The organism is Chromobacterium subtsugae (genome assembly GCF_035919665.1).
Lineage (GTDB): Bacteria > Pseudomonadota > Gammaproteobacteria > Burkholderiales > Chromobacteriaceae > Chromobacterium > Chromobacterium subtsugae.
This window is the reverse complement of the sequence record NZ_CP142381.1, coordinates 1,688,024-1,799,037: the sequence shown is the minus strand read 5'-3', so window position 1 is coordinate 1,799,037 and position 111,014 is coordinate 1,688,024. Positions and strand designations below refer to the sequence as shown.

The window sequence follows — 111,014 nt, the reverse complement described above, 5'->3', positions numbered from 1 at the left end:
TCGGCAGCCGCGCCATACTCCGCTCATTCAATATCGGACCGCATTCCCGCATACGGTTATTCAAACCGGAAAGGGGTGCTTATTCTCTGCTGCTATAAAAATAGGGGGATTCAATATGCGAGCCCTGAAACTGTCCCAACTGCTGAAATTCTTTACCCGCGGCAATACTTCCGCTCAAGTTGCCGACTTCCGCCTGAATATCGTTTGCGACAAAGCCGTCATCACCACGCTGCGCAAACGCCTGTTCTGGGAAATGCACGACCTCGGCCTGCGCGCCTCGCAAGTCACCATCGGCCCCGACAGCCATGACAACCAGTGCAAGCTGTCGGTGGTGCTCAACTGCCCGCTGACGCAACGCCAGGACCTGGACGACATGGCGCTGCGCCTGAGCCAACTGCCGGAAATCCGCCGCGTGCACTGGGGCCGCCGCCTGCATAGCGCGCAGCCACATCACCGCTCGTTGTTCGGCAGCCGTCCGCGCATCGCCGCCTAACGCCGAACCCGTCGCGCCGGCGTCCACAAAGACCGCCGGCCAAACCGCCGCACCACAAGGCCCCAGCCATGCCCGAAGAACCCGAACCGCAGACAGCCAGGTCTTCGCCGCCGGCGCCGCACTGATCCACCCCTTCCCGTAAGCGATGGACAGCGCCGCCGCCGCGCCGTCCATCATGCCGCTTCCCGGCTATCGCCGCGGAAGACGGCTGCCTGTCGCCATGTGAAACCACACGCGCCATTCCACAGGAGCTTACGATGCAAAACCTGTTCACCCCCCCCCGCAATCAGCAGCTGTATCAGCTGTCCATCATCTGCCCATCGATGTCGCTGGGCGCCGCCAGACGCGAAATCCGCACCCTGGCGCAAAAACACGGCTTGCGCATTCAGCAATGGCAGGAGCAGCCGCAGCCGGCCGCGCGGGAAAGCCGCCATACGCTGACGCCCTGGCTGATCTGCGCCGATTTCCGCTGCGGCTCCGAGGCCTGCATGCATTTCCTGCAGGGCATCGCCCAGCGGCTGGCCACCATGCCGCTTACCCGGGTCAAGCTGGATTGCCTGTCGCTGCCGCCAAGCGGCATGCGGCGTCCAGCCAGCGCCTGATCCTCCCCGCCCGGCCGCCATGCCGGCCGCGGCAAGACCATCATCCGCAGGAGAAGGCATGCCATAGACACGCAACACGCTGATTGAGATGCCATCCGCTGGGGCGTTCGCATAGAGCCCCCCAACGGGCGGCAATGTTCTCTCGATTTCGAGTCGACACATTGTCGGCGCTGATGCCTCACGGCAGGGATGGTCACGCCCGTTGTCAGCGCCAGGAGATACCCATGACCAAACACAACACCCAACGCAGCAAGAACCGCGGCTTCATCGCCACCCCGGGAAAACGGCAGGACAAAGTCGCCTTCCGCTTGGCCGACGAAGCCCGGCTGCCGCTGGAAGACACCTTCAAGCGGGTGCGCAGCCAGCCGGACGGCCTCTCCGCGATGGAGGCCGCGCAGCGGCTGCAGCAATACGGCCGCAATGAAGTGGCGCACGACAAGCCGCCGCACCCGCTGGTTCAGCTATTCCTCGCGTTCAAGAATCCTTTCGTGATGGTGCTGATCGTGCTGGGCGTCATCAGCTACGTGATGGACATCGCCATGGCGCCGCCGGACGACCAGGATTGGACCAAGGTCATCATCCTGTCCGCCATGATCGCCATCAGCGGCCTGCTGCGCTTCTGGCAGGAATTCCGCTCGGCCAAGGCGGCGGAAAAGCTCAAGTCGCTGGTGCGCAACACCGCCACCGTGCAGCGCCGCCCCGCCGGCCCCAATCCGCCGCTGCGTCTGGAGGTGCCGATGTCGGAACTGGTGGTGGGCGACGTCATCCATCTGCAGGCTGGCGACATGATTCCGGCCGATATCCGCTTGCTGGAATCGCGCGACCTGTTCATCAGCCAGGCCGTGCTCACCGGCGAAGCGCTGCCGGTGGAGAAGTACGACACGCTGGGGGCGGTGGCCGCCAAGTCGGCCGAGCGGGACGCCAGCCACGCCGACGACCTGCTGGACCTGCCCAATGCCTGCTTCATGGGCACCAATGTGGTGTCCGGCACCGCCCGCGCGCTGGTGGTCGCCACCGGGGCCGATACCTATTTCGGCTCGCTGGCGCGCAATGTGGTCAGCCACAAGCGCATCGAAACCAGCTTCGACAAGGGCGTCAACAGCGTGTCCTGGCTGCTGATCCGCTTCATGCTGGTGATGGTGCCCATCGTGTTCATGATCAACGGCGTCACCAAAGGCGACTGGATGTCCGCCCTCACCTTCGCGCTGGCGGTGGCCGTGGGCCTGACTCCGGAAATGCTGCCGATGATAGTCTCCGCCAACCTGGCCAAGGGCGCGGTGGCGATGGCGCGGCGCAAGGTGGTGGTGAAGCGGCTGAACGCGGTGCAGAACTTCGGCGCGATGGACGTGCTGTGCACCGACAAGACCGGCACGCTGACCCAGGACAAGATCATCCTGGAGCACCATTACGACATCCATGGCCGCAAGGATGAAAGCATCCTGCAACTGGCCTGGCTCAACAGCTTCCACCAGAGCGGCATGAAAAACCTGATGGACATCGCCGTAGTGGAGCATGCCGACGAGCTGGGCGACCGCATCAAGCTGCGGCAGTACGCCAAAGTGGACGAGCTGCCGTTCGATTTCGAGCGTCGCCGCCTGTCGGTGATCGTGGAAGACGGCGGACAGCAATTGATGGTATCCAAAGGCGCGGTGGAGGAAATGCTGGCTGTCTGCAGCCATATCCGCGATGGCGGCGAAACCCGCGCGCTGAATGCCGAAGAACGCGCCGCCCTGCTGCGCCGCAGCGAGGAATACAATGCCGAAGGCTACCGCGTGCTGGTGGTGGCCACCCGCGACATTCCCGCCGCCGAGCAAAAACGCAGCTACCGCACCGCCGACGAACAGGGCCTGGTGGTGCGCGGCTTCCTCACCTTCTTCGATCCGCCGAAGGACTCCGCCGCGCCGGCCATCCGCGCGCTGAAGGAATACGGCGTGGCGGTGAAGGTGCTGACCGGCGACAACCCCATCGTCACCGCCAAGGTGTGCCGCGATGTCGGCCTCAGCCCCGGCCTGCCGCTGATCGGCAAGGAAATCGAGGCGATGGACGACGTGGCGCTGTGCACCGCGGTCAAGCACACCACCATCTTCGCCAAGCTGACGCCGCTGCAAAAATCGCGGGTGGTGAAGGCGCTGCAAGCCAACGGCCACACCGTCGGCTTCCTCGGCGACGGCATCAACGACGCGCCGGCGCTGCGCGACGCCGACGTCGGCATCTCGGTGGACAGCGGCGCCGACATCGCCAAGGAAACCGCCGACATCATCCTCTTGGAAAAGAGCCTGATGGTGCTGGAAGAAGGCGTGATCAAGGGCCGCGAAACCTTCGGCAACATCCTCAAATACCTGAACATGACCGCCAGCTCCAACTTCGGCAATGTGTTCTCGGTGCTGGTGGCTTCGGCCTGGCTGCCATGGGAGCCTATGCTGGCGATGCAGCTGTTGCTGCAGAACCTGATCTACGATCTGTCGCAGATGTTCCTGCCATGGGACAAGATGGACCCGGAATTCCTGAAAAAACCGCGCAAATGGGAAGCCGGCAACATCAAGCGCTTCATGCTGTGGCTCGGCCCCACCTCTTCGGTGTTCGACATCACCACCTACATCCTGCTGTGGACGGTGTTCGGCGCCGGCGCGGCCTACCATCTGCACGGCGGCGACGGCGGCCAGCTGATCATGAACACCGGTTGGTTCATGGAAGGGCTGATCTCGCAGACGCTGGTGGTGCACATGCTGCGCACCCGCAAGATTCCGTTCCTGCAAAGCACGGCGTCGCTGCCGGTGCTGCTGTCCACCAGCGTGGCCATCGCCATCGCCTGCTATCTGCCGTTCTCGCCCATCGCCGCCTCGCTGGGCTTCATCCAGCTGGACGCCAGCTACTTCTGGTGGCTGCTGCTGACCATGGCCGGCTACCTGGCGCTGACGCAGACGGTGAAGACCATCTACATCAAGCGTTACGGCCAGTGGTTCTAAGCCACTAACGCGCCGACGCTTGGCGCGCGCAAACGAGGCTGGCCCCCAGGCCAGCCTCTTTGTCGTCTTGCCAACCCGCCGTTAGTCCAGCAAAAGCCAATATCAAGCTCGTCAGCCGGCATATCCGGTTAAGACTGTCCTTAATGCCTAATCGTATTCACACCTAGCCACCCCAGGCCCACCCACAAGATTTCATTTGAAATCATCAAATTAAAATAGCCACGCCCACCCAAAACACCGCTGTTGGCATTTATCCGACAAGGCCTTGTTCGTTTCTATCCGCATCCGGCTGCATTACCACTCACATATCGGTTTCGCACTTTCACGCGGGAGGAAAAGCATGAGCATGGATGAGACAAGCGGCCAGAAACGCTGGGCCCGGGACTATGTGTTCGACATCCTGAGCCAGCTGGGCATACACCGGATTTTCGGCGTGCCGGGCACCAACGAAATTCCCATCATCGACGGCACCTCCTACCCGGAAAACCGGGTGGAGTACATCGAATGCCTGCATGAGAACATCGCCATCGGCGCGGCGATGGGCTCGGCGCGGATGACCGGCAAGCCCGGCGTGCTGGTGGTGCACGTCACCCCCGGCATCGCCCACAGCATAGGCAACCTGTTCAATGCCTGGCGTTCGCAAGCGCCGCTGGTCATCCTGTGCTGCCAGCAGCAGAACGAACTGGTCACCCAGGAACCGCTGCTGGCGTCCAACCTGGTGGACCTGGCGCGCCAATACACCAAGTGGGCGCACGAAGTGCGCACCGAGCAGGAGTTCCCGATGGTGTTGCAACGGGCGTTCAAGGAGGCGATGGCGCCGCCCAACGGCCCGGTGTTCGTCGCCATACCGTGGGAATTCACCATGCGCCGCATCGGCGACGACGACCGCATCAAGGGCGTGACCAAGATTTCGCCGCACTTCACCGCCGACCCGCAGGCGATAGAACAGGCCGCCAAACTGCTGCGCGAAGCCAAGAACCCCATCATCGTCGCTGGCGACGCCGCCGGCTACGCCCAGGCCTGGCCCGAACTGCAGCGGATGGCCGAACTGCTGGGCGCGCCGGTGCTGCAGCAAACCTTCAGCAGCCTGGCCAACTTCCCCAACAACGATTACCACTGGCAAGGCGAATTGCCCGGCAGCCAGGCCGGCGTGCAGCAAGTGTTCAAGGACCACGATGTCGCCTTCCTGTGCGGCTTCAGCAACCAGGCGCAAATCACCGTCTACAAGTACAGCGACGGCCCGCTGATTCCGCCGCACGTCACCCAGGTCTATCTCAGCAACAACACCTGGGACATAGGCAAGAACTACTACGGCGAAGCGGCATTGTTCGGCGACCTGAAAGCCACGCTGCCGTTGATCAACCAGTTGATAGGCAGCCAGCCCTCGGCCGCCGCCGCCGCGCGCAATCAGCAACTGCGGGAATTCGCCGTCAAGCGCGCCGCGGATTGGGAGGTTTACCTGCGCGAAGCGATGCATCAGAACGAAATCTGGGCGGTGGTGATCGCCGACGCGCTGCGCAAGGAAATCGGCGAACGCAAACTGGAGAAGCAATTCGTCTACGTGCATGAAGCGGTGTCCGACCCGGCGCCGTTCCAGTTCCTGCTGCCGTTCACCGACCAGGCGGCGCAGCCGATCAGCTACTACTGCGTCGGCGGCGGCTCGCTCGGCTGGTCGATGCCGGCCACGCTGGGCATCAAGCTGGAGCAGGACGGCTACCAGGGCATAGACACCCGCTTCGTGGTGGCCGCCACCGGCGACGGCTCCTCACTGTTCTATCCGCAAACCTGGTGGACCGCGCAGCACCGCAAGCTGGGCGTGCTCTACATCATCACCAACAACCACGAATACCACACGCTGCAGATGGGGCTGACCCAGGTGGAAAGCATCTACGGCGAAGCGCCCGGCTATGAGTGGACGGCGAAGACCCAGGACCCGGAATACCTGCGCATCCATCGCCCCAAACCGGACTTCGTCACGCTGGCCAAGTCGTTCGGCGGCATGGAGGGCGAAATCGTCCGCCATCCGGAAGACGTGCGCGCGGCGGTGCGGCGCGGCATAGACCATGTGCTCAGCGGCCAGGCCTATGTGCTGGACATGCATACCGTGGGCCTGGACCAGCCCACGCCCGACCTGCAGCCCTCCAACGCCCGCTATGAGAAACAGCCGCGGCTGGACTGCGTCCACTTCAGCAGCGAAGACGGCCTGCGCGCGGCGTCGGCCGGCCAGCCGGGCAATGTGCCGGTGATCTTCTGATCGCCCACCCTCAAGGAGAAACAGCATCATGGCAGACGAAAATCTGGACATCGCCATCGTCGGCGGCGGCGTATCCGGCGTTTACAGCGCCTGGCGGCTGAAACAGGAGCGGCCGAACGACAAGATCGCGGTGTTCGAAGCCAGCAACCACATCGGCGGCCGGCTGTTGTCGGTGCGGCCGCCGGACATTCCGGACATGGTGGCCGAACTGGGCGGCATGCGCATCCTGCCGGCGGTGCAGCCGCTGATCACCCGGCTGATCGCCGACCTCAACCGCGAATTGCCGGCCGATCAGCAGATCACGCTGTACAACTTCCCGGTGGATGAACCGCAGAACATCGCCTTCCTGCGCGGCGTCTACCTGCGGCTGGCCGATTTGACCCACGCGCCGGACAAGGTGCCCTACCAGCTGAATTTCCTGGACCACGGCGAAAGCGCCGGCAGCCTGATCGTCAACGCGATCGAACAGATCGTGCCCGGCATCACCAACCCGAACCTCAACGAGGCGCAGCGCCGCGAAATGGCGCAGCAGGCCGAATTCGGCGGCATACCGCTGTACAAGCAGGGCTTCTGGAACGTGCTGCTGCGCGTGATCACCGGCGAAGCCTACCACTACGCCGAAGATGTCGGCGGCTATGACTCCACGCTGTGCAACTGGAACGCCGCCGACGCCATTCCCTGGTATCTGTCCGACTTCGGCGTCAGCCCGGCATACAAGGGCTTCTGCAACGGCTTCCAGCAGGTGCCGCTGACGCTGGCGCAATTCTTCCAGCAGCTGGGCGGCGAAGTGCGGCTGGAGTCCAGCGTTTCCAATATCGTCAGCAAGGGCGAAGGCTTCGAGTTCCAGGTCAAGGGCCGCACCATCGCCGCCAAATCGCTGATCCTGGCGATGCCGCGCCGCTCGCTGGAGCTGCTGTCCGCCACCAGCCCGGTGCTGCAGGAAATCCAGCCGCTGATCGCCAGCGTGACGGCGCGCCCGCTGTTCAAGCTGTTCACCACCTACAACAGCCCGTGGTGGCTCAATACCGGCTACTCCGCTCCCGACGGCAGCTATGTGCCGGTGCAGGCAGGCCGCTCGGTCACCGACCTTCCGGTGCGGCAAACCTATTACTGGCCGAAGAGCAACGGCGAGCCGGCCACCCAGGGCCACGCCATGCTGCTGGCCAGCTACGACGACGGCGACAACACCGGCTTCTGGGACGGCCTGCGCGCCAGGCGCCGCCAGCCGCGCGCCGTCGGCCTGGACGTGGCGCCGCTGGCCGACCCCTTCATCGGCGAAGACGACAATGTGCGCAACGACGAGCTGACCTGGCACCAGTACAAGGCGCCGCGCCTGATGACTGAAGAAGTCACCCGCCAGCTCACCGTGATGCACAGCCTCAGCTACACGCCCAAGGTGCGCAACGCCGCCTACCGCGACTGGGGCGACGATCCGTACGGCGGCGGCTGGAACAGCTGGAACATCGGCGTGAAGAGCTGGGAAGTGAAGCACCGCATCGTGCAGCCGACCGATCTGCCGCTGTACATCTGCGGCGAAGCGTATTCCGACGCCCAAGGCTGGGTGGAAGGCGCGCTGCAAACTGCCGGCTATCTGCTGGAAAAGTTCGGCGTGCTGCCATTCCACTAGGCCGCGCCGCCCGCTTCAAGCTCCGCGCCGCGGGCAAGACAAAACCGCCGCCTCCTTGCGGAGAGCGGCGGTTTTGACATCCGGGGCCGACGTCAGCCCATCGGCCCGGCAGCCATTCCTAACCGTTGCCGGTATTAGAAGGAGTGAACCATGTTCAGGCCCAGACCACGCAGCTTGTTGCCGGCGCTGGAGCCATCGGCTGCGTTGGAGAAGATGGCCTGGTCAGCCTTGACTTCGCCGTATTGCAGACCAACCACGGTGCGCTTGGACATCTGGTAGTCAACGCCCACCAGGAATTGCTTGTAGCCGCTATCCGGGGAGGAGGCGCCGTCGATCTTGACGTCCTGGCCTTGAGCGTAGGAGAACTTCGGCGTGAAGGCGCCCAGGGTGTAGGCGGCGGTCAGCGCGTATTCCTGCGACTTGTACTTGCTGCCGTTGGTCGGAACGTTCGCGTCCTTCAGGAAGCTCAGCGGGCTGATGGTGCTGTCGCCGCGGTCGTTGCGATAGCCAACGGCCAGCAGCAGGTTGTTGGCGTTGTAGCCGGCTTCCAGACGGTGGCTGTCGTTGGCCTGGGTCTTCACGCCGGCACCAGCCACGGTCACCACAACCGGGGTCTCATGGATGTACTGGTACTTGCCGAAGAAGCCGCTGTTCTCGTACGACAGACCCAGGTTGTAGGTCTCGCGCTGAGCGGAGTCGGTGTTCGCATTGGCGAAGGTGCCGTTCTTCACTTCCTTGGTGCCGTACAGCAGGGCGCCCTGGAAGCCGCCGTAGTTGGCGGTGTCGAAGCGGATGGCGTTCTTCACGCGGATGTCGTCGCGGGTGAAGGCGTTCAGTTGCAGCGCGTTGCTGGAGCTTTCCCACGGGTTCACGACGCTCATGTTGGAGTCGCTGAAGGTGGAGATGTTACCCAGACGCACCTTGCCGAAACCGGTATCCAGACCGATGAAGGATTCGCGGCTGGCGAAGCTGCCGTAGCCTTGGCGGTTGGAGCCGTCGATATCCAGGCCGCTTTCAACCTGCCAGATGGCTTTCAGGCCGTTGCCCAGATCTTCGCTGCCCTTGAAGCCGATGCGGGAGCCCAGGTCGTCGATATTGGTTTTGTTCATGCCACCGGCATCAACATTTTCAACGCCAGCCTTGATTTGGCCGTAGATGGTCACATCAGCAAAAGCAGCTGCCGGCAGGGTGGCTACCGCCAGGGCGATCAGAGTCTTTTTCATTTCGTACATCCTGTTAGGTTGTCTTAGAAAGCGATCAAATACTAATTTCTCAAGACAACATACGCAAGCATACGCTCTTTTTTGTGTAGTGAAAAAGACACACAGTGTGCATAAATACAACACCAGCAAATTATGTCTTACGATAACAACTTTATGTTATTTTGTTGCTTAACGAAAATTTACAAAGCTGTTAAGCCGGAAAATAAATAAATTCCGAAAAAAAAGGCCCACATTCACGTGGGCCTTACAAGGGTAGACTTGACCGGAGATCTGTTGAACCTGCCGAAGCTCAGTTCAATAAACTCACAATTAGAGTGTATTTGCTTGCAATCTTAAGGTCAATGTCTTCCACCCCTAGCTTTGTCAAATAGTGTTAAGCGGCACGCACTGGCTGCGCTCCGCCGGAAAGCTGAGCTCGGCGCACAAACCGCCTTCGGGATGATTGGACAATTGGATGTCGCCATGGTGCTCGCGCGCGATGGCGCGGGCGATCGCCAGGCCCAGTCCGCTCCCGCCGGTGTGGCGCGCCCGGGAGTCCTCCAGCCTGACGTAGGGCTCGAACACCCGTTCCAGGTCTTTATCGGCGATGCCCGGGCCGTGATCTCGCACCTGGATCGCCAGCCGGCCCTCCCGCTCGCGCAAACGCACCTCGATCGGCCCGCTGCCATAGCGGCGGGCGTTCTCCAACAGATTGGCGATGCAGCGCCGCAGGGCTTGCGGCCTGGCGCACAGCGGCTTCACCGGCTCGGGGCGGTAAACCACCTCCGCGCCCAGCGCTTCGACATCCTCGATCACCCCTTGCAGCATCCCGTCCACATTGAGCAGCACGCAGGTCTCGCTGCGCTGCCCCATGCGCAGATAGGCCAGCGTGTCGCCTATCAGTTGGTCCATGTCTTCCAGATCGCGCTCTATCGCCTGGCGAGCCGGCGACTCATCCAGTTGCTCCAGCCGCAGCCGGATGCGGGTGATGGGCAGCCGCAGGTCGTGCGACACGCCGGCCAGCATCTGGCTGCGGGTCTGCAGATAGCGCTGCAATTCCTTCTGCATGCGGTTGAAGGCACGGGTGGAGTTCACCACCTCCAGGGTGCCGGTTTCCGGCAACGGCGGCTGGTCCAGATTGGCCGCCAGGCCGGAAGCCGCCTGCGAGAATACCGCCAGCGGGCGGGTCAGCCGGCGCACCGCCCAGGCCGATACGCCCGCCACCACCAGCGCCACCAGCAGCAGCCAGGCGGTCACCCGCCATGGCGTCTCCACCGCCGAGGCGATCTGGCCGATGCGGAAGGTCGCCACCGCGCCGTCGCGCAGCTTCACCTGCACGGTGGCCATCTGGATTTTCAGCTCCTCCTCGCCATCCTCCCGCTTGCTGGGCAAGGCCCGCACCCAAAACTGCTTGCCGGCGGTGAACACGTGCTGGCCGGGCTCCAGGAAAGGCCGCAGCAGGTCCTCGGCCGCGTCGGGCGTGTCCTCGCGGAAGGACAGCACTTGCATGCGGTAGGGGAAATTGAGATCGGTGCGGATCAGTTGGCACAGCTTGCTGGCTTCAGGCAGATCGGACTGGCGGTTTTCCACCCAGGGGTGGTCCAGCAGCACCTGGGCGGACGGCGAAGTGAGCGCGCTGGCCAGCTTGGGGCGGTTGGACGCCGAAGTTTCGTCCAACAGATTGATCATGTCGGCCAGGTGCTGGGCGACGTACTCCGCGCGCAAAGTGCGGGTCAGGCGCTCGCGGTCGGTCAGCACCAGCCCTATGCCTATCACGTTGGCCAGCAGCACGCTGGTCAGCAGCGTCAGCAGCAACTGGCCGTACAGGGTGCGAGGCAGGCGCCTCATCGCACCGATACCACCTCGCATGCCAGCATGTAGCCGCCGCTGCGTATGGTCTTGATCAGCAGCGGCTCGCGGGCGTCGTCGCCCAGGCGGCGGCGCAGCCGGCCTATCATCACGTCGACGGTGCGGTCGAACGGCCCGGCTTCCTTGCCGTTCATCGCTTCCATCAACTGGTCGCGCGACATCACCCGCTGCGGATTTTCCGCCAGCGCCTGCATCAGCTTGAATTCGCCGCCGGACAGGGGCGTCACCACGCCGCCGCTGTCCACCAGGTGCTGCGCGCCCAGCTCCAGCCGCCACTCGGCGAACTGCAGGCTGCGCAAGGCGCTGTTGCTGCGCTTCTCCTCCACCCGGCGCAGGATGCTGCGCACTCGCGCCAGCAACTCGCGCGGGTTGAAGGGCTTGGGCAGGTAGTCGTCGGCGCCCATCTCCAGGCCGATGATGCGGTCCAGCTCGTCGCCGCGCGCGGTCAGCATCAGGATGGGGATGCTGGAGCGCGAGCGCAGGTCGCGGCACAGGGTCAGGCCGTCGGTGCCGGGCAGCATCAGGTCCAGGATCAGGATGTCGAAGGATTGTTCGGCCAGGATGCGGTTCATCGCGTCGCCATCCCCCACCGCGGCCACGACCATGCCCTGGCGGCTCAGATAATCGCTCAGCAGATCGCGCAGATCGGGATCGTCATCAACGATAAGCAAACGGGACGCTTGGGACATCGGAACTATTCCTAGAATTTTGGATTGAAAGATAAGCGCGCCGTCGGCGAAACCGGCGGCGGCGGCGTCCTGCCCGCGCGCGGACGGCAGACGCCTCGCCAGGTTTGAGGGCCGTGGGCGGCGATTGGTTCCCTCGCCGCCCTCTTCCCGTCAGGACTGCGCCGGATCGCGCCGGGTTTTATGCCAGGAATAACCGATGCCGCCAGCCAGCAGCAGCACGGTCAACAACAGCGACAGCAGCGTGGGCAGCTTGAACGCCACCAGGCCGACATCGTGCAGATACACCAGCCCCACCTTCACGCCTATCAGCACCAGCACCAGCGCCAGCGCGTACTTCAGGTAGTGGAAGCGATGCACCATCGCCGCCAGCGCGAAATACAGCGCGCGCAGGCCCAGGATGGCGAAGATGTTGGAGGTGTAGACCAGAAACGGATCCTGCGTCACCGCGAAGATGGCCGGGATGCTGTCCACCGCGAACACCAGGTCGGCCGACTCCACCAGGATCAGCGTCAGCAGCAGCGGCGTCGCCCACCAGCCGCGCGCCATGCCGTGCTTTTCGCCGCGCAGCAGGAAGGCGTTGCCGTGCAGCCCGGGCGTCAGGCGCATATGGCGGCGCAGCCACTGGTAAAACTTCTGCTCGGCAAGCGGCGTGGCCGCGTCGTCGCCGCTAAACAGCATTTTCAGGCCGGCCCACAGCAGGAAGGCGCCGAACAGCAGCAGCACCCACTGGAATTCGGCCACCAGCGCCGCGCCGGCGCCTATCATCAGCGCGCGCATCGCGATGGCGCCCAATATCCCCCAGAACAGCACCCTATGCTGATAGGCGCGCGGCACCGCCATGCTGGAGAAGATCAACGAGATCACGAACACATTGTCCAGCGACAGCGACTTCTCCAGCACATAGCCGGTAAAGTACTGCACGCCGGCGTCCGCGCCGCGATACCACCACACCCAGCAGCCGAACAACAGGCCGATGCCGATGTAAAAAGCCGACAACTTCAGGCTGGCCTTGACGCCGATTTCGCGGCCGTCCTTCTGCAGCACGCCCAGGTCGAAAGCCAGCAGCGCCAGCACGCCCGCCAGGAACATCAGCCACACCCACAGCGGGTAGCCCAGCGCCGGGGAAAGCAAAAACTCGATCACTTCATCGCTCCATTTTCATCAGTGTTGTCGGCGACGGCTTGGGCCGCCGCCTCCGCGTCAGGCGCGGCCTTCCAGCCTGGCGATGCGCTCTTCCAGGCTCGGGTGGGTGGCGAACAGCCCCAACAGGCCGCGGCCGCCCGCGATGCCGGACGCGGCCAGGCTTTGCGGCAGGCCGTCGGCCTCGATGCCGCCCAGGCGGCGCAGCGCGTCGGCCATCGGCCGGGTGGAGCCCAGCAGTTCGGCGGCGCCGGCGTCGGCGCGAAACTCGCGCTGGCGCGAGAAGTACATCACCACCACCGAGGCCAGGATGCCGAACGCGATCTCGCAGACGATCACGGTGATGAAATAGCCGATGCCGGTGCCGGCCGCGGCGTTTTCCTCATCGCGCTTGAGCCAGCTGTCCACCAGGTAGCCGACCACCCGCGCCAGGAAGTAGACGAAGGTGTTGACCACGCCCTGGATCAGCGTCAGCGTCACCATGTCGCCGTTGCGGATGTGGGCGATCTCGTGCGCCAGCACCGCCTCCACCTCTTCCTCGGTCATGCCCGACAGCAGGCCGGTGGACACCGCCACCAGCGAATTGGCGCGGCTGGGGCCGGTGGCGAAGGCATTGGGCTCGCCCTCATAGATCGCCACCTCAGGCATGGGCAGGCCGGCGCGGTCGGCCAGCCGGCGCACGGTGGCCAACAGCCAGGCCTCGGTCTGGCCTTTGGGCTGGGTAATCACCCGCGCGCCGGTGCTCCACTTGGCCATGGTCTTGGACAAGGCCAGCGAAATGAAGGCGCCGCCGAAGCCCAGCACCGCGGAAAACATCAACAGCATGCCCAGATTCAGCCCGCCGGCGGTGATAAAGCGGTCCAGTCCCAATAGGCGCACGCTCACGCTCAACACCAGCATCACCGCGATGTTGGTGGCAATCAGCAAGATCACCCGTTTCATCATTCCTCTCCCGATAGTCGTTTATTCAGGCGGCCGCGACGCAGCGCGGGCCACACTGCAGTGTATGCAAGGACACGCATCGAAAAAATAAATTAAACTCTGATCATTACTACGATTTTTTCGAATCAATACGTGGAAAAGCTCAACTACAAGCATCTGTACTATTTCTGGGCGGTGGCGCGCACCGGCAGCGTCACCCAGGCGGCGGAGCAGCTGGGCATCAGCATGCAGACCATCAGCGGCCAGGTGGCCAAGCTGGAGCAGCAGCTCGGCTGCGCGCTGTTCCGCCAGCAGGGACGCGGCCTGGCGCTGACCGAGGCCGGGCGCACCGCGCAGGGCTACGCCGACCAGATCTTCATGCTGGGCGAGGCGCTGGGCGAAGCGCTGGCCGACGCGCGGCTGGATCAGGCGGTGCGGCTTGCCGCCGGCGTGTCCGACGTGCTGCCCAAACGCATCGCCAGCCATTTGCTGCGGCCGGCGCTGCAAATGGGCCGCAAGCTGCGGCTAAGCTGCAGCGAGGGCGACTTCGACGAGCTGCTGGGCGACCTGGGCCGGCATCGGCTGGACCTGATCCTGGCCGACCGACCGATAGCCAGCAGCGAGCAGCAGCAATTCCAATCCTGGCTGCTGCTGCGCTGCCCGGTGCTGCTGTACGCCGCGCCCGAACTGTGCCGGCGCTACCGCCCGGAGTTTCCAGCCAGCCTGGAGCAAGCGCCGCTGCTGCTGCCCAGCCGCGACAACGTGCTGCGCCGGCAGCTGGACCACTGGCTGGAATCGCAAGGATTGAGGGTGGAGGTGGCCGGCGAGTTCGACGACGGCGCGCTGATGGAAACCTTCGCCCGCCAGGGCCTGGGCCTGCTGCCGTCGCCGGCGCTGCCGGACGCGGCGCAGGATCTGTCGGGGCTGGAACTGGTGGGCTGCCTGGACGGCGTGTGGGAGCACTATTATGCGGTGGCCAGCCGCCGCAAGCTGCAGCACCCGGCGCTGCAGACCATCCTGCAGGCCTGGGGCTGAGCCGGACGACAAACGGCGGCTCGCGCCGGACCAGCGGAGCAATCGGCAATACACTATGGTTTTGACTTGATCGATAATAAGCAACGAGTCCCGTAGCGCAGGCGTCCTCCATGCCAGGCAAGCGATCCCGCCCGATGCACCCCGACAACGGCTTCACCCTGCTGGAGCTGCTGGTCGTCATGGCCCTGCTGGCGGTGGTGCTGGCGCTGGCGGTGCCGGCTTATCAGAGCACCATCGCCGTCAACGCCATCCTGTCGGAAAGCAACAATCTCTACGGCGACATCCTGTTCGCCCGCAACGAGGCGATCAAGCGCGGCCAGGTGGTGCTGCTGTGCTCGTCCAGCAACGGCAGCAGCTGCAATGCCGCCAGCGCTGGCGGCGCCAACTGGGCTTCGGGCTGGCTGGTGCTGGTGGCGGCCACCGGCAGCTGCGCCGACAGCACCGGCACCCTGCTGCGCCAGCAAAAAACCTTCACCAGCGGCGACACCGCCAGCTACAGCAACAGCGCCAATCCCGCGCTGTGCTTCAACCGCATGGGCTACGCGCCGGCGGCCAATGTCGGCATGGTCACCTTCAACACCTCGTCCGGCCTCGCGGCCGACCGCCGCTGCGTGGCGCTGGCGGCGGTCGGCCATCCGCAGATCCTGTCCAGCGGCCAGACCGACACCACGGGACAATACGCATGTCCGTGAACCGCGCCGCCGCCCATGCCGGCTTCAGCATGCTGGAAGTGCTGGTCGCGCTGGTAGTGATCTCGCTGGGCCTGCTCGGCATCGCCGCCATGCAGGCCGCCGCCATCAACAACACCGCCATCGCGCGCACCCGCAGCCTGGGCTCGATCGCCGCCGAAAGCATGGCCGCCGCCATGCATGCCAACACCGCCTACTGGGGCAACTTGTCCGCCGCCGCCAGCAACACCTGGTCGGTCAACGCCAGCGGCGTGACCGGCACCCCCAGCCTGAGCCAGACCGTGGACTGCTCGGCCTCGGGCACCGCCTGCAGCGCCGCCAATATCGCCGCCTACGACGTCACCCAGTGGGGCGGCAGCGGCGGCTCGCTGGCCACCCTGCCCGGCGGCAGCGGCCAGATCGCCTGCGCCGCCGCCAGCGCGTCCTCGCCCACCGCGTGCACGATCACGGTTTCCTGGCTGGAGAAGAAAAGCGCGGTCAACGCCGCTTCGGTCGCCTCCGGGGTCGCCATCCAGAGCTATCAAATGGTGGTGGAGCCATGAGCCGCCGCGCCGGGCAAGGCGGCAGCGGCCTGATAGAAGTCATGGTGGCCATCACCATCGGCCTGTTCCTGCTGAGCATGCTGATCATGATCTTCACCTCCACCGAATTGACGGAAAGCAACGAAAACGGCCTGGCCCAACTGCAAGACAACCAGCGCACGGCGATGACGATGATCAACGCCATCGTCCAGTCGGCCGGCTACTACCCCAGCCCGCAATCGCAGACCGCCGCCGCCGCGCTGCCCGCGGCGGGGGGCTTCGGCGCGGGGCAGTCCATTCTGGGCGTCAGCGGTCCGCCTGACACGCTGAGCGTGCGCTTCGCCGCCGCGCCCAACGACGGCGTGCTCAATTGCAACGGCAACGGCAACACCGGCAGCGCCAACGCCGTCTACATCAATCAGTTCGCCGTCAACGCCGCCAACCAGCTGACCTGCTCGGTCAACGGCGGCAGCGCCCAAGTGCTGGTGGACGGCGTCAGCAATATGACCGTGCTGTATGGCGTGGACGGCAGCGGCAGCGGCTCGGTCAACCACTACTACAGCGCCGCCAACCTGCCCGCCGGCGCCGCCGTGCGCTCGATCCAGGTGACGCTGACCATGGCCAATCCTCTGGCCGCCAAACCGGGCCAGCCGGCCAGCGTGACCATGTCCTGGCTGATAGGCCTGATGAACCAGCTATGAACGCCGCCGCCCTCCGCCCCGCCCGCCAGTCTGGCTTCACGCTGATCGCCGCGCTGATGATCCTGATCGTCATCACCATCATCGGCCTGGCCATGATGCGCAGCGTCGGCCTGCAAGAGCGGATGGCCGGCAATATGCGCGAGAAGGGCCGCGCCTTCGAAGCCGCGCAATCGGCGCTGCAATACGCCGAATGGTGGCTGACCCAGGGCAGCAACGCCGGCGGCGCCGCCGTCAGCTGCAGCGGCGCCTTGAGTTCGCTGCAGATCTGCAGCAACGCGCTGGCGACGCCGACCACGCTGTCGTCGTGGGCCACCAGCTACACCTATTCGCCGCCCTACCTGAGCGTGCCGGCCAACGGCGCGGCCGGCGGCAGCCAAACCTTCTACCAGCCGCCGCAGCTTTATCTCCAATACCTGGGCCTGAACGCCGCCGGCAACGGCGCCCTGTACCAGCTGACCGCGCTGGGCTACGGCGGCAACGCCTATTCCATCGTGGTGCTGCAAAGCACGTTCACGCTGTACTCCGGCGTCACCAACCTGGGGAAATGACCATGAGCCCTCTGCCGCGCCCCTCCCTGCCCCTTGCCTGCCTGCTGGCCGCGGCGCTGTGGCCCGCCGCCTGCGGCGCCGTCACCGTCGGCGACAACTTCACCGGCGCCAGCGCCCAATTGAATTGGCTGGTATTCGGCGGCGCCTGCATGACTGCCGGCAACGGCAGCGGCAGCATTCCCGCCTGCGGCAGCAAGGACCCCAGCGGCAACACCCAAGTGGGCGGCTACGCCGGCTCGCTGCCGGACAGCAACGGCAACGGCGCGCTGCGGCTGACCAACAGCGCCGGCAGCCAGTCCGGCGCCATCGTCTACAACAGCCTGTTTCCATCCAATAGCGGCCTGCAGGCCACCTTCACCAGCTACACCTACGCCGGCGACTCGGGCGGCTCGGCGGGCGACGGCGCCGACGGCATGAGCTTTTTCCTGCTCACAGCCATCCCCAGCGCCGTCGGCTCCTTCGGCGGCAGCCTGGGTTACAGCTGCTCCAACGTCAACTCTCCGTACAACGGCATCATCGGCGGCTATCTCGGCCTGGGGCTGGACGAGTACGGCAATTTCCCCAACGGCGGCTACAACAACGACAACACCTCGTCCGGCCCCGGCGCCAAGCCGCAGAACATCTCGCTGCGCGGCGCCGGTTCGGTGGCCGCCAGCGCGCTGGCCAGCCAGTTCGGCGGCAGCTTCAGCGCGTCGGCGGTGCAAAACGTGTGCCGCAACGGCAGCTACGCCGGCCACAGCGTGATGAACTACCCGTTCATCAACATCCCCGGCGCCAGCGGCGGCGTCTACCAGTTGCCGGGCTCCCAGCCGATGGCGGCGGAATCGGCCGCCACCCGCGGCCAGGCAGTGCCGATCAGCTACAAGCTGAAAATCACCACCGGCAACCTGCTCAGCCTCTGGTACAGCTACAACAACGGCGCCTACGTGCCGGTGATCAACAACTACGACATCAACAACACCGCGGTCAGCGGCCCGCTGCCCAGCCAGATCACCTTCGGCTTCGCCGGCTCCACCGGCGGCAGCCGCAATGTGCACGAGCTGACCTGCTTCCAGGTGCAGCCATCCACCCAGTCGGCCAGCTCCAGCGGCCTGAACAGCCAGCAAACCAGCCTGATCAAGACCGGCACCCAGCAATACGTCGCCAGCTACCACTCCGACAACTGGTGGGGTGAGGTGGCGTCCTACGCGCTGCTGGGCAATAGCGGCACCGGCCAAGTGACCGTGTCCTCCACCGCCACCTGGGACGCCTCCTGCGTGCTCACCGGCGGCAACTGCAGCGCCACCGGCGCCAGCAATATGAGCGCGCAGAGCAGCCGCGCCATCCTCAGTTGGAACGGCAGCCAGGGCATCCCCTTCCAGTGGACCAGCCTATCCTCCGCCCAGCAAACCGCGCTCAGCCCCGACGGCAACGGCTCGGCGCGGGTCTCCTACCTGCGCGGCGCGCGCGGCAACGAAGTCACCACACTGGGCGCCGGCCTGTTCCGCGACCGCGACAGCGTGCTGGGCGACGTGGTCAACAGCAGCCCGATCTGGGTGGGGGCGCCGCAGAACAGCTATGCCGACGCCTGGAAGGACAAGCTCTACCCCTCAGCCTCTATTGCCGAAAACGCCACCGGCGCGCAGGCCTACAGCAATTTCAAGTCCAGCAACCAGACCCGGGCCAACATCATCTACAACGGCAGCAACGATGGCATGCTGCACGGCTACCGCAGCGGCGCCAACGACGCCAGCGGCAACTACTCCACCGCGGCCACGCCCAACGACGGCCAGGAAGTCATCGCCTACCTGCCCGCCGCCGCCCAGGCCAACACCGTGCAGTACAGCAATCCCACTTATGCCCACCAGTATTTCGTCGACGCCACGCCGGCCGCCGACGACCTGTTCTACAACAGCAACTGGCATACCTGGCTGATGGGCGGCATGGGCGCCGGCGGCCAGGCGCTCTACCTGCTGGACGTCACCAACCCTGCCAACTTCGCGGAAAGCAACGCCGCCAGCCTGGTGGTCAAGGAGATCAGCAGCGCCACCCTCAGCTGCGTCAACAAAAGCAGCTGCGGCAGCGACCTGGGCTACACCTTCGGCACGCCGGTGATCACGCGCTTCCACAACGGCCAGTGGGGCGCGGTGTTCGGCAACGGCTACAACAGCGGCAACGGCCACGCGGCGATCTTCGTCATGCTGGTAAACGGCAGCGGCGTCCCCAGCTTCTACGAGCTGGACACCGGCAGCGGCAGCGCCAACGACCCCTCCGGCGGCGGCAACAAAAACGGCATCTACTACGCCACCGCGGTCGATCTGGACGGCGATGGCACCACCGACTACGTCTATGCCGGCGACCTGTTCGGCAATGTCTGGCGCTTCGACCTCACCAGCAACAGCCCCGGCAGCTGGGCCGTCTCCCAGTACGGCACCGGCGCCGCCGCGCCGCTGTTCACCAGCCAGTACACCTATTGCAACGCCACCCAGGCCGCCAACGGCAGCTGCACCCGCAGCCTGCAGCCGATCAGCAGCAAGCTGCTGGTATCGGCCATTCCCACCGGCAATTCCAGCCCGCGCGTGCTGGTGGCCTTCGGCACCGGCCAGAAAATCCCCTTCACCACTTCGGCCGCCGACATCTACGCCGGCGGCGCGCAAAGCCTGTACGGCGTCTGGGACTGGGACATGTCCGGCTGGAACACGCTGGCGGGACAGTCGGCCTATTACCCCGCCGCCGCGGCCGCCATTCCCGCCAGCGCGCTGCGCCCCGCCAACCTCACCGCCCAGACCGTCACCGCCTCGTACAACTCCACCCTGAGCAGCGTGCAAGGCTACCGCTCGCTGTCCAGCAACACCGTCTGCTGGCAAGGCAACAGCGCCTGCGCGGTCAACACCAATACCAGCTACGGCTGGAAGCTCAGCCTGCCCTCCAGCGGCGAGCAGGTGGTGTACAACCCGGTCAACGAGCTGGGCACCTTCACCGTCAACACCACCATCCCGCCCAACAACAACGCCTCGTCCTGCACCGTGGCCTCGGCCACCAGCTTCTCGATGTCGCTCAATATGAAAACCGGCGGCGCCACCCGGCTGTCCTTCTACGCCAACGACCAGGGCAATTTCAACGGCATCAGCGGCAGCGTGATCAACGGCATCGCCATCAATATGGCCGGCAGCCCGAATGTGGTCAGCTACCAGAACAACTTTTTCGCAATCGGCAGCAGCACCAACGGCGGCCCGATCGCCACCCCGCCGCAGATCAACCCGGCGGCCTTCGATCTGCATACCCGCTTGAACTGGATAGAATTGCGCTGAACACACAGAGGGAAACATCGCCATGCCTAGCCGCCGCGCCCGACAGGGCTTCACCATGCTGGAACTGGTCATCGCGCTGGCGGTGCTGTCCATCCTGGTGGCCATCGCCCTGCCGTCGTACCGCGCCTTCATCCTGCAATCCAACCGCACCTCGGCCAAAACCGCGCTGCAGGACCTGGCCACCCGCGAGGAAAGCTATTACTCGCTGCAGAACACCTACGCCAGCCAGCTCGCCACGCTGGGCTACGCCAGCAACACCGTCTACGTGCCCGGCAACGGCAACAACTATTACGCGCTGACCATAGGCAGCGCCACCGCCAGCAGCTTCGCGCTGACCGCCGTCCCGCAGGGCCAGCAGGCGCAGGACAGCTGCCAGACCTACCAGCTGGACAATCTGGGCAACCAGAGCAACCTCGCCGCCAACGGCGCCTCGCTCAGCGTCAGCGGCTGCTGGTAGCCGGAAACGGAAAAAGCGCCCGATGGGCGCTTTTTCTGCAGTCGGCCGCCAGGCGGCCGTTGCGAGCTTACTCCGCCAGCAGGCGTTTCACCACGTCGACATAGCCTTGCTTCGCGTCGTCGGCGGATTGGCCTTTCAGCTTTTCCCAGGCATCGAACTTGGCGCGGTTGATGAAGTCCATCATGCCCGGGCGCTCGCCGGTGGCGTCGCCTTCGGTCGCCTGCTTGAACAGCGCGTACAGCTGCAGCAGGGTCTGGTTGTCCGGACGTTCGGACAGGGTTTTGACGTCGGCCTGGGCCTGGGTGAAAAGCGTCTGCAGATCAGACATGACTGTATCCTTTGTTGTAAGCCGGGATGGTTGTCCATCCCTGATGGTGTTAGCCCTCCGGCATGCGCCGGAACCTGCGCCAATTTATCACGAAGCGCCCTCAATGCGACAGTGGCGGCAAGGCCGCGGCCGGCTGCGGCTCGATCCGGATCCGCTTGTAGCTTTTCACCGGCACGCCGTCCTTCAGCGCCGGCTGATAACTGGCCGCGCCGAAGACCGGGGAAATGGCGTCGGCCAGCCGGGCCGGCGCCGCGCCTTCGAAGCGCACGCCGTCCACCCGTCCGGTTTCGCTGATGAACACCAGCACGGTCAGCGCCGGCGGCGCCTGGCCATCCAGTTCGACGTCAGGCAGCGTGATCGCGCCCTGCTCCTGCGCCAGTTGGTCCAGTTCGCGGGCCGGGTAGTAGATGTCCGCCCCCAGCCGCAGCCTGCCGTCCGCCTCGCGCGGCGCGGCGCCGGCCGGGGCCGATGCTTCGCCGCCGGCGGCAGAGGCCGGCCTCGCGCCTGGGAGCGCGGCAGGCCGCGCCGGGGCCGCCGCCGGCATCGCCAGCCGCACAAGGAGGCCCGCATGCGCCGCCGGCTGGCCCAGCCGCGCCGGCAGCCACAACAGCGCGGCGTGCAGCAGCAGCGACAGCCACAGCGCCAGCAACCCGCGCTCGGCCAGGCTCCAGGGACGAAATTTCATCAGGCTATCCCTTTCGGCCGCCGGCGCCAAAAAAAACGGGCCTGGCATTCGCCTGACCCGTTTTCCGCTTACTTGGCGTTCAGCAGCTGTTCGATGTCGCTGCCGTCTATCGCGCCCGGCACCAGCCGGCCGTTGGCGAACACCAGCGCCGGCGTGCCGGTGACGCCCAGCTTCTCGCCCAGCGCCTGGATCTTGTCCAGCGCGCTGGTATCGCAATTGTCCGGGCCGGTCAGCGGCTTGCCATCGCGCATGAAGGCGGTCCACACCGCCGGCTTGTCGCTGGCGCACCAGATTTGCTTGGACTTGCGCATCGCGTCCGGGTGCAGCTGGGTCAGCGGGTACAGGAAGGTGTAGATGGTGACGTTGTCGACATCCTTCAGGCTTTCGCGTTCCAGCTTCTTGCAGTACGGGCAGTCCGGGTCGGTGAAAACCGCCATCTTGCGTTCGCCCTTGCCGCGCACGTCCTTGAACGCGTACTGGAACGGCAGCGAGTTGAAGTCGACCTTGGACAGTTCGGCCATCTTCTTCTCGGTGAGGCTTTCCTTGGTCTTGGTGTCGATCAAGTCGCCGACGAACAGGTAGCTGGCGTCGCTATTGGTGTACACCACCTGCTTGCCGCCCACCACCAACTCATAGATGCCCTTGACCGGCGTGGCGCTGACGCTCTTCACTTCCTTGTCCGGGAAATGCTCGGCGAAGGCCTTCTTCACCGCGTCGAGATTGCCGCCGGCGGCCTGAGAGCAGGCGGCCAGCGACATCAGCATCCCGCTGGCCAGCGCCAGCGACTTCAATCTTGTCTTCATCAAGTGTCCTTTGAGGATCAGTATCCAATCGCCTGCCTGGCGAACTGCCGCTTCAATGGCGCGCAGCAGTTGGTCAGGGACAGGCCGGTATTGCGCAGCCATGACAGGCCGGGCATTTTGGCATGGAACAGCCGGTACAGGCTGTCACAGCCGAGTTGCATCGTGGTGACCGCTTCGCGGCGCTGGCGCTGGTAGCGGCGCAGCAGCATCCAGTCGCCGCAGTCGGGCGCGGCCCGCAGCAGGTCTGCCAGCTGCGCCGCGTCCTGGAAGCCCAGGTTGACGCCCTGGCCGGCCAGCGGGTGCACGGTGTGCGCGGCGTCGCCGATCAACGCCACCCGCTCCGACACCACCGCCTCCGGCTGGATCAGCCGCAAGGGGAAGGCCGCCGCGGCGGTCAGGGTGGAAAACGCGCCCAGTTGACGGCCGCCGGCGGCGGCGACTTTCTCCGCCAGCGCCTCCGGCGACAAGATCAGCAAAGACTGCGGGTCAGGAGTGGACCAGACCATGGAGATTCGGTTCCCCGCCATCGGCAGCCAGGCCAGGATGCTGTCGCCGGTGAACCACTGCCGCGCCACGCCCTGGTGCGGCTTTTCGCAGGCGAAGTTGGCCACCACGCCGCTCTGGCCGTACGGTTTGACGCTGGCGGCGAGGCCCAGTTGGCTGCGCACCCAGGAATTGGCGCCGTCGGCGCCAACCAATAGCTCGGCGCTCAGCTGCCGGCCGTTATCCAGCGCCAGCCGCGCCTCGCTCGCGGTGGTGGCGAGCGATTGCGCGCCGCCATGGAGGCAGTCGACATCGCTATCGGCCAGCTGCCGCCACAGCGCCGCCAGCAGCCAGCGGTTTTCCGCGATCCAGGCCAAGGCGTCGGCATCGGCGTCGCGCGCGGAAAACTGGATGCGCCCGCCGGCATCGCCGCAAACGTCCATCGCGGCGATGGCGCCTATCCGCTCCATGCCGGGCCAGGTGCCCAGGCTTTCCAGGAAGCGGCGATTGGCCGGACTCACCGCGTAGATGCGCGCGTCCCAGCCGGAATCCAGCCCGTCGAAGGACGGCGGGCGGGCCTCCAGCAGGGCCACCCGCTTGCCGGCGCGCGCCAGCGCCAGCGCCAGGCTGGCGCCCACCAGGCCGCCGCCGACGATGATCGCGTGGTATTGACTGTCTCGCATCCGCTTATCCTCGCACGCCGAACACCAGGTGGCCGGCGAATTTGCGCCGCAGCGGCGGCAGCGCGTCCAGCGCGGTCATGCCCATGCCGCGCAGAGTGTTCATCAATGGATGGTGGCCGTCGAACAGCTTGATCAGCCCGTGGGTGAAGCCCACCACCGCGTGGCTGTCCAGCTTGCGCGCCGCGGCATAGCGCCGCAGCGCCCGCGGGTCGCCCGGATCGGCCTCGCCTGCCAGCGCCTGCGCCAGGCCGACGGCGTCTCGCAGACCCAGGTTCAGCCCCTGGGCCGCCACCGGATGCATGGTCTGGGCGGCGTTGCCGATCAGCACCACCCGGCCGCTGACCACCTTGTTGGCCTGGCGCAGCGCCAGCGGGAAGCTGGCGCGCGGGCCGATGGACAGGATGCGGCCCTGGCGCTCGCCGAAGGCCTGCTGCAGCTCGGCGCGCAATTCGGCCTCGTCGCCGCGCGACAGCCGCTCGGCGTCGGCGTGGCTGCGCGTCCAGACCAGCATGTAGCGGTCGCCGTGCGGCAATAGCGCGAACGGGCCGCTGGCGGCGAAGCGTTCGTAGGCGACGCCGTCGGCCGGCCATTCGGTTTCCACTTCGGCCAACACCGCGCATTGATGGTAATCGTGCTCCAGCCGGCGCACGCCCGGCAGCGCGCCGGCCAGCGCGCCGCCCTCGGCCAACACCAGCAAGCGGGCGGTCAGCAGCCGTTCGCCGTCGGGGGTTTCCACTTCGGCGCAGGCGTATTCGCGCAGGCTGCTCACCGACCGCACCCGGCTGCGCCACAGCACCTGCACGCCGGCCTGGCTCAACACCTCGGCCAGGTTGGCCACCAGCGCCGGGTAATCCACCACCACGCCCAGGTGCGGCAACTGCAAGTCGTCCTTGTCCAGCCGGGCGCGGCCGCAGCTGCCCTGCTGCGACACGTGCACGGTGTCTATCGCCGTCGCCGGCAGGCTGTCCGGCCAGGCGCCGGCTTCGGCCAGCAGCTCCCGGCTGTGCCAGGACAGCGCCAGCGCGCGGGCGTCGCGCACCGCGTCGTCGCGGCCGCGCGCCTCGACCAGCAGCACGCTGCGACCCTGCCGCGCCAGCCGCAGCGCCGCCAGCGCGCCCACCGGGCCGCCGCCGACGATCAGCACATCGGCGTGCTCGCTCGTTCTTGCTTGCATATTCTTCACTCTCCGCGCATCAGCGCCTCGATCTCGTCCACCCGCTTGGGCGCGGCGGCGGTATACACCTCATTGCCGTCCGCCGTCACCAGCACATCGTCCTCGATGCGGATGCCGATGTTGTGGAAGGCCTCCGGCACATCCTGCGCCGGCCGGATGTACAGGCCCGGCTCCACCGTGGTGCACATTCCCGGCTGGTAGTTGCGCCACTGGCCATTCTGCTTGCGCTGGCCGACGTCGTGCACGTCCAGCCCTATCATGTGGCCGATGCCGTGCATGTAGAAGCGGCGGTAGTCGCCGGATTCGATCACTCCGTCCACGCTGCCCGCCAGCAGGCCCAGGTCCAGCATGCCCTGCGCCAGCACCCGGAGCGCGGCGTCGGCCGGCGCGTTCCATGGCGCGCCCGGCCGCACCGCGGCGATGCCGGCCAGCTCGGCCTCCAGCACCACCTCGTACACGTCGCGCTGCGCCGCGCTGAAGCGGCCGTTCACCGGGAAGGTGCGGGTGATGTCGCCGGCGTAGCCGTCCAGTTCGCAGCCGGCGTCTATCAGCAGCAGTTCGCCGTCTTGCAGGCGGGCGTTATTGGCCGAGTAATGCAGCACGCAGGCGTTGCCGCCGCCGGCAACTATGCTCTCGTAGGCCGGATAGCGCGCGCCGCGGCGGACGAAAGCGCGCAGCAGTTCCGCCTCGGCCTCGTATTCGTACTGGCCGGGCCGGACCGTCCGCATCGCGGCGACGTGGCCGGCGGCGGAAATCTCGCCGGCGCGGCACAACAGCGCGATTTCGGCCTCGTCCTTGACCATCCGCATCTCGTCCAGCAGCGCGCGCAGGTCGCCGTAATGCGCCGGCGCATGCGTGCCGGCGCGGGCGCGGCGCACGCCGTCCAGCCAGCCGTTGACGCGGCGGTCGAAGGCCTCGTCATGCCCCAGCGGCCACCACAGTTGGCGGCAATCGGCCAGCAGGTCCGGAATGCGCTGCGCCATTTCGTCCAGCGCATAGGCTTCATCGAAGCCGAAAGCTTCTTTCGCGCCCTCCGGTCCGTAACGGAAGCCGTCCCAAATCTCCATTTCCGGATTCTTCGCGCGGCAGAACAGGATGGACTTGCCGCTGCGGCCATCCAGCAGCAGCACCGCCTCCGGCTCGGCAAAGCCGGTCAGGTAAAGAAAATAGCTGTCGGCGCGGTAAGGATAGAGGCAGTCGGCGTTGCGCGTCGCTTCCGGCGCGGTGGCCAACAGGGCGATGCCGTCGCCGAGGGTCGACAACAGGCGGTTGCGGCGAGTTGCGTGCGGCTGATACATGTTCGGCTTCTCCGCGGCGTGGGCGCGGCCATGGCAAAAACGCCAGTTTACACCCTGGCCGGCAAGCGCCCAAGCCTGCCGCCGCCGCCCGCGACGACGCCGGCATGAAAAAACCCGGCGATGCCGGGTTTCGGGTCCGCTCCGCCTGGCGGCGGCGAGCGCGCTTATTCGTCCAGCACGGCGGAAGTGTAGACTTCCTGCACGTCGTCCAGGTCTTCCAGCGCGTCCAGCAGCTTCTGCATGCGGGCGGCGTCTTCGCCGCTCAGCTCGGTGTCGTTCTCGGCGCGCATGGTCACTTCGCCCATCTCGGCCTTGAAGCCCTTGGCTTCCAGCGCTTCCTTGATGTCGGTGAACTCGTACGGGCCGGTGATGACCTCGATGGAGCCGTCGTCGTTGCTCACCACGTCGTCGGCGCCGGCTTCCAGCGCCGCGTCCATCAGCGCGTCCTCGTCCACGCCCGGGGCGAATACCAGGTAGCCGCAGTGCTTGAACTGGAAGGACACGCAGCCGTCGGTGCCCATATTGCCGCCGTACTTGGAGAAAGCGTGGCGCACGTCTGCCACGGTGCGGGTCTTGTTGTCGGTCAGGCAATCCACCATCACCGCCGCGCCGGCGATGCCGTAGCCTTCGTAGCGGCATTCGACATAGTCGACGCCTTCCAGCTGGCCGGTGCCGCGCTTGACCGCGTTTTCGATGTTGTCCTTGGGCATGGACTCGGCCTTGGCCTTTTCCACCGCCAGGCGCAGGCGCGGGTTCATGTTGACATCGCCCCCGCCCATCTTGGCGGCGACGGTGATTTCCTTGATCAGGCGGGTGAAGATCTTGCCACGTTTGGCATCCTGGCGACCCTTGCGGTGCTGGATGTTAGCCCATTTACTGTGACCTGCCATATTTGCCTCTGTCTGTTATCTGGTTCCGACGAACCCAATCGTCAAAAAATCGCGCTATTTTAGCAGAAAGCCGGCCGCCGCTACGAGTCTCGCCGCGCTACTTCGCCTGCAGCATCTTCAGCATCATTTCGAAACCGGCATGGTACATCTGCTCTATCACCGGCACCATCATCGGCAGCGTCAGGTACAGGGTGCCGAAACCCACCATGATGGTGAGCGGGAAGCCGAAAGTGAAGATGTTGAACTGCGGCGCCGCGCGCGTCATCACGCCGATGGCCAGGTTGACGACCAGCAAGGCGCCGATCACCGGCATCGCCAGCCACACGCCCCATTCCACCAGATGGCGGCCCCACAAGGCCAGCGCCTTGATGCCCTGCTCCGGCATCGGCATGCCTATCGGCAGCACCCGGAAGCTTTCCACCAGCGTGTACAGCACCACGTGGTGGCCATCGAAGGACAGGAACAGGAAAAAGGTGAACAGCGACAGCATCTGCGACAGCACCGGCACCTGGGCGGCGTGGATCGGGTCGAAGAACATCGCGAAGCCCAGGCCGGTCTGCGCGCCGATGATGAAGCCGGTCAACTCCACCGCGGTGATCACGATGCGCATCACGAAGCCCATCGCCAGGCCTATCAGCAGCTGCTGCAGCAATATGGCGACCCCGCCCGCCGAAATCAGCGGCACCGCCGGCAGCGGCGGCAGCAGCGGCGCCAGCATCACGGTGAGAAACAGCGCGAAGCCCGCCTTGAAGCTGCGCGGCACGCCGCGGTAGGCGAAGATGGGTTCGGCCAGGAACAGCCCGACGATGCGGGCGAAGGGCCAGACGAAGGCCCCGACCAGCGCATTGATCTGTACGTCGCTTATCGTCAGCATCAGCCGATCACGTTGGGTATGCTCTGAAACAGGCGCGTGGTGTATTCGATCAGCGTATTGAGCATCCACGGCCCCGCCAGCACCAGCACCAGGAACATCGCCAGCAGCTTGGGAATGAAGGTGAGCGTCATTTCGTTGATCTGGGTGGCCGCCTGCAGGATGCTGACCAGCAAGCCCACCAGCAGCGAGGTCAGCAGCACCGGCGCCGACACGATGATCAGGATGTACAGCGCGTTCTGCACGATGCTGATGATGAGTTCCGGACTCATGCCTCCTCCTCCCGCCAGCCGCCCTTGGCCAGCAGCCAATTATCCAGCGCCACGCCGTTGCGCTGCAGGCGGTTGGCGCGCAGCAAAAGATATCCCGCCCGCTCGAACACCGGCCGCGCCGCATGGCTGGCCCAGGCGTGCAGCGCCGATACGCCCTCCCGCGCAGCACGCGCTTCCAGCTCGCCCAGCATCCGCCCCGCCAGCCCCTGCCGTCCGGCCCAGGGAGCGACGAACAGCATGTCGAACTCGCCGCCGCGCTCGAGCCAGGCGAAACCGGCCAGGCGGCCGTCGCCGGCCATCGCCTTGCAGCCCCAGGACGCTGCGAGCCTGGCGCGCCAGTTCGCGTCGATCTCCGCATCCCACGCCCGCTCCGGCGCCCAGGCCTGGCATTGCTCGGCGGTGTAGACGCCGCCGGCCAGCGCCTGCACGCTGGCCTGGAACAAGGCGTGGCAGGCGGGCAGATCCGCCGCAGACAAATCCTCCAGCCGCATCGCCGTCATCCGGTGTAGAAGCTCTGCACCAGCGAGCCCATCAGCAGCGTCCAGCCATCCACCAGCACGAACAGCATCATTTTGAACGGCAGCGAAATGGTCACCGGCGACACCATCATCATGCCCATCGCCATCAGGATGCTGGCCACCACCAGGTCGATGATCATGAAGGGGATGAACACCATGAAGCCGATCTGGAACGCGGTTTTCAGTTCGCTGATGGCGAAGGCGGGAATCAGCGTCTTCATCGACACGTCTTCCTTGGTCTGCGGCTTGGCCGACTGCGAAATCTCGATGAAGAAGGCCAGGTCTTTCTCGCGGGTCTGGCGCAGCATGAAGGCCTTCATCGGCTTGCTGGCCTCGTCCAGCGCCTGGGTGATGTTGATCTTGTCGTCGGAAAACGGCACCCAGGCCTTGCTGTACACCTGATCGAACGTGGGCCCCATCACGAACAGGGTCAAAAACAGCGCCAAGCCGACTATCACCTGGTTAGGCGGCGACTGGGTGGTCCCCAGCGCCTGCCTGAGCAGCGACAGCACGATCACGATGCGGGTAAACGCCGTCATCATCAGCAGCATGGCCGGGATGAAAGTCAGCGAGGTCATGAACAGCAACATCTGCAGGCTGAGCGAATAGTTCTGCCCGCCGCCCGGTCCCGGGGTGCTGGTCATCAGCGGCAAGCCGCCCGCCGCGTCAGCAAGCAGGGGCAGCAGCAAGGCCCCGCCGGACAGCAGGGCGATCACGATATTCTTTTTCATTGCTTGTCCTGCGGCCCCTTGGGCGGGCGGCTCTTGTCCAGCGCCGCCTTCAGCCAGCGGGCGAATGGTTCGGCGGGCTCAGGCGGGGCCTGGTCCGCGCCTTCCGGCCGCGGCATCTTGCTCAGCAGGTTCACCTGGCTGGCGGTCACGCCCAGCACCAGCCATTCGCCTTCCAGTTCGACGATGACCACCCGCTCCTTCTGCCCCACCATGGCGCCGCCCACCACGCGCAAGCGCCCGGCGGCGCCCATCATGCCGCCGGACAGCCGGCGGAACAGCCAGGCGACGCCGACGATGGCGCCCAGCACCACCGCCAGGCCCAGTATCACCTGCACCAGGCTGGCCAGCGGCGACGGGGCCGCCGCCGCGGCCGGAGCCAGCTGCGGCGCGGCCAGCGCGGGGGCCGACGCCATAAAGCAAAATGCGCCCCGCAGCGCCAGGCGCACTTTCGATGTTTTTGCCATGTCCATTATTTCTGCAAACGGCGAATGCGCTCGGCCGGGGTGATGATGTCGGTCAGGCGGATGCCGAACTTGTCGTTGACCACCACCACCTCGCCCTGGGCGATCAGGCAGCCGTTGACCAGCACATCCATCGGCTCGCCGGCCATGCCGTCCAGTTCCACCACCGAGCCCTGCGCCAGCTGCAGCAGGTTGCGGATGGCGATCTTGGTCCGCCCCAACTCCACGGTCAGCTGCACCGGGATGTCCAGGATCATGTCCAGATTGGGCGGCCCGCCGGAGATGGCGCCCGCGCCTATCTCCTGAAACAGGTTCTGCGCCGGCACCGCCTCGTCGGCGGCGGGCGCGGCGCTTTCGGCCACCTCCTGCTCGGCCATCGCGGCCGCCCAGTCGTCCATCGACACTTCTTCTTCGGCGCCGGCCGCGCCGGCTTGCTGTTCTTCTTCGCTCATTGCTCTTTATCCCCCGGCGACTCCATGAACTCATTGGCGCCTGCCAGTATCTTTTCCACTTTCAACGCGTAACGGCCCTGCACCGTGCCATAGCTGGCCTCGAACACCGGAATTCCCGACACGTCGGCCTCCACCAGTTCGGGGATTTCTATCATCACCACATCGCCGTTCTTCAAATTCAGTATCTGCCCCAGCGTCACCTTGGTGTGCGCCAGGCTGGCCACCAGCTCCACTTCGGCCGCCTGCACCTGGTGGGTCATCAGGTTGACCCAGCGGTTGTCCACTTCGGTGCGGTCGGCCTGCATGGTGCTGGACAGCAGGTCGCGGATCGGCTCCACCATCGAATACGGCAAGCAGATGTGGAAATCGCCGCCGCCCGCGCCCAGCTCGATGTGGAAAGTCATCGCCACCACCACTTCGGTCGGGGTGGCGATGTTGGCGAACTGGGTGTTCATCTCCGAGCGCAGGTAGACGAACTCGATCGGATACACCGGCTCCCAGGCTTTCTGGCATTCGGTGAACACCACCTCCAGCAGACGGTGGATGATGCGCTGCTCGGTGGGCGTGAAATCGCGCCCCTCCACCCGCACATGATAGCGGCCATCGCTGCCGAACAGATTATCCACGATCAGAAAAACCAGATCGGGATCGAAGATCAGCAGGCCGGTGCCGCGCAGCGGCTTGACATGCACCAGGTTGAGGTTGGTCGGAACCACCAGGTTGCGGATGAATTCGCTGTATTTCTGCACCCGCACCGGCCCCACCGAGATTTCGGCGTTGCGGCGCAGGAAGTTGAACAGGCCGATGCGCAGATTGCGCGCGAAACGCTCGTTGATGATTTCGAGGGTCGGCATCCGGCCGCGGACGATGCGTTCCTGCCGGCCGATATCATAACCGCGGACGCCCTGCGCATCCTGACTGCCATCATCATCTTCGTCCTCCCCGGAGACGCCCCGTAATAGCGCGTCTACCTCTTCCTGGGACAGGATATCGTCGCCCATGGCGCTTATTGCTTCTGAATGATGAAGGAAGTGAAGAGCACGCTGTCCACGACCGGCTCGTCGCCCGCGTCCATGGACTCGTTGATGATCTGCTTGACCTGGGCCTTCAGCTTGACCTTGCCTTCGGCGGTGCTGACCTCGGCCGCGCTCTTGGACGACAACAGCAGAATGACGGCGCTGCGGATCTTGGGGCCATAGTCGGCGAATTTCTTCTTGGCTTCCTCGTCGCCAAGCTCGGCCTGCATGTCGACCTGCAGCAGGCTGCCGTCGTTGCCGGCCAGATTCACCACGAAGGTATCCATTTTCTCGAAAATGGGCGGGCCGTCATGCTTCTTCTTCGGTTTTTCCTTGACCTGCTCGGCCTGCGCTCCCGCCGGTGCCTTGCCCATATTGGTGAACATATAGGCAGCCAGGCCACCTACTGCGGCCAAAACCAGGATCAACAACACGATGACTATCAGCATCAGTTTGTTGCCGCCCCCGCCTGGTTTTTTTTCCGCTTTTTCCGCCTTTTTATCATCCGACATAAGTTATGACCTGTTCTTTATGGAGTGCCTAGTGAAATCTTAAACGATTTCCTCACCATATTTTCCAGTTTTCTCGGCCGGCTGAACAGGGTCAATCTCAAATCGGGTCAGGCAAAAATGCTGAGTATGCCGCGCGCGGCCTTGATCGCGCTCAAGGCATCCACGCCTTCCACCTCGCCAACCACGGGTTCGGAGCGGCCTTTTTTCTGCTGGTAAGCCTGTTGCTGCTGGCCGGATTGCCCGCTGGACACCTGGGAATCGGTCAGCTGGATGCCGCTGGACGACATCATCGAGCGCAGCTGGTGCATATTGTTTTCCAGCGCCTCGCGCGTCGCCGGCACCGCCGCGGTGAACAATACCTGCGCCTGGTCGTTGCCGTTCATTTTCAGGGTGATTTCAATCGGCCCCATCTGCGGCGGATTCAGCTGGATTTGCGCCTTGTCGGCCTTCATGTTGACCATGCTCAGCATCTGCTCGCCCAGCGCCTTGCCCCAGGCCGGGTCGTTCAGCGTTTGCGGCAGGGTCAGCACCGGCATATTGGCATTGGTCTGCGCCTGGACGTTTTGCAACTGCTGTTGCGGCTGCAATTGCTGCAGCGGCAAGAATTGCGCCGCATCCGCGTCGGCGGCCGGCAATTTTTGCTGGTTGCCTTGCCAATTGAATGCCGGCTTCGCCTGCAGCAAGGCCGTCAAATCGGGCTTGCTGGCCGCTTGCTGCGCCAGCAGATCCTGATTGGCGGCCTTGCTATCCACCGGCTGCGGCTGCGCCTGCAGGCTGGCCTGCAGCGCGGCGAGCAGCGGCATCGCCGCGGCGGCCGGCACATCGCCGCCGTCCGACTCGTCCTTGGCCGCCGGCTTGTCGCTGGCGGGCTTGGCGTCGCCTTGGTCGCTGATGCCGGGCAGCGTCGAGCCCATCGCGCTCATCTGGATGCCCAGCAGGCTGGCGAACAGATCGCTGGCCGCGCCGTTGCCTGCCGCGCCGGGCGCCGCGCCGCCGGGAGCAGAGGTGGCCGCGGAGGCGGCATTGGTCACTGGCGTGTTTACCGTGATGGTCATGATGGGGTCTCGGCTGAGTGTAACGACGCTAGAAAAGCAAGTAGCGTGCCAACTCAGGCGTCTTCGCCGTGGGTCCGGTCCCAGAACTGCCGGGTGGCGAATTCATCGGTCTGCTTCTGCTGGCGCCGGGCCTCCTCCCGCGCCTCGCGCTCTTGCTCGCGTTGCAACAGTTTTTCGTAAGCCTTGAGCTTCTTGTACTCCATCTGCCAGGCCTGGCGCTCCATCACGAAGCGCTGAGTGCAGCGGTCCAGATCCTGCTGCTGCTGGATCATCGCCTCATCCAGGCGGGAAAGGAAACGATGGAAATCCTGATACTGGACGATGGACATGCCCTTACCGCCGCCGCCCACCAGCCGTTGGCGGTATTCCTCGCGAAAGGCGTCCAGCTGCTCCAGCCGCGCCCGCGCTTCGTTCAGCCGATTCTGCGCCAGGCTCATCCGCTCCGCCGCCGCCTGCTGGCGCTCTTCGGCCAGGTGGATCAGCAGCTGGTATTTGCCGGACACGCCGCCGCTCCTCAGGCCAGCACGTTAGCCAACTGCGCGCAGCAGGACGCGTAGTCGTGCGATTCGTGCATGGGCTGGGTCAGGAAGCTGACCATGGGAAGCTGGCGGCGCATCGCGTCGTCCAGCACCGGATCTGAGCCGGCGACATACGCGCCGACGCTGATCAGATCGCGGTTGCGCTGGTAACGGGAATAAAGCTGCTTGAAATGGCGCGCCAGGTCCATCTGCGACTGCGGCACCACGTCGACCATCACCCGGCTGATCGATTGTTCGATATCGATAGCCGGATAATGGCCGGACTCGGCCAGATCGCGCGACAGCACGAAGTGGCCGTCCAGAATGGCCCGCGCCGAATCGGCGATCGGGTCCTGCTGGTCGTCGCCCTCCGACAGCACGGTGTAGAAGCCGGTGATGGAGCCGCCGCCCTCCTCGCCATTGCCGGCGCGCTCGATCAATTGCGGCAGGCGCGCGAACACCGAGGGCGGGTAACCCTTGGTCACCGGCGGCTCGCCGATGGCGAGCGCGATCTCGCGTTGCGCCATCGCATAGCGGGTGACCGAATCCATCAGCAACAGCACATCCTTGCCCTGGGCGCGGAAATATTCGGCCAGCGCGGTGGCGTAGGCGGCGCCGTGCAGACGCATCAAGGGCGGCATGTCGGCCGGCGCGGCCACCACCACCGAGCGCGCGCGGCCTTCCTCGCCCAGAATGTTTTCGATGAAGTCCTTCACCTCGCGGCCCCGCTCGCCTATCAGCCCCACCACTACCACATCGGCCTTGGTGAAGCGCGCCATCATGCCCAGCAGCACCGACTTGCCGACGCCGGAGCCGGCGAACAGGCCCAGGCGCTGGCCGCGCCCCACCGTCAGCAGGCCGTTGATCGCGCGCACGCCGACATCCAGCACGTCGTGCACCGGCGTGCGTTCGAGCGGGTTGATCGGTTGGCTGTAAAGGGGAAACCAGGCGTCGGGATGCACCGGCCCCAGGCCGTCCAGCGGACGCCCCAGCGAATCCAGCACCCGGCCGAGCAGGCTGGCGCCCACCGGCACTTGGCGGCCAACGGGTCCGTTAGCATGCGCGGGCGCGGCGTCGCGGCCATAGCTAGGCGGACGGAAAGCCGGCACCGGCGTCACCGGCGTGCCCGGCTGCAGGCCGTGGACATTGGTGAGCGGCATCAGGAATACCTTGTCGCCGGAGAAGCCCACCACCTCGGCCTCCACCGCGCCATGGTCCGGCAGCGCCACCTGGCAGGCGCTGCCCACCGGCAGCTTGATGCCCACCGCCTCCATCACCATGCCGGTCACGCGCACCAGCCTGCCGCAGGGCTGCCACAGATCGGCGGCGGCTGCCGATTCGGCGCAGGCCGCCAGCCAGCCGCGCTGGCGCTCAAGCAGGCCGTTGCCCATCATCCGCCTCCAGCCCCAGCGCGCGGCTCATCGCCGCCAGCCGCGTGGGCAGCGTCATGTCCAGCCTGGCCGAAGCGGTGTCGATGACGCAGCCGCCGCGGGCCATGGCCGGGTCTTCTATCCATTGCCAAACGGTTTCCGGCGTCTCCTGCCGCAGAAACTCCCTGGCGGCGGAAAGGTCGGCCGGATTGACCCGCAACCGGGCGTTGCCCAGCGTGGACGGCAGCTCCGCCAGCGCGGCCTGCAGCAAAGGGAGCAGCGCCTGATCATCCTGCCGCAGCTTCTGCTGCAGCAGCTTTTGCGCCAGCTGCCATGCCAGCTGCAGCACATCGTCCGCCAGCTCGCGCTCCACCCGCGCCAGCTCGTCGGCGAACGCGCCGCCCATCCGGCACAGCCCCTGCCAGGCATCTTCCATCCGCGGCAACTGCTCAGCGCGCACATCGGCCATGCCCTGCTCGCGGCCGGCCTGCAGGCCCTGCTCGAAACCTTCGGCGCGGCCCGCCTCCAGCCCGGCGTCATGGCCGGCCTGCCAGGCTTCCTGATGAATGGCTTCCAGTTCGGCGGCGGTGGGATAGCCGATGCCGGACACCTCCTCCTCTTCGGGAGGAAGGTCGGCCTCCGGCGCCTCAGGCTGAGGGGCGGACACTTCGGAAGCCGGTTCCGCTTCCGCCTGCGCTATTTTTTCGGCCAGACTGGCGCCGGGACGGCGCATCTGGCTCATCGACACCAGTTGCGCCGGGGTCAATGCCCGGGTGAAGCCGTCGAGCGACTCTGGGCTCCAGCTGGTCCAGCCTTCCAGCTCCTCGCCGGGAATGATGGGATTATTACTCGATGAGGCCTTCATCTCCGCCCTTGCTGCCTAGCACGATCTGGCCGTCGTCGGCGAGCTTGCGCACCACCTTGAGGATTTCCTTCTGCTCGGCTTCCACTTCGGACAGCTTGACCGGCCCTTTGGATTCCAGATCGTCGCGCAGCATTTCCGCCGCGCGCTGCGACATGTTGCGGAAGATTTTTTCCTTCAATTCGGTACTGGTGCCCTTCAGCGCGATGACCAGCGAATCGGACTGCACTTCGCGCAGGATGGTCTGGATCGAACGGTCGTCGATATCGAGGATGTTCTCGAACACGAACATCTTGTCCTGGATCCGCTGCGCCAGCTCCGGGTCGTACTCGCGGATGAAGCTGAGCGCCGACGCCTCGACGTTGCCGCCCATGAAGTTGAGGATTTCCGCGGTGAGGCCGACGCCGCCGGAAGCGCTCTTCTTGATGCGGTCGGAGCCCGACAGCAGCTGGGTCAGCACGTCGTTCAATTCGCGCAGCGCCTGCGGCTGCACGCCTTCCAGCGTGGCGGTGCGGATCAGCACCTCGTTGCGCATCCGCTCGGGGAAGAAGGACAGGATGGAGCTGGACAGGTCCGGCTCCAGGTGCACCAGGATGGTGGCGATGATCTGCGGGTGCTCGTGGCGGATCAGGTCGGCGGCGGAGGACGGATCCATCCACTTCAGGCTTTCGATGCCGCTGTGGTCGTTGCCCTGCATGATCTTGTCCAGCAGGTTGGCCGCCTTGTCCGGCCCCAGCGCCTCGATCAGCACGTTGCGCAGGTATTCGTCGGACGCGCCGATGCTGGCCCGGGCATTGCACTCCTTGCGGAAGTCGGCCACCACGTCGTCGATCTGCTCGTAGCTGAGGTTGTTGATCGCCGCCATGGCCAGGGAAATCTTCTGCACTTCCTTGGGGCCGAGGTATTTGAACACCTCCACCGCCTCGTTCTGGCCGAGGCTGAACAGCAGCACCGCGCTCTTGCGCACTCCGTTTTCACTCATCGGCGCTTATCCATTCCTTAATGATCTGGGCAGCCATGCGCGGATCGGATTTCACCAGTTCGCGCACTGCTTCCAGATTACTACTGTACTGGCGCTTCTGCACCTCGCGCGGATCGTCGGACGAGCCGCCGGCGCCGCCCGCGGCCAACGCCGCGCCCATCTCGCCCTCTTCCGCCGCCACGCCCAGCAACCTGCCGCCCGCGGCGGCTCCCGCCGCGCCTTCGGCGCCGCCCGCATCGGGCGCGGCCGCCGGCTTGACCAAGTCGCGCATGATCGGGCGCACCACGCCGAACAGCAGATACAGCACGGCGATGGCCAGCAAGCCGTACTTGACCAGGCTGGTGCCGTTGTCGCTCACGTAGTCGACCACCCGGTCTTGCATGGTCACCGGCTGGGCGTTGTCGGCGAAGGCGGCGTTCACCACGTTCAGCGTGTCGCCACGCGGCGCGTTGTACCCCATCGCCTCTTTGACCAGATTGTTGATCTGCTGCACTTCCTGCGCCGACAGCGGCGTCGGCTTCATCTCGCCGTTCTTGTCGGGCATGCGCCGGTAGTTGACCACCACCGCCGCCGACAGCCGCTTCACCACCCCGGTCGGCACTTTGGTGTGCTGAATGGTTTTGTCCACCTCGTAATTGGTGGTGATGTCGCGCTGCAGCGTGCCGTTCTGGCTGATGGTTTGCCCGGACAGATTGGCGGTGCCGGGCGCGGCGCCCGGCGGCAGCGTGATCGGCGCCGACGCCGCTGACGGCGGCTGATTGGACAGCGCGCCCGGCACGCCGGTGGGCTGGGCCGCGCCGTTGGCCAGCTTCTCGCTGATCTGCTGGCTGCGGGTGGCCGACGGATTCGGACTGGAATTGGGGCGATAGGTTTCGGAGGTCTGCTCGGTCTCGGAGAAGTCGACATTGGCCGTCACCTGGGCTCGGGCGTTGCCGTGGCCGAAGATGGGCTCCAGGATGTCCTCGATCCGCTTGACGTAGCCGTCTTCGATCTGGCGCACGAAGCCCAGCTGGCGCTGGTCCAGCCCGGAGTTCTCGTCCGGCCCCAGCTGCTTGGACAGCAGATTGCCATCCTGGTCGACGATGGTGACGTTCTTCACCGGCAGATTCGGCACCGAGCTCGACACCAGGTGCAGGATGCCTGCCACCTGGCCGCCGTCCAGCATCCGGCCCGGATACAGCTGCAGCATCACCGAGGCGGTGGGCGCCTGCTGGTCGCGCACAAACACGCTTTGCTTGGGGGTGGCGATGTGCACGCGGGCGCTCTGCACCGAAGATACCGATTCTATGGTGCGCGCGAGCTCGCCCTCGATGGAGCGCTGGTAATTGACCTGCTCGGCGAACTGGCTGATGCCGAATTTTTGATTATCCATCAGCTCGAAGCCGATGCCGCTGGCCTTGGGCAGGCCCTGGGCCGCCAGCTTCAGGCGCACGTCGTACACCTTGTCGGACGGCACCGAGATCACGCCGCCGTCGGTGAGCTGATAGGGGATGTTCATCTGCTGTAGCGCAGCCGTCACCTGGCCGCCGTCGCGGTCGGCCAGATTGGAGAACAACACTTTATAGGAAGGGGTGCGATTGAGCGCCACGGCGCCGACGACCACGGCGAAGATGGCCGCGATCGCGGTCAGAAACAGGATTTTTTTGTTGTTCGGGAGGGTCTTGAAGCGATCGCCCGCTTCATTCAATCGAGCCCGCCAAACAGGCGTTGCGTTTTCTTCTGCCAGATCAGCCATACGGTGGTTTTTGGTTTAGGTCCACCGCTGCCCGTCTGTGAATCCGACAGCGCTAGACTTGGGTATTCATGATTTCCTGATAGGCGCTCACCAGTTTGTTGCGCGCCTGAACCATGGTCTGGAACGACAAGCTGGCTTTCTGCAAGGACACCATGACATCCTGCAGGTTCACCTCCTTGTTGTCACCCAACTGGAACTGCTTTTGCATCTCCTCCGAAGTCTGCTGCGCCGAATTCACCTGCTCAATGGTGGACTTGAGCACATCGGAAAAGTCGACCTGCGACGTTTGCTGCGCTGCGGGGGCCTGCTTGCCGGCGGCCAGGGCCGCCGCGCTTCTCAGCTCGCCCAGCAATTGGTCGATATTATTGACTGACATGGCTACTCCGTGCCATTTCCCTCCGAAACATCCAGGCCAGAATCCGCAGCGTCTTCATCACGGTATCGCTGCAGCTTGTAGCGCAAAGTGCGCTCGCTGATGCCCAGTTTTTCGGCCGCCAGCTTCTTCACGCCGCCGACGGCTGCCAATGTTTCCAGAATATGGCGTTTTTCAAGGGTTTTCATGTCGGTTTCATCCGACACCGAACTGTCTGATTCAGACACTGCCCGGGTAAACTGCCCCACGCCTGCGATATCGCCCAGCAGCAGATCGGCGGCAGAAATTTCCGCCCCGGCGGCAAGAATCACCGCCCGCTGTACGACATTATCCAGTTCGCGGATGTTACCCTCCCAACTATAGGCCGTCAAATGACGTTCCGCATCCCTGGAAAACACCAGGGACGCGCGCCCGGCGGCCTCCATATGTTTTTTAAGCAGGAATCGTGCCAAGGGCAGGATATCGTCCGGCCGGTCGGCCAGCGCCGGGATGCGCAAGGGAAAGACGTTCAGCCGGAAAAACAGGTCCTCGCGGAATTTCCCGGACTCCACCTCGGCCTGCAAATCGCGGTTGGAGGTGGCCAGCACCCGGATGTCCAGCTTGATGGTGCGGGTGCTGCCGATGCGCTCCACCTCTCGCTCCTGCAGCACGCGCAGCAGCTTGGCCTGCAGCGTCAGCGGCATCTCCGTCACTTCGTCCAGCAAGATGGTGCCGCCCTGCGCCTGCTCGAACTTGCCGGGCAGCGCCTGGGCCGCGCCGGTGAAGGCGCCGCGCTCGTGGCCGAACAGCGTCGACTCCAGCAGATTGTCCGGTATCGCCGCGCAGTTCACCGCCACGAAAGGACCGTCTTTTCGGCGGGAGTGGCGATGGATGTAACGCGCCAGCACTTCCTTGCCGGTGCCGCTGGGACCGCTGACCATCACGCTGGCGTCGCTTTGCGCCACCCGCCCGGCCAGGGCGAACAGCTGCCGCATCGCCGCCGATTCCGCCACCACCTCGCCGCCTTCGTCCCCGGCCATCGTCAATATATGCTTTTCCACCTCGGCCAGCAGTCTGGGCGGCTCGAACGGCTTGAGCAGGTAATGAGTGGCGCCGGCGCGCAGCAGCTCGATCGCGCGCTCGATCACGCCGTAGGCGGTCATCAGGATGAACGGCACGCCCGGGTAATGCTTCTTCACTTCCTCGAACAGCGTGTAACCGTCCATCGGCGCCATCTGGGCATCGGAAATGATCAGACCCACCGGCTCCTGCCTCAGCCTTTGCAGGGCCTGGGTGCCGTCGCCGGCCTCCAGCGTGGGGTAACCGGACAGGGACAAGGTGTCTACGATGGCTTCGCGCAGGTCTGCGTCGTCCTCGACCACCAGAATCGGTAGAAACTTCATGGAATCCAATGCTTAGTTTATGCGGAAGGCTGGCGCTGATGCGCCAGCGTCACCAATCTTTGAGCGATGCCGGTCAGCCCCAGCACCTCGTGCGCGGCGCCCAGCGCGATCGCCTCCTTGGGCATTCCGAACACCACGCAGCTGGCTTCGTCCTGGGCGATGTTCCAGGCGCCGGCCTGCTTCAGCTCCAGCATGCCGCTGGCGCCGTCGCGGCCCATGCCGGTCAGGATGACGCCGATGCAGTTCTTGCCAACCAGATTGGCCGCGGAGCGGAACAGCACATCCACCGAGGGCCGGTGGCGGTTTACCGCCGGACCATTGTTCAGCGACGTGCTGTAGCCTATGGTCGGCGCGTTCTTGATCAGCAAATGGGAATGGCCTGGCGCGATGTACACCATGCCGGCCTGCAGCCTTTCATTGTCCTCCGCCTCCTTCACCCGCAGCCGGCACAGCGAATCCAGCCGCTGCGCGAAGGATTGGGTGAACATTTCCGGCATGTGCTGCGCGATCAGAATGGGCGGCATATTGGCCGGCAGCGCGGTCAGCAGCGTGCGCAGCGCCTCAGTTCCGCCGGTGGACGATCCGATGACGATCACGGTTTGGCTAGCCAGCGGCGTCTTGCCCGGCTGGCGCGGCAGAATGACATCCGCGCTATGGCTGGGAACTATCTCCAGCGGGGTTTTGCTCGCTCTTTCGCGCGAAGTCAGGGCCATGGATTTACCTTGCTGACATGGTCCGCCCGCGCCGGCGGACGCCGTTGCGCCTCGCCGGACCTTACTCGGGCCTGATAGGGTTTGTTTAGATAGCTTAGCAGGACTTGCCCTGCCAGGTCAGCCCGCCATCCTGTCAGCCCCCCGCCGGGCGCAATCGGCTCAGCCAGCCGGCGCATGCCTGCTCCAACAAATCCAGCACCGTTTCAAAGCCTTTGCCGCCGCCGTAATAGGGGTCGGGCACCTCCATCTCGCCGCCCAGCGGCTCAAGCATCAGGTGCAAGCGGTTCTGCAAAGTCTTGGGACAGCGCCGACGCAAATCCGCCAGATTGCTGGCATCCGCCGCCAGGATCAGATCAAAGCCGGAAAAATCGGCGTCCACCACTTGGCGGGCCCGCAAGCCGGACAAATCATACCCGCGCCGCGCCGCTGCCTGAACGCTGCGCGCGTCCGGTGCCTCCCCCGCGTGGTAACCATGCGTGCCGGCTGAGTCCACCCGGATCGCTTCAGCCAGCCCGGCCCGCTCCGATAAGCGCCGCATAATGGCTTCGGCGGTGGGGGAACGGCAGATATTGCCGTGGCAGACAAATAAAATCGAGACGGCTTGTTCTTCCAACATCCACGATACCTCGTCAAAAAGTCCAGCCAAAACTACAGCGCCGCCAGCGTCCACCCACTCCCTGCGAGCTCAATCCCAGCCAAACAGATAAGCCGGTTCGCTCAACTCCGCCAGCATCTGGCGGATGGTCGGGCAGGCTGCGCCGTCTTCATCTTCCACCGGCACATCCAGTTCCGCTTCCTCGATCGGACTGACATCTTCCAAGGCGAGTCCGGTCTCGCCTGCCAGTTCCTCCAGCACGGCCAGCGCGCCCTCCTGCGAGTAAGCCGCGACGATATCGTTGCCGCCCACCTGATAAGCCTGTAACTGCTGCTCCACTTCGCGTCTCCTTGACTGCATTCCTGAACTGAAATCTTCACACGCCCATCGACGGTCATGCCGCGGCAAGCGCCCGCCTGCCCGGCAAGGCCGAACGGCAAATCATTAGCGGCGGATTTTATCCGCAAACGATGCCAGCGGGACATCATCCGACCGCCTGGGGCACATTTCGCCGCTTAGCCGCCAGGCACCGACTCCCGCCGGATGCGGCGCCGCTCCGCCAGCGCGAAGACTAAGGGGCACAAGCCGATCATCAAAAACCTCATCAGCATACGCTTTTGGAATACGCGATCTATACTCACCCTGCCAACTGCCAGCCGCGGGCCCAAATCTCCCGCGCATCGCCAACCGCAGCGCCCGACAGGACAGAAAGCGGACAAGATGAAACCATCCAGACTGATCGCTCGGGCTGCCGCCGTCGCGGCGCTGTTGCCTCACTTCGGAGCGCATGGACAAGAACTGTGGGACCCGCATCTGCGCGGCGTCAACATCGGCCTCGCCGCCGGCGCGCTGCCGCCCGAAGGACTGTATGGCGTGCTGAACAACTACTGGACTTCGGTGGACAAGTTCGACCATAACGGCAACAAGACCGGCCTGAAGGTGGATGCGCTGATCGAGCTGCCCGAGGTGCTATGGTCGACCGGCATCAAGATATGGGGCGCCGACTACGCGGTGGCCATCGCCCAACCCATCGACTACACCACGCTGAAGGGTGACGGCATCCCGTCGAATGGCCGCTGGGGCGCCTTCAACACCATCTTGATCCCCGGCCAGCTATCCTGGACGCTGCCGGAAAACTTCCACCTCAAAACCGGGCTGGCGGTTTACCTTCCCACCGGCAGCTCGTCGCCGGGCCGCCTGCCCGGCGGCACCTTCCTGGGATCGGCCAACGGCTTCTGGTCGCTCCAGCCCAGCCTGGCCGTCAGTTGGCTGCGCGCCGGCTGGAACCTGACCATGGACGCCACCTATTCATACAACTTCCAGAATACCGACACTCATTATCGCTCCGGCCCGCAATTGGCCATAGACTATACCGCGGCCAAAACCATAGGCAAATGGACCGTCGGCCTGGGCGGCTACCAGGAAAACCAGTTGGGCGACGACTCCGGCAGCGGCGCGGCGGCCTGCGCGCAAACCGGCGGCTGCCGCGCCAGCAACTACGGCATCGGCCCCTTGCTCGGCTATCAGTTCGGCAGCTTGAAGCTGATGGGCGTCTACACCTACGGCTTCCACACCCGCAGCGACGTCGGCGGCAACTCGTTCAACCTGCGGCTGAGCTTTCCCTTCCAATAGCCTGGAGCCGGCGCGTGCAGCAGACAAAATCCGCAACAAGCCGGCTAAGCGCAAATACGGCAAAATATTAGACCTGATTGCGACGGCCGCCATATCCGGCGCGGCTTGCCGCGCTTCGACAAAACCAAGGCAGGAAAGCCGGCAGCGAACTATCGCCCCGCCATGCGCTATCACTGAGCTTATCCGCACGTCCGAGCCTTCCCGAAGAAGGGCCGCCGCGCCATCATCCGCAAATCCAAGGGGATCTCGCCGCGCCGGCCCGCGCGCGCATCAGGAGGCCATCATGTCCGACTCCCCCATCCAGCACATCATCGTCCTGATGCTGGAAAACCGCTCCTTCGATCATCTGCTGGGTTTTTCCAATATCACCGGCGCCGATGCGAAAACCGGGCGCGCCACCCGCGCGCAAGGCGTTCCGACCCCGCCGCCGGTCAACGTTTTCTCCGACCACGGCGAAACCCATCCCTATGCCGCGGCGGCCGGCAACGCCCCGTTCCAGCTGAGCACCGACCCCGGCCATGAGTTTCAGAACACGCTGACTTGCCTATGCGGCGTAGACGCCTGGCGGCAGAATACCGACGCCCATGGCCGGCTGACCGGCGCGGCCTATCCGGTGCCGGCGGCCGGCCAGGCCAACAGCGGCTTCGTCGCCAATTACGCCGCCGGCGGCGCCAACGCCCCCGGCCTGGCCATGCAAAGCCTCACCCCCGAGCAACTGCCGGTGCTGAACGCGCTGGCGAAGGCCTTCGTGCTGTGCGATGGCTGGTTCTCGTCGCTGCCAGGCCCCACCTGGCCAAACCGCTATTTCGCGCACGCCGCTTCATCCGCCGGCCTGGACGACAGCCCCAGCGATGGCCAGATCGCCGATTACTATGTGGCCGGCTTCGCCCTGCCCAACGGCACGCTTTTCGACCGGCTGGACCATCACGGCCTCGACTGGAAAATCATAGAGGGCGACTCCTTTCCCCAGGCGTTTTCGCTGCGAGGCATGACCCACGCGGCGCTGAACGGCCATTTCCGCGACCTCGACGATTTCGGCGAACTGATCAACGCGGACGACTTCAACGCCGCCTACCTGTTCATCGAGCCGCGCTACGACGTCCACAACCACTATCTGGACGGCAACAGCATGCACCCGCTGAACGACGCCAGGGCAGGCGAAGCGCTGGTCAAAACCGTCTACGAAACGCTGCGGGCCTCGCGCATCTGGACCAACAGCATGCTGCTGGTGCTGTTCGACGAGCACGGCGGATTCTTCGACCATGTTTTCCCGCCCGCCGCCACGCCGCCCGGCGATACCCAGCCCGGCAGCGAGCACAATGCGCACAACTTCGCCTTCGACCGGCTGGGCCTGCGGGTGCCGTGCATCGTCGCCTCGCCCTGGGTGGGCGAAAACCTGATCGACCATCGCCAGTACGATCACAGCTCCATCGTCAAAACCGTGTGCGAGCTGTTCGAGCTGGGCGGGCCGCTGACCCATCGCGACCGCGACGCCAACAGCCTCGCGCCCTTGATCCAGTCCGCCAGCCGCCAGAACGCCCCGCAAACCCTGCCCGCCCCGGCGGCGGGTCCGGTCGGCGCGGCCGCCACCCTGTCCGGCGGCGCGCCGCCCCCGTCGCTGCGCGGCTTCGCCCAAATCGCGCTGGCCCGCCAGCTGAGCGTGGCGCCGCCGGAACAGCAGCAAGCCATCAAGGACAGCTTCAACGCCATCCAGGGCGACCCGGACAAGGCCAAGGCTTTCCTGCAAGCCGCCCACGACGCCATCAGCGCCTGGAAGGCGCGCAACTGACGACAAGGAGACCCGCCATGAACCCACGCTACGACGCCAGCAGCGCCGCGCTGCTGAACCCGGGGCTGAGCGACACGCTGTTCCAGTTCGACCGCAGCTACAGCCACCCGCAACTGGCGGCCGAATGCGCGCGCCTGGCCTACATCCGCTTCGAAGACGGCGACGCGGAGCGCCACCGCCTGGCATCGGCGCTGTCGCTCGCCGGGCTGCAGTTGGCGCAAACCTTCAGCGTCGACAACAGCCACTCGCACGGCTTCGCCGCGGTGCTGCCATCCACATTGACGATAGTGGCGTTCCGCGGCACCGAAGTCAGCCAGATCACCGACATCGCCACCGACCTGCGGGCATCGCTGACGCCCTGGAGCCAGGGCGGCAGGGTGCATCTGGGCTTCGCCGCCGCCGCCGGCCAGCTGCTGCCGGCCTTTTCCAGCTGGTGGGACAACCATGCCACCCCGCAACTGATCCTGGCCGGCCACAGCCTGGGCGCCGCCATCGCCACCCTGTTCGCCTCGGCGCATCGCCAGGCCGAACTGATCACCATCGGCTCGCCGCGGGTGGGCGATCAGGACTTCGCCGCCGCCTGCGCCGGCCAGGCCATCTGCCGCTATGTCGACTGCTGCGACCTAGTCGCCAGGGTGCCGCCGGAAACGCCCGACTTCCCGCTTTACGTCCACCTGCCCGGCGAGCGCTATATCGACAAGGATGGCGGCATTCACGACGCGCCCGGCTTCGATATCGCCGCCGACCAGGCCGCCGCGCGCGAGGAATACCTGCTGCAGCGCGCCTGGAAGATAGACTCGGTGCCGCTGCGCGATCTGGCCGACCACGCGCCGATCAATTACCTGACAGCGCTCTTTCCATGATCTCCTCCGCCAGCCGTTGCAACGGCTGGCGCATTTCCAGCACCAGCCGCCACAGGCTTTCCGCCGCCGGCGACAAGGTGCGGTTGCAGCGGCGGATCAGCACGATGCGGCGGCTGGCGCGCGGCAGCAGCGGCCGCGCCACCAGGCCGCAGCCCGCCGGCAAGGGCATGGCGAGGCCGGGGGTGATGCTGACGCCGATGCCGGCGGCCGCCATGCGGAACACCGAATGGGAATGCCCCAGTTGCTGCGCCACCGGGCAATCCAGCCCGTGCCGCAGCAGCAGCTGGTCTATCAGCGGCCGGCTGCCGGAGCTGTCGTCCAGCAATACCAGCGGCTCGCCGTCCAGCTGGCGCCACGACACCCAGGCGCCGGCCGCCAGCGGATGATCGCCGCGGCACACCAGCCAGAAATCATCCACCAGCACTTCCTCCTGCCACAGGTCATCGCCGGGCTCGGGCTCCACCACCAGGCCGAAGTCCGCCTCGCCGCCGCGCACCGCCGCCACGTTGAGGCGCTGCACCTGGTCCTGCAGATGCAGCCGCAACAGCGGATAGCGCTGCCGGCAGGCGGCGATGATGGCCGGCATCAGGCTGGCCGACAGCGTCGGGCTGCTGGCCACATGCACGCTGCCCATCGCCTGGCCGCCCTCCTTGCGCGCAGCCAGCAGCACCTCGTCCAGTTCGTCCAGCGCGCGCGCCAGCTTGGGCAATAGCCGCTGGCCGGCGTCGGTCAGCACCACCTCGCGGGTGGTGCGGTCGAGCAGGCGCAACTCAAGCGCCTGCTCCAGCTCCCTCACCGCGCGGCTTACCGCCGGCTGGGTCAAGCCCAACTGGTCGCCGGCCCGGCTGAAACTGGCTTGTTCGGCCACCGCGCGGAATACCCGCAATTGACGCAGGCTGACATTCATAAAAAATACTCATCAATTGATCAAATAAATACATTTGTATTCTGAATATGACTGCGATTCAATAGGCGCATCCACGCCTCACAAGAATCGCCGACATGCCAAAACTGCTGGACTCCTTCACCCTGGCCCTGCTCTCCACCGTCGCGCTGGCCAGCCTGCTGCCCTGCTCCGGCGCCGCCGCGCAGGCCTTCAACCTGATCACCAATCTGGCGATAGGCCTGCTGTTCTTCCTGCATGGCGCCAAACTGTCGCGCGAGGCGGTGCTGGCCGGCATCGGCCACTGGCGGCTGCACCTGACCGTGCTGGCCTGCACCTTCGCGCTGTTCCCCATCCTGGGACTGCTGCTCAAGCCGGTGCTGACGCCGCTGGTCACGCCCGAGCTGTATCTGGGCGTGCTGTATCTGTGCATACTGCCGTCCACGGTGCAGTCGTCGATCGCCTTCACCTCGATGGCGCAGGGCAATGTGCCGGCAGCCATCTGCAGCGCCACCGCGTCCAACCTGCTGGGGATTTTCATCACGCCGCTGCTGGTGGGCTGGCTGGTGGTCAGCCACGGCGGCGTGGGACAAGGCATGGGATCGGCGCTGGACATCGTCTACCAGCTGCTGCTGCCCTTCATCGCCGGCCAGATCGCGCGGCGCTGGATAGGCCGCTGGGTGGATCGCCACAAGGCCATGCTGAAGTACGTGGACCAAGGCTCCATTCTGCTGGTGGTCTACACCGCCTTCAGCGCGGCGGTGATAGGCGGCCTGTGGCGGCAGACGCCGCCGGCCGCGCTGGCCGGACTGTTGCTGGTCAACGTCATTCTGCTGGGCCTGTTGCTGGGCCTCACCACGCTGGCGGGCCGCAAGCTGGGCTTCAATCGCGAGGATCAAATCACCATCTTGTTCTGCGGCTCGAAGAAAAGCCTGGCCAGCGGCGTGCCGATGGCCAAGGTGCTGTTCGCCGGCCACGCCATCGGCGCCATCGTGCTGCCGCTGATGCTGTTCCACCAGATCCAGCTGATGGTGTGCGCGCTGCTGGCGCAGCGCTTCCGCCAGCAGCGCCAGCTCGCAGGCCGCATGCAAGAAAAATCCCCGCTGGCTTGAGCGGGGATGCGGATGGAGACGGGCCGGGCTACAGATCGCTGAGCCAGGCCTTTTCCTTCAGCTGCTTCAGTTCGTCGCGGATGCGCGCCGCGCGTTCGAACTCCAGGTTGCGCGCCGCTTCCATCATGTCCTTTTCCAGCCGCTTGATTTCCTTGGCCAGCGTCTTCTCGTCCATCATCGCCACCGCCGCCTCGTCCACCAGCTTCTTGCGCTCGGCCTCGACGCTGTAGACGCCGTCGATGATGTCCTTGATCTTCTTCTCCACGCCACGCGGCACGATGCCGTGCTCGGCGTTGAACGCCATCTGCTTGGCGCGGCGGCGCTCGGTCTCGTCCATCGCCTTTTTCATCGAATCGGTGATGCGATCCGCGTACAGCAATGCCCTGCCATTCAGGTTGCGCGCGGCGCGGCCTATGGTCTGGATCAGGCTGCGCTCGCTGCGCAGGAAGCCCTCTTTATCGGCGTCCAGAATCGCCACCAGGCTCACTTCGGGAATATCCAGGCCTTCGCGCAGCAGGTTGATGCCGATCAGCACGTCGAACATGCCCAGGCGCAGGTCGCGGATGATCTCCACCCGCTCGACCGTGTCGATGTCGCTGTGCAGATAGCGCACCTTGATGCCGTGCTCGGTGTAGTAGTCGGCCAGTTGTTCGGCCATGCGCTTGGTCAGCGTGGTGACCAGCACGCGCTCGCCGCGCGCCATGCGGTCGCGGATTTCCGACAGCAGGTCGTCCACCTGGGTGGCCACCGGACGGATTTCGATCTGCGGGTCCACCAGGCCGGTCGGCCGCACCACCTGCTCCACCACCTGGCCGGCATGGTCCTTTTCGTACACCGCCGGCGTGGCGGAGACGAACACGGTCTGCGGCATCAGTTGCTCGAACTCGTGGAATTTCAGCGGCCGGTTGTCGGCGGCGGACGGCAGGCGGAAGCCGTACTCCACCAGATTCGCCTTGCGCGCGGCGTCGCCCTTGTACATCGCGCCCACCTGCGGCACGGTGACATGGCTCTCGTCGATGAACATCAGCGCGTTTTTGGGCAGGTAGTCGATCAAGGTCGGCGGCGGATCGCCGGGTCCGCGGCCGGAGAAATGGCGCGAATAGTTTTCGATGCCCTTGCAGAAGCCCATCTCGTACAGCATTTCCAGGTCGAAGCGGGTGCGCTGCTCGATGCGCTGCGCCTCCACCAGCTTGCCCTCTTTCTGATACCACTCGATGCGGTGGCGCAGCTCGTCCTTGATCTGCTCGCAGGCGCGCAGCACGGTGTCGCGCGGCGTCACGTAGTGGCTGGACGGGAATACGGTGAAGCGGCCGACGCGCTGTTTCGTCGTGCCGGTCAAGGGATCGAACAGGGTCAGCGTTTCCACTTCGTCGTCGAACAGGCTGACGCGCAGCGCGGTGTCGCTGCTTTCCGCCGGGTAGATGTCGATCACGTCGCCGCGCACGCGGAAGGTGCCGCGGCCGAAGTCCAGGTCGTTGCGGCTGTACTGCATGGTGGTGAGGCGGCTGATGATCTCGCGCTGCGGCGTGGTTTCGCCTTCCTTCAGATGCAGGATCATCTGGTGGTAGTCGGACGGATCGCCGATGCCGTAGATCGCCGACACCGTGGCCACGATGATGCAGTCCGGCCGCTCCAGAATGGACTTGGTCGCCGACAGGCGCATCTGCTCGATGTGCTCGTTGATGCTGGAGTCTTTCTCGATGAACAGGTCGCGGCTGGGAACGTAGGCTTCCGGCTGGTAGTAGTCGTAATAGGAAACGAAATACTCCACCGCGTTATGCGGGAAAAACTCGCGCATTTCGCTGTACAGCTGCGCCGCCAACGTCTTGTTGTGCGCCATGATGATGGCCGGCCGCCCGGTCTGGGCGATGACGTTGGCCATGGTGTAGGTCTTGCCGGAGCCGGTCACGCCCAGCAGCGTCTGGTAGGACAGGCCGTCGGACAGGCCTTCCACCAGTTGCTCGATGGCGGCGGGCTGGTCGCCGGCCGGCGGGAACGGCTGGTTCAGCTGAAACGGGCTATCGGGAAAGTTGAGCAGCATGGCAGGCGCGCGGGAAGTGGCGAAACCGTTGATTTTACGCCTATTGCCGGCCAATCTCACCCCCGGCGTGCGCCAGGCGGACATCCGCCGGCGCGGCGACGCGCCCCCTTGGCTGTTTCAGCCGCCCGAAAACGTCTTTTTCGTGCCGCGCGGCGGCGGAACATTGTTTAGAATACAAGCAGGAGCCATCCCGCCGCATCATCCATGATGACCGCATGTTGACTGCAGTTAGCCGCAAATGCCGGATGGATAGCATCCTTTTTCCTCACACCTCAAGCGTACTGCGGAGTGACGCATGATCAAGAAAATCGCAAGCTTGCTGATATCGGCGGCCCTGGCCGCGCCGGTGTTGGCGGCTTCGCCCCAGGGCGTGATGGTAGCCAGCGAAATGTCCGGCTACACCGCCCCCAGGCTCAATTCCCACTCAGTGCTGGTGCTCAACGGCAGCACCGGCGAAACCCTCTACGAAAAGAACACCCACCAGCGCATGCCCATCGCCTCCATCACCAAGCTGATGACGGCGATGGTATTGCTGGATTCCGGGGTGTCTCTCGATGACGAGGTGACGGTGTCCGACGCCGAGATCGACCGTCTGAAGCACACTACCTCCAGGCTGGCGGTGGGCACCACCCTCAGCCGCCGGGAAATGCTGCTGCTGGCGCTGATGTCGTCGGAAAACCGCGCCGCCGCGACGCTGGCCCGCACCGCCCTCCCCGGCGGCAGCGCCGCCTTCGTCCAGCGGATGAACCACAAGGCTCGCAGCCTGGGCATGACGGAAACCATCTTCCACGACCCCACCGGCCTGGACGTGCGCAATACCTCCACCGCCGCCGACCTGGCCAAGATGGTGATGGCGGCGCAGAAATACCCGCTGATCCGGGAGTTCACCACCACCGAAAGACACCAGATCCTGTCGGCGCGCAACCGCGTGCTGCAATACAAGAACAGCAACGCGCTGGTGCGCGAGGGCGACTGGGACATCGCGGTGCAGAAGACCGGCTATATCCAGGAAGCGGGCCGCTGCATGGTGCTGCAGGCGGTGGTCGGCTCGCAGCCGCTGGTCATCGTGCTGCTGGACGCCGGCGCCAGCTCCGCCCGCGTCAACGACGCCAAAAACATCAAGACCTGGCTGGAAGCCCATCCGGGCAGCTGGCTGGCGGGCTGAACCCCGCCGCGCGACGCCCCGGGGCCGGTTCGCCGGCCCTTTTTCCTGTCCACGCAGGACCGGCATGCCGTTTTCATCCCAGCGCCGGCATGCGATCATATCCGGCATCGCCCGCCGCAGCCGGCCAGGGCCCGCGCACCCGAGGAAACGCATGACCATCCAGATTCATACCGCTCAGCCGCAGGACGCGGCCGCCATCCACCGCTTCATCACCGAGCTGGCCATTTACGAACGCGCCGAACACGAAGTGGAATCCAGCGCCGCCGACATCGAGGCGACCTTGTTCGGCCCCGGCGCCAAAGCGCAGGCCCTGCTGTGCCATGTCGACGGCCGGCTGGCCGGCTTCGCCGTGTACTTCTTCAGCTACTCCACCTGGCTGGGCAAAAACGGCATCTACCTGGAAGATTTGTATGTCACGCCGCAAGTGCGGGGCGCCGGCGCCGGCAAGGCGCTGCTGCGCCGCCTGGCGCAACTGGCCTGCGAAAACGACTGCGGCCGCCTCGAATGGGTGGTGCAGGACTGGAACCAGCCGGCGATAGACTTCTATCAGTCCATCGGCGCCAAGCCGCAAGCCGAGTGGGTGCGCTACCGGTTGGCCGGCGACGACCTGCGCGCTTTCGCCTTGGACGAAAGCGCCGTGAACGCCTGAGCCGGACCCGACGGTCTAGCCGCCATCGCTCAAACGCGAGCGCGGCGGCGCCGCCGGCGAGCGTTTCGGCACAGCGGCAACGAACGCCGCCGCCTATCATCCGCCATGTCACCCACAGGAAAACCGATATGCGCAACACCTTGTTGATCGCCAGCCTGCTCGCCCTGCCGCTGGCCGCCCACGCCGCCGGCTTCCAGCTCAGCAGCGAAACCATCGCCGACGGCAAGCCGCTGACGGCGCGCCAGGTCTACCAAGGCTTCGGCTGCGAAGGCGGCAATGTCTCGCCGCAGCTGTCCTGGCGCGGCGCGCCGGCCGGCACCAAGAGCTTCGCCGTCACCGTTTACGATCCGGACGCGCCCACCGGCAGCGGCTGGTGGCACTGGACGGTGGTGAACCTGCCGGCCAACGTGCATGCGCTGCCGGAAGGCGCAGGCAGCGCCGGCGGCCAACTGCCGGCGGGCGCGGTGCAGGGCCGCACCGACTTCGGCGAATCGCGCTTCGGCGGCGCCTGCCCGCCGGTTGGCGACAAGCCGCACCGCTACCAATTCACCGTCTGGGCGCTCAAAACCGACAAGCTGCCGGTTGACGCCAACGCCAGCGGCGCGCTGGTGGGCTTCATGCTGAACGCCAACGCGCTGGCCAAGGCCAGCCTCACCGCCACCTACGGCCGCTGACCCGCGTGAGCGACCTCGCGCTGCGCGAATGCCGCATCGAAGCCGGCGAAGTCCGCGCCCGCCTGCCGCAGCGCATCCGCCGGGTGCCGGTATTCCTGCCGGCCCTGTGCCGGGTGCGCCACGGCCTCAAGCGCATCTGGCTGGGCGAACGGGAAATGTCGGCCGGACCCGCGCAGCTGGTATTGCTGCCGGCCGGCAGCGAACTGGACATCGCCAACCTTCCCGGCCCCGCCGGCTATCTGGCGGATGTGGTCAGCCTGCCGCCGGCGCTGCTGGCGCGCTTTTGCGAGCGCCACGGCTCGCTGCTGCTGCGGCAACGGGCCGGCAACGAACTATGCCTCGACATCGGCGAACCGGGCCACCGCGCCTGGCAGCTGCTGATGGACAGCCTGCGCGGCGATACGCCGCCGGAAATGCGCGAGCACCATGCCGAAGGCGTGCTGCTGGCCCTGGCGCTGGCCGGCCAGGCCGGGCCGCTGCTGCAAGCGCCGGCCGCGCCGGTGGCGCAGCGGATCCGCCAGTTGCTGATGCTGGATCCCGCCGCGCCATGGAGCGTGGAAACGGCGGCGCGGAGGCTGAATCTGGGCGCCTCCACCCTGCGCCGCCGGCTGGCGGAAGAAGACAGCGGCTTCCAGCGCCTGCTAGAAGACGTGCGCATGGGCCAGGCCCTGCAAAACCTGCAAACCGGCGCCAAGCCCATCGCCGACATCGCCGCCGCCAGCGGCTACGCGTCGCCGTCGCGCTTCGCCGCGCGCTTTCGCCAGCGCTACGGCCTGTCGCCAAGCGAACTGCGGCGGACGCTGTAGCCGACGCTCAACGACCCGCCGCAGGATAAAGAGCCGTTGCCGCAAGCCGCGATGGCCCCTCCCCGCCGCGCCGTCAATCCGCGGCCGGCGCCGCCTGCCGCAATTCCAGCAGATTGCCCGCCGGATCGCGCAGGAACAACTGCGTCAGCCGGTCCGCCGCCACGCTGCGCTGGCTGAAAAAATCCACGCCGCGGGAACGCAACTCCTCGGCCGCCGCCTCCAGGCTGGCCACGGTGAAGGCGACGTGATTGGACACCGGATCGCGCTCCGGCCCCTGCGCATAGCGCGACACGCCGTCGCTGCCCAGCACGTGCAGTTGCCGCGCGTCCTCCACATCCAGAAAGCAGCCAGGCACGTCCGGGATATTCCAGCGCGACGGATCGGCACGCAGGCCGAATACCTGCTGGTAGAAATCCCGCATCGCGTCCACCTGGCGCTTGGGCACCGCGAAACCCACGTGGTGCAGTTCGCATACTTGAATGGCCATGATTTTCTCCTTGTGTGATGTCATGTCGGCACTCCATCCAAATAATACGCTAAGCATATAGTTAGTCAACCTAATTTAATGGCGAAATCGACGCGCTGCCGCTTTTACGCTAGCATCGGCCGTCTATTTTCTTCTCCGCCGCCACGCGATGAACGCCGCAGACTCCACCGCCCATCACGCCCCCCACTTGCAACTGATGCGGGAAACGGCCAGCCAGGACACCGACCGCGACGCCGCCGCCGCCGGCCTGCTGCTGCTGTGGCTGGGCGACGATGCCTTGCAACTGGTCAACGCCAGCCTGTCCAGGCACGGCCTGTCGGAAAACAAGCTGCAGGTGCTGCTGTTGTTCCGGCTACATGAGCAAGGCTTGTTCGGCGAAGCGCCGCCGACGCCGTCCAGCATCGCCGACTACTGCGGCATCACCCGCGCCTCGGCCACCGGCTTGCTGGATTGGCTGGAAAAAAGGGACTGGGTCGCGCGCGCGCCGCACCCGAGCGACCGCCGCAGCCTGCAACTGCGCCTGACCGAAGCGGCCAGGACGCTGCTGGCCGAAGCGCTGCCCGGGTTCTGGCGCGCCTGCGCCCGCGTGACCGACGCCTTGAGCGCCGAAGAGAAAAGCCAGCTGCTGCGCCTGCTGAGCAAGATGCAGCAGGCCGGACTGCGCTGAATCAGTTAAAGCGCAGCAGCCCGGCCTCGGCCACGCCGACGCCGATCTCGCCGCCGACGAACAGCGAAGCCTGCCAGCGCGCGGCCTCGCGTCCCGACAGATTCAACACCAGCTCGCCCGCCGCCGCCACCACCTTGACGCGCGCGCCATCGGGCAGCCAGATCAGTTCGACGATGCGCGCCGGCGGCTGATCGTCCCCCAGCAGCAGCGCGCCCGGCGGCACAGCGGCATCCGCCAGCACGTTGTCGTAGCCGATGAAACGCGCCAGCCAGGCGTCCGCCGGCGCCGCCAATAGCCGGGCCGGCGTGTCGCATTGCAACAGCCGGCCCGCCTTCAGCACCGCCACCCGGTCAGCCAGCGCGAAGGCCTCGTCCCTGTCGTGGGTGACGATGATGGCCGGGATGCCGGCTTCGCGCAGCAGCGCGCGGAACGTTTGCTGCAACTGGCGGCGCAGATCGGCGTCCAGGCTGGAAAAGGGCTCGTCCAGCAACAGCAGCCTGGGCCGGGTCGCCAGCGCCCGCGCCAGCGCCACCCGCTGTTGCTCCCCGCCGGACAGCGTCCATACCTTGCGGCCGCCATGCTCGGCCAGCCCCACCCGCGCCAGCATCTCCCGCGCCTGCGCCGCGGCGTCCCGCTTGGCGCAGCCTTGCTCGATCAGGCCGAACATCACGTTGCCCAGCGCGTCCAGATGCGGAAACAGCGCGAAATCCTGGAACATCAGCGCGAAGCCGCGCCGTTCCGGCGGCTGGCGGCACAGATCCTCGCCGTCAAAATGGATGCCGCCGCCGTCCGGCCGCTCCAGGCCCGCGATCATCTTCAGCAATGTGCTTTTGCCGCAGCCGGACGGCCCCAACAAGGCCAGCGTCTCGCCGGCGGCGACGGTCAGCGAGACCGCGTCGGCCACCACGCGCGCGCCGAAGCGCTTATTCAGGTTTCGCAGCGTCAGCACGACGGTCCTCCCATGAGCCGGCGCCGCCGGCGGTTTCGATGATCCAGAACGCCAGCAGCGCCAGCAGCATCAGCAGGCAGGACAGCTTCATCGCCGCGTCCATATTGGCGGCGCCGGGCCGCCCCAGCCGCTGGTAGATCAGCGTGGTCAGCGTCAGCCATTCCGGCCGCGACAAAAACAGCGTGACCGCGAATTCGCCCACCGCGGTGGCGGCGGCGAAAGCCAGGCCGCGCCGCAAGGCCGGCTGCAGCAGCGGCCACTGCAGGCGCCGGAATGTCCGCCACGGGCCGGCGCCCAGGCTGCGCGCCGCCTGCTCCCAATGCGGCGGCTGGCCGTCGCGCGCCGTCAGCAAGGCCTTGGCGACAAAGGGATAGGCCAGCAGCGCGTAGGCCGCCAGCAGCAAGGCCAGCGCTGCGCTCCACTGCGGATACAGCAGCAACAGGCCGAAAGCGACGCAAACCGGCGACGCGACGAAAGGCAGGAAGATCAGCGCCCGCAACGCCAGGCTGCGGCCGGCGGCCAGCGCGTGGCACAGGCCCAGCGCGCCGGCGGCCAGCACCGTCAGCGCGGTGAAGCGGGCGCTGTTGAACAAGGCCAGCCGGACATCCTCGTCCCACAGCGCCAGCCAGCCGCCGCCGCCGGCCAGGCCGCGCCACAGCACCGCCAGCAAGGGCAGGCCGGCGAACAGCAGCAACGTCAGCAAACCGGCCAGCAAGGCCAGCCGCGCCCGCCAGCCGCGCGCCGGCCGCAGCGGCAGCGGCTCGACCTTGGCCGCCGTCGCCAGCCGGCGCATAAGCGCGGCATAGACGGCGGCGACGGCGCCGCACACCAGCAACACCAATAGCGCCAGCGCGCCGGCGTCGGCCAGGTTCAACTCATAAGCCACCAGGCTGTAGATTTCGACTTCCAGCGTGGCGTAGCGCTGGCCGCCCAGGATCAGCGCCAGGCCGAAGCCGGAGAAGCAATACAGGAAGACCAGGCACAGGCTGGAGAGGATCCAGGGCAGCGCCGCCGGCCACTCCACGCGCCAGAACGCCCGCCACGGGGTGGCGCCCAGCGTGCGGGCGGCGGCCAGCCGGCTGGCCGGCACCTGGGAAAAGCCGTCGCAGGCGGCGCGCACCACCAGCGGCAGATTGAAGAACAGATTGCCGTACAGCAGCAGCCACGGCGTGTCCTGCAGATGGAGTCCGGTCGCCCCCTGCGGCCCGAACAAGGCCAGCACCCCCATCGCCGCCACCAGGGTGGGCATCACGAAGGGCAGCATCAGCAGCCTGAGCAGCAGGCCGCGGCCGGGGAAATGGTAGCGCGCCAGCAGCCAGGCCAGCGGCGCGCCCAGCGCCAGGCACAGCAGGCAGCTGGCCGCCGCCTGCAGCAATGACCACAGCAGCCGCCAGCGCAGATAAGAATCGGCCAGCAGGCCCGGACTGAACTGCAGGCCGCCTTCGGCCACCAGCCGCGCCAACGGCGCCAGCGCCAGCGCGCTCAAAAACAACACGGGCAGGCTGGCCAGCGCCAGCCGCCGGACACCCGACTGCGTCAAACATTCGCTCCAGACAACGGCCAGTCGGCCGTCAGCACATCTTCGCAACCATCCTCGTCGCGCGCCTGGGCCACCTTGGCGAAGCCCAGCTGCGCCGCCAGCGCTTGCGACGGCAGGTTGCCGGGTTCGATCGACAGCACCATTCTCCCGGCGCCCTGTCCGGCCGCCCAGCCGGCCATCGCCAGCAGCGCCTCGCGGGCGTAGCCCTGGCGGCGGAACGCCGGATAAACCGCATAGCCTAGCTCGACGTCGCCGTGGCCCTGCAAATACGGATGGCCCGGCCGGGTGTGGAAATTGATGTGGCCGATCATGGCCAGATCGTCGCGGCGCAGCATCGCCCGCACCGACCACGGCGCGTAGGCGGCGTCTTCGGCGATATCGTCCAGCCGCATCGCCATCAGTTGCGCCTCCGCCAGCCAGCCGGCGTCCGGGCGGCTGCCCAGCAACGCGGCGGCGTCGTCGATGTCGCCGCGCAGGCAGGCCTGCAGGAAATCCGCGCTCATATGGCGCAGGATCAGGCGGGAGGAGCTTATGTCTGCGATCATCACTTGTGTTGCCGTTTGGTCATGGGATCTGGACATTATGGCCTAATGTCGGCGCCATTCAGACGCCAGACTTCAGCACCACCCGCGCCCAGCGGCCGACCCAGGCCCGCTGCTTGGCGGCCAGCGTCGCGCTGTCGGGGGTATCGTGCGCGGCGGGCTGCTCGGCGTGCTTGTACACTGGGTCCAGCGCGACGCCGTCCATCGCCGGGTACATCCACATCCGCGTCGGGATATCCTTCTGCACCGCGTCGGAACGCAGGAAGGCGATGAACTGCTGGGCGAGCTTGGGCTCCTTGCCGCCCTTGACCAGCGCCGCGCCCTCCACCTGGCGGAACACCGTGCCCGGCAACAGCAGGTTGGCGGTGGGCGCGTCGCTCAGCTTTTCCTTGCTGTAGAACACTTCGGCCGCCGGACTGGTGGCGTAGCTGACCACGATGGGGCGGCCGCCGCCGTTCTTGGAGAAGTCGGTGTAATAGGCTTCGGTCCAGCCCTTGCTCACCTTCACGCCGTTGTCGCGCAGCTTGCCCCACAACGCGAAGGCCTTTTCCTCGCCCAGCGCGTGGATGGTGGCGGCCAGGAAGGCCAGGCCGGGGCTGGAAGTGGCCGGGTTTTCCACCGCCAGCAGGTTCTTGTAGGCCGGCAGGGCCAGGTCGTTCAGGGTTTTGGGCAGCGGCAGCTTGTTCTTGGCGAACCAGGCCTTGTCGTAATTCAACGTCACGTAGCCGTAGTCGATGGCGGCGGCGCCGGGCAGGCTTACCTTGCCGCCGCGGGCCAGCTCGGCCGGCAACGGGGCCAGCGCGCCGGCCTGCTCGGCCTTGCCGATCAGACTGTTGTCCAGGCCGAACACCACGTCGGCGATCGGATTCGCCTTGGTCAGGATCAGCTTGTTGGTCATCTCTCCGGCGTCGCCGGCCTTGATGATGGACACCTTGGCGCCGTATTGCTTTTCGAACGCCGCCAGCAGCGGCTTGTCGACGCTGAACGAGCTATGGGCGAGCACGCGCAGTTCGGCCGCCTGGGCGGACAGGCCGGCCAGACTCAGAGCGGCGGCGACAAGGGTGGGAAGCAACTTCATGGACATCTCTCCGTGCGGTGCGGCCACGGAGCAAGCAGGCAGGGCGGATCATGTTCCGCTCATCACGCTCCCTCCGCTGGCATGATCCAGATCAGGTTCTCAGGGTGTCTCTCAGCCCGCATGGCGGGCACCCCCGGTGACAGGGCGCTAGTATAGCGGCCTATCGGCCCCGCCGCCATCCGCCGCAAGCCCCCATCCAGCTCTGGAAGCTTTTCCCGGTTTGGCATTCGACCCAGGCCAACGCTTGCGGATTGAGTCCGGCCGCTGTAAACGAGTCATCCTCTTTTCGATCAAAGTAGAAATCGTAAAAAATAGCCCCGCGCACCACCGACCTTCTAATGCATTCAAGCTGCGAAAATGGATACACCGTCTCGTGCCGACGATAGAAATCCATATCATGGATGCCATCCCCAGCCACGACTGTATAGCTGCGCATGGCGGGCAAAGACAGCAACACGCTCAGCCCTGCGGATATCGCCAGCAAACGGCAACACCGCTGATTCAACTGCGCCAATTTTTGTCGCCGCTTGGCCTTGTCCCGCTTGGGCAATTTACGAAACCCATCGCGCCAACCGGAAAGCGCGCCCAGCAAAGCCAACACCCAAAACAGCAGCGGCAGCACGAAACCCGGCTGGTTCAGAACTTGATTTGTCTCCAGGTGCAGATACTGACCGCGGGGCAAAGGGATGAATAGCCAATCCCCCAATGCCCGCAGCGGGAAAAAAAACAGCCATGTCAGGAAGAAAATCAGCGCCAGAAGGGAGAAGAAAAAAAGCAGGAACAAGACGTTTGAACAGGCTCTTCGCCACCACGGCGCCTGCGGCGCAGCTTCCGCCATAGCCACCTCACGGTAAAATGGCCAATCATCGCACACCGGGCATGGCCTGTCCGCCCTCAGGCAGCCGCCACAGCGCATGCCATAAACATTCCCTCACAGTTTCCCCCGAGCCGACATACCTTGCTAAAAATAGGCGGCTAAGCTGGCATGGCTACCCTGCATCGGGAACCTGCGACCATGCTCAAAAAAATAATCCTCTCATCCGTGCTGTTCAGCCTGCCGCTTTGCGCGCTGGCCGACATCGGCGTCGACGGCGCGCGCCATCTGCTGCTGCGCACCGGCTTCGGCGCCAATCCGGCGCAGATCGCCGCTTACGCGCCGCTCAGCCGCGAAGCCGCGGTGGACAAGATCCTGGCCGGCGTCCGCACCCAGCCGGCCACGCCGCCGCCCGGCTGGGCCAACGACCCCTTCGAGCGCCCCGGCCAGCCTGGCCTGACCGAGGAACAGAAAAAAGCGCTGCAGCAAGAGCGCAACCAGCACGCGGTGGAGCTGCGCAGCTGGTGGCTGGCCGAGATGCTCGCCACGCCGTCGCCGCTGACCGAAAAGATGACCCTGTTCTGGCACAATCACTTCGTGTCGGCGCTGGACAAGGTGCGTTCGCCGCAGATGCTGTACCAGCAGAATTTGCTGCTGCGCCACTACGCGCTGGGCGATTTCGGCCAACTCTTGCACGCGGTGGCGCGCGACCCGGCGATGATGCGCTACCTCGACACCGCCAATAACCGCAAGGAACAACCGAACGAGAACTTCGCCCGCGAGGTGATGGAGCTGTTCACGCTGGGCGAAGGCCACTACAGCGAACAGGATATCCGCGAGGCGGCGCGCGCCTTCACCGGCTGGGGCCTGGACCACGACGACCAGTTCATCGTCCGGCCGCGGCTGCGCGACGCCGGCGAGAAGACCATCTTCGGCCAGCGCGGCAATTTCGACGGCGACGACGTGATCGACCTGTTGCTGCAGCAGCCGCAAACCTCGGTATTCATCACCACCAAATTGTGGCGCAATTTCGTGTCGCCGACGCCGGACGCGGCCAGCATCAACAAGCTGGCCGCCGACTTCCGCCGCGGCCACTACCAGTTGAAGCCCTTGATGCGCGCGCTGCTGCTGACGCCGCAGTTCTGGCACAGCCAGGGCCAACTGGTGAAATCGCCGGTGGAGCTGACCGTAGGCACGCTGGTGACCTTCGACCTGACGCCGCCCGACTGGCGCGTGATCGCCGGCCTGAACCGCCAGCTGGGCCAGGACGTGTTCGCGCCGCCCAACGTCAAGGGCTGGCCCGGCGGCGAAGCCTGGATCAACAGCGCCACCCTGCTCACCCGCAAGCAGTTCCTCGACCGCATCGCCCACGACGCCGCGCCGGCGCGCGACACCTTCGCTCAGGCCGATGGCAGCCTGAACGAGATGGCCGGCCGCGAGGCGCGCATCAACCGCTTCGTCGCCAAGGGTGTCGCATCGATGAAGCTGCAACCCGACGAATGGGCCGCCATCTACGACGCCCGCAGCGCGGCTGACGCCGCGCGCCTGTTGCTGGCGGTGCCGCCGGCCAATCCGCTGCCGCAGGGAGAAAGCGGCGCCAAGGCCATCGCCCAGTTGCTGCTGGACCCGGCCTACCAGGTGGAGTGAAGGAGACCGCCATGTTCAAACGACGCGAATTCCTGAAAGCGGCCGGCGCCGGCCTGATGCTGAGCGTGCTGCCCAACCTGTCCTGGGCGCTGGCCCCGGCCGGCTACAAACGCCTGCTGGTGCTGGTTGAATTGAAAGGCGGCAACGACGGCCTCAACACCGTCGTCCCCTACGCCAGCGCAGATTATTACCGGCTGCGCCCCGGCATCGCCATCGCCCGCGAGCAGGTGCTGCAACTGGATGAGGCCATCAGCCTGAATCCGGCGTTGTCGCCGCTGATGCCGCTGTGGCGGGACCAGCAGCTGGCGCTGCTGCAGGGCGTCGGCTATCCCGAGCCCAATCTGTCGCACTTCCGCTCGATCGAGATCTGGGACACCGCCTCGGCCAGCCAGCAATACCTGAGCGAGGGCTGGCTGACCCGGCTGTTCCGCGAGCAGCCGACGCCGAAGCACTTCGCCGCCGACGGCGTGGTGCTGTCCAGCCAGGTGCTGGGCCCGCTGGACGGCGGCGCGCGCGCGGTGGTGCTGGCCAATCCGCAGGACTTCGCGCGCCAGGCCAAGCTGGTGGCCGACCAGCAGCCCGGCCACGCCGGCTCGGCGCTGGAACACATCCTGAAAGTGGAAGGCGACATCCGCCAGGCCGCCGCCAGCCTGGCGCCGCTGCCGCGCACCGCGCCCAGCGAATCGCCCACCGCCGGCCCCAAGCCCAACGGCGGCTTCGGCGTCGCGGTGCGCACGCTGACCGACACGCTGGCGCGCGGCGTCGACATCGCCGTCGCCCGCATCACGCTCACCGGCTTCGACACCCACGGCAACCAGCAGCCGGCGCAAGCGCGGCTGCTGGCCGAGCTGGCCGACGGGCTGGCGCAGCTGCGCGGCGAAATGACGCGGCTGGGCCGCTGGGACGACACGCTGGTGCTGACCTACGCCGAATTCGGCCGCCGCCCGCGCGAAAACGCCAACCGCGGCACCGACCACGGCGCCGCCAGCGTCCACTTCGCCGCCGGCGGCCGCGTCAAAGGCGGGCTATACGGCCAAACGCCGCAACTGGCCGGCGTCAGCGACGGCAATCTGCCGCACGCGATAGATTTCCGCCAGGTCTACGCCACCGCGATCGACAGCTGGTGGGGCAAGGACAGCCGCAATGTGCTGGGCGGCCGCTTCGCGCCGCTGCCGCTGCTGCGGGTTTGAAGCTAGGGGTCGGGATAAGCGATGTTGAAGCGGCTGCGGTAGAGCCGGTCCACCACGCCGTCGCGCTTCATGTCGCGCAGCGCGCCGGCAAAAGCCCGGCACAGCTCGGCGGGCACGCTGCGTTTGCTGAAAACATAAAAGGCGCCGCCCGCGCGCCATGCCGGCGGCAGGGCCACGATGGCCGGCTGTTGCGGCAAGCGGGCCAGCTCATTCGGCAGCGTGTCCATGGTCGCCAGCAGCAGGTCTATCCGCCCCAGCTGCAGCTTGCGCAAACTGCCGGCCAGCGTTTCCCCGGCGTCCACCCTCACCGTGGCCGGAGGCGCTTTCAGCCAGCGGTCCCATGCGTCGCCGTAACTGTCGCCATGCGTCACGCCCAGCCTGACCAGGCCCAGCCGGCTCAAATCCTGCAGCTGGGCGACCGGCCAGCGCGCAGCGCGATCGGCGCGCGCCCACAGCCGCACCTGCGCGGAGCTGTAGCCCGGCACAAAACAGGCGTACGCCTCCCGCTCCGGCGTTTTCAACGCCTGCATCGCGACATCTACCGTGCCCAGCCGCAACTCCTGCAGATTGCGCGACCAGGGCATTTGACGATAAGTCAGGCGGCAGCCAAGGCGCGCGGCGGCTTGATTCAGCAGTTCCACCGAGTAGCCTGCGGGCCGGCCATCCCGTCCCTGGTAATGATAGGGAGGCCGCTCCTCCCACCCCACCTGAATCGGCTTGCCGCACACCCCGCCAGCCATCGCCGGCAAAATCCAGCACGCCAGGAGAACGAAATTCCCGATGAACCGCACCGTCACCTCCCGTCCTCGGCAAGCGCAAGCGCGCTCCCCTACAATGTTAGGATAGAATCCCCATGCCGATGGCGTCCGGCGGGCGCAGGCGAACCACCACCAGCGACAGAATCACTGCCACATGACTGCGAACAATACCAAAAGCACCGACCAACCCCAGGCGACGACGGAAGACATTCCGCTGCCGCCGCCGGAAAACGAACTCAATCTGGCCAATCTGGCCATCCCGCTGGGCGAAACCATCCTCACCCTCAATATCGAGGGCGCGCCGATCTACGGCATCTTGCAGCGCAGCCGCGCCATGACTTCGCAGTCCGACTACTTCCGCCTGCAATTCCGCGGCTACGCCCGCGCCGACAGCAACCAGCACTGGCAAATGCTGGAAGGCGACGACAGCCGCTTCCACGCAGTGTACAACGTCGCCTGGGTGCGGGTGGACCGCCCGAGCAAGTCCGTCACCTTCGGCCCCAAAAGCGGCGTCAGTTGCAGCCCTGCGCTGATGGGCAGCGGACTGGACGCCTTTTTGTTCGCCAGCGTGATCGTCTGGGCCAAGGGCGTCTGCCCCGACTATGCGATCACCCCGGGCCTGGTCAATACCGGGCAAACCAGCACCGAAGAAGAAAGGCTGCAGCGCCACGCCTTTTTCGCCGGCCAGGGCTTCCAGTTCGAATGGCAGGACCCGGCCCAGCGCACCGCACTGTATTTCAAGGACAAGGTGAACAAGCTGCTGGGGGTGTGGAACAAGGATGTCATCAAGGAATTCGGCGGCGAGGACATGCTGAAGCGGCTGGCGGGCCAGGATGAGGCCCGCGCCTCGCTGCAGCAAAGGATAGACCAGCTGGAGGGCGCGCACGACAGCCTCAAGCGCGCGCTGCAGAAAGAAAAAAGCACCTCGCAGATCCTGACCGGCGTGCTGGTGCTGGCGGCCATCATCGGTTTGTGGGCGGTGATCTGAGCCGCCGCCCGGCCGGCATTCAGAACGAGGCCCCGGCGCGCGCGGCCTGGTCGTAAACGCCGGCCAGCGCCCTCATTAGTTGGGCCACCTCGCCTATGGCCGGATTGGCGATGCCGCCGTCGCTCAGCGTCGGCAGCAGGCACTGCTCGCGCACCTGGCGGTAACGCTCGCACAATGCCCGGCCATTCTCGGTGGTGGAGAACAACACTTCCTTGCCGCTTTTCTCGCTGCGCACATAGCCCATCTTCACCAGCTTCTTCAGCGCGTAGGCCACCACGTGGGTGTCCTCCATATTCAGCACGAAGCAGATGTCGGCCAGTTTCTTCTGCCGGCCGCGGTGGTTGACATGATGCACCAACAGCACCTCGGTGGGCGTCATGTCCTTTTCTCCGGCGGCGGCCATGCAGCGCACCATCCAGCGGTGAAAGGCATTGTTCACCACCGTCAGGCTGAATTCGAACTCCGACAACTCGGGGCTGCGCTCCGACACCAGATGCTGCGAAGACACGATCTTCGGCAAATCATTCGTCATGGACGTTATTCTCCGTTCTCTCGAAATTCAAGGCCTTCCCATCCTTTCATTCTCATAAATTGACGAGAAATTATTAACATTGCATCATTACATTCAATTAACCCATAATCATAATCATATTCTCAAATCGCATTTCGTCAAAACCCGATGCCTTCCGCCCCCCTCACCTCGCCCGCGATCCATTGGCTGGGCAGCCAGGCCCTGACGCTGGAAATGCCGCCGCCCGCCACGCTGGACTGCCAGCGCCGCATCTGGTGGCTGGCCCGGCAGTTGCAAGCCGGCGACGGCATCCGAGAAATCGTGCCCGGCATGAACAATCTCACCCTGGAACTGAGCGACGATCCGGCGCTGGCCGCGGCCTTGCCGGCCCGGCTGCGCAAGCTGTGGCAGCAGGCGGAACAAGCCGACATCCCGCAGCGGCGAGTGGAGATTCCGGTTTGCTACGGCGGCGAATACGGCCCGGACCTGGACCACGTGGCGCGGCATTGCGGCCTCAGTCCGCGCCAGGTGGTGGAACGGCATGGCGCGAGCGATTACACCGTGTATTTCCTGGGCTTTCAGCCCGGCTTCGCCTACCTTGGCGGCCTGGATCCGCGGCTGGCCACCCCGCGCCGCGCCACGCCGCGCATCGCGGTGCCGGCGGGCGCGGTGGCGATAGGCGGCTGCCAGACCGGCATCTATCCGTCGGCCTCTCCCGGCGGCTGGCAGATCATAGGCCGCAGTCCGGCCCGCTTGTTCGACCCGGCGCGCGAACCCGCCTGCCTGCTGCAGCCGGGGGACATCGTCCGCTTCGTCGCCAGCAAGGAATCGCCATGCTGGAAGTGATCAAGGCCGGACCGCAAACCACGGTGCAGGATCTGGGCCGCTTCGGCGCGCGCCATCTGGGCGTATGCCGCGCTGGCGCCATGGACGGCCTGGCGCTGGGCATCGCCAACCGCCTAGTCGGCAACCCCGCCGACGCCGCCGCGCTGGAAATCACGCTGCCGCCGGCCTGCTTCCGCTTCTTGCGCGCCGGCCAGTTGGCGCTGGCCGGCGCCGATTGCCAGGCGCTGCTGGATGGCGAGCCGGTGTGGCCGGGCTGGCGCGTTGCCTTCCGCGCCGGGCAAATGCTGCAGCTGCAGGCGCCGCGCTTCGGCATGCGCGCTTACCTGGCGCTGGACGGCGGCATCCAGGCGCCGGCCGTGATGGGATCCGCCAGCACCGATCTGCTGGCCGGCTTCGGCGGCCTGGACGGGCGGGCGCTGCGCGACGGCGACCGCCTGGCGCTGGGGCCGGCGCGGCCGCCGGCGCCGCGGCTGGGCGTCTGGCTGCCCCGCCCCGGCAGCCAGATCCGCGTCTGCCCCGGGCCGGAACTCAAGCGGCTGTCGAAACAGGCGCAAGAGCGTTTCTGGCGCGAACCCTGGCAATTGACGCCCAACAGCAACCGCATGGGCTACCGGCTGGCCGGCCCCGCGCTGACAGCCGGCGAGACGGTGGATATGCTGTCCCACGGCGTGCTGCCCGGCCTGATCCAGCTGCCGCCGGACGGCCAGCCCATCGTGCTGATGGCCGATGCCCAGGCCACCGGCGGCTATCCGCGGCTGGGCATGGTGATAGAGGCCGACTTGTGGCAGCTGGGCCAGGCGCGCCTGGGCAGCCAGCTGCACTTCATCCCGACCGACCCCGACGGCGCCCGCCAGGCGCTGCGGCTGCAGCAACGCTATCAACACCGGATCGAAAGGCTGCTGAATGCAAATTGACCTCAACGCCGACCTGGGCGAGGACTGCGGCGACGACGCCGCGCTGCTGGAACACGTCAGCTCCGCCAACATCGCCTGCGGCTGGCATGCCGGCAGCTCGGACACCATGCTGCAAGTGGTGCGCATGGCGCTGCGGCGCGGCGTCGCCATCGGCGCCCATCCCAGCTTTCCCGACCGGGAAAATTTCGGCCGCCGCGAGATGCAGCTGCCGCCGGACGCGGTGCGCGCCGGCGTGCTGTATCAGCTGGGCGCGCTGGACGCCATCGTCCGCGCCGAAGGCGGCGAGATGCGCCACGTCAAGCCGCATGGCGCGTTGTACAACCAGGCCGCGCGCGACCCGGCGCTGGCGGCGGCGCTGGCGCGCGCGATCCGCGACTTCAATCCCAGGCTGCGGGTGATCGGCCTGGCTGGCAGCGGCTTTCTCGCCGCCTGCCGCGCCGAGGGCCTGGACACGCGGCGGGAGGTTTTCGCCGACCGCGGCTATCGCGCCGACGGCAGCCTGGTGCCGCGCGGCGCGCCCGGCGCGCTGCTGGACAGCGCCGAAGCGGTGCTGGCCCAAGTCAGCGACATGGCGCTGCGCCAGCGCGTGATCGCCGTCAGCGGCGAAAGCGTGCCGCTGCGCGCCGATTCCATCTGCCTGCACGGCGACGGCCCCCATGCGGCGGCCTTCGCCGCCAGGCTGCGCGGCCACCTGGAAGCCCTGGGCATCCGCATCGCCGCCGACTGAGCCACCCCGACACCGCGCCAGGCGGCGGCCAGACCGCAGCGCGGCCCCACCCAAGGAGAAACCATGGACCCAGCTGTCAATCTGTGGCCGCTGCTAGGCATAGCGGTGGTCATCGCAGGCTTCCTGCTGCGCTTCAATCCGCTGCTGGCGGTATGCGCCGCCGGCGTCGTCACCGGCCTGGCCGCCGGCATGCCGGCGCTGGCCATCCTGGCCAAGCTCGGCCAGGGCTTCATGAAAACCCGCAACATCACCTTGATCCTGCTGCTGGTGCTGCCGGTGGTGGGGCTGATGGAGCGCCACGGCTTGCGCGACCAGGCCCGCGCCTGGATACGGCGCATCCGCAACGCCACCGTCGGCCGCCTGCTGATCGTCTACCTGCTGGTGCGGGAATTGTCGGCCGCGCTGGGCCTGACCGGCTTGGGCGGCCATCCGCAGATGGTGCGGCCCATCCTGGCGCCGATGACCGAAGGCGCCTGGGAGCAACGCCACGGCGAGCCGACGCCCGAGCAACGGCAGAAGCTGCGCGCCATGTGCGCCGCCACCGACAATGTCGGCCTGTTCTTCGGCGAGGACATCTTCGTCGCCTTCGGAGCGGTGATGCTGATGCATACCTTCCTGCAGGAAAACCAGATCCCCAGCGAACCGCTGCACATCGCGCTGTGGGGCATTCCCACCGCGCTGTTCGCCTTCATCATCCACGCCGTCCGCCTGATGCGGCTGGAACGCCAGCTGCTGCGGCAAGCCGCCCCGGCCGCCCATCTGTCGGAGAAGCGCGCATGATCCTGCATGTCGAGTACCTGTACTGGCTGGCCGGCGCGGTCCTGCTCTTGGTGGCGGCCGGCGCGCTGGCCGACCCCGGCCATCCGCGCCGCTACGGCAGCGCGGCGTTCTGGGGCCTGTTCGGCATGCTGTTCCTGGCCGGCGACTGGCTGCCGGCGCAGCTGTCCGGCGCCATCGTGCTGGCCATGGTGCTGCTGGCCGGCCTGGGCCGCCTCGGCAGCGGCCATCACATCGCGCTGTCGGCCGCGCGGCTGCAGGACAGCCTGCGTCGGCTGGGCGGCAAGGTGTTTCTGCCCTCGCTGCTGGTGCCGCTGCTGACCGTGGCGCTCAGCCTGGCGGCCAAGGACGTGAAACTGGCGGGCGCGCCGCTGTTCGACCCCAAGAATGTCACGCTGCTGGCGCTGGGCGTGGCCTGCCTCGTTTCCTTCATCGCCGCCTGCGGGCTGACGCGCGAGCGGCCGGCGCAGAGCATCCGCGAAACCCGCCGCCTGCTGGACTGCATGGGCTGGGCGGTGCTGCTGCCGCAGATGCTGGCGGTGCTGGGCCTGCTGTTCGCCGACGCCGGCGCCGGCAAGGCGGTGGCGCATGTGGCCACCGCCTACCTGTCGCTGGACACGCGCTGGGTGGCGGTGCTGGCTTATGTGCTGGGCATGGCGCTGTTCACGATGATCATGGGCAACGCCTTCGCCGCCTTCCCGGTGATGACCGCCGGCATCGGCATACCGTTTCTGGTCGGCATGCACCACGGCGACGCGGCGGTGATGGCGGCGATAGGCATGTTCTCCGGCTACTGCGGCACGCTGATGACGCCGATGGCCGCCAATTTCAACATCGTTCCCGCCGCCCTGCTGGAGCTGGACGACAAGAACGCGGTGATCAAGGCCCAGGTGCCGACCGCGCTGGCGCTGCTGGCGGTCAACGCCGCGCTGATGAACTGGCTGATGTTCCGCTGAGGAGAAAAACATGCAAACCGTATTGCTGACCGGCTTCGAGCCCTTCGGCGGCGAAACCGTCAATCCGTCGTGGGAGGCGGTGCGCCGGCTGGATGGCGCGGAGCTGGGCGGCGCCCGCGTTTTCGCGCGCCGGCTGCCCTGCGTGTTCGGCGCAGCGCTCGCCGCGCTGGACAGCCATCTGGCCGAGCTGCGGCCGGAGCTGGCCATCGCCGTCGGCCAGGCCGGCGGCCGCCCCGACATCACCGTCGAACGGGTGGCCATCAATGTCGACGACGCCCGCATCGCCGACAACGCCGGCCGGCAGCCGATAGACCAGCCGATCGCCGCCGACGGCCCGGCCGCCTATTTCGCCACGCTGCCGATCAAGGCCATCGTCGCCGGCCTGCGCGCGCAAGGCATCCCGGCCTCGGTGTCGCAAACCGCCGGCACCTTCGTCTGCAACCATGTGATGTACGGACTGCTGCACCGGCGCGTGCCGCGCGCCGGCTTCATCCATATTCCCTATCTCCCGGAGCAGGCGGCAGGCCATCCCGGCGCGCCCAGCATGGCGCTGGACGATTGCGTCGCGGCGCTCAGGCTGGCGGTGGAGCTGGCGCTGGCGCATCGCCATGACCTGGCGCTGGCGGGCGGCGCCACCCACTAGCCGCGGCGCCGCTCAGCCGACGACGTCGCGCCCATAGTGGTCGGAGAAGCGCACGATGTCGTCTTCGCCCAGATAATCGCCGCTCTGCACCTCTATCATCACCAGCTCGATCCGGCCGGGATTGGCGAGCCGGTGCTTTTCGCCGGCGGGAATGAAGGTGGACTGGTTGGCCTCGATCCGGCGCTCCTCGGCGCCGTTGACCACCAGAGCGGCGCCGCTCACCACGATCCAGTGCTCGCTGCGGTGGCGGTGCATCTGCAGCGACAGCGACGCGCCCGGCTTCACCACGATGCGCTTGATCTTGTAGTTGCCGCCCTCCTCCAGCACTGTGTAATGGCCCCAGGGACGCGGCGTGGTGCGGTGCGACAGATAGGCCGGATGGCCGCGCCGTTTCAGTTCGGCGGCGATGTCCTTCACCTCCTGGCTGCGGCGGCGGTCGGCCACCAGCAAGGCGTCCGCCGTGTCGATCACCAGCAGGTTGTCCACCCCCAGCGTGGCCACCAGACGGCCGCCGCTTTGCACGAAGGTGTTGCGGGTGTCGCGCAGCAGCGCTTCGCCATGGCTGGCGTTGCCGTTTTCATCATGCGGGTACTCGGCCGCCAGGCTTTCCCAACTGCCGATATCGCTCCAGCCCAGCTCGCACGGCACCACCGCCGCCGCGTCCGACTTTTCCATCACCGCGTAGTCGATGGAGATGTCCGGGCAGCGGCCGAAACTGCGCGGATCCAGCTCCCGCTGCCGGCGGCCCGGGCCGCGCAGCTCCGGGCTGGCTTCCAGGCATGCGGCCACGCCGGCGAGCACAGCGGGCGCATGACTGGCCAGCTCGCCGCGCAGGGTTTCGGCGTCGAAACAGAACATGCCGCCATTCCACAAAAAGCGGCCATCGGCCAGATAGCGTTCGGCGCTGGCCGCGTCCGGCTTCTCGACGAAGCGCGCCACTCGATAGCCCAGCCGTCCAATCGCCTCCCCCGGTTCGATATAGCCGAAGCCAGTCTCGGGCCGGACCGGCTTCAGGCCGAAAACGGCGATGCGGCCCAGCTCGGCCAGGCCGCGAGCGCGGACCGCCGCTTCGGCGAAAGCGCTCTCGTCCGCCATCAGGTGGTCGGCCGGCAGCACCAGCAGTATGGGGCGCCCCCCGTCGCGGCGCTCCAGCGCGTCCAGCGCCGCCGCGGCGATGGCCGGCGCCGTGTTGCGGCCCTCCGGCTCCAGCAGGATCTCCAGCTCCAGCCCCGCCGCATTGACCGCGCCGCATTCCTCCAGCACATGGAACAGCAGCTGCCGATTGGCGACCACCATCACCCGCCTCACGCCATCCAAGCGCGATGCCCGCAGGAAGGCTTTCTGCAGCAGGCTTTGGCCATCCGCCATGCGGATGAACGGCTTGGGCAGCGCCTGGCGCGAAACCGGCCACAGCCGGGCGCCGGCACCGCCAGCGATGATGCAGGGAATCAATTCTGTCGTTTGCATGGCCGCTGTCTCATCCCTCCTGTCAGGCGCCGCGGGCGGCGGCGAAGCCTGCTCCAGTGTATCCAGTTTGTCAGATCTAACGATAGCCATGCCCGCGCCGTTGACCCCACCATCTGCTGTCGCGGCAGCCGCTGCCCATGAAAAAGGCCCGCGCGAAGCGGGCCTGCCGGCATGCAAACCTCCCGGTTCAGACGTCGTCGCTGTCCGCCCAGCCTTGCTGGTCGCCGCGGTTGAGCACCCGGTCGTCCGGCGCGATGTCGCCCGCGCCCCACGGCTGTGCCGCCGACAGGCGCTGGTACAGCGGCGTGAAATCGGGAGCGGTGGCGTCGAACAATTGCTTGAAGCTGTCGATGACGAAGTAGGTCTTCTGGAAGGTATCGATGCGGTAGCGCGTATTCATGATGCGCATCAGGTCGAAACCCACCCGGTTGGGGCTGGGGCTGTCCAGGCAGTAGATGGACTCCGACTTGCTGGACAGGATGCCGGCGCCGTAGATGCGCATGCCCTGCGGCGTATCGATCAGGCCGAACTCCACCGTGTACCAGTACAGTCGCGCCAGCATCGGCAGCGCGCCCAGTTCCTTGGCCTTCATGCCGCCCTTGCCGTATGCCTCCAGGTAGTCGGCGAACACCGGATTGATCAGCAGCGGCACGTGGCCGAACAGGTCGTGGAACACGTCCGGCTCCTGCAGGTAGTCCAGCTGATGCGGCTCGCGCAGCCACCAGGTCACCGGGAAGCGGCGGTTGGCGAGGTGTTCGAAGAACACGTCGTCGGGAATCAGGCCCGGCACCGCGACGATCTTCCAGCCGGTGGCGGCCATCAGCTGGCGATTGAGCTTGCCGAAGTCCGGCACCCGGTCGGCGTCCACGCCCAATTGCTCCAGCCCTTGCAGGAATTCATCGCAGGCGCGGCCGGGCAACAGCGCGCACTGGCGCTGGTACAAGGTGGCCCAGGTGGCGTGATCTTCCGCGCTGTAACGGTCCAGCGGCTGCGGCAGCGTGTAATCGTTGGCGTCGTGGCTGAGTCCGACATTCTTGCGGGTGGTGATGTCGGGCACGACGAAGTCGGCGCGGTCGTTCATTTCGGCACTCCTGGAGGATTGGGTCATTTACTCTAGTTTAGCCCTTCACAGATGCGGGAAGACCGCATAATTTGCTGAAATCCAGTAAATTTTGCATACTTGCCGCATCAAATGTCATATGGTGCACAAAATGCGCAAAATAGAGCTGGACCGCTTTGATCTGGAGATCCTGCAGCAATTGCAGCTGGACGCCCGCGCCACCCACCAGCGGCTGGCGCAGGACATTCCGCTGTCCGCCTCGCAAATCGGCCGCCGCATCCAGCGCATGGAGCAAAACGGCATCATCCAGGGCTACCAGGTGGCGCTGGACCCGGAGCAAGTGGGCCTGTCGGTGATGGCCTTCGCCAACGTCAGCCTGGAGCGGCACAACGAAGCGGCGCTGCTGGATTTCGCCCAATCCATCCACGCGCTGCCGGAAGTGCTGGAATGCTACGCCGCGGCAGGCGAAGCCGACTACCTGCTGCGCATCGTGGTGCCCGACCTGCCGTCGCTGTCGGCCTTCGTGATGAACAAGCTGATGCAGCTGTCGCTGGTGCGCAGTGTCAAATCCACCATCGTGCTCAACGCCATCAAGCAAACCATGAAGCTGCCGCTGGCGTCGCTGCCCTGACATTTCTGCCATCCACGCCGCCCGGCCGCAAGGCTATACCGCAACCGTGCGGCCGGGACTATCCAGCTGGCGGAATTTCCTTATGCGCAAATACGCATAGCCGAACCACCATAAATTCCATCATCATATCGCCTGCAAAAAAGCCGCCCAATGCGTCGCTACCATATGGATAGCAAGGAGAAATCGATGGAAACGCCGAATGCCCGCGCCCCGATCCCAGCCGAGATCAGTCCCGGGCTACTGGCCGCGCTCAAGCGGCTGGAACAGTTTCAGGCCCGCCTGAGCCTGGAAGACATTCGCGGCTTCCACCGCTCGCTGCGCCTCGGCCGCGCCGACTTCGCGCCGTTCTGGCTATTCGGCGACAGCCAATATCGCCGCAACCGCATCTATGCCGATGATTTCTGCGAACTGCTGCTGCTGTGCTGGCGCAGCGGCCAACGCAGCCAGATCCACAACCACCGGGGCAGCCTGTGCGGCGTGCGGGTGCTTCAGGGCGTGGCCACCGAAACCGTGTTCGAAGAAACGCCGGCCGGCCTGCTGGCTTCACGCGAAACCCGCGAACTGGCGGCCGGCAGCCTGGTGATCAACGGCGATCAGGACATCCACCAGATAGCCAATCAACAAGATGGCGATCTGGTCACCCTGCATCTGTACTCGCCGCCGCTCCGGCAAATGCGGCTGCTCGGCCTGGAGCCGCAGCATGGCCGCCCCCGCTTGCCGGACGACTGTCTCGAATACCAGATCTAACCCCGCCCTGCGCGAAAAAAAAGCGCGGCATCGCGCCGCGCTTTCTTCCTTCGCGTTCAAGCCATCAGAAGCGGTATTGCGCCTGCACGCCCAGCAGGTGGCCGGTAATGGAGCCGTATTGGCCTTGCAGGTGGCTTTGGGTGCCGAACGGGCTCTTGGAGACGTTGTCGATCTTGCGATCGCCCACCGCGCGCAGATACGCGTAGCTGACATCCACCGTGGCCTGCTTGCTGATCTTGTAGCCGGCGCCCAGGCTCAGCCAGATGCGGTCGGCGTCCGGAATCAGCGGATTGCGGTGCTCGGCGTTGGGCACCGGAGTGGTTTCATAGCCCAGGCCGCTGCGCAGGGTCAGCGCGTCGTTGAAGAAGTAGTCGCCACCCACCGAGAACATCCAGCTGTTCTTCCAGTGGTTGTCGATGCGGGTGGTGGTATCGATGCCGCCGAACTGCGGGCTGCCCTTGATCACCAACTGGTCGAAACGGCTCCAGCGCGTCCAGCGCGCGGTGGCGCCGACGGCGAACTTGCTGTTCAGCTTGCTGTAGCCGCTCAGCAGCAGCGACTCCGGCGTGGTGACGTCGGCCGAGCCGGCGTAGGTGCCATTCAGACGCGACAGCGGCATGGTCGGCGCCAGATCGACGAAGCCGGAATTGATGTAGTCGCCCTTGGCCTTGTGGTCGATCTTGGAACGGTAGGACAGTCCGATGCGGGTATCGGCGCTGTAGCTATACATCACGCCCAGGTTGTAGCCGAAGCCCCAGCTGTCGGCCTTGATCTCGCCGGTGGCCCCGGGCAGGAAAGCGCCCTTCTTCAGATGAGCCTTCGCGTATTGGGCCGACACGCCGGCGCCGAAGCTCCAGCGTTCGTCCAGCTTGTAAGCCAGCGAGGGATTGATGTCCAGCGTCATGATGGAGCTGGAGATGCCGCTGTCGCGCCCTGCCCAGTTGTCGTTGTAGCGCGCGCCCAAACCGAACGGGGTGGTCAGGCCCACGCCGACGTACAGCTGATCATTGATCTGATGCGTGAGATAGGCATTGGGGATGGCGACGCCCGGAGCGCGGCCATTGTCCGAGGCTTGAGTGGTTCGATTCAGCCGCGGGTCCGGCGAACCGCTGACGGTATTGCTGCCCTCAAACGGCGCATCGACTTCCGCATAGGTGAAACCGCCCTGCGCCCGGGTGCCTTGCAGCAGGGTCATGCCGGCCGGGTTGTAAAACACCGCGGACAGGTCGTCGCCGGCCATGCCGGCGCCGGCGTGGGCGCGGCCCATGCCGGCCACGCTTTGTTCCGTCAGTTGAAAGCCGGCGGCCTGGACGGCGGGAGCGGCGAACAGGCTGGCGACGATGAGGGAAAGCAGACGCGCCGAGCGAGGCGAAACAGCAGATTGCATTGTGTTCATGTTCCTGGAGTGTTCTTCTTGCGCCGCGTGGCCATGCCGTGCCGGCCCGGGCTTATCCAATCAGCAGGCGCATGATAAGTAGATAGCGCTTGCATCTTTTTTAGGGCGTGGAGTCTAAACTCGAATCCACCCCATCGCAAGAGAAAAACACATCTTTCTGAACTTGTATGAACAGACGCCACTGCCGCCGGCAAACAGCCGGCTGGCAATCCTCATCCGCGCCTGTGCTAGAATCACAGCCCCAACTTCCCTGTCGGCACGCATCGCTATCATGAAGAAACTGTTCTGCAGCCTGGCCCTGGCCGCCCTGCCCGCGCTGGCCTTCGCCGCCCCGGTGGTGGAGATGGTCACCAACAAGGGCAATATCGAAATCACGCTGGATTCGGCCAAGGCGCCGAAGACCGTGGCCAATTTCGTCGCCTACGCCAAGGCCGGCCACTATAACGGCACAGTCTTCCACCGCGTGATCGACGGCTTCATGATCCAGGGCGGCGGCTTCGACGCCAAGCTCAACCAGAAACCCACCCGCGCGCCCATCGTCAACGAAGCGGGCAATGGCCTGAAAAACAATGTCGGCACCATCGCGATGGCGCGCACCAACGATCCGAACTCCGCCACCGCGCAGTTCTTCATCAACGTGCGCGACAACGACGCCCTCAATTACACTTCCCCCAATCCGCAAGGCGCCGGCTACGCCGTATTCGGCAAGGTGAGCAAAGGCATGGATGTGGTGAACCGCATCGCCAAGACCCGCACCGGCAGCATGAACGGCATGGATGACGTCCCGTTCGAACCCATCGTCATCCAGAAAGTCACCATCAAACCCTAAGGCCGCGCAACCGGCCTCAGCGCAAAGGAAAGCATCATGATCAAACTGACGACCAACTTCGGCGAAATCACGCTGGAACTGTTCCACGAAAAAGCCCCGCAAACCGCGGCCAACTTCGAGCAATACGTGAAAAGCGGCCACTACGACGGCACCATCTTCCACCGCGTGATCAACGGCTTCATGATCCAGGGCGGCGGTTTCGACGCCCAGATGAAGCAAAAGCCGACCCAGGACCCGATCCAGAACGAGGCCAACAACGGCCTGTCGAACAAGACCTACACCGTGGCGATGGCCCGCACCTCGGACCCGCACTCCGCTTCGGCCCAGTTCTTCATCAACGTCTCCGACAACGATTTCCTCGATTTCAAGTCGGAAAGCACCCAGGGCTGGGGCTACGCCGTGTTCGGCCAGGTCGTGGCCGGCCAGGACATCGTCGACCGCATCAAGACCGTGCGCACCGGCCGCAGCGGCATGCACCAGGACGTGCCGCTGGAAGCGGTCGTGCTGGAAAAGGCGGAAATCATCTGATCCGCCCAGCCTGAAACACCAGCCGGGGCGCCGCCCCGGCTTTTCATTGCCCGATACCGACCCGCTGCCATGGCCATCCACTTCATTTCCGACCTGCACCTCGCCGACGATACCCCCGCGCTCAACCAGCTGTTCCTGGACACGCTGCTGCAATGGCGGGGCCGGATAGACGCGCTCTACATCCTGGGCGACCTGTTCGAATACTGGGTGGGCGACGACGATGACTCCAGCTATCTGGAAGCGCCGCTGGCCGCGATGCGCGAATTCGCCGCCTCGACGCCGCTCTACGTGATGCGCGGCAACCGCGACTTCCTGCTGGGCGCCGGCTTCGAAGCGCGCAGCGGCGCAAAGCTGCTGGATGATCCGACGCTGACAGACGTCCACGGCCAGCGCATCCTGCTGTGCCATGGCGACGCGCTGTGCACCGACGACGCCGCCTACCAGCAATTCCGCGCGCTGAGCCGCAGCCCGCAATGGCAGCAGGCGATGCTGGCCAAACCGCTGGCGGAACGCCACGCCATCGCCCGCCACGCCCGCGCGCAAAGCGAGATGAACAAGCAGCAAACCGGCCTCGCCGCCATTTCCGACGTCACCGAAGCCGCGGTGCAGGCGCTGCTGGCCGCCCACGGCTGGCCGACGCTGATCCACGGCCACACCCATCGCCCGGCCCGGCACCGCCATCAGGCGGGCGAGAGCGGCGCCAGCCGCTGGGTGATCCAGGACTGGCATGGCGGGCGCGGCGGCTACCTGCTGCTGGACGACGCCGGCATCCGCGCGCTGCCGCTGGGGCGCTGAAGCCTCCACGCTTTCCCCGCCCCTCCCGGCAGGCCTGTCCGCGACGCCCGCGGCGGCCTCCATCCCCTGCACCTCCCGCCCGCCCCCTCCCGGCCCTCCGCGAATGGCGACATTGCCACACTCGCGCCGCGCATTTTCCTGCGCGATCCGGCGCCAGCGCCGACGCCGTGCTCAGCCCTCCGCCCTCCCGCCCCGAGCGCGTCCGCCTTCAATTTAAATGCCTGATGAATATAAAGAATGTTGCGCTGCGAAATTTATATTGAAATATTAATTTCAGTCCATTCATTCACAAATTCGCGCCTTTATTGAGCAACTCTTTATTTAAAGACATATTTGTTTATTCTTTTTGCAATGTTGGTTTCTTGAAAATGAAATGACGCTCGACTAGATTTGCCGCTTCCAGGATATTTTCAAGGCAAAATATGTTCGCGCCGCCGCACAAGCCGCTCTTCGGAAAACAATCGACAACTGTGGCCGCTTTTCCATTCCAGGCGCTCACTTTGCCTTGCCGACTCCTTCATGGCTCCTCCCCGGTCCACGCCGCCTCCCGGATCGACGGTATCCGTTTGCTTGAACGTTAGTCCGCCCTACCCATCAGGCAGGACATCGGCTGCGCCCGGCAAACAACAATGGCATTAAAACAATATATTTGGCTCGTATAACAAGGAAATAGAATGAAACCATCAAATTACCTGCGTCCCGTGACGCTGGCCGTCCTGGCCGCGCTGGGCAGTCCGGCCGCCCTGGCCGACAGCGCCCAGCTGGAAACCGTCACCATCACCGGCGTCGGCGACAAGCTCGGCGTCGGCCTGCTGCAGCAGCAGGAAGGCGTGCGTGCCCGCAGCGACGTCAGCAAGGCCTCGCTGGAAAAGCAAAGCCCGACGTCCAACATCTACCAGGGCATCAATATGCTGCCCGGCGTCAACGCCTCCAGCCAGGACGCTTCCGGCTTGTTCGGCGGCGCGTTGACGATACGCGGCTTCAACTCCGACCAGCTGGGCATCACCATCAACGGCGTGCCGGTCAACGATTCGGGCAGCTACGCCGTCTATCCGCAGGAATTCATCGACAATGAAAACCTGTGCCAGGCCTTCGTCACCCAAGGCTCCAGCGATACCGACTCCCCGCACATCGGCGCCAGCGGCGGCAATCTGGGCTTCGTCACCTGCGATCCGGAAAAGACCCGCCGCTTCCGCATGTCGCAGACCATGGGCAACAACCATCTGCACCGCACCTATCTGCGCGGCGACACCGGCCTGTTCGCCGACAACAAGGCGCGCGCCTTCATCAGCTATTCGCATACCGAGTCGGACAAATGGAAAGGCTCGGGCGACGTCACCCGCGACCACGTCGACACCGGCTTCCGCTACGACTTCGACTCCGGCAGCTATATCAACGCCTCCATCCTGTACAACCGCCAGCTCGCCAACGCCATCTACAGCCCGACGCTGGCCGAACTGCAGAAGTACGGCTACAACTACGACTATTCGACCAGCTTCGCCCCCGGCCACCTGCCGCCGAAAAACGGCACGGCCCAGATCGAGTCCGGCCCCAGCCCGGCTTACTACCAGCTGGCGATGAGCCCGTTTCAAAACGTGATCGCCAAAGTGGACGCCGTGCTCAAGCTGGGTCCCGACACCCGCGTCAAGATCGAGCCCTACTACTGGTATGGCTACGGCACCGGCGGCAGCCAGCAGCAGCTGCTGTCGGAAAGCGGCTTCCTCAACCCCGCCACCCACAGCAACACCGCCTCCAAAGACCTGAACGGCGACGGCGACACCCTGGACAAGATCCTGATCGCCTCCAGCTCGGTCACCCGCACCCGCCGGCCCGGCGTGACGGTCACCATGGAGCAAAGCCTGGGCAACCACTTGCTGCAGGCCGGCCTGTGGTATGAGCGCGCCGAACACGTGCAGACCAGCCCCGGCGTGCCGGTCAACAACGACGGCACTTCCAGCAGCGTCTGGCTGAACTCCAACTACATCACCCGTCCGGACGGCAGCCGCTACCAGTATCGCGATTGGGACACCATCAGCACCGCCAGCCAGCTGTTCGCGATGGGCACGTTCAACTTCCTGGAAGACAAGCTGGGCATCACCGCCGGCGTGCGCGCGCCATCGATCAACCGCGATTTCACCAACTACGCCAACGAAGGCTGCGGCTCCACCGCCAACTGTCCGGCGGCGTATAACTACAACATCAACCGCACCTACCGCGAAACCCTGCCCAGCCTCGGCGCGCGCTATTACCTGACGCCCAAGCAGCAGGTATTCGTCAACGTCACCAAGAACTACCGCGCGCCGCCCAACTACGTGTACAGCAGCACCAACGGCAATGTGCAGGTGGTCAACGGCCAGGTGCAGCTGGTGAACGAGATCGTGCCGGAAACCGCGATCAACACCGACCTGGGCTACCGCCTGCAGTCGGACTACGTGACGCTGAGCGGCTCGCTGTTCAATGTCGACTACAGCAACCGCCAGGCCAATAGCTACGACCCGGTGACGCTGAAGTCGGTCAACGTCAACGCCGGCAGCGTCCACACCTGGGGCGCTGAAATCGAGCTGGGCACGGTGCCGGTGAAGGGATGGAGCGCCTACGCCTCGTTCACCACCAACCACAGCGAGATGAAGAACGACATCAACTGGCAGAAAAACACCGTGCTCGCCACCCAGGGCAAGGACTTCCCGATGACCCCGCAATGGATGGCGGCCCTGTCGCTGCAATACTCGCCGGGCGCCTGGTATGTCCGCTCCGACGTCAAGCACACCGGCAAGCAGTACGCCACCCTGGTCAACGACGAGGCGGTGCCGGAATACACGCTGGTGGACCTGGATGCCGGCTACCGCTTCGGCAATACCTCCATGCTCAAGAATCCGACGCTGAAGCTGAACGTCGGCAACGTCTTCAACACCAGCTACCGCATTCCGTCCGGCATGAAGGCCAACGCCAGCGACGGCGGCGGCGTCCGCTACTACCTGGGCGCGCCGCGCAGCGTGGCCGTCTCGCTGTCGGTCGACCTGTAAGCCCCCACCGGCCGGGACTGCCGTCCCGGCCATTGCGCAGAACCCGGCCCCGCCGGGTTTTCATGCCGTCCAAACGCCGTTGTCATCGCCAGAACTTTCCCTCATCATCGAACATTACCCGTTCATCATGATTTGGAGAGCCTCTTGCCCAGCCGTTTCCCCGCGCGCCCCGCCATCCTGGCCCTTGCCTTTCCCTTCGCCTTGCCGGCCCTGGCCGCCCTCCCTTCCGGCCCGGAGGCCGTGGATAGCCGGGCGCTCGGTTATTACCGCCAGGCCGCGGCTGGTCCGGACAGCATCGTGTTCGTCGCCGAAGGCGACTTGTGGAGCGTGCCGTACAGCGGCGGCATGGCGCGGCGCCTGACCAGCCGCCCGGCCGACGCCTACAGCCCCGCCCTGTCGGCCGATGGCCGCTGGCTGGCCTTCGTCGGCCGCTACGACGGCGCGCCCGAGGTATACGTGATGCCGGCGCAAGGCGGCGCCACCAAACGGCTGACCATAGACGGCGACCGCGGCGTCAAGGTGGAAGGCTGGAGCCGTGACGGCCGGGTGCTGGTCTCCAGCAGCCGCTACAGCGGCAAACCCGACACCCGGCTCTACCTGATCCACCCGGACAGCGGCGAACGCACGCCGCTGCCGCTGGCCGAAGCCGCCGAAGCCTGCCTGGACGCCCAGGGCCTGCCGACGCTGTTCGCCCGCGAGCCGCAGCCATCGGACAACGTCGTCGGCTATGTCGGCGGCAAGCGCCAACAGCTGTGGAGCTGGCAGCCCGGCCGCGAGGCCAAGCCGGCCTTCCCCGGCCACCCCGGCACCAGCCGCCAGCCGATGTGCGATGACGGCCAGGCCTATTTCATCAGCGACAAGGGCGGCCGGCTCAATCTGTGGCGCGCCCGCCTGGACGCCGACGGCGCGCTGGCCGACAGCCAGCCGCTCACCCATTACCAGGACTTCGAAGTGCGCGGCGCCAGCCTGGCCCGCACCGCCGCCGGCAGCCGCATCGTCTTCACCCGCGCCGGCCAGATCCATGTGCTCGATCCGCGCAGCGGCCAGGACCAGACTCTGTCGATCGCGCTGAATTCCGATTTCGACCAGCTGCGCGCCAAGATGATCAACAACCCGGTCAACTACCTATCCGCGCTGGCGCTGTCGCCCAACGGCGACCGGGTGGCGGTGCAGGCGCGCGGCTATGTCTCCATCTTCCCGGTCGGCGCCGGCCGCCGCGTCGACGCGCTCGCCGACAGCGGCCAGCGCGCGCGCGAACTGGCCTTCAGCGCCGACGGCAAATCGCTGCTGCTGGTCAGCGACAAGGACGGCGAGCAGGAATTCTGGCGCGTCTCCGCCCGCGGCGGCGATGCCGCCGAGCAATTGACCCGCGGCAGCGACTCGCCGATCTACCAGCCCACCCCCTCCCCCGACGGCCGCAAGCTGGCCTATGCCGACGGCCGCAGGCGGCTGTGGCTGCTCAACCTGGGCAGCCGGGACAAGAAGCTGATCCGCCAGCTGGAGCAAGGCGAGCTCAACGATTTCAAATGGTCGCCCGACAGCCGCTACTTGGCCTACCGCGCCGACGCCGCCAACGAGTTCAGCCAGCTGTGGCTGTACGACAGCCGGGAAGGCCGCGGCCAACCGCTGTCCAGTGACCGCTACCACGCCCGCAGCCCGGCGTTCGCGCCGGACGGCAAAACGCTGTACTTCCTCAGCGACCGCAATCTGGACTCCCAGGTTTCCAGCCCCTGGGGCCAGCGCGACCCCGGCCCCTACTTCAACCGGCAAACCAAGATCTACGGCCTGATGCTGGACGCCTCCGCCCGCTGGCCCTTCCTCCCCAAAGACGAGCTGGCCGGCAAGCGCGCGGCCGACGGCGACGACAAGGAGCAGGACGAGGCCAAGGGCAAGGACAAAGACGCCGCCGCCAAACCGGTGAAGATAGATCCGGGCCTCGGCCAGCGGCTGTACGAGGTGCCGCTGGAACCGGGCAATTACGACAATCTGCAAGTGGACGCCAAGCGGCTCTATTTCACCCGTGCCGACACGCCGGAAGCGGAGGTCAAGCAACTAGCCACGCTGGCGATAGAGGCGCCCAACCCGACCCCGCCCAAGCCGGAAACCTTCAGCGAAGGGGTGCGCGAATTCCGCCTGTCCGCCGACCGCAAGCAACTGCTGCTGGTGAAGGAGGTCAACAAGCAACCCAGCCTGCTGGTGCTGCCGGCCGCCGCCCAGGCGCCCAAGGAGCTGGACAAGTACACCGTCAGCCTGCGCGCGTGGTCGCTGCCGCTGGACCCGCGCGCCGAATGGCGGCAGATCTTCAACGACACCTGGCGCATGCACCGCGACAAGGTGCATGCCGCCACCATCCGGGCGGTGGACTGGCAGGCGGCGCGCCGCCGCTTCGAACCGCTGCTGGACAAGATCACCAGCCGCCAGGAATTGAATGACGTCCTCGCCCAGATGATCGCCCAGGTCGGCATCCAGCACAGCCAGGTCGGCCTGCGCGACGCCGGCGGCGGCGGCGAGCCCGAGGTCGGCCAGCTGGCCGCCGACTTCCGCCGCGCGCCCGGCGGCCTGCAGGTGGCCGCCATCTGGAACGGCGACCCGGAACTGCTGGAAGAGCGCTCGCCGCTGGCGCAGCCGGAGGCCGGCATCCGCGTCGGCGACCTCATCCGCCAAATCAACGGCCAGCCGCTGAAGAGCGAATACGCGCTCGCCAGCGCGCTGCGCGGCCAGGTCGGCAAGCAGGTGCTGCTCGGCATCCAGCGCGGCGACGGCAAGCCGCGCGACGTCATCGTCACGCCGGTCAGCCTCGGCCGCGACCGCGATCTGCGCTATCTGGGCTGGGAGAGCCAGCGCAAAGCGCGGGTGGAGCGGGAAACCGGCGGCCGCGTCGGCTACCTGCACCTGCAGGCGATGGGCAAGGAGGACGCGGCGCGCTGGGCGCGCGAATACTACCCGGTGTTCGAGCGCGAGGGCCTGATCCTGGACCTGCGCCACAACAACGGCGGCAATATCGACCAGTGGCTGCTGGAAAAGCTGCTGCGCCGCGTCTGGGTATGGTGGCAGGACGGCAATCAGACCCTGGCCAGCCCCAATCCGCCGCACGCCTTCCGCGGCCGGGTGGTGGCGCTGGTGGACGGCGACACTTACTCCGACGGCGAAACCTTCGCGCTGGGCCTGCAGCGGCTCGGCATCGCCACCCTGATAGGCGAACGCACCGCCGGCGCCGGCATGTGGCTGAGCGATGACAACTGGAGCCGGGACAAGGGCATCGCCCGCGCCGCCAGCTCGCCGCAGTTCGTGACCGACGCCGGCGGCAGCCGCTGGGTGGTGGAAGGCCGCGGCGTGACGCCGGACATCGAAGTGGACAATCCGCCCTGGGCCAGCTTCCAGGGCCAGGACGCCCAGCTTGAGGCCGCCATCCGCTACCTGAAGCAGGGCCTGCCATCCCAACCGGCCGGCCGCCCCCAGGCGCCCGCCGGCGGCGCCCAGGGCTCGCGCTACCAGGGCTTCTGACGCCCGGGCGGCGGCCTGCCAGGCCGCGCCGCCTTTCTCCCTCGCCAACGCGCCGGCCCGCCGGCGCGTTTTCGCATCCGCGATGCCAAGCGCGCATTTGGCAAAAAATACCAGTACATTGGCCTCAAAAGGGCAAATCTATATACTTGCCGGCACAAAAATGGAATGTCGTTCCACACCTTCGCCAAATGACAATAACAGGAGCGCAAACATGAGTCTGCCCATGGTCAAAGAGCAGGAAAAGGTGCGTCTGGTCTTGCAAAAACAAGACATCCCGCCCGCCTTCAAGATCAACGTCAAGCTGTTCGCCGATGTCAGCGGCTCCTTCCGCGACGAATTCACCAGCCGGCTGCCCGGCGGCGGCTACGTGGTGGACCCCTTCTTCACCGCCGCGCTGGCGATAGCCGGCGAGATCGACCCCGACCGCAACATCCAGATCATCGGCTTCTCCGACCGCGCGCTGGATACCGGCGACTACTCGCTGGACCACGTCGGCAACCTCCGCCAGGAATTCCTCCGCCGCGCCCAGCCCATCCTGTGGGGCAGCACCGATTACGGCCGCGCGCTGCAGGCGCTGCTGGAAAGCGAGGGCATGGCCAGCAAGCTGGGCGGGCTGATCAAGGGCCTGTTCGGCTTCGGCAAGAAAACGCTGCCGCCGCGCAAGGAGGCTTACCTCGCGCTCTTCGTCTCCGACGGCGAGGACATGGGCTCCCACCAGTATTTCCTGTCGCAGCTGCGCCAGCTGGCCGAAATGGGCACCTTCGTCGTGCTGATCGGCGCCAACTCCGACAAGAAAGTCCAATTCGAGCGGATGCGCGAGGCCGCCGAGGCCGTGGAAGGCTGCACCTTCCACCGCCTGACCGACCTCGCCGCGCTGAAAACCCAGCAGCTTTACGAGCGCATATTCGACCAGGAATTCAAGCGCTGGCACGCCCAGTTGCCGGCCGAATACCGCGCCTGACCGCCCGCTCCCCATCTCCCTCAGAAAGACTTTCCATGTTACCGATGCAAAAAGGCGGCAGCCTGCCGCTGACCAAGAACAGCGCCCCGCTGAATGAAATCCGCCTGGAACTGTCCTGGTCGCCGCCGCAACACAGCGCCAAGGGCAGCTACGACCTCGACACCAGCGCTTTCCCGCTCAACAGCCAGGGCGGCGGCCCGATGGGCGCCATCGCTGATGTCGGCCACATCTGCTACTGGGGCCAGCAAAAAACCCCGTCGATGGAACACCTGCTGGGCGACTCCCGCTCCGGCGACGCCGAAGGCCCGGACGAGGCCATCCTGATCCGTCTGCACGCCTTGCCGGCCAACTGCGACGTGGTGGCGCTGGTCGCCACCATAGACAAGGCGACCGCCCGCGGCCAGACCTTCGCCGAAGTGGCCGACGCCAGCATGCGCGTCTACAACCAGCAAACCGACGAATTGCTGTGCCAGGTCGACCTGGCCGCGCTGGACGCCGGCTCCACCGGCTGCCTGTTCGCCAGCATCCGCAAGCAAGGCCAGGCCTGGAGCGTGGAAAACGTCAATCAGGGCTACCCGGGCAAAGAGCTGCCGGACTTCTTCCACCTGTTCGGCTACCAGGGCTGACATGTCCGACTACCGCGGCCTGTTCGACGCCCAGCCGCCGCGAGCGCAAGCCGCCGCGCCCGAAGCGGCGCGGCCGGACCCGCGCGCCCTGTTCGACCGCATGCCTGGCGCGCCCGGCGCGGCCGATGCCCGCCCGCCGGCCGCGCCGGCCAGCATCGCCACGCCGACCGGGTTGCAGCGCCGCTACGACGAATTGCTGCGGCAGAACGAAGGCCTGGCCCACCGGGTGATAGACCTCGCGCAATCGCTGAAGCTGCGCGAAACCCGGCTCGACCAGCAGTTCCGCCAGGCGCAGCGGCAGGCCCAGGAGCTGCAGCAACTGATGCGGCCGCGCTGGCGCCTGCCCTGGGGCCAGCCGGCGGCCGACAAGACGCGCGGCCACCAGCTGATAGACCAGTTGCAGGGTTTTCTGCGCAGCGAAATGAAGCCGGACGTGTTCATCAGCAAGGACATGGACGAGCTGCAAAGGCAGACCGGCTACCTGGAGCGGCTTTCGGCGACGCTGCAAACCGACGCCGGCGCGCTGCTGCCGCCCGACGCCGAACTGCGGCAGCGCATCGGCACCCAGGCCCATATCCTTGCCATGCAGGCCGCGTCCAGCCGGCAATTGATAGAACAACTGCAACGCCAATTACAGGACATCGAAGACTGGCGCGCCAACTTCCTGTCCCTGCTGGTGATAGACATCCAGCAACGTTTGTGAGACCCCGATGCCCCAATACCAAAACCTGTTCGATCGCCCGGCCGCGGCGGCCACCCAGAGCGCCGTCCCCGCCACCACCGCAGCCGCAAGCGCGCCCGACCCCATCCTCATCAGTCAGCTGCGCCAGCTCGCCAGCGACAAGCTCGAAGAGATAGGCGGCAGCCAGACCCGCCAGCTGCTGGGCTTGTCCGACCAACTGCTGGCCAAGACCCGCGCCGGCGACACCGGCGCCTTCGGCCGCGGCATGAACGACGTGCTGCGGCTGATGAGTTCGGTGCAATTCGACCAGCTCGGCAGCCCGGACGGACTGAGCGGCCTGGTGGACAAGGTGCGCCGCGCCTTCAAGCTGGCGAAAGTGGACCTGGCGCAGGCCTTCGACAGCGCCAAGGGCCAGATAGACAAGATTTGCGCCGATTTGCGCCAGCGGCTGCAGGTGCTGGAAGGCGACAACCGGTGGCTGAACGGCGCTTATGCCGCCAACCTCAACGACATGCAGGCGCTGGAGCAGCTGCTGCCGGCGCTGGAAGCCGTGCGCGACGAAGAAGCCGCCAAGCTGGCGGCGATGAACCCCGCCGAGCCGATGCCGATGGCCGAGCAGCGCCAGCGGGTGGACCGGCTGGGCCGCCGCGTCGAGGCGATCGCGCTGCAGATCCACCAGTCCAAGCTGCGCGCGATGCAGATCAAGGGGCTGGAGGACGCCAACCGCGGCATCCACGACGATTTCCGCGCGCTGCTGGAAAACGCGATCCCCGCCTGGAGCGCCGAGATCGGCATGGGTTTGCTCAGCCTGCGCCAGAAGGCCAATATCGAGATCAGCAACCGGGTCAAAGATCAGATCCAGGCGTCGATGAAGCGCGCCGCTGACCAGATCCACGACAATGTGCTGGGCGCGGAGAAGGCACTGCAGCGCCAGGCGGTGGATGTCGCCACGCTGCGCCACGTGCAGGACAAGACGGTGGCGATGATCCAGCAAAAGATTCAGTTGGCGGAACAGCGCGACCGCCAGCGTCTGCAAACCATGGAGGAACTGGCGCGGATGGAGCAGGAACTGAAGCAGTCGCTGCGTCAGCTCGGCAGCTAAGCCCTGGCCGGGTCGCCATGGCCGGCGCGGACCGGCGTCCAGCGCGGCCACCAGCCCGGCCCTGTCGAATGGACGAAGGAAATCGCGATGCCGGGCAGTGCCAGCAATTGGCCGTCGGCGCCATACAGCAGCGGCCAGCGCTGGCGCAGCAGCGGCGGCAGGCCCGCTTCGCGCAGCAGGTCTTTCACTTCGCGCCGGCCGACCTGGGCCGGCAACTTCTCGCCGCCGCGGCGCAATGCCAGCCACAAACCGGCCAGCGCCGCGTCTGGCAGGCCGCGTTCGCGCCACTCCCAGCTCAACTCGCCGCCCCAGGCGGGCAGGCTCAGCGCCCGTCCGCCGCGGCAATCTGGCAACACTTCTGACCCGTGACTGAGCTGAACTTTCGGCCAGGCCTGCAGGGTATCGGCAAAACGCAACAGATGGCCGGCAGGCAGCGCCAGTTGCGGAGAGCCGGCCGCATGATGCGCCTGCCGCAAAAACTCCAGCAAGGCGCCCGGCTCCGGCGCACTCCAGCCCAGGCTTTCGATCCAGGCCAGCACCGATTGGCGCTGGCGCGGCCCCGACAGCGCCGCCAACGCTGGGAGGCTCAAACCCGCCTCGCAGCGGCAGGCGCGCAGATCGGCGTCGGCCACTTCCTGCAAGATGGCGGCGGCGTCGGCCTGCAGCGCGGCGGCGCGCGCCAGATGGCGGCGGTAATGCGGAACGCCGCGCTCGATGCGCGGCAGCACTTCCAGCCGCAACAGATTGCGGCGGTAACGGGTGTCCTGGTTGCTTTCGTCTTCCACCCAGGCCAGGCTTTGCCGGCGAACATGGGCTTCCAGTTCGGCGCGCGTCAGCGCCAGCAACGGCCGCCATAGCAGCTTGCCGCCCGCCAGCGGCCGCAGCGCCGGCATCGCCGCCAGCGCCTTCGCCCCGCCGCCGCGCAACAGTTGCAGCAGCACCGTCTCCGCCTGATCATCCAGATGGTGCGCCAACACCACCACCCCGGCGGCCGACTCCCGATAGGCCGCGTAGCGCGCATCGCGCGCCGCCGCTTCCAGGCTGTCGCCGCCCGCCGCCGTCACCGCCACGCGCGCGACGCGCAATGGCACTTGCAACGCTGCGCACAACTGCTCGCAATGCCGCGCCCAGGCGTCGGCATTGGGGCTCAGTCCATGGTGGACATGCACCGCCGACAACCGCAGGCCCGGCATCTCCTCGCGTACCCCGCACAGCAGCGACAGCAGCGCCACCGAGTCCAGGCCGCCGGAGAGGCCCACCTCAAAAGAACATTGGCCGGACAATTCGTCCGGCCAATGCTTGATGAGGCGCCCGATCAGATCAGGCGGCATCTTCCTTGAAGCGGCCATAGCTCATCAGGCGGTCGAAGCGCTGTTTCAGCAATTCTTCCAGCGGCTTGGACTGCACTTCCTTCAATTCGTCCTGCAGCACGCGCTTGATGGTAGTCATCATTTGCGCGTGGTCGCGGTGGGCGCCGCCCACCGGCTCGTTGACCACCCGGTCGATCAGACCCAGGGTTTTCAGGCGCGGCGCGGTGATGCCCAGCGCCTCGGCGGCGTCGGACGCGCGCTCTGCGGTCTTCCACAGAATGGAGGCGCAGCCTTCCGGCGAAATCACCGAATAGGTGGCGTACTGCAGCATGTTGACGTGGTCGCCCACCGCGATCGCCAGCGCGCCGCCGGAACCGCCCTCGCCTATCACCGTGACGATGATGGGCACGCGCAAGCGGGTCATCTCATATAGATTGCGGCCGATGGCCTCGGACTGGCCGCGCTCCTCGGCGCCAATGCCGGGCCAGGCGCCGGTGGTGTCGACGAAAGTCAGCACCGGGATGCCGAACTTCTCGGCCAGCTTCATCAGGCGCAGCGCCTTGCGATAGCCTTCCGGGTGCGGCATGCCGAAATTGCGGCGGATCTTTTCCTTGGTATCGCGGCCCTTCTGCTGGCCGATCACCATCACCGATTGGCCATTGAAGCGGGCCAGGCCGCCCACGATGGCGGCGTCGTCGGCGAAAGCGCGGTCGCCATGCAGCTCTTCAAAGTCGGTAAAGATGGCCTGGATGTAGTCCAGGGTATAAGGACGCTGCGGGTGGCGCGCCACCATCGCGATCTGCGACGGGGTCAGCTTGGCATACAGCGTCTTGGTGAGCTCCAGGCTCTTCTTCTGCAGGCGGGCGATTTCCTCGGATATGTCCAGCACCGAGTCATCCTGAACAAAACGCAGTTCTTCTATTTTGTTCTCAAGCTCGGCGATCGGCTGCTCAAAATCGAGAAAGGTCGGCTTCATTCTTCACATCATCCGGTCAAAACCTAATCGCGGCATGATACATGAGGCGCAAAGTCGCCGTCACCCGTTACGCTGGCAAAACGACAGAAAAATGGAGCAAATATTCAAAACAGGCGGCTTTGTTAAAAAAACTACGGCAAGGCCCTTGCGCAAGCTTAAACCCTGTGCTTTAATTCGCCTCCTCGCTGAAACGCAAGCAGCGAAACGAATTCAGGGCGTTTAGCTCAGTTGGTAGAGCGTCTGCCTTACAAGCAGAATGTCGGCGGTTCGACTCCGTCAACGCCCACCAGTTTACGGTTGGAGTGGTAGTTCAGTTGGTTAGAATACCGGCCTGTCACGCCGGGGGTCGCGGGTTCGAGTCCCGTCCACTCCGCCAACAATACAAAGCAGTACCCGTTTACGGGCGTTTAGCTCAGTTGGTAGAGCGTCTGCCTTACAAGCAGAATGTCGGCGGTTCGACTCCGTCAACGCCCACCAGTTTACGGTTGGAGTGGTAGTTCAGTTGGTTAGAATACCGGCCTGTCACGCCGGGGGTCGCGGGTTCGAGTCCCGTCCACTCCGCCAACAATACAAAGCAGTACCCGTTTACGGGCGTTTAGCTCAGTTGGTAGAGCGTCTGCCTTACAAGCAGAATGTCGGCGGTTCGACTCCGTCAACGCCCACCAGTTTACGGTTGGAGTGGTAGTTCAGTTGGTTAGAATACCGGCCTGTCACGCCGGGGGTCGCGGGTTCGAGTCCCGTCCACTCCGCCAACAATACAAAGCAGTACCCGTTTACGGGCGTTTAGCTCAGTTGGTAGAGCGTCTGCCTTACAAGCAGAATGTCGGCGGTTCGACTCCGTCAACGCCCACCAGTTTACGGTTGGAGTGGTAGTTCAGTTGGTTAGAATACCGGCCTGTCACGCCGGGGGTCGCGGGTTCGAGTCCCGTCCACTCCGCCAACAATACAAAGCAGTACCCGTTTACGGGCGTTTAGCTCAGTTGGTAGAGCGTCTGCCTTACAAGCAGAATGTCGGCGGTTCGACTCCGTCAACGCCCACCAGTTTACGGTTGGAGTGGTAGTTCAGTTGGTTAGAATACCGGCCTGTCACGCCGGGGGTCGCGGGTTCGAGTCCCGTCCACTCCGCCAACAATACAAAGCAGTACCCGTTTACGGGCGTTTAGCTCAGTTGGTAGAGCGTCTGCCTTACAAGCAGAATGTCGGCGGTTCGACTCCGTCAACGCCCACCAGTTTACGGTTGGAGTGGTAGTTCAGTTGGTTAGAATACCGGCCTGTCACGCCGGGGGTCGCGGGTTCGAGTCCCGTCCACTCCGCCAATAGTCACAAAAGCAGCCTTAGGGCTGCTTTTTTGCATTCTCGCCTCGCCCCGCCTCTTGCCCGCCCGATATGTCAAATAAATCCCAAGGCGGGGTTGCCAAACGCGCCCGCCGCGGTAATACTGGCGAACTTTATACATTTAACATCAAGAGATTATAGAATGAACAAGGCAATCTTGCTGGCGGCATGCCTGGCCTGTCCGCCCGCCATCGCCAGCACGACCGCCGACACCGCCATCTGGCAATACCGGGTGCAGGCTGGCGATACCCTCTGGTCGGTCGCATCCCAGCACCTGGTCTCCCCCAGCTACGTTCCGAAGCTGCAAGCGCAAAACCATATCGCCAATCCCTACAAGCTGCCGCCCGGCAGCCTGCTCAACATTCCCTACGCCTGGGTGAAGCAGGATGTCGCCGACGCGGTGCTGGACGACATGTCCGGCAAGGTGGGCGCCCAGGGCCGCAACGGCGCCACTCTCAGCCTGGTGCGCGGGCAACACTACCCCGGCGGCACCCGCTTCTCAACCGGCGACGACGCCATGCTGCGGCTGAAATTCCAGGACGGCTCCATGCTGGTGCTCAACGCCAACACCACGCTGACGCTGGAAAGCCAGGCCTACTACCCCAGCACCGGCGCCATCCAGTCGCAAAACAAGCTGGAAAAAGGCAGCACCGGCAGCTCGGTGATCCCCAATATCCTGATGCCCAGCCGCTATCGCATCCAGACGCCGTCGGCCGTCACCACCGTGCGCGGCACTGAATTCCGCGTGCGCAGCCAAAGCGACGACGACACCGCCGCCGAAGTGCTGCGCGGCAAGGTAAACGTCAATGCCCGGCAAGGCGAGGTCGACGTGCCCGCCGGCTTCGGCAGCCGCGGCAAATCCGGCGACGGCCAGCCGGTCGCGCTGCCGCCGGCTCCGCCGCTGACAGGCCTGCCGCCAAGCTCCGCATTCAATCCCCCGCCGCTGCAATGGCAGGCGGCGCCCGGAGAGGACGGCTACCACCTGTCCATCCACCAGCAAGGCGATCAACCGCGCCTGCTACAGGAACGCGACAGCGCGGCGCCGCGCTTTTATACCGCCTTGCCGCAAAACGGCGCTTATCGCCTGACCATCCGCGCGGTCAACGCCGCCGGCCTGCAGGGCTTCGACAGCCAGCGCGACTTCGCGCTGCGCGCCTATCCGCTGCCGCCGCTGATAGTCGCAAGCCAGGGCCCGCAGCAGCAGCGCGGCCACACGATGACGCTGCGCAGCAGCGCCAGCGCCGCCCAGCCGGCCTGGCTGCAAGTGGCGCGCGACGCCGGCTTCCAGCAATTGCTGTTCAACGGCCGCGTGGACGAGCCGCAGAAAAGCCTGGAACTGCCGGCCGCGGGCGCCTGGCACTGGCGCATGGCCTCCATCGCCGCCGACGGCGCCTTGGGCCCCTATGGCGATGCCCAGATCCTGGACGTGACCGGCTGGCTGGGCCTGCCGGATCTGCGCGCCCCGGCTCTCGCCACCCGCCGCTATCCGCTGCCCGGCCTGCGCTATACCCTGTCGTTGATCCCCGCCGCGGGCCAAGCCGCCGCGCCGGCGTTCCAGCAAACTTCGGATCAGCCGCTCTGGCCGCTGCGCGACTTGCCGCGCGGCCGTTTTGCCGTCACCATCCATATTGACGACAACACCGGCTACCACGCCGAAGAGAAATACCCGTCGCTCGACCTGCCATGAGGGCGGCGCCGCCCTCCGCCATGTCCACTCCCCGAGCGTGGGTCTGAATCCGGAAAAGTTAATGCACGCCCCATCCCCTCCCAGGCCTGGCCGGCTGACACCCTTGCTGCTGGCCATCCTGGGTTTGCTGCTGACAGGCAGCCAATTGCTGAACCGGCTGGACCTGTGGCTGTATGATGGCCTCAGCCGCAGCCGCCTCGCCCATGACGACCACGCCGCCATCACCGTCATCGCCGTAGACGAGAAAAGCCTGGCCGAACTCGGCCGCTGGCCATGGCCGCGCGCCTATCACGCCCAATTGCTGGACAAGCTGTCGCAAGCCAAGGCCGTGGGACTGGACATCGCCATCGTCGAACCCTCGGCCCAGCCGGAGGCCGACCAGCATCTGGCGGCGGCCATCCGCCGCAACGGCAAGGTCATCGGCCCGGTATTCCCGGAAATGCAGGGCCGGCGACTGGTGGAGACCCGCCCGCTGCCGCTGCTGAGCCAGGCGATGACCGGGCTGGGCCACACCGATTACGAACAGGACGACGACGGCATCATCCGCCGCGTCTACCTGCAGGCTGGCCTGGGCGGGCCGCGTTATCTCAGTTTCGCCAGCGCGTTGTGCCAGCTGGCCAGCGGCGGAAAACCGGCAACGCCTGCCGCCGCGCCCGCCGGCGCCGCCGCCTGGCACCGGGCGCAGGCGGTGATGGTGCCCTTCTCCTCCGGCAACCGCCCGTATCAGACGGTGTCCTACGCGGACGCGCTGAATCGCTTGCCGCCGGCCAGCTTCGCCGGCCGCATCGTGCTGATAGGCGCCACCGCCACCGGCCTGGGCGACAGCCACCCGACGCCGATATCGGCCAACAACCGCGGGCTGTCCGGCGTGGAGATCAATGCCTTCATGGTGCACGCCCTGCTGGAAAACCTGCAGATCACCCAACTGGACACCGTCTGGAAAGGCTTGCTCGCCGCGCTGATCCTGCTGTTGGCCGACTGGCGGCTATCGCGCCAGCGCTCGCCGCGGCGGCTGCTGGCCCATTACGCGCTGACGGCGCTGGCCATGCTGCTGGCTTCCGCCGTCGCGCTGTACCTGGGCCGCCTCTGGATCGGCGGCGGCGTGACGGCGCTGCTGTTGCTGCTGGCCGGCATGCTGCGCTTCGTCGCCAGCCTGTCCCGCCTGCACACGCTGGCGATGACCGACGGCCTGACCGGACTCCACAACCGCCGCCATTTCGACGAAGCCTTCGCCGCGACGCTGGCCGCCCATCAGCGCCAACGCCGCCCGCTGGCGCTGCTGATCGTCGATCTGGACAATTTCAAGGGTTACAACGATCACTACGGCCATTACGCCGGCGACGAGGTGTTGCAGCGCACCGCCGGCGCGCTGCGCAAATGCTTCCGCCGCAAGGACGAAACCGTGGCGCGGCTGGGCGGAGAGGAGTTCGGCATCCTGCTGGCAAACCGCCGGCCGGAGCAGGCGCTGGCCGCCGCCGAGCGCTTTCGCCGCTATCTGGAAGACCTGCAGCTGCCTCATGCCGCCAGCCCGCTGGGCAAAGTCACCTGCAGCATAGGCGTGGCCGCGCGTCCGCCAGCCGACGACACGCCGCGCAGCCTGTTCGAGGACGCCGACCAGGCGCTGTACCTGGCCAAGAGCGAAGGCCGCAACCGGGTCTGCCAGGCCGAATCCGGCCCAGCCGCGCCGCAAGCCTCGGCTCCCTAGGCGCGGGAAAAGAAAATGCCGCCCTCCCCGCGCAGGATGGGCGGCATCGCGCTTCCGCGCGCCTGGCTCAGCGGCGGCGGAACACCAGCCACAGCGTCCAGACGATCACCCCGGCGAAGAACACCGCCACCCAGAACGGCATGCTCATGCCGAGGAAGGTGCCCTGGATGGTCGCGCACTCGCCGCTGCCCTTCAGCACCTTGGACAGCACCTGCCACAAGGGGAAGGACTCCATCAGGAATTCCAGACCCGGGCCGCATTGCGGCACCTGGTCCGCCGGCAGGCTCTGCAGCCACAGCTGGCGCAGCGACACGCCGCTGCCGGCCAGCGCCGCCAGCACCGTCAGCCCGCCCCACACCTTGGCGCCGGCGCGGCCTGGATTATGCAGCGCCGCCAGCAGCGCGATCGCGCCCGCCGCCATCACCCCTATCCGCTGCAGGATGCACAGCGGGCACGGCTCCTCGCCCAGCTGATATTGCGCATACAGGGCAAACGCCATCGCGCCGGCGCACGCCGCCGCCACCAGCAGAAAGCCCTGCCTGTTCGTCATATTCAAAGCCATCCCCCTCAACCTTTCTTGGTATGTCCACTGCGTTAACGCAGTGTAAACGGAAAAGCTGAGATTTGGGCGCCGGCGCAAAGTTCCGGAAATCTACAGTTCCAGAAAATTGCGGATTTCCTCCTTCTGCTGCAGCGTGTCGCGGTAGCCTAGCGCGATCAGTTCCCGGCAATACTCGGGCTCGAACAGCAGATAGGTGGCCAGCGCCGTGCCGCGCTGCCGGGTGGCCCCGGTGCCCTTCATGATGAAACGCAAAAACGGCGGAAACAGGTGGGTGTGGCGAAAGACGATGCCTTCCAGCGACTTGCTGGGATTGAGCTGGAAAATCTCCACTTTCTTCAATTGCGTGCGGCTCGCCAGCTCCTCGCTGCTTTGCAGCAGCGAAACCGTATGGTTGATGCGGCTGAGCCGCTCCATGTCCACCGCCATGCTGTCGATGAACACGCTGTTGAGCAGGTGGCCGAAGATTTGCGCCGGCATCGGATAAGCGCCGCTGCTGCGCCGCTCTATGGTATCGGGCCGCTGGCTGGCCAGGCCCACCACGAACAGCTTTTCCGCGCCCAGATGCAAGGCGGGCGACAGCGGCGATAGCTGGCGCACCGCGCCGTCGCAGTAGAATTTCTCGCCTATCCGCACCGAGGGGAAGATCAGCGGAATGGCCGCGGTGGCCATCAAATGATCCAGCCCGATCCGCTCGCGTATTCCCAAGCGCTGGTAGCGCGTCCACTCTTCCAGCTTGTCCTGGCCTTGGAAAAACGTCACCGACATGCCGGTGGTGTAACAGGATGCCGTCAAGGCCAGCGCCTGCAGCGCGCCGCTGTCTATGGCGCCGCCGATGGCGTCGAATGGCATCGCCCGGCCCAGGGTGTCGCGCAGCGGCGCGTTGTCGAGAAAGCTTTGCGGATTGCGCCAGACATGGCCGGCGCTGAGCAGCGACACGCCGAAATGCAGAAAGGTTTTCAGGAAATAGCTGGTGCTGACGTCGTACACATCCTGGATGTGCAGCTGCTTCCATACTTTGGCCAGCGTCGCCACCGCCAGCTGGTAGTTGGCGGCCCCGGAAGCCAGCGCCACCGCATTGATGGCGCCCGCCGAAGTGCCGCAGATGATGGGAAAGGGATTCTGCGCCGGATCCGGCAGCAGCTTGGCGATGCCCAGCAGCACCCCCACCTGGTAGGCCGCGCGGGCGCCCCCGCCCGACAATACCAAACCGATTCTGCCCGGCCTGCGCATGACTGTCCCTTTGCGAACGGCTTATTTGTTCTATTAGAGATAGTCAATAACGCAGCGCAGCAGCAAGCCTCGCCGCGGCGGAATCAGAATCCGCCAGCCTGCAACAGCGCCCACAGGTGCGCCGCCACCAGCGCCCGCCACGGCGCGAAGCCTTCCAGCCAGCGCTGCGCGTCCGGCGCCGACACCTTGTCGGGCGTCGCCAGCACCATCTGCAGCGCGCGCCGCACCGCCACGTCGCCATGCAGCGAGCCATCCAGCCAGCCGTAGCCGCGCAGCAGCGCGTAGCTGACCGTCCACGGCCCGATGCCCGGCACCGCCAGCAGGCGCGCCAAAATGTCCGCGGCCGGCATGTCGGCCAGCCAATCGTCCAGCGGCAGCTCCCCCGCCGCCGCGCCCTGGCTCAGCGCCAGCAAGGCGCGGCTTTTGGCGCGGGAAAACCCGGCCAACCCCAGCTGGTCGGCATCCAGCGCCGCCAGCGCGGCGGCGTCCGGATGGCACAGCAGACCGGAGGAATGGCGGCGGCCGCACAGCTGCAGCAGGCGCCGCCGTATGCTCACCGCGGCCTGCACGCTGATCTGCTGGCCGGTGATCGCCCAGGCCAGCGCCTCGAACGGCGTCGCGGTCTGCGGCACCCGCATGCCGGGGCGCGCGGCGATCAGCCGGCCCAGTTGCGGATGGTCGCGGTAGCGCCGCTCGAACGCCTCCACCGGCTGCGCCAAGCCCAGCATGCGCCGCCCGGTCTGCTCCAGCAGCCGCGCGTCGCCGCCATCGCCATCGCCGTCCAGCGCCAATTCCAGCCGGGCTTCGCCGCCGGCAAAGCGCAAAGCCAGGCAAGCCGGCGCGCCGCGCCATGACAGCCCCTTGCGCAGACCGTCGCCATCCACCTGCTCGGCCAGCCGCTCGCCGTCGCGGCGGTGAAAGGCCAGGATGTCTTGCGGACGGAAGTGCGGCGGCAGGGGGATAGAACAGTGGAGCAGCGGCATCAGCGCGCCTTGCGAAAAGTCAGGTTGAGGCGGCGCGCGCCCAATAGCGGATGAACGCCGGGCTTGACCGGCTGCACGCCGTGAAAGCGCATGCGGTCCTCCCCGCCCCACACCAGCACGTCGCCATGCTCCAGCGCGATCTTCAACGCGCGGTCGGCGCGGCGCAGGCCGCCCAGCAGGAATACCGCCGGCAGGCCCAGCGACACCGAGACGATGGGCGCGGAGAAATCGCGCTCGTCCTTGTCCTGATGCAGGCCCATGCGGGCGCCGGGCTGATAGCAGTTGATCAGGCAGGCATCCGGCGCGAAACCGGGGAAGCCGGCGGCCGCGGCGGCGTCGCCCGCCAGCCGCAGCAGACGCGCCGGCATCCGAGGCCAGGCTTGCCCGGTTTGCGGATCGCTGGCGGAATAGCGGTAACCGCCGCGGTCGGACACCCAGCCCCAATCGCCGCAGCTGCTGGTGGCCACCGACATGCTCTGGCCGCCCGGCGTCTCCATGCCGCGCAGCGGGGCCTGGCCGATGACGGCGTCGACCTCGGCGCACAATTCGGCATCCTGGGGCAGCGCCCAGCCATGCAGCAGCACCGCGCCGGCCGACAGCCGCTCGGCCCAGGGCTCGCCCTGCGGCGCGAACAGGCTGGCGCTCACTCCTCGCCGGCCACCATCATGCCGCCGATCAGCACCGAGCCCATGCGGCGGCCGCCGCGGTCCAGCACATCGGTGCCGACCGCTTCGATATTGAGGAACATGTCGCGCAGATTGCCGGCGATGGTGATTTCCTCCACCGGGTAGGCGATCACGCCGTTCTCCACCCAGAAGCCGGCCGCGCCGCGCGAATAATCGCCGGTGACGGTATTGACGCCCTGGCCCAGCAGCTCGGTCACCAACAGGCCGCTGCCCATCTGGCCGAGCAGCTCGGCGAAGCTTTCGCCGGTGGAATGCACCACCAGGTTGTGCGAGCCGCCGGCATTGCCGGTGGTCTGCATGCCCAGCTTGCGCGCGGAATAGCTGCCCAGCAGATAGCCCTGCAGCACGCCGTCGTCGACCAGCCGGCGCGACTGCGTCGCCACGCCCTCGTTGTCGAACGGGCTGCTGGCCAGGCCGCGCAGCAGGAACGGGTCCTCGTCTATCACCATTTGCTTCGACATCACCGGCTTGCCCAGCGAATCCAGCAGGAACGACGACTTGCGGTACAAGCTGCCGCCGCTGATGGCGGCGATCAGATGGCCGACCAGCGACATCGCCACCGGCGCCTCGAACAAAACCGGATACTGGCCGGTCTTCAGCCGGCGTCCGCCCAGGCGGCGCACCGCGCGCTCGCCGGCGATGCGGCCGATCTCCTCCACCTGCGCCAGATCGTCGCGGTGGCGGGCGGAGGAGTACCAGTAGTCGCGCTGCATCACGCCGCCCTGCTCGGCCACCACCGCCGCCGACAGGCTGTGGCGGCTGCTGGCGAAACCGCCGTTGAAGCCGTTGCTGTTGGCGTAGACGAACTGGTTGGCCTGCACCGACACGCTGGCCCCTTCGGAATTGCTGATGCGGGCATCCACCGCGCGGGCGCTGTCCTCGCAGCGGCGCGCCAGCTCGATCGCCTGCTCCACCGGCAGCTGCCACGGGTGGAACAGGTCGAGGTCGGGCAGCTCGTCCGCCAGCAGCTGCGGATCGGCCAGGCCGGCGCAGTCGTCCTCGGCGGTGTAGCGGGCGATGTCCAGCGCCGCGCGCACGGTATCGGCCAGCGCCTGGTCGGAAAAATCGGAGGTATTGGCGTGGCCTTTTTTCTGGCCCAGATAGACGGTGACGCTGACGCCCTTGTCCTGGTTGTATTCTATGGTTTCCACTTGGCCCAGGCGCACGCTGACCGACTGGCCGACGCCTTCGGAAACATCGGCCTCGGCGGCGCTGGCGCCCAGCTTGCCGGCCAGTTCGAGCACGCGGCCGGCGATGCCGCTCAGCGCGTCGGCACTGAAACTGAATGTCTTATCTGCCATAGTATCTTTCGGAATGGTGGAAACGGCCCGCGGCCTTTTCCGGTATCATACCAGCCTTGAAAACCGAGTTGAGACCTAGCAACAATGAGCGACTACCAGAACGACGGCCAGGATGACGGCTTTGTCAGCAAATCCCAGCGCAAGCGCGACATGGACGCGCTGCAGGATCTGGGTAGCGAACTGGTCGAGCTGTCCAAGGATACGCTGAAGAAAATGGCGCTGCCGGAAGATTTGCTCTCCGCGCTGCTGGAACACAAGCGCCTCACCGCCCACGGTGCCATCCGCCGCCAGCTGCAGTACATCGGCAAGCTGATGCGCAATGTCGATCCCGAGCCGATCCAGCAATACCTGCAGATCCTGAAAGGCGAATCCTCCGAGCACATCTCCTGGCAGAAGCTGCTGGAGCGCTGGCGCGACAAGCTGATGGCAGACGACGCCAACCAGCCGCTGTTCCTGCAAAGCTTCCCGGAAACCGACCCCAAGCAGCTGCACTCGCTGGTGCGCCAGTCGCGCAAGGAAAAGCAGGACAACAAGCCGCCCAAGGCCTTCCGCCAGCTGTACCAGCTGATCAAGGAGCAGATCCCCGAGCCGGGCAAGCCGCGCATCTGGCAAAAGGACGAGGCAGAGGACGACGAGTGATGCTGAAGATAGGCCTGGTTTCCATTTCCGACCGCGCAAGCCAGGGCGTCTACCAGGACAAGGGCCTGCCGGCGCTGCAGGACTGGCTGGCGCGCGCGCTGGCCACCCCGTTTGAAACCGTGTGCCGGCTGATCCCGGACGAGCAGCCCGGCATCGAAGCCGCGCTGAAGGCGCTGGTCGACGACGAGGGCTGCCAGCTGGTGCTGACCACCGGCGGCACCGGCCCGGCGCCGCGCGACGTGACGCCGGACGCCACGTTGGCGGTGGCCGACCGCGAGATGCCTGGTTTCGGCGAGCAGATGCGCCAGATCAGCCTGCGCTTCGTGCCTACCGCGATTCTGTCGCGCCAGACCGGGGTGATCCGCAAGCAAAGCCTGATCCTGAACCTGCCCGGCCAGCCCAAGGCCATCCAGGAAACGCTGGAAGGCCTGCGCCGCGCCGACGGCAGCGTGGAAGTGCCCGGCATCTTCGCCGCGGTGCCCTACTGCCTGGACCTGATAGGCGCGCCCTACATCGAAACCCACGAGACGGTAGTCAAGGCTTTCCGCCCCAAGTCCGCGATCAAGCCGGCGCCATGAGCTATCGCGCCCCCCGCTGGCTGCGCGGCGGCCACGCCCAGACCATCTGGCCGGCGCTGGCCGTGAAGGTTGCGCCGCCCGCCTACCGCCGCGAGCTGTGGGACACGCCGGACGGCGGCCATATCGCGCTCGATTTCGTCGACGGCAAGCCCGGCGCGCCGCTGGTGGTGCTGTTCCACGGCCTGGAAGGCAGCAGCGCCAGCCACTACGCCAAGGCGCTGATGCAGGCGCTGGCGGCGCGCGGCTGGCACGGCGTGGTATCGCACTTCCGCGGCTGCGGCGGCGTGGACAACCCGCTGCCGCGCGCCTACCACGCCGGCGACGCCGCCGAAGTGCGCTGGATACTGCAGCGCCTGTCGGCGCGCTTCGCCGCCATCGCCGCCGTCGGCGTGTCTCTGGGCGGCAGCATGCTGCTCAACTACCTGGCCGAGGAAGGCGAAGCCGCGCTGCCCTGCGCCGCCGCCGCCGTCTCCGCGCCGCTGGACCTGGTGGCCGCCAGCACCCGGTTGGACCGCGGCTTGGGCAAGCTGCTGTACACCCGCATGTTCATGGACACGCTCAAGCCCAAGGCGCTGGAATCGCTGCAGCGCCATCCCGGCCTGTTCGATGCCGGCAAGCTGAGCCGCGCCCGCACCTTCATCGAATTCGACGATCTGGTCACCGCGCCGCTGCACGGCTTCGGCACCGCGCTCAACTACTGGCGCCAGGCCAGCAGCAAGCCCCGGCTCGGCCAGATCCTCCGCCCGACGCTGGTGCTGAACGCCCGCAACGACCCCTTCCTGCCGGCCAGCGCGCTGCCGGACGCCAGCCAGGTATCGCCGGCGGTGACGCTGGACTTCCCCGACGACGGCGGCCACGTCGGCTTCGCCACCGGCCCCTTCCCCGGCCGGATAGACTGGCTGCCGCAACGGCTGCTGGCCTTCGTCGAGCCCCACCTGGCGATGCGCGCCGCCCAAACGTCATAATCATTGACGATTGCGCTCCCGCGGTGGCAAGTTTGAAGCCTTGCCGCCCAGGAGAGCGCCCATGCCAGACCCCAGCACCATAGAACGCAGCCTCATCGTCCAGTGGGACGACCCGATGATAGGCGCCCGCGCCGCCCGCACCCTCAGCGGCCTGGAATACCTGCGGGAAATGGAGCAAGGCCGCATCCCGCCGCCGCCCATCATGCAACTGCTCGGCTTCGAATTCGTCCGCGCCGCCGAAGGCGAGGTCGAATTCGCCTTCCGCCCGCACGAATCGCACTTCAATCCGATAGGCAGCGTCCATGGCGGCGTGATCAGCACGCTGCTGGATTCCGCGATGGCCTGCAGCGTCCACTCCACGCTGCCGAGCGGCAGGGCTTACACTACGCTGGAATTGAAAGTGAATTTCGTGCGCGCGGTGCAGCCGCGCCACGGCAGGCTGGTTTGCCGCGGCCAGGTCATCCACGCCGGCGCCCGCATGGCCACCGCCGAAGGCAAGCTGCTGGACGCGGCCGGCCGGCTGTACGCCCACGCCACCACCACTTGCATGATTTTCGACGCCGCGGCCGCTTAGTCCGCCGAAGGGACGCCCCATGCTACGCTCCGCCTTGCTGTGCCTCGCGTTCGCGCTGCTGTCCGGCTGCGCGTCGATGGCCGACCGCCTCCGCGGCTCGCTGACGCCGCCGCCCGGCCGCGCCTACGCCATCCTGTCCCTCACCGGCAAGGCCTTCAACCCCGACCTCGCCACCGTGGGCATGAGCGTCCGCGACGCGCAAGGGCGGGTGGCGGCCGAGGACGCCGCCAGCCTGCTGACCGACACGGTGTTCGGCGAGGAAGGCATGTCGCCGGTGGAAGGCAAGCTGGTGCTGCTGGACCTGCCGCCCGGCGACTACCGGCTGGCCGGCGTATGGGGGCACTGGTCCGAAGACGGCGTCTTCGGCTCCGACCTGAAAATGAAACAGTTCCGGCTGGACGCGCCCTTCCATCTGGACGCGGGCGAAACCGTTTACCTGGGCCAGGTGCAGCTGGAAATGTCCTTCCTGCCGGAAGTGAAGCTGGGCGATGAGCGAAAACGCGACTTCGGCCACATGCGCCGGGTCTGGAAGATACCGGATCTAAGCCGGGTGGCGGTGCGGCCGCTGCGGCTGGCCGGCCCGCGGCCATAGCCGCTCAGGGCTTGTACCACAGCTTGTAGAGGTAGGCCGGCTTGGTGGCCGCCGCCGTCGCCGCGACCGGCTCCAGCACCTGGTAGGCCGGCTGGCGGCTGTCGCGCAGCAAGGGATCGGCGTAAGGCGGCCCGTCCAACTTGCGCAGCGCCGCCACCCTGGGCGTATTGGCCTTGTCGCCGCGGTGGGTGACCACCGCCACCTCATTGCTGGCCAGCAACACGAAGCTTCCGGGCGGATAGATGCCCAGCTCCTTCACCAGCAGCGACACATGCTGCGGCGGAAACCGCCCCAGTTCGCCGCGGAACAGGCTGCCCAGCACCAGCGCCGGCAGCTGCGGTTGCGGCTGGTGCACGCAGCCGCACACCAGGTCCACCATCTGCAGCAGCAGCGCGTCCGGCGCCACCTCGTCGCCGGCCAGGCCCAGCGGGTAGCCATCGCCGTCCAGCTGCTCATGATGCTGCTGCACCAGCTGGTGCCAGCACTCGTCCACCACCCCGGCCTCGCGCAGCATCGCCGACCCCAGCGCCGGATGGGCGAACATCAGCCCCTGCTGGTCGGCGTTCATCGGCTCCGCCTGCCTGGCCAGCTGGTTGAGCAGGCCGGTGATGGCGATGTTCATGCTCAGCGCCGCGCCCAGCATCGGCCTCAGCTCCGCGTCGGACAAACCCAGCCGCCGCCCCAGCACCGCCAATATCGCCGCCACGTGGGCGCTCTGGGCGCTGCCTATGTCCTGGTAGGGCAGCAGGAACACGCTGGCGAGAACGCCGTCGGGATGGCGGCGGCTGATGTTGAGCAGGCCGTCCGCCATGTCCAGCAGACTGCCGGCCAGGTCGCGCACCGCCAGGCCATGCAGCAGCACGCCTTCGGCGCGGCGCAGCAGAAACGCCATTTCCTGCAGCGGATTGGAGCTGTTGCGCTGCTGCTCCGCCTCCTTCTCCCGCATCGCGGCGCGTTCCAGCCGCTCGCGCTCCAGCCTGGCCTCGACTTCATCGCTTTCGCCATGGCCCAGCCTGGCCAGGCGGTCGCGCTGCTCTTCGGTCAGCACGTAATGGCCCCGCTTCAGCAACAGCACGCCGTTCTTGGCATACACGTCCACCGGCGTCTGCTGTCCCGCGCGCAAAAAATTGCGCGGGAGTTTTACCTTTGGAGACGAATCCGTCATATTCCACTTGCTGAGGTTGCGCCAGCGGCATGCCGGCGGAGCTTTCAAAATTGCTTATCGCAGCCAATAGTATTTTATTCAAGTTTCGCGCGCGCCGCTCCCTCGCTGCGCCGCCACAAGGAGAGCACGACATGAGCCAGCAGGACGACATCCTCCCACGCCGCAGCTTTCTCGCCGGCGCCGGCAGCCTGGGCTTCGCGCTGGCGGCGCAGCCCATCGCCGCCAGCGCCATCCTGACGGACAGCCAGGCGCTGCAGACCGGCGCGCCGGCCATCGATACCGGCAACGGTGTGATGGCCGGCTATTACGCCAAACCCGCGCACGCCGCCGGCCCGCTGCCGCTGGTGATCGTGATCCAGGAGATCTTCGGCGTGCACGAGCACATCCGCGACCTGTGCCGCCGGCTGGCCAAGCTGGGCTATTTCGCAGTGGCGCCCGAACTGTACTTCCGCCACGGCAACCCGGCGCTGGCCCCGGACACCGACACCCTGCTGCGCGAGATCGTCGCCAAAGTCCCCGACAGCGAGGTGCAGAGCGACCTGGACGCCACCTGGCGCTGGGCCGGCGCCAACGGCGCCGACCTGAAGCGCGCCGCGGCGACCGGCTTTTGCTGGGGCGGCCGCCAAACCTGGCTGTACGCCGCCCGCAATGCCGAGCTGAAAGCCGCCGCGGCCTGGTACGGCAAGCTGGAAGGGCCGGCCACCGCCAATATGCCGCGCTATCCGCTGGATATGGCCGCGGCGCTGAAGGTTCCGGTGCTGGGCCTGTACGGCGGCCAGGATCAGAGCATTCCGCTCGCGTCGGTGGAAAAGATGCGCGCCGCGCTGAAACAGGCTGGCCAGGACGACGATATCGTGGTGTACCCGGACGCTGGCCATGGCTTCAACGCCGACTACCGCCCCGGCTACAACCGCGCGGCCGCCGAAGACGCCTGGCACAAGATGCTGGATTGGTTCGCCCGCCACGGCGCGCGCTGAGCCTGGCCGTCCGGGCGCTGGGGCCATCAGCTCAGCGCCCGCCCACCGACGCCCTCGCCTCCAGCCTGGCGCGGATCACCCGGTTGAACAGCTGCAGCAGTTCCGGGTCGAACTGGCGCTCCGACGCGTTCAGCTCCACCACCGCGCGCAGCATGGAGCGGCGCTGGCCCTGCTGCGCATGCTTGAGCATCACGGATTCGAACGCGTCCACCAGCGCCAGCAGGCTGGCGCCGTCGCAGATGTCTCCGCCCGCCAGGCCATCCGGATAGCCGTGGCCGTCGGGCATCTCATGATGCTGCCTGACCATCTTGGCAGCCTCCTCCCAGCCCGGCATCCGCTCCAGCAGCCCGGCCGCCCAGCCGGGATGCGCGCTCATCTGCCGCCGCTCCTCCTCGCTCATCCGCCCCACCTTCAGCCACAGCGCCTCCGGCAGCAGCATCATGCCGATATCGTGCATGTACACCGCCGCCGCCAATTGCTCCACGTTCAATGGCTGCGCCATCAGCTGATTGGTATCCAGCGCCAACGCCAGATTGCGCTCGGTGCGGCCGAAAAAGGGCGGCAGACGCTGTTCCAGCTGCAAGGCGAGCGAGCGGAAAAACTGCAGGTCGGCGAAGCGGCGCTCCGAGCGGCTACCCGTGCCGCTCGTCAACCCTGAGTCGGCCGCCGAAGCGGCCGCCACCTTGCCCATCATGCTGGACACCAGCTTGGCGCAGGCCTGCGGCACTTCGTCGGCGGACAGCTTGGGCAGCTTCTCCAGCGCGGACAGCACGGTCGGCAGCTGCAAATCGTCCAGCGCCTCGCCGTTGAACACCGCCTCCACCATCAGCACCAGCCTGTCCATCACCAGCAGCAGCACGTCGCCTATCACTTCGAGATATGGCAGCTCGCGCTGCCGGACGCGGTCCAGCAGGGTTTCCAGCGCATGGGCGTAAGGCTCGACGAAATGCACCTGGCACAGACTGGCGTCGCCCTTGACGCTGTGCAGGATGCGGAACAGCTGGGCTATCTTTTCGGCATTGTCCGAGCCGTCGCCCAGCTGGCACACCAGCAGCTCAAGCTGCGGCGCGTAATCCAGCATGGCGTCGTGAAACTCCTGGAACGCAATCGGATCGACAATTTCAGGCATCAGCTGCTGCTTGGCCATGAGGAGATTCTCCGCCGGATCGTGGATGATTCAGTATATGCAACGCAGAAACTGTCGCAGGACAAACCGCCGTCGCGCGGCCAGCCGCAAGAAAATGTAAATGTCCTGGGCAGACATATTAAAGATTCGTAAAAACAGGCGATTCCTGAAGAAAACGCTTGCCATGGGCGGCAACTAGAGGCACTATGCCTCCCGCAGGATGCTCAAGTTGTGGATGTGTAGTTGTCGTAGTGGCATAGGCCGTACCTCAGTCGCCATTTCCCTTGATCTTCGTGCCTTTTATTCAACGCTCGTTTTGAGGATTTAACAAAATGGCAACCGGTACCGTTAAGTGGTTTAACGACTCCAAAGGTTTTGGCTTCATCACCCCGGACGAAGGCGGCGACGACGTGTTCGCTCACTTCTCCCAGATCAATGCCAAAGGCTTCCGCACCCTGGCTGAAAACCAGCGCGTAAGCTTCGACATCGTCGACGGCCCGAAGGGCAAGCAAGCCTCCAACATCCAGCCGATGTAATCTCCCCGAGAGATCATCAGCTTGATGAAAACCCGGACATGTCCGGGTTTTTTGCATTCCAGCCCGCCGCCGGGCCGCGCCACCCCAACCGGAGCCAACCATGCCAGACCATGAAACCGTGATCGCCGCCACCAAGACCTGGCTGGAGAAAGCCGTCATCGGCCTCAATCTCTGCCCCTTCGCCAAAGCCGTGTACGTGAAGAACCAGGTGCGCATCCGGGTGAGCGAGGCGAGCACGCCCCAGCAATTGGCCGAAGAGCTGGCCGACGAGCTGCAGCTGCTGGCTCAGGCCGACCCGGAGGAAATCGACACCACGCTGCTGGTTCATCCCAAGGTGCTGCAACGCTTCCTCGACTTCAACGACTTCCAGGACATCGCCGACGCCATCGTCGAAGAGCTGGAACTGGACGGCGTGCTGCAAGTCGCCAGCTTCCACCCCAAATTCCAGTTTGAGGGCACTGGCATAAACGACGTGGAAAACTACACCAATCGTTCGCCCTACCCCACCCTGCACCTGATACGCGAAGAAAGCATAGACCGCGCGGTGGCCGCCTTTCCGGAAGCCGAAGCCATCTACGAGCGCAATATCGAAACCATGCGCCAGCTGGGCGCGGCCGGCTGGAAGACGCTGTTCGAGCACAAAGCCGACTGAAATCCGCGCGCCATGAAAAACGGCGCAGTCTACAGACTGCGCCGCCATGGCCGCCAAACCGATCCTCAGCCCGGATAGCGCCCTACCTTATCGGCATAAAAAGCGCGAATGAGCGGCATGTCGCGCTCGATATCGCCGCTGGGCGTGAACATCGGGCCAAAGCCGCCTTCCTTGCGGCTGTAGTCCAGATAAGCCAGCGCGATCGGCACCCCTGCGCCGTGGGCGATATGGTAGAAGCCGGTTTTCCACTCCTTGACCGCCTTGCGCGTGCCCTCGGGCGGAATGGCCACCACCAGCCTGCTGCTGCGCCCGTAGACATCCACCATCTGCTGCACCAAGGAGTTGTTCTGGTGGCGCATCACCGGAATGCCGCCCAGCCAGCGCATCACCGGCCCCATCGGCCCCTTGAACAGCGTGTGCTTGCCCATCCAGTAGATCTTGGCGCGGGCGGCGAAACACAGGCCCAGCGTGATGGGGAAATCCCAGTTGCTGGTATGCGGGGCGCCTATCAGCACGTATTTGTCCAAGGCGGGAAATTCGCCTTTGAGCTTCCAGCCGCTCAGCTTCAACAGCAGCAGGGACAGCCAGCGGAACAGTTCCCGGATCACCGGGGTATCGAAAATAGTGAAATGCATGACGGCCCTGAGCAGCGGCGCGGCTCCGCGCGCAAGGCTCCGCAACCGACGCGCGCCCAGCGTCGGGGCAAGCGCCAAACACGTGGAAAAGCGCTGAACTGTACTAAATAAAATAATAACGGTAAAGGCGGCATCGCCCTCCGCCCCGCCCCAGCCGGAAAATTCCCAAGAGGCCGCGGCGCCACCCCGCCAATCGTACGGGCCGATGCCTATCCCGGCATAACAATCAGTAACACAAACACCGGAACCACTGCCCCTACGCGCAGCCAAAGCCAGTGTAAGCCACTCGTTTAATGGTAGGACAATATGAACACGACCATAGCCCAACCCCGTATCAGGCTGCCCGCCGCCGCGCTCATCGCCATCAGCCTGTTGTCCGGCTGCGCCAATATGTCCCATCGCCAGCAAAACACCGCCATCGGCGCAGCCGCCGGCGCGGTGCTGGGATCGGTGCTGACCGGCGGCGACGCCATCGGCACCATAGGCGGCGCCGCTGTCGGCGGCGTGATCGGCCACCAGACCGGCCGGCACTAAATCCAAACCGGGCCGGCTTCATGCCGGCTCTTTTGTTTTGCGGCCTTCGCCCATATCATCGATAGGGAATCCAACCTGGGCCACGCCATGAATCCAAGCATGAACTGGGAGCGACTGCTCTCCACCCGCCGCTTCAAGATCATCCAGGGCGAAGTGAAAGAAACCCGCACTCCGGCCACACAGGAAGGCGGCTCCGGGCTGCGCACCGATTTCCACATCGACCACGACCGCGTGGTGTTTTCCAGCGCCTTCCGCCGCCTGGGCCGCAAAACCCAGGTGCACCCGCTGGCGCGGCACGACCACACCCACAACCGCCTCACCCACAGCGTGGAAGTGGCCAGCGTCGGCCGCAGCCTGGGCAATCGCGTCGGCGTGATGCTGGAGCACGACGGCCTGCTGCCGCCCGGCTATACCCCGCACGACATCGGCGCCGTGGTGCAGGTGGCCTGCCTCGCGCACGACATCGGCAACCCGCCGTTCGGCCATACCGGCGAGTACGCGCTGCGCGACTGGTTCCGCGACGACAGCAACGCGCATTGGCTAAACGGCCTGTCGGCGGCGGAAATCCGCGATGTGCAAACCTATGAAGGCAATGCCCATGGCCTGCGCATGCTGGCCTCGCTGGAAATGTACAGCGGCGAGGGCGGCATGCGCCTCACCTCCGCCGCGCTGGGCACGCTGATCAAATATCCATGGACCTCCGACGCGCCGCTCGCCCGCGAGCGCGACAAGTTCAACCTCTACCGCACCGAGCTGCCCTATTTCGAACGCGTGGCGGAAGAGTTGGGCCTGCTCAGGCACAGCCCGCTGCAATGGAGCCGCCACCCGCTGTCCTACCTGATGGAAGCTGCCGACGACATCTGCTACGCGATACTCGACCTGGAAGACGCGGTGGAAATCGGCATCCTTGACTTCAAGGAGTTCGAAACGCTGTTCTCCGGCTTTGCCGAACACGAGCGCGTCTGGGGCGTGCACGACGTCCGCCAGAAATGTGGCACGCTGCGCGGCGTGGCCATCGGCCGCTGCGTGACCGAGGTCGCGGAAAAATTCATGATGCACCACTCCTCGCTGCTGCGCGGCGAGTTTCCGGCCAAGGATCTGATCAACCTTTGCGAGCCGGCGGTGCAGGACGCGCTGCTGCAAGCCAAAGACCTGGCCAGCCACAAGGTATACCGCCACCGCACCAAGCTGGTGACCGAACTGGCCTCCTACCCCTGCATCGCCACCATCCTCAATGTGCTGGTGCCGGCGGTGCACGCCTTCATCACCAAGGACAGCAAGGATCTGACCCCGCGCGAACACCTGGCGATGGGCCTGTTGGACGGCCATATTCAAACTGGCGACAGCCTGTATCAGGCCTATATGAAGGTGCTGGACTTCGTCGGCGCCATGACCGACAACTACGCCGCCAACCTGGCGCGCGAGCTGTCCGGCGTCGGCATCCTGTAATGCTCAGAGAAAGGCGACAATGACTCAGCCCGTGACCCGCTTCTGCCTGGTTCGCCACGGCGAAACCGACTGGAACCGCGAATACCGGCTGCAAGGCCACACCGACATCCCCCTCAACGACACCGGCCTGGAACAGGCGATCCAGCTGGCCCGCGCCTTCTCGCCCGGCCAGCACCGTTTCGACGCGCTCTACGTCAGCGACCTCACCCGCACCCGCCAGACCGCCGCGCCCCTGGCAGACAAGCTGCGACTGGCAGCCCTCGACACGCCGCAGCTGCGCGAGCGCCATATGGGAGCGCTGCAGGGCCTCACCTATGCCGAGGCGGCGCAACGCATTCCGGACATTTACCAACGCCAGCAAACGCGCGACCCCGACTATGACTTGGAGGGAGGCGAAAGCCTGCGCCGCTTCCGCGCCCGCGTCCTGGATGGCATGGCCAGCATCGCCGCGCTGCATCCCGGCGAAGACGTGCTGATCGTCACCCACGGCGGAGTGCTGGACATCATGTACCGCGCCGCCACCGCCAAGCCGCTGGAAGACAAGCGCGACTTCCCCATTCCCAACGCCGCGCTGAACTGGCTGGATTATCAGGATGGAAGCTGGACGCTGCGGCGCTGGGCCGATGAATCGCACCTCTCCGGCGCGCTGGATGAAATCCAGTGAATCCGCCGCCGCGGCAGGATTTTTGTTAGCCTCCGGTAAGAAAGCCGCCCGCGCGGCGACCCACCATCAAGCGCCCGGCCCGCCGGGCGGGACGACACAAGGACACCCGCCATGACCATAGAGAAAACCGACGCCGAATGGCGCGCCCAACTGACGCCGGAGCAATACCGCGTGGCCCGACAATCCGGCACCGAGCGTCCGTTCAGCGGCGAACACTACTTTCACCACAAGCAGGGCGACTACTTCTGCGTCTGCTGCGGCGCGTTGCTGTTCCACAGCGACACCAAATTCGACGCCGGCTGCGGCTGGCCCAGCTTCTGGGCAGAGGCCGCCGGAGCCAACATCCAGCGCATCACCGACACCAGCCACGGCATGGTGCGCGTGGAAGTGCGCTGCTCTCAATGCGATGCCCACCTGGGCCATGTTTTTGAAGATGGCCCGGAGCCAAGCGGGGAAAGATATTGCATCAACTCGGTGTGCCTGGATTTCAAAGCGAAATAACACCTGTTGTAGTTGTAGGTTTTCAAAGTTACTGCACACTCTTTGCACACAGTTGAAATTGCACCAAAATGGGGCGTAGCAATTACATGCTATGCCCTTTGTTATTTCAACTCAACAAATGGGTACACAAAGTACCTCTGTTTTCCATTCACTCATCTGCTTTACCACACCCTATTCAATCTTCAGCTCATCACAATTTCCATAATGGCCACGCCATTTATTTTCCCTCACAAAACATCAATTGCAAAAAAACAACAAATCGAAAAACACATTGATTCACTTGAATTTATTTAATTCAATTGGCATTTTAAAATTTCCACCTGCAATTCCAGTATAAAAAACATGTACTAGAATTGCACTTTCCGCCGAGATAGGGCGGAAAAAATATAGGGAAAGCACTCATATTTGCCAACAATCGCGACAAACCTTAGGATGTAGAAAATATGACAGGAATGGTCTAGCTTGGAAGATGGAAAACCAATTGAAGCGTGGACTAGACCATCAAGATGGAGGCACTGGCCAAATACACGAGATAGCAAAGAGTGCCCTCCCCAACGCTAGAGAAGTGGATTGTAGGAAATACAGGGAAGAAACTAAATAAGGACGCTCTTGCTTCTGCTATTGCCGATGAAAAAATTCAATCCAAACTCTCTCGTACCATATGCAAGTTCCCAACAGAATGGGAAAAAGCGCAACTGGACACGCGTTATGGCTGGCTGAAGCAGAAAAGTGACATCCTTGATGAGCCCATGACGGAAGAAAAGTATGCTGAGTTCAAAGCGTACGTTGAAGCCCTTTGCTTCTGGGATGAGGCGTCTATAGGTATAGATAGCAGCCATTGGCATCTTTGCCCAAGGATGTTTATCTTGCAATTCAGGAAAAATGGC

At 65.8% G+C, this 111,014-nt stretch carries 111 protein-coding genes, 12 tRNA genes and 1 riboswitch (1 of these 124 cut by a window edge); of the genes, 69 read left to right on the top strand and 54 right to left on the bottom strand.

Annotated elements, in window-relative coordinates; translation table 11 throughout:
• Window positions 1-115 precede the first annotated feature (115 nt).
• The 5 genes from U6115_RS08900 to U6115_RS08880 all read left to right on the top strand — a co-directional run bounded on the left by U6115_RS08900 (window position 116) and on the right by U6115_RS08880 (window position 7,942).
• Window positions 116-493 (top strand): hypothetical protein, encoded by a 378-nt coding sequence (locus U6115_RS08900; protein ID WP_052878140.1) that lies wholly within the window; start codon window positions 116-118, stop codon window positions 491-493.
• Window positions 494-750: 257 nt separating this feature from the next.
• On the top strand, window positions 751-1,095 hold the full coding sequence (locus tag U6115_RS08895; RefSeq protein ID WP_043579241.1) for a hypothetical protein: 345 nt from the start codon (window positions 751-753) through the stop codon (window positions 1,093-1,095).
• Window positions 1,096-1,319: 224 nt separating this feature from the next.
• Window positions 1,320-4,061: a magnesium-translocating P-type ATPase gene (gene mgtA / locus U6115_RS08890; RefSeq protein WP_052258299.1), complete on the top strand. Its 2,742-nt coding sequence runs from the start codon at window positions 1,320-1,322 to the stop codon at window positions 4,059-4,061.
• Window positions 4,062-4,407: 346 nt separating this feature from the next.
• The gene (locus U6115_RS08885; RefSeq protein ID WP_230623422.1) at window positions 4,408-6,315 is read left to right on the top strand and encodes a thiamine pyrophosphate-binding protein; all 1,908 of its coding nucleotides are present in this window, start codon (window positions 4,408-4,410) and stop codon (window positions 6,313-6,315) included.
• A 28-nt stretch (window positions 6,316-6,343) separates the two neighbouring features.
• A complete protein-coding gene (locus U6115_RS08880; RefSeq protein ID WP_043579239.1) occupies window positions 6,344-7,942 on the top strand; it encodes a flavin monoamine oxidase family protein in 1,599 nt (532 codons plus the stop codon).
• Between the two features lie 134 nt (window positions 7,943-8,076).
• On the opposite strand, the gene U6115_RS08875 is transcribed toward U6115_RS08880, so the two are convergent.
• From U6115_RS08875 to htpX, 5 genes are all read right to left on the bottom strand, one after another.
• On the bottom strand, window positions 8,077-9,165 hold the full coding sequence (locus U6115_RS08875; RefSeq protein ID WP_047237305.1) for a porin: 1,089 nt from the start codon (window positions 9,163-9,165) through the stop codon (window positions 8,077-8,079).
• Window positions 9,166-9,528: 363 nt separating this feature from the next.
• Window positions 9,529-10,992 carry an ATP-binding protein gene (locus U6115_RS08870; protein ID WP_043579238.1) on the bottom strand — a complete coding sequence of 488 codons (1,464 nt, stop codon included), beginning with the start codon at window positions 10,990-10,992 and terminating at the stop codon, window positions 9,529-9,531.
• Window positions 10,989-11,702, bottom strand: coding sequence for a response regulator (locus tag U6115_RS08865; protein WP_043579237.1), 714 nt, complete (start codon window positions 11,700-11,702; stop codon window positions 10,989-10,991). The genes U6115_RS08870 and U6115_RS08865 overlap by 4 nt, the downstream gene beginning before the upstream one ends.
• A 150-nt stretch (window positions 11,703-11,852) precedes the next feature.
• A complete protein-coding gene (locus U6115_RS08860; protein ID WP_230623421.1) occupies window positions 11,853-12,845 on the bottom strand; it encodes a TerC family protein in 993 nt (330 codons plus the stop codon).
• A gap of 57 nt (window positions 12,846-12,902) precedes the next feature.
• The gene (gene htpX / locus U6115_RS08855; protein WP_043579236.1) at window positions 12,903-13,784 is read right to left on the bottom strand and encodes a protease HtpX; all 882 of its coding nucleotides are present in this window, start codon (window positions 13,782-13,784) and stop codon (window positions 12,903-12,905) included.
• Between the two features lie 132 nt (window positions 13,785-13,916).
• On the opposite strand from htpX, the gene nhaR reads away from it, so the two are divergent.
• The 7 genes from nhaR (at window position 13,917) to U6115_RS08820 (ending at window position 21,004) form a co-directional block, all read left to right on the top strand.
• Entirely contained in the window at window positions 13,917-14,798 is an 882-nt protein-coding gene (nhaR, locus tag U6115_RS08850) for a transcriptional activator NhaR (RefSeq protein ID WP_043579235.1), read from the top strand.
• Between the two features lie 110 nt (window positions 14,799-14,908).
• Complete coding sequence (locus U6115_RS08845) at window positions 14,909-15,490, top strand: GspH/FimT family protein (protein ID WP_080770314.1); 582 nt, start codon at window positions 14,909-14,911, stop codon at window positions 15,488-15,490.
• A complete protein-coding gene (pilV, locus tag U6115_RS08840) occupies window positions 15,481-16,029 on the top strand; it encodes a type IV pilus modification protein PilV (protein ID WP_043579234.1) in 549 nt (182 codons plus the stop codon). The genes U6115_RS08845 and pilV overlap by 10 nt, the downstream gene beginning before the upstream one ends.
• Window positions 16,026-16,709: a PilW family protein gene (locus tag U6115_RS08835; protein ID WP_043579233.1), complete on the top strand. Its 684-nt coding sequence runs from the start codon at window positions 16,026-16,028 to the stop codon at window positions 16,707-16,709. Before pilV ends, U6115_RS08835 begins: the two co-directional genes overlap by 4 nt.
• The gene (locus U6115_RS08830; protein ID WP_043579232.1) at window positions 16,706-17,257 is read left to right on the top strand and encodes a pilus assembly PilX family protein; all 552 of its coding nucleotides are present in this window, start codon (window positions 16,706-16,708) and stop codon (window positions 17,255-17,257) included. Before U6115_RS08835 ends, U6115_RS08830 begins: the two co-directional genes overlap by 4 nt.
• A gap of 2 nt (window positions 17,258-17,259) precedes the next feature.
• Window positions 17,260-20,547: a pilus assembly protein gene (locus U6115_RS08825; RefSeq protein ID WP_047250365.1), complete on the top strand. Its 3,288-nt coding sequence runs from the start codon at window positions 17,260-17,262 to the stop codon at window positions 20,545-20,547.
• Between the two features lie 22 nt (window positions 20,548-20,569).
• Window positions 20,570-21,004 (top strand): type IV pilin protein, encoded by a 435-nt coding sequence (locus tag U6115_RS08820; protein WP_047237301.1) that lies wholly within the window; start codon window positions 20,570-20,572, stop codon window positions 21,002-21,004.
• Window positions 21,005-21,071: 67 nt separating this feature from the next.
• Here the strand turns inward: U6115_RS08820 and U6115_RS08815 are convergent, their stop codons facing one another.
• The 26 genes from U6115_RS08815 to U6115_RS08690 form a co-directional block, all read right to left on the bottom strand.
• Entirely contained in the window at window positions 21,072-21,332 is a 261-nt protein-coding gene (locus tag U6115_RS08815) for an acyl-CoA-binding protein (RefSeq protein WP_043579231.1), read from the bottom strand.
• Window positions 21,333-21,432: 100 nt separating this feature from the next.
• Window positions 21,433-22,017, bottom strand: a complete 585-nt coding sequence (locus U6115_RS08810) for a hypothetical protein (RefSeq protein WP_146008342.1) — start codon at window positions 22,015-22,017, stop codon at window positions 21,433-21,435.
• Between the two features lie 68 nt (window positions 22,018-22,085).
• A complete protein-coding gene (locus tag U6115_RS08805) occupies window positions 22,086-22,820 on the bottom strand; it encodes a DsbC family protein (RefSeq protein WP_043579229.1) in 735 nt (244 codons plus the stop codon).
• Between the two features lie 17 nt (window positions 22,821-22,837).
• Window positions 22,838-23,986, bottom strand: coding sequence for a UbiH/UbiF family hydroxylase (locus tag U6115_RS08800; protein ID WP_043579228.1), 1,149 nt, complete (start codon window positions 23,984-23,986; stop codon window positions 22,838-22,840).
• Window positions 23,987-23,990: 4 nt separating this feature from the next.
• Window positions 23,991-25,160, bottom strand: a complete 1,170-nt coding sequence (locus U6115_RS08795) for an FAD-dependent oxidoreductase (RefSeq protein WP_043579227.1) — start codon at window positions 25,158-25,160, stop codon at window positions 23,991-23,993.
• A gap of 5 nt (window positions 25,161-25,165) precedes the next feature.
• On the bottom strand, window positions 25,166-26,458 hold the full coding sequence (locus tag U6115_RS08790; RefSeq protein ID WP_043579226.1) for an aminopeptidase P N-terminal domain-containing protein: 1,293 nt from the start codon (window positions 26,456-26,458) through the stop codon (window positions 25,166-25,168).
• A gap of 164 nt (window positions 26,459-26,622) precedes the next feature.
• Window positions 26,623-27,348: a YebC/PmpR family DNA-binding transcriptional regulator gene (locus U6115_RS08785; RefSeq protein ID WP_043579225.1), complete on the bottom strand. Its 726-nt coding sequence runs from the start codon at window positions 27,346-27,348 to the stop codon at window positions 26,623-26,625.
• 97 nt (window positions 27,349-27,445) lie between these two features.
• Window positions 27,446-28,222, bottom strand: a complete 777-nt coding sequence (gene fliR / locus U6115_RS08780; protein ID WP_043579224.1) for a flagellar biosynthetic protein FliR — start codon at window positions 28,220-28,222, stop codon at window positions 27,446-27,448.
• Complete coding sequence (fliQ, locus tag U6115_RS08775; protein ID WP_043579223.1) at window positions 28,222-28,491, bottom strand: flagellar biosynthesis protein FliQ; 270 nt, start codon at window positions 28,489-28,491, stop codon at window positions 28,222-28,224. The genes fliR and fliQ overlap by 1 nt, the downstream gene beginning before the upstream one ends.
• On the bottom strand, window positions 28,488-28,982 hold the full coding sequence (locus U6115_RS08770; RefSeq protein ID WP_043579261.1) for a GNAT family N-acetyltransferase: 495 nt from the start codon (window positions 28,980-28,982) through the stop codon (window positions 28,488-28,490). The genes fliQ and U6115_RS08770 overlap by 4 nt, the downstream gene beginning before the upstream one ends.
• Before the next feature lie 5 nt (window positions 28,983-28,987).
• Window positions 28,988-29,740, bottom strand: a complete 753-nt coding sequence (fliP, locus tag U6115_RS08765; protein ID WP_043579222.1) for a flagellar type III secretion system pore protein FliP — start codon at window positions 29,738-29,740, stop codon at window positions 28,988-28,990.
• Window positions 29,737-30,153, bottom strand: a complete 417-nt coding sequence (gene fliO / locus U6115_RS08760; RefSeq protein WP_101527508.1) for a flagellar biosynthetic protein FliO — start codon at window positions 30,151-30,153, stop codon at window positions 29,737-29,739. The genes fliP and fliO overlap by 4 nt, the downstream gene beginning before the upstream one ends.
• A gap of 56 nt (window positions 30,154-30,209) precedes the next feature.
• Window positions 30,210-30,653 (bottom strand): flagellar motor switch protein FliN, encoded by a 444-nt coding sequence (fliN, locus tag U6115_RS08755; protein WP_043579221.1) that lies wholly within the window; start codon window positions 30,651-30,653, stop codon window positions 30,210-30,212.
• Window positions 30,650-31,654: a flagellar motor switch protein FliM gene (gene fliM, locus U6115_RS08750; RefSeq protein WP_043579220.1), complete on the bottom strand. Its 1,005-nt coding sequence runs from the start codon at window positions 31,652-31,654 to the stop codon at window positions 30,650-30,652. Before fliM ends, fliN begins: the two co-directional genes overlap by 4 nt.
• A gap of 5 nt (window positions 31,655-31,659) precedes the next feature.
• On the bottom strand, window positions 31,660-32,118 hold the full coding sequence (locus tag U6115_RS08745; protein WP_230623420.1) for a flagellar basal body-associated FliL family protein: 459 nt from the start codon (window positions 32,116-32,118) through the stop codon (window positions 31,660-31,662).
• Window positions 32,119-32,288: 170 nt separating this feature from the next.
• Window positions 32,289-33,236, bottom strand: coding sequence for a flagellar hook-length control protein FliK (locus tag U6115_RS08740; protein ID WP_052258294.1), 948 nt, complete (start codon window positions 33,234-33,236; stop codon window positions 32,289-32,291).
• A gap of 53 nt (window positions 33,237-33,289) precedes the next feature.
• Window positions 33,290-33,739, bottom strand: coding sequence for a flagellar export protein FliJ (fliJ, locus tag U6115_RS08735; protein ID WP_043579218.1), 450 nt, complete (start codon window positions 33,737-33,739; stop codon window positions 33,290-33,292).
• 11 nt (window positions 33,740-33,750) lie between these two features.
• A complete protein-coding gene (gene fliI / locus U6115_RS08730; protein WP_043579217.1) occupies window positions 33,751-35,145 on the bottom strand; it encodes a flagellar protein export ATPase FliI in 1,395 nt (464 codons plus the stop codon).
• Complete coding sequence (locus tag U6115_RS08725) at window positions 35,126-35,989, bottom strand: FliH/SctL family protein (protein ID WP_043579216.1); 864 nt, start codon at window positions 35,987-35,989, stop codon at window positions 35,126-35,128. Before U6115_RS08725 ends, fliI begins: the two co-directional genes overlap by 20 nt.
• Window positions 35,970-36,968, bottom strand: a complete 999-nt coding sequence (gene fliG / locus U6115_RS08720) for a flagellar motor switch protein FliG (RefSeq protein ID WP_043579215.1) — start codon at window positions 36,966-36,968, stop codon at window positions 35,970-35,972. Before fliG ends, U6115_RS08725 begins: the two co-directional genes overlap by 20 nt.
• Complete coding sequence (gene fliF / locus U6115_RS08715) at window positions 36,961-38,655, bottom strand: flagellar basal-body MS-ring/collar protein FliF (protein WP_230623419.1); 1,695 nt, start codon at window positions 38,653-38,655, stop codon at window positions 36,961-36,963. The genes fliG and fliF overlap by 8 nt, the downstream gene beginning before the upstream one ends.
• A 100-nt stretch (window positions 38,656-38,755) precedes the next feature.
• On the bottom strand, window positions 38,756-39,079 hold the full coding sequence (fliE, locus tag U6115_RS08710; RefSeq protein ID WP_043579213.1) for a flagellar hook-basal body complex protein FliE: 324 nt from the start codon (window positions 39,077-39,079) through the stop codon (window positions 38,756-38,758).
• Window positions 39,080-39,081: 2 nt separating this feature from the next.
• Entirely contained in the window at window positions 39,082-40,458 is a 1,377-nt protein-coding gene (locus tag U6115_RS08705; RefSeq protein WP_043579212.1) for a sigma-54-dependent transcriptional regulator, read from the bottom strand.
• Window positions 40,459-40,475: 17 nt separating this feature from the next.
• Window positions 40,476-41,171 (bottom strand): chemotaxis protein CheB, encoded by a 696-nt coding sequence (locus U6115_RS08700; RefSeq protein WP_043579211.1) that lies wholly within the window; start codon window positions 41,169-41,171, stop codon window positions 40,476-40,478.
• A 133-nt stretch (window positions 41,172-41,304) separates the two neighbouring features.
• Window positions 41,305-41,787, bottom strand: a complete 483-nt coding sequence (locus U6115_RS08695; protein WP_043579210.1) for a low molecular weight protein-tyrosine-phosphatase — start codon at window positions 41,785-41,787, stop codon at window positions 41,305-41,307.
• Window positions 41,788-41,856: 69 nt separating this feature from the next.
• On the bottom strand, window positions 41,857-42,105 hold the full coding sequence (locus U6115_RS08690; protein ID WP_043579209.1) for a hypothetical protein: 249 nt from the start codon (window positions 42,103-42,105) through the stop codon (window positions 41,857-41,859).
• 381 nt (window positions 42,106-42,486) lie between these two features.
• Here U6115_RS08690 and U6115_RS08685 point away from each other — a divergent pair, with 381 nt between their 5' ends.
• The 3 genes from U6115_RS08685 to U6115_RS08675 all read left to right on the top strand — a co-directional run bounded on the left by U6115_RS08685 (window position 42,487) and on the right by U6115_RS08675 (window position 46,050).
• Complete coding sequence (locus U6115_RS08685) at window positions 42,487-43,398, top strand: SphA family protein (protein WP_043579208.1); 912 nt, start codon at window positions 42,487-42,489, stop codon at window positions 43,396-43,398.
• A 283-nt stretch (window positions 43,399-43,681) separates the two neighbouring features.
• Window positions 43,682-45,187: an alkaline phosphatase family protein gene (locus U6115_RS08680; protein WP_052258292.1), complete on the top strand. Its 1,506-nt coding sequence runs from the start codon at window positions 43,682-43,684 to the stop codon at window positions 45,185-45,187.
• Between the two features lie 17 nt (window positions 45,188-45,204).
• Window positions 45,205-46,050, top strand: a complete 846-nt coding sequence (locus U6115_RS08675) for a lipase family protein (RefSeq protein WP_043579207.1) — start codon at window positions 45,205-45,207, stop codon at window positions 46,048-46,050.
• Here the strand turns inward: U6115_RS08675 and U6115_RS08670 are convergent.
• Window positions 46,022-46,957, bottom strand: a complete 936-nt coding sequence (locus tag U6115_RS08670) for a LysR family transcriptional regulator (RefSeq protein ID WP_043579206.1) — start codon at window positions 46,955-46,957, stop codon at window positions 46,022-46,024. The two genes, U6115_RS08675 and U6115_RS08670, sit on opposite strands and share 29 nt — an antisense overlap.
• Window positions 46,958-47,052: 95 nt before the next feature.
• Here U6115_RS08670 and U6115_RS08665 point away from each other — a divergent pair, with 95 nt between their 5' ends.
• Window positions 47,053-48,045 (top strand): bile acid:sodium symporter family protein, encoded by a 993-nt coding sequence (locus U6115_RS08665; RefSeq protein WP_043579205.1) that lies wholly within the window; start codon window positions 47,053-47,055, stop codon window positions 48,043-48,045.
• Window positions 48,046-48,073: 28 nt separating this feature from the next.
• On the opposite strand, the gene uvrB is transcribed toward U6115_RS08665, so the two are convergent.
• The gene (uvrB, locus tag U6115_RS08660; RefSeq protein ID WP_043579204.1) at window positions 48,074-50,086 is read right to left on the bottom strand and encodes an excinuclease ABC subunit UvrB; all 2,013 of its coding nucleotides are present in this window, start codon (window positions 50,084-50,086) and stop codon (window positions 48,074-48,076) included.
• Here uvrB and U6115_RS08655 point away from each other — a divergent pair.
• The 5 genes from U6115_RS08655 (at window position 50,085) to U6115_RS08635 (ending at window position 53,380) form a co-directional block, all read left to right on the top strand.
• Entirely contained in the window at window positions 50,085-50,294 is a 210-nt protein-coding gene (locus tag U6115_RS08655) for a hypothetical protein (RefSeq protein WP_146008343.1), read from the top strand. The genes uvrB and U6115_RS08655 overlap by 2 nt on opposite strands.
• Before the next feature lie 87 nt (window positions 50,295-50,381).
• Window positions 50,382-51,251, top strand: a complete 870-nt coding sequence (locus U6115_RS08650) for a serine hydrolase (protein WP_043579203.1) — start codon at window positions 50,382-50,384, stop codon at window positions 51,249-51,251.
• A 151-nt stretch (window positions 51,252-51,402) separates the two neighbouring features.
• The gene (locus U6115_RS08645) at window positions 51,403-51,900 is read left to right on the top strand and encodes a GNAT family N-acetyltransferase (protein WP_043579202.1); all 498 of its coding nucleotides are present in this window, start codon (window positions 51,403-51,405) and stop codon (window positions 51,898-51,900) included.
• A 128-nt stretch (window positions 51,901-52,028) separates the two neighbouring features.
• Window positions 52,029-52,574, top strand: a complete 546-nt coding sequence (locus tag U6115_RS08640; RefSeq protein ID WP_043579201.1) for a kinase inhibitor — start codon at window positions 52,029-52,031, stop codon at window positions 52,572-52,574.
• Window positions 52,575-52,579: 5 nt separating this feature from the next.
• Complete coding sequence (locus U6115_RS08635) at window positions 52,580-53,380, top strand: helix-turn-helix transcriptional regulator (protein WP_052941694.1); 801 nt, start codon at window positions 52,580-52,582, stop codon at window positions 53,378-53,380.
• A gap of 73 nt (window positions 53,381-53,453) precedes the next feature.
• Here the strand turns inward: U6115_RS08635 and U6115_RS08630 are convergent, their stop codons facing one another.
• Window positions 53,454-53,867: a VOC family protein gene (locus U6115_RS08630; RefSeq protein ID WP_043579200.1), complete on the bottom strand. Its 414-nt coding sequence runs from the start codon at window positions 53,865-53,867 to the stop codon at window positions 53,454-53,456.
• A 148-nt stretch (window positions 53,868-54,015) separates the two neighbouring features.
• Here U6115_RS08630 and U6115_RS08625 point away from each other — a divergent pair, with 148 nt between their 5' ends.
• Window positions 54,016-54,534 carry a MarR family winged helix-turn-helix transcriptional regulator gene (locus tag U6115_RS08625; protein WP_043579199.1) on the top strand — a complete coding sequence of 173 codons (519 nt, stop codon included), beginning with the start codon at window positions 54,016-54,018 and terminating at the stop codon, window positions 54,532-54,534.
• 1 nt (window position 54,535) lies between these two features.
• Here the strand turns inward: U6115_RS08625 and U6115_RS08620 are convergent, their stop codons facing one another.
• The 5 genes from U6115_RS08620 to U6115_RS08600 all read right to left on the bottom strand — a co-directional run bounded on the left by U6115_RS08620 (window position 54,536) and on the right by U6115_RS08600 (window position 59,481).
• Window positions 54,536-55,483, bottom strand: coding sequence for an ABC transporter ATP-binding protein (locus U6115_RS08620; protein ID WP_043579256.1), 948 nt, complete (start codon window positions 55,481-55,483; stop codon window positions 54,536-54,538).
• The gene (locus tag U6115_RS08615; RefSeq protein ID WP_043579198.1) at window positions 55,458-57,023 is read right to left on the bottom strand and encodes an ABC transporter permease; all 1,566 of its coding nucleotides are present in this window, start codon (window positions 57,021-57,023) and stop codon (window positions 55,458-55,460) included. The genes U6115_RS08620 and U6115_RS08615 overlap by 26 nt, the downstream gene beginning before the upstream one ends.
• On the bottom strand, window positions 57,020-57,568 hold the full coding sequence (locus tag U6115_RS08610; RefSeq protein ID WP_052258288.1) for a GNAT family N-acetyltransferase: 549 nt from the start codon (window positions 57,566-57,568) through the stop codon (window positions 57,020-57,022). The genes U6115_RS08615 and U6115_RS08610 overlap by 4 nt, the downstream gene beginning before the upstream one ends.
• A 58-nt stretch (window positions 57,569-57,626) precedes the next feature.
• Window positions 57,627-58,643, bottom strand: a complete 1,017-nt coding sequence (locus tag U6115_RS08605) for a thiamine ABC transporter substrate-binding protein (protein WP_043579197.1) — start codon at window positions 58,641-58,643, stop codon at window positions 57,627-57,629.
• Between the two features lie 50 nt (window positions 58,644-58,693).
• A riboswitch (TPP riboswitch) is annotated at window positions 58,694-58,788 on the bottom strand.
• A gap of 15 nt (window positions 58,789-58,803) precedes the next feature.
• A complete protein-coding gene (locus U6115_RS08600; RefSeq protein ID WP_146008344.1) occupies window positions 58,804-59,481 on the bottom strand; it encodes a hypothetical protein in 678 nt (225 codons plus the stop codon).
• Between the two features lie 177 nt (window positions 59,482-59,658).
• On the opposite strand from U6115_RS08600, the gene U6115_RS08595 reads away from it, so the two are divergent.
• Entirely contained in the window at window positions 59,659-61,104 is a 1,446-nt protein-coding gene (locus U6115_RS08595) for a DUF1800 domain-containing protein (protein ID WP_052258286.1), read from the top strand.
• A gap of 11 nt (window positions 61,105-61,115) precedes the next feature.
• On the top strand, window positions 61,116-62,294 hold the full coding sequence (locus tag U6115_RS08590) for a DUF1501 domain-containing protein (protein ID WP_043579195.1): 1,179 nt from the start codon (window positions 61,116-61,118) through the stop codon (window positions 62,292-62,294).
• 2 nt (window positions 62,295-62,296) lie between these two features.
• Here U6115_RS08590 and U6115_RS08585 read toward each other — a convergent pair whose 3' ends face one another.
• Window positions 62,297-63,085, bottom strand: coding sequence for a substrate-binding periplasmic protein (locus U6115_RS08585; RefSeq protein ID WP_146008345.1), 789 nt, complete (start codon window positions 63,083-63,085; stop codon window positions 62,297-62,299).
• A gap of 121 nt (window positions 63,086-63,206) precedes the next feature.
• On the opposite strand from U6115_RS08585, the gene U6115_RS08580 reads away from it, so the two are divergent.
• Complete coding sequence (locus U6115_RS08580; protein ID WP_043579194.1) at window positions 63,207-64,040, top strand: hypothetical protein; 834 nt, start codon at window positions 63,207-63,209, stop codon at window positions 64,038-64,040.
• Between the two features lie 19 nt (window positions 64,041-64,059).
• Here U6115_RS08580 and U6115_RS08575 read toward each other — a convergent pair whose 3' ends face one another.
• Window positions 64,060-64,572: a winged helix DNA-binding protein gene (locus U6115_RS08575; RefSeq protein ID WP_043579193.1), complete on the bottom strand. Its 513-nt coding sequence runs from the start codon at window positions 64,570-64,572 to the stop codon at window positions 64,060-64,062.
• Window positions 64,573-64,719: 147 nt separating this feature from the next.
• On the opposite strand from U6115_RS08575, the gene pxpB reads away from it, so the two are divergent.
• The 6 genes from pxpB (at window position 64,720) to pcp (ending at window position 69,414) form a co-directional block, all read left to right on the top strand.
• Window positions 64,720-65,397: a 5-oxoprolinase subunit PxpB gene (gene pxpB, locus U6115_RS08570; RefSeq protein ID WP_043579192.1), complete on the top strand. Its 678-nt coding sequence runs from the start codon at window positions 64,720-64,722 to the stop codon at window positions 65,395-65,397.
• Window positions 65,385-66,311, top strand: coding sequence for a 5-oxoprolinase subunit C family protein (locus U6115_RS08565; RefSeq protein ID WP_043579191.1), 927 nt, complete (start codon window positions 65,385-65,387; stop codon window positions 66,309-66,311). Before pxpB ends, U6115_RS08565 begins: the two co-directional genes overlap by 13 nt.
• On the top strand, window positions 66,301-67,038 hold the full coding sequence (gene pxpA, locus U6115_RS08560) for a 5-oxoprolinase subunit PxpA (RefSeq protein WP_043579190.1): 738 nt from the start codon (window positions 66,301-66,303) through the stop codon (window positions 67,036-67,038). Before U6115_RS08565 ends, pxpA begins: the two co-directional genes overlap by 11 nt.
• Before the next feature lie 63 nt (window positions 67,039-67,101).
• On the top strand, window positions 67,102-67,818 hold the full coding sequence (locus tag U6115_RS08555; protein ID WP_043579189.1) for a DUF969 domain-containing protein: 717 nt from the start codon (window positions 67,102-67,104) through the stop codon (window positions 67,816-67,818).
• On the top strand, window positions 67,815-68,771 hold the full coding sequence (locus tag U6115_RS08550; protein WP_043579188.1) for a DUF979 domain-containing protein: 957 nt from the start codon (window positions 67,815-67,817) through the stop codon (window positions 68,769-68,771). Before U6115_RS08555 ends, U6115_RS08550 begins: the two co-directional genes overlap by 4 nt.
• A 10-nt stretch (window positions 68,772-68,781) precedes the next feature.
• Complete coding sequence (gene pcp, locus U6115_RS08545; RefSeq protein WP_043579187.1) at window positions 68,782-69,414, top strand: pyroglutamyl-peptidase I; 633 nt, start codon at window positions 68,782-68,784, stop codon at window positions 69,412-69,414.
• A 12-nt stretch (window positions 69,415-69,426) separates the two neighbouring features.
• On the opposite strand, the gene U6115_RS08540 is transcribed toward pcp, so the two are convergent.
• The gene (locus tag U6115_RS08540) at window positions 69,427-70,881 is read right to left on the bottom strand and encodes a mannose-1-phosphate guanylyltransferase/mannose-6-phosphate isomerase (RefSeq protein WP_043579185.1); all 1,455 of its coding nucleotides are present in this window, start codon (window positions 70,879-70,881) and stop codon (window positions 69,427-69,429) included.
• 187 nt (window positions 70,882-71,068) lie between these two features.
• Entirely contained in the window at window positions 71,069-71,962 is an 894-nt protein-coding gene (gene phhA / locus U6115_RS08535) for a phenylalanine 4-monooxygenase (RefSeq protein WP_043579183.1), read from the bottom strand.
• A gap of 130 nt (window positions 71,963-72,092) precedes the next feature.
• Between phhA and U6115_RS08530 the strand changes: the two genes are divergently transcribed.
• Window positions 72,093-72,572 (top strand): Lrp/AsnC family transcriptional regulator, encoded by a 480-nt coding sequence (locus U6115_RS08530; RefSeq protein ID WP_043579252.1) that lies wholly within the window; start codon window positions 72,093-72,095, stop codon window positions 72,570-72,572.
• 186 nt (window positions 72,573-72,758) lie between these two features.
• Entirely contained in the window at window positions 72,759-73,319 is a 561-nt protein-coding gene (locus U6115_RS08525; RefSeq protein ID WP_181243356.1) for a cysteine dioxygenase, read from the top strand.
• A 64-nt stretch (window positions 73,320-73,383) separates the two neighbouring features.
• On the opposite strand, the gene U6115_RS08520 is transcribed toward U6115_RS08525, so the two are convergent.
• Window positions 73,384-74,706: an OmpP1/FadL family transporter gene (locus tag U6115_RS08520; RefSeq protein ID WP_043579182.1), complete on the bottom strand. Its 1,323-nt coding sequence runs from the start codon at window positions 74,704-74,706 to the stop codon at window positions 73,384-73,386.
• A 280-nt stretch (window positions 74,707-74,986) separates the two neighbouring features.
• On the opposite strand from U6115_RS08520, the gene U6115_RS08515 reads away from it, so the two are divergent.
• The 9 genes from U6115_RS08515 to U6115_RS08475 all read left to right on the top strand — a co-directional run bounded on the left by U6115_RS08515 (window position 74,987) and on the right by U6115_RS08475 (window position 86,765).
• Complete coding sequence (locus tag U6115_RS08515; protein WP_062961532.1) at window positions 74,987-75,544, top strand: peptidylprolyl isomerase; 558 nt, start codon at window positions 74,987-74,989, stop codon at window positions 75,542-75,544.
• 36 nt (window positions 75,545-75,580) lie between these two features.
• A complete protein-coding gene (locus U6115_RS08510; protein ID WP_043579180.1) occupies window positions 75,581-76,072 on the top strand; it encodes a peptidylprolyl isomerase in 492 nt (163 codons plus the stop codon).
• Between the two features lie 69 nt (window positions 76,073-76,141).
• Window positions 76,142-76,867 carry a UDP-2,3-diacylglucosamine diphosphatase gene (locus U6115_RS08505; protein WP_043579179.1) on the top strand — a complete coding sequence of 242 codons (726 nt, stop codon included), beginning with the start codon at window positions 76,142-76,144 and terminating at the stop codon, window positions 76,865-76,867.
• Between the two features lie 674 nt (window positions 76,868-77,541).
• A complete protein-coding gene (locus tag U6115_RS08500; protein WP_043579178.1) occupies window positions 77,542-79,890 on the top strand; it encodes a TonB-dependent receptor in 2,349 nt (782 codons plus the stop codon).
• Window positions 79,891-80,034: 144 nt separating this feature from the next.
• On the top strand, window positions 80,035-83,394 hold the full coding sequence (locus U6115_RS08495; protein ID WP_052258281.1) for a S41 family peptidase: 3,360 nt from the start codon (window positions 80,035-80,037) through the stop codon (window positions 83,392-83,394).
• A 211-nt stretch (window positions 83,395-83,605) separates the two neighbouring features.
• A complete protein-coding gene (locus U6115_RS08490; protein ID WP_181243358.1) occupies window positions 83,606-84,355 on the top strand; it encodes a vWA domain-containing protein in 750 nt (249 codons plus the stop codon).
• A 35-nt stretch (window positions 84,356-84,390) separates the two neighbouring features.
• Window positions 84,391-84,981 carry a TerD family protein gene (locus U6115_RS08485; RefSeq protein ID WP_080770306.1) on the top strand — a complete coding sequence of 197 codons (591 nt, stop codon included), beginning with the start codon at window positions 84,391-84,393 and terminating at the stop codon, window positions 84,979-84,981.
• Between the two features lies 1 nt (window position 84,982).
• Complete coding sequence (locus U6115_RS08480) at window positions 84,983-85,684, top strand: hypothetical protein (RefSeq protein WP_043579173.1); 702 nt, start codon at window positions 84,983-84,985, stop codon at window positions 85,682-85,684.
• Between the two features lie 7 nt (window positions 85,685-85,691).
• On the top strand, window positions 85,692-86,765 hold the full coding sequence (locus U6115_RS08475) for a toxic anion resistance protein (protein WP_043579172.1): 1,074 nt from the start codon (window positions 85,692-85,694) through the stop codon (window positions 86,763-86,765).
• Here the strand turns inward: U6115_RS08475 and tilS are convergent.
• Complete coding sequence (tilS, locus tag U6115_RS08470) at window positions 86,762-88,096, bottom strand: tRNA lysidine(34) synthetase TilS (RefSeq protein ID WP_047238584.1); 1,335 nt, start codon at window positions 88,094-88,096, stop codon at window positions 86,762-86,764. The two genes, U6115_RS08475 and tilS, sit on opposite strands and share 4 nt — an antisense overlap.
• The gene (locus U6115_RS08465; RefSeq protein WP_043579170.1) at window positions 88,086-89,051 is read right to left on the bottom strand and encodes an acetyl-CoA carboxylase carboxyltransferase subunit alpha; all 966 of its coding nucleotides are present in this window, start codon (window positions 89,049-89,051) and stop codon (window positions 88,086-88,088) included. The genes tilS and U6115_RS08465 overlap by 11 nt, the downstream gene beginning before the upstream one ends.
• A 213-nt stretch (window positions 89,052-89,264) precedes the next feature.
• Between U6115_RS08465 and U6115_RS08460 the strand changes: the two genes are divergently transcribed.
• The 14 genes from U6115_RS08460 to U6115_RS08395 all read left to right on the top strand — a co-directional run bounded on the left by U6115_RS08460 (window position 89,265) and on the right by U6115_RS08395 (window position 93,778).
• Window positions 89,265-89,340: transfer RNA gene (locus U6115_RS08460), tRNA-Val, on the top strand.
• Between the two features lie 10 nt (window positions 89,341-89,350).
• Window positions 89,351-89,427 (top strand) — tRNA-Asp (locus U6115_RS08455).
• Window positions 89,428-89,452: 25 nt separating this feature from the next.
• Window positions 89,453-89,528: transfer RNA gene (locus U6115_RS08450), tRNA-Val, on the top strand.
• Between the two features lie 10 nt (window positions 89,529-89,538).
• Window positions 89,539-89,615 (top strand) — tRNA-Asp (locus U6115_RS08445).
• Between the two features lie 25 nt (window positions 89,616-89,640).
• Window positions 89,641-89,716 (top strand) — tRNA-Val (locus U6115_RS08440).
• Window positions 89,717-89,726: 10 nt separating this feature from the next.
• Window positions 89,727-89,803, top strand: a tRNA-Asp gene (locus U6115_RS08435).
• Between the two features lie 25 nt (window positions 89,804-89,828).
• A tRNA-Val gene (locus tag U6115_RS08430) sits at window positions 89,829-89,904 on the top strand.
• A gap of 10 nt (window positions 89,905-89,914) precedes the next feature.
• Window positions 89,915-89,991 (top strand) — tRNA-Asp (locus U6115_RS08425).
• A 25-nt stretch (window positions 89,992-90,016) separates the two neighbouring features.
• A tRNA-Val gene (locus U6115_RS08420) sits at window positions 90,017-90,092 on the top strand.
• A gap of 10 nt (window positions 90,093-90,102) precedes the next feature.
• A tRNA-Asp gene (locus U6115_RS08415) sits at window positions 90,103-90,179 on the top strand.
• A gap of 25 nt (window positions 90,180-90,204) precedes the next feature.
• Window positions 90,205-90,280: transfer RNA gene (locus tag U6115_RS08410), tRNA-Val, on the top strand.
• 10 nt (window positions 90,281-90,290) lie between these two features.
• A tRNA-Asp gene (locus U6115_RS08405) sits at window positions 90,291-90,367 on the top strand.
• Between the two features lie 161 nt (window positions 90,368-90,528).
• The gene (locus U6115_RS08400) at window positions 90,529-92,073 is read left to right on the top strand and encodes a FecR domain-containing protein (protein ID WP_043574724.1); all 1,545 of its coding nucleotides are present in this window, start codon (window positions 90,529-90,531) and stop codon (window positions 92,071-92,073) included.
• 61 nt (window positions 92,074-92,134) lie between these two features.
• Window positions 92,135-93,778, top strand: a complete 1,644-nt coding sequence (locus U6115_RS08395) for a CHASE2 domain-containing protein (protein WP_080770216.1) — start codon at window positions 92,135-92,137, stop codon at window positions 93,776-93,778.
• A gap of 67 nt (window positions 93,779-93,845) precedes the next feature.
• On the opposite strand, the gene U6115_RS08390 is transcribed toward U6115_RS08395, so the two are convergent.
• The 5 genes from U6115_RS08390 to pmbA form a co-directional block, all read right to left on the bottom strand.
• Window positions 93,846-94,328 (bottom strand): disulfide bond formation protein B, encoded by a 483-nt coding sequence (locus U6115_RS08390; RefSeq protein ID WP_230623353.1) that lies wholly within the window; start codon window positions 94,326-94,328, stop codon window positions 93,846-93,848.
• A gap of 102 nt (window positions 94,329-94,430) precedes the next feature.
• Window positions 94,431-95,570 (bottom strand): patatin-like phospholipase family protein, encoded by a 1,140-nt coding sequence (locus U6115_RS08385; protein ID WP_043574719.1) that lies wholly within the window; start codon window positions 95,568-95,570, stop codon window positions 94,431-94,433.
• 83 nt (window positions 95,571-95,653) lie between these two features.
• Window positions 95,654-96,553 (bottom strand): DNA-3-methyladenine glycosylase family protein, encoded by a 900-nt coding sequence (locus U6115_RS08380; RefSeq protein WP_043574717.1) that lies wholly within the window; start codon window positions 96,551-96,553, stop codon window positions 95,654-95,656.
• Window positions 96,553-97,200: a DNA oxidative demethylase AlkB gene (gene alkB / locus U6115_RS08375; protein ID WP_047238662.1), complete on the bottom strand. Its 648-nt coding sequence runs from the start codon at window positions 97,198-97,200 to the stop codon at window positions 96,553-96,555. Before alkB ends, U6115_RS08380 begins: the two co-directional genes overlap by 1 nt.
• Window positions 97,197-98,540, bottom strand: coding sequence for a metalloprotease PmbA (gene pmbA, locus U6115_RS08370; protein ID WP_043574715.1), 1,344 nt, complete (start codon window positions 98,538-98,540; stop codon window positions 97,197-97,199). The genes alkB and pmbA overlap by 4 nt, the downstream gene beginning before the upstream one ends.
• A gap of 84 nt (window positions 98,541-98,624) precedes the next feature.
• On the opposite strand from pmbA, the gene yjgA reads away from it, so the two are divergent.
• From yjgA to U6115_RS08345, 5 genes are all read left to right on the top strand, one after another.
• Window positions 98,625-99,179: a ribosome biogenesis factor YjgA gene (gene yjgA, locus U6115_RS08365; protein WP_043574712.1), complete on the top strand. Its 555-nt coding sequence runs from the start codon at window positions 98,625-98,627 to the stop codon at window positions 99,177-99,179.
• Window positions 99,179-99,757 (top strand): molybdopterin adenylyltransferase, encoded by a 579-nt coding sequence (mog, locus tag U6115_RS08360; protein ID WP_043574711.1) that lies wholly within the window; start codon window positions 99,179-99,181, stop codon window positions 99,755-99,757. The genes yjgA and mog overlap by 1 nt, the downstream gene beginning before the upstream one ends.
• Window positions 99,754-100,722 (top strand): YheT family hydrolase, encoded by a 969-nt coding sequence (locus tag U6115_RS08355; RefSeq protein WP_043574709.1) that lies wholly within the window; start codon window positions 99,754-99,756, stop codon window positions 100,720-100,722. The genes mog and U6115_RS08355 overlap by 4 nt, the downstream gene beginning before the upstream one ends.
• Before the next feature lie 61 nt (window positions 100,723-100,783).
• A complete protein-coding gene (locus U6115_RS08350; protein WP_043574707.1) occupies window positions 100,784-101,296 on the top strand; it encodes a PaaI family thioesterase in 513 nt (170 codons plus the stop codon).
• Between the two features lie 19 nt (window positions 101,297-101,315).
• Window positions 101,316-101,888 (top strand): hypothetical protein, encoded by a 573-nt coding sequence (locus U6115_RS08345; RefSeq protein WP_043574704.1) that lies wholly within the window; start codon window positions 101,316-101,318, stop codon window positions 101,886-101,888.
• A 4-nt stretch (window positions 101,889-101,892) separates the two neighbouring features.
• Here the strand turns inward: U6115_RS08345 and U6115_RS08340 are convergent, their stop codons facing one another.
• Entirely contained in the window at window positions 101,893-102,987 is a 1,095-nt protein-coding gene (locus tag U6115_RS08340; RefSeq protein WP_268988525.1) for an HD-GYP domain-containing protein, read from the bottom strand.
• Between the two features lie 197 nt (window positions 102,988-103,184).
• Between U6115_RS08340 and U6115_RS08335 the strand changes: the two genes are divergently transcribed.
• Complete coding sequence (locus tag U6115_RS08335) at window positions 103,185-104,030, top strand: dienelactone hydrolase family protein (protein WP_043574698.1); 846 nt, start codon at window positions 103,185-103,187, stop codon at window positions 104,028-104,030.
• 31 nt (window positions 104,031-104,061) lie between these two features.
• On the opposite strand, the gene U6115_RS08330 is transcribed toward U6115_RS08335, so the two are convergent.
• On the bottom strand, window positions 104,062-105,177 hold the full coding sequence (locus U6115_RS08330; RefSeq protein ID WP_043574697.1) for an HD domain-containing phosphohydrolase: 1,116 nt from the start codon (window positions 105,175-105,177) through the stop codon (window positions 104,062-104,064).
• 311 nt (window positions 105,178-105,488) lie between these two features.
• On the opposite strand from U6115_RS08330, the gene U6115_RS08325 reads away from it, so the two are divergent.
• Together U6115_RS08325 and U6115_RS08320 are read left to right on the top strand one after the other, a co-directional pair.
• A complete protein-coding gene (locus U6115_RS08325; protein WP_043574695.1) occupies window positions 105,489-105,692 on the top strand; it encodes a cold-shock protein in 204 nt (67 codons plus the stop codon).
• Between the two features lie 100 nt (window positions 105,693-105,792).
• Window positions 105,793-106,344 (top strand): DUF1415 domain-containing protein, encoded by a 552-nt coding sequence (locus U6115_RS08320; protein WP_043574693.1) that lies wholly within the window; start codon window positions 105,793-105,795, stop codon window positions 106,342-106,344.
• Between the two features lie 65 nt (window positions 106,345-106,409).
• On the opposite strand, the gene U6115_RS08315 is transcribed toward U6115_RS08320, so the two are convergent.
• The gene (locus U6115_RS08315) at window positions 106,410-106,979 is read right to left on the bottom strand and encodes a lysophospholipid acyltransferase family protein (RefSeq protein WP_043574690.1); all 570 of its coding nucleotides are present in this window, start codon (window positions 106,977-106,979) and stop codon (window positions 106,410-106,412) included.
• Window positions 106,980-107,285: 306 nt separating this feature from the next.
• On the opposite strand from U6115_RS08315, the gene U6115_RS08310 reads away from it, so the two are divergent.
• The 5 genes from U6115_RS08310 to U6115_RS08290 all read left to right on the top strand — a co-directional run.
• A complete protein-coding gene (locus U6115_RS08310) occupies window positions 107,286-107,513 on the top strand; it encodes a glycine zipper 2TM domain-containing protein (RefSeq protein ID WP_043574688.1) in 228 nt (75 codons plus the stop codon).
• A 99-nt stretch (window positions 107,514-107,612) separates the two neighbouring features.
• Window positions 107,613-108,962, top strand: coding sequence for a deoxyguanosinetriphosphate triphosphohydrolase (locus U6115_RS08305; RefSeq protein ID WP_043574685.1), 1,350 nt, complete (start codon window positions 107,613-107,615; stop codon window positions 108,960-108,962).
• A 19-nt stretch (window positions 108,963-108,981) separates the two neighbouring features.
• A complete protein-coding gene (locus U6115_RS08300; RefSeq protein WP_043574683.1) occupies window positions 108,982-109,626 on the top strand; it encodes a histidine phosphatase family protein in 645 nt (214 codons plus the stop codon).
• Window positions 109,627-109,737: 111 nt separating this feature from the next.
• Window positions 109,738-110,127, top strand: coding sequence for a peptide-methionine (R)-S-oxide reductase MsrB (gene msrB / locus U6115_RS08295; protein ID WP_043574680.1), 390 nt, complete (start codon window positions 109,738-109,740; stop codon window positions 110,125-110,127).
• A 542-nt stretch (window positions 110,128-110,669) separates the two neighbouring features.
• On the top strand, window positions 110,670-111,014 hold the 5' end (the start) of the coding sequence (locus U6115_RS08290; protein ID WP_146008346.1) for a hypothetical protein. Its footprint extends 798 nt past the window's final position; only the first 345 of its 1,143 coding nucleotides appear in the window; its start codon is at window positions 110,670-110,672; its stop codon lies off the right edge, out of view.

Coding starts and splice junctions, on each gene's coding strand:
- U6115_RS08835 (WP_043579233.1), top strand. CDS start 16,026: ATGAGCCGCCGCGCCGGGCAAGGCGGCAGCGGCCTGATAGAAGTCATG.
- U6115_RS08895 (WP_043579241.1), top strand. CDS start 751: ATGCAAAACCTGTTCACCCCCCCCCGCAATCAGCAGCTGTATCAGCTG.
- fliG (WP_043579215.1), bottom strand. CDS start 36,968: ATGAGTGAAAACGGAGTGCGCAAGAGCGCGGTGCTGCTGTTCAGCCTC.
- U6115_RS08595 (WP_052258286.1), top strand. CDS start 59,659: ATGCTCAAAAAAATAATCCTCTCATCCGTGCTGTTCAGCCTGCCGCTT.
- U6115_RS08310 (WP_043574688.1), top strand. CDS start 107,286: ATGAACACGACCATAGCCCAACCCCGTATCAGGCTGCCCGCCGCCGCG.
- msrB (WP_043574680.1), top strand. CDS start 109,738: ATGACCATAGAGAAAACCGACGCCGAATGGCGCGCCCAACTGACGCCG.
- U6115_RS08695 (WP_043579210.1), bottom strand. CDS start 41,787: ATGTTGGAAGAACAAGCCGTCTCGATTTTATTTGTCTGCCACGGCAAT.
- fliN (WP_043579221.1), bottom strand. CDS start 30,653: ATGAGCGAAGAAGAACAGCAAGCCGGCGCGGCCGGCGCCGAAGAAGAA.
- U6115_RS08870 (WP_043579238.1), bottom strand. CDS start 10,992: ATGAGGCGCCTGCCTCGCACCCTGTACGGCCAGTTGCTGCTGACGCTG.
- phhA (WP_043579183.1), bottom strand. CDS start 71,962: ATGAACGACCGCGCCGACTTCGTCGTGCCCGACATCACCACCCGCAAG.
- tilS (WP_047238584.1), bottom strand. CDS start 88,096: ATGCCGCCTGATCTGATCGGGCGCCTCATCAAGCATTGGCCGGACGAA.
- U6115_RS08400 (WP_043574724.1), top strand. CDS start 90,529: ATGAACAAGGCAATCTTGCTGGCGGCATGCCTGGCCTGTCCGCCCGCC.
- fliR (WP_043579224.1), bottom strand. CDS start 28,222: ATGCTGACGATAAGCGACGTACAGATCAATGCGCTGGTCGGGGCCTTC.
- U6115_RS08575 (WP_043579193.1), bottom strand. CDS start 64,572: ATGACGAATGATTTGCCGAAGATCGTGTCTTCGCAGCATCTGGTGTCG.
- U6115_RS08705 (WP_043579212.1), bottom strand. CDS start 40,458: ATGAAGTTTCTACCGATTCTGGTGGTCGAGGACGACGCAGACCTGCGC.
- U6115_RS08510 (WP_043579180.1), top strand. CDS start 75,581: ATGATCAAACTGACGACCAACTTCGGCGAAATCACGCTGGAACTGTTC.
- U6115_RS08875 (WP_047237305.1), bottom strand. CDS start 9,165: ATGAAAAAGACTCTGATCGCCCTGGCGGTAGCCACCCTGCCGGCAGCT.
- U6115_RS08725 (WP_043579216.1), bottom strand. CDS start 35,989: ATGAAGGCCTCATCGAGTAATAATCCCATCATTCCCGGCGAGGAGCTG.
- U6115_RS08640 (WP_043579201.1), top strand. CDS start 52,029: ATGCGCAACACCTTGTTGATCGCCAGCCTGCTCGCCCTGCCGCTGGCC.
- fliO (WP_101527508.1), bottom strand. CDS start 30,153: ATGGCGTCGGCCCCCGCGCTGGCCGCGCCGCAGCTGGCTCCGGCCGCG.
- U6115_RS08605 (WP_043579197.1), bottom strand. CDS start 58,643: ATGAAGTTGCTTCCCACCCTTGTCGCCGCCGCTCTGAGTCTGGCCGGC.
- U6115_RS08820 (WP_047237301.1), top strand. CDS start 20,570: ATGCCTAGCCGCCGCGCCCGACAGGGCTTCACCATGCTGGAACTGGTC.
- U6115_RS08330 (WP_043574697.1), bottom strand. CDS start 105,177: ATGGCCAAGCAGCAGCTGATGCCTGAAATTGTCGATCCGATTGCGTTC.
- fliP (WP_043579222.1), bottom strand. CDS start 29,740: ATGAAAAAGAATATCGTGATCGCCCTGCTGTCCGGCGGGGCCTTGCTG.
- U6115_RS08600 (WP_146008344.1), bottom strand. CDS start 59,481: ATGGCGGAAGCTGCGCCGCAGGCGCCGTGGTGGCGAAGAGCCTGTTCA.
- U6115_RS08670 (WP_043579206.1), bottom strand. CDS start 46,957: ATGAATGTCAGCCTGCGTCAATTGCGGGTATTCCGCGCGGTGGCCGAA.
- U6115_RS08490 (WP_181243358.1), top strand. CDS start 83,606: ATGAGTCTGCCCATGGTCAAAGAGCAGGAAAAGGTGCGTCTGGTCTTG.
- U6115_RS08395 (WP_080770216.1), top strand. CDS start 92,135: ATGCACGCCCCATCCCCTCCCAGGCCTGGCCGGCTGACACCCTTGCTG.
- U6115_RS08805 (WP_043579229.1), bottom strand. CDS start 22,820: ATGAAGACAAGATTGAAGTCGCTGGCGCTGGCCAGCGGGATGCTGATG.
- U6115_RS08645 (WP_043579202.1), top strand. CDS start 51,403: ATGACCATCCAGATTCATACCGCTCAGCCGCAGGACGCGGCCGCCATC.
- U6115_RS08700 (WP_043579211.1), bottom strand. CDS start 41,171: ATGGCCCTGACTTCGCGCGAAAGAGCGAGCAAAACCCCGCTGGAGATA.
- U6115_RS08485 (WP_080770306.1), top strand. CDS start 84,391: ATGTTACCGATGCAAAAAGGCGGCAGCCTGCCGCTGACCAAGAACAGC.
- U6115_RS08550 (WP_043579188.1), top strand. CDS start 67,815: ATGATCCTGCATGTCGAGTACCTGTACTGGCTGGCCGGCGCGGTCCTG.
- U6115_RS08385 (WP_043574719.1), bottom strand. CDS start 95,570: ATGCGCAGGCCGGGCAGAATCGGTTTGGTATTGTCGGGCGGGGGCGCC.
- fliM (WP_043579220.1), bottom strand. CDS start 31,654: ATGGGCGACGATATCCTGTCCCAGGAAGAGGTAGACGCGCTATTACGG.
- U6115_RS08525 (WP_181243356.1), top strand. CDS start 72,759: ATGGAAACGCCGAATGCCCGCGCCCCGATCCCAGCCGAGATCAGTCCC.
- pilV (WP_043579234.1), top strand. CDS start 15,481: ATGTCCGTGAACCGCGCCGCCGCCCATGCCGGCTTCAGCATGCTGGAA.
- U6115_RS08675 (WP_043579207.1), top strand. CDS start 45,205: ATGAACCCACGCTACGACGCCAGCAGCGCCGCGCTGCTGAACCCGGGG.
- U6115_RS08680 (WP_052258292.1), top strand. CDS start 43,682: ATGTCCGACTCCCCCATCCAGCACATCATCGTCCTGATGCTGGAAAAC.
- U6115_RS08465 (WP_043579170.1), bottom strand. CDS start 89,051: ATGAAGCCGACCTTTCTCGATTTTGAGCAGCCGATCGCCGAGCTTGAG.
- U6115_RS08300 (WP_043574683.1), top strand. CDS start 108,982: ATGACTCAGCCCGTGACCCGCTTCTGCCTGGTTCGCCACGGCGAAACC.
- U6115_RS08335 (WP_043574698.1), top strand. CDS start 103,185: ATGAGCCAGCAGGACGACATCCTCCCACGCCGCAGCTTTCTCGCCGGC.
- U6115_RS08325 (WP_043574695.1), top strand. CDS start 105,489: ATGGCAACCGGTACCGTTAAGTGGTTTAACGACTCCAAAGGTTTTGGC.
- U6115_RS08655 (WP_146008343.1), top strand. CDS start 50,085: ATGGCAGGCGCGCGGGAAGTGGCGAAACCGTTGATTTTACGCCTATTG.
- U6115_RS08825 (WP_047250365.1), top strand. CDS start 17,260: ATGAGCCCTCTGCCGCGCCCCTCCCTGCCCCTTGCCTGCCTGCTGGCC.
- U6115_RS08305 (WP_043574685.1), top strand. CDS start 107,613: ATGAACTGGGAGCGACTGCTCTCCACCCGCCGCTTCAAGATCATCCAG.
- U6115_RS08900 (WP_052878140.1), top strand. CDS start 116: ATGCGAGCCCTGAAACTGTCCCAACTGCTGAAATTCTTTACCCGCGGC.
- U6115_RS08500 (WP_043579178.1), top strand. CDS start 77,542: ATGAAACCATCAAATTACCTGCGTCCCGTGACGCTGGCCGTCCTGGCC.
- htpX (WP_043579236.1), bottom strand. CDS start 13,784: ATGAAACGGGTGATCTTGCTGATTGCCACCAACATCGCGGTGATGCTG.
- U6115_RS08355 (WP_043574709.1), top strand. CDS start 99,754: ATGAGCTATCGCGCCCCCCGCTGGCTGCGCGGCGGCCACGCCCAGACC.
- U6115_RS08865 (WP_043579237.1), bottom strand. CDS start 11,702: ATGTCCCAAGCGTCCCGTTTGCTTATCGTTGATGACGATCCCGATCTG.
- U6115_RS08885 (WP_230623422.1), top strand. CDS start 4,408: ATGGATGAGACAAGCGGCCAGAAACGCTGGGCCCGGGACTATGTGTTC.
- U6115_RS08830 (WP_043579232.1), top strand. CDS start 16,706: ATGAACGCCGCCGCCCTCCGCCCCGCCCGCCAGTCTGGCTTCACGCTG.
- U6115_RS08790 (WP_043579226.1), bottom strand. CDS start 26,458: ATGTATCAGCCGCACGCAACTCGCCGCAACCGCCTGTTGTCGACCCTC.
- U6115_RS08530 (WP_043579252.1), top strand. CDS start 72,093: ATGCGCAAAATAGAGCTGGACCGCTTTGATCTGGAGATCCTGCAGCAA.
- U6115_RS08815 (WP_043579231.1), bottom strand. CDS start 21,332: ATGTCTGATCTGCAGACGCTTTTCACCCAGGCCCAGGCCGACGTCAAA.
- U6115_RS08520 (WP_043579182.1), bottom strand. CDS start 74,706: ATGCAATCTGCTGTTTCGCCTCGCTCGGCGCGTCTGCTTTCCCTCATC.
- U6115_RS08480 (WP_043579173.1), top strand. CDS start 84,983: ATGTCCGACTACCGCGGCCTGTTCGACGCCCAGCCGCCGCGAGCGCAA.
- U6115_RS08745 (WP_230623420.1), bottom strand. CDS start 32,118: ATGCTGATAGTCATCGTGTTGTTGATCCTGGTTTTGGCCGCAGTAGGT.
- U6115_RS08770 (WP_043579261.1), bottom strand. CDS start 28,982: ATGCGGCTGGAGGATTTGTCTGCGGCGGATCTGCCCGCCTGCCACGCC.
- U6115_RS08475 (WP_043579172.1), top strand. CDS start 85,692: ATGCCCCAATACCAAAACCTGTTCGATCGCCCGGCCGCGGCGGCCACC.
- U6115_RS08880 (WP_043579239.1), top strand. CDS start 6,344: ATGGCAGACGAAAATCTGGACATCGCCATCGTCGGCGGCGGCGTATCC.
- U6115_RS08685 (WP_043579208.1), top strand. CDS start 42,487: ATGAAACCATCCAGACTGATCGCTCGGGCTGCCGCCGTCGCGGCGCTG.
- U6115_RS08625 (WP_043579199.1), top strand. CDS start 54,016: ATGAACGCCGCAGACTCCACCGCCCATCACGCCCCCCACTTGCAACTG.
- U6115_RS08795 (WP_043579227.1), bottom strand. CDS start 25,160: ATGCAAGCAAGAACGAGCGAGCACGCCGATGTGCTGATCGTCGGCGGC.
- U6115_RS08800 (WP_043579228.1), bottom strand. CDS start 23,986: ATGCGAGACAGTCAATACCACGCGATCATCGTCGGCGGCGGCCTGGTG.
- U6115_RS08610 (WP_052258288.1), bottom strand. CDS start 57,568: ATGATCGCAGACATAAGCTCCTCCCGCCTGATCCTGCGCCATATGAGC.
- U6115_RS08380 (WP_043574717.1), bottom strand. CDS start 96,553: ATGCCGCTGCTCCACTGTTCTATCCCCCTGCCGCCGCACTTCCGTCCG.
- fliQ (WP_043579223.1), bottom strand. CDS start 28,491: ATGAGTCCGGAACTCATCATCAGCATCGTGCAGAACGCGCTGTACATC.
- uvrB (WP_043579204.1), bottom strand. CDS start 50,086: ATGCTGCTCAACTTTCCCGATAGCCCGTTTCAGCTGAACCAGCCGTTC.
- U6115_RS08555 (WP_043579189.1), top strand. CDS start 67,102: ATGGACCCAGCTGTCAATCTGTGGCCGCTGCTAGGCATAGCGGTGGTC.
- U6115_RS08785 (WP_043579225.1), bottom strand. CDS start 27,348: ATGGCAGGTCACAGTAAATGGGCTAACATCCAGCACCGCAAGGGTCGC.
- U6115_RS08315 (WP_043574690.1), bottom strand. CDS start 106,979: ATGCATTTCACTATTTTCGATACCCCGGTGATCCGGGAACTGTTCCGC.
- pmbA (WP_043574715.1), bottom strand. CDS start 98,540: ATGGCAGATAAGACATTCAGTTTCAGTGCCGACGCGCTGAGCGGCATC.
- pxpA (WP_043579190.1), top strand. CDS start 66,301: ATGCAAATTGACCTCAACGCCGACCTGGGCGAGGACTGCGGCGACGAC.
- fliE (WP_043579213.1), bottom strand. CDS start 39,079: ATGTCAGTCAATAATATCGACCAATTGCTGGGCGAGCTGAGAAGCGCG.
- U6115_RS08845 (WP_080770314.1), top strand. CDS start 14,909: ATGCCAGGCAAGCGATCCCGCCCGATGCACCCCGACAACGGCTTCACC.
- U6115_RS08740 (WP_052258294.1), bottom strand. CDS start 33,236: ATGACCATCACGGTAAACACGCCAGTGACCAATGCCGCCTCCGCGGCC.
- yjgA (WP_043574712.1), top strand. CDS start 98,625: ATGAGCGACTACCAGAACGACGGCCAGGATGACGGCTTTGTCAGCAAA.
- fliI (WP_043579217.1), bottom strand. CDS start 35,145: ATGGGCAACGGCCTGCTTGAGCGCCAGCGCGGCTGGCTGGCGGCCTGC.
- mog (WP_043574711.1), top strand. CDS start 99,179: ATGCTGAAGATAGGCCTGGTTTCCATTTCCGACCGCGCAAGCCAGGGC.
- U6115_RS08515 (WP_062961532.1), top strand. CDS start 74,987: ATGAAGAAACTGTTCTGCAGCCTGGCCCTGGCCGCCCTGCCCGCGCTG.
- U6115_RS08650 (WP_043579203.1), top strand. CDS start 50,382: ATGATCAAGAAAATCGCAAGCTTGCTGATATCGGCGGCCCTGGCCGCG.
- pxpB (WP_043579192.1), top strand. CDS start 64,720: ATGCCTTCCGCCCCCCTCACCTCGCCCGCGATCCATTGGCTGGGCAGC.
- U6115_RS08390 (WP_230623353.1), bottom strand. CDS start 94,328: ATGACGAACAGGCAGGGCTTTCTGCTGGTGGCGGCGGCGTGCGCCGGC.
- U6115_RS08350 (WP_043574707.1), top strand. CDS start 100,784: ATGCCAGACCCCAGCACCATAGAACGCAGCCTCATCGTCCAGTGGGAC.
- U6115_RS08580 (WP_043579194.1), top strand. CDS start 63,207: ATGACTGCGAACAATACCAAAAGCACCGACCAACCCCAGGCGACGACG.
- U6115_RS08565 (WP_043579191.1), top strand. CDS start 65,385: ATGCTGGAAGTGATCAAGGCCGGACCGCAAACCACGGTGCAGGATCTG.
- pcp (WP_043579187.1), top strand. CDS start 68,782: ATGCAAACCGTATTGCTGACCGGCTTCGAGCCCTTCGGCGGCGAAACC.
- U6115_RS08630 (WP_043579200.1), bottom strand. CDS start 53,867: ATGGCCATTCAAGTATGCGAACTGCACCACGTGGGTTTCGCGGTGCCC.
- U6115_RS08345 (WP_043574704.1), top strand. CDS start 101,316: ATGCTACGCTCCGCCTTGCTGTGCCTCGCGTTCGCGCTGCTGTCCGGC.
- U6115_RS08505 (WP_043579179.1), top strand. CDS start 76,142: ATGGCCATCCACTTCATTTCCGACCTGCACCTCGCCGACGATACCCCC.
- U6115_RS08540 (WP_043579185.1), bottom strand. CDS start 70,881: ATGCAAACGACAGAATTGATTCCCTGCATCATCGCTGGCGGTGCCGGC.
- U6115_RS08665 (WP_043579205.1), top strand. CDS start 47,053: ATGCCAAAACTGCTGGACTCCTTCACCCTGGCCCTGCTCTCCACCGTC.
- U6115_RS08590 (WP_043579195.1), top strand. CDS start 61,116: ATGTTCAAACGACGCGAATTCCTGAAAGCGGCCGGCGCCGGCCTGATG.
- U6115_RS08810 (WP_146008342.1), bottom strand. CDS start 22,017: ATGAAATTTCGTCCCTGGAGCCTGGCCGAGCGCGGGTTGCTGGCGCTG.
- U6115_RS08320 (WP_043574693.1), top strand. CDS start 105,793: ATGCCAGACCATGAAACCGTGATCGCCGCCACCAAGACCTGGCTGGAG.
- mgtA (WP_052258299.1), top strand. CDS start 1,320: ATGACCAAACACAACACCCAACGCAGCAAGAACCGCGGCTTCATCGCC.